The organism is Pseudomonas parasichuanensis (assembly GCF_021601385.1).
GTDB lineage: Bacteria > Pseudomonadota > Gammaproteobacteria > Pseudomonadales > Pseudomonadaceae > Aquipseudomonas > Aquipseudomonas parasichuanensis.
In genome coordinates, this window is record NZ_BQHO01000029.1 from 1 (window position 1) to 84050 (window position 84050).

The 84050-nt window shown below is 65.6% G+C and carries 79 protein-coding genes; 46 read left to right on the forward strand and 33 right to left on the reverse strand.

Annotation, left to right across the window (positions count from 1 at the left end; genetic code table 11):
- Positions 1-244: 244 nt before the first annotated feature.
- The 5 genes from L6D77_RS20430 to ribBA form a co-directional block, all read right to left on the reverse strand.
- Positions 245-1393, reverse strand: a complete 1149-nt coding sequence (locus L6D77_RS20430; RefSeq protein ID WP_232881758.1) for an ABC transporter ATP-binding protein — start codon at positions 1391-1393, stop codon at positions 245-247.
- 19 nt (positions 1394-1412) lie between these two features.
- Entirely contained in the window at positions 1413-2222 is an 810-nt protein-coding gene (locus L6D77_RS20435) for an ABC transporter permease (RefSeq protein WP_110996573.1), read from the reverse strand.
- A gap of 6 nt (positions 2223-2228) precedes the next feature.
- Positions 2229-3146 carry an ABC transporter permease gene (locus L6D77_RS20440; protein WP_232881756.1) on the reverse strand — a complete coding sequence of 306 codons (918 nt, stop codon included), beginning with the start codon at positions 3144-3146 and terminating at the stop codon, positions 2229-2231.
- Positions 3143-4168 carry an ABC transporter substrate-binding protein gene (locus L6D77_RS20445; RefSeq protein ID WP_232881754.1) on the reverse strand — a complete coding sequence of 342 codons (1026 nt, stop codon included), beginning with the start codon at positions 4166-4168 and terminating at the stop codon, positions 3143-3145. The genes L6D77_RS20440 and L6D77_RS20445 overlap by 4 nt, the downstream gene beginning before the upstream one ends.
- Positions 4169-4533: 365 nt before the next feature.
- Positions 4534-5652 (reverse strand): bifunctional 3,4-dihydroxy-2-butanone-4-phosphate synthase/GTP cyclohydrolase II, encoded by a 1119-nt coding sequence (gene ribBA / locus L6D77_RS20450; RefSeq protein WP_236170117.1) that lies wholly within the window; start codon positions 5650-5652, stop codon positions 4534-4536.
- Between the two features lie 78 nt (positions 5653-5730).
- Between ribBA and L6D77_RS20455 the strand changes: the two genes are divergently transcribed.
- The 16 genes from L6D77_RS20455 (at position 5731) to L6D77_RS20530 (ending at position 23511) form a co-directional block, all read left to right on the forward strand.
- Positions 5731-6024 carry a DUF1330 domain-containing protein gene (locus tag L6D77_RS20455; protein WP_232881751.1) on the forward strand — a complete coding sequence of 98 codons (294 nt, stop codon included), beginning with the start codon at positions 5731-5733 and terminating at the stop codon, positions 6022-6024.
- 246 nt (positions 6025-6270) lie between these two features.
- Positions 6271-7926, forward strand: a complete 1656-nt coding sequence (locus L6D77_RS20460) for an AMP-binding protein (protein WP_232881748.1) — start codon at positions 6271-6273, stop codon at positions 7924-7926.
- Between the two features lie 55 nt (positions 7927-7981).
- A complete protein-coding gene (locus tag L6D77_RS20465) occupies positions 7982-8248 on the forward strand; it encodes a phosphopantetheine-binding protein (RefSeq protein WP_232881746.1) in 267 nt (88 codons plus the stop codon).
- 13 nt (positions 8249-8261) lie between these two features.
- Complete coding sequence (locus tag L6D77_RS20470) at positions 8262-9284, forward strand: hypothetical protein (RefSeq protein WP_232881744.1); 1023 nt, start codon at positions 8262-8264, stop codon at positions 9282-9284.
- Complete coding sequence (locus tag L6D77_RS20475; protein ID WP_232881742.1) at positions 9281-10309, forward strand: fatty acid desaturase family protein; 1029 nt, start codon at positions 9281-9283, stop codon at positions 10307-10309. Before L6D77_RS20470 ends, L6D77_RS20475 begins: the two co-directional genes overlap by 4 nt.
- Positions 10306-12906: an aminotransferase class III-fold pyridoxal phosphate-dependent enzyme gene (locus L6D77_RS20480; RefSeq protein ID WP_232881740.1), complete on the forward strand. Its 2601-nt coding sequence runs from the start codon at positions 10306-10308 to the stop codon at positions 12904-12906. The genes L6D77_RS20475 and L6D77_RS20480 overlap by 4 nt, the downstream gene beginning before the upstream one ends.
- A complete protein-coding gene (locus L6D77_RS20485) occupies positions 12906-13358 on the forward strand; it encodes an SRPBCC family protein (RefSeq protein WP_232881738.1) in 453 nt (150 codons plus the stop codon). The genes L6D77_RS20480 and L6D77_RS20485 overlap by 1 nt, the downstream gene beginning before the upstream one ends.
- Positions 13355-14482, forward strand: a complete 1128-nt coding sequence (locus L6D77_RS20490; RefSeq protein ID WP_232881736.1) for a GNAT family N-acetyltransferase — start codon at positions 13355-13357, stop codon at positions 14480-14482. Before L6D77_RS20485 ends, L6D77_RS20490 begins: the two co-directional genes overlap by 4 nt.
- Positions 14483-14498: 16 nt before the next feature.
- Entirely contained in the window at positions 14499-15185 is a 687-nt protein-coding gene (locus L6D77_RS20495) for an ABC transporter ATP-binding protein (RefSeq protein ID WP_232881734.1), read from the forward strand.
- The gene (locus L6D77_RS20500) at positions 15182-17545 is read left to right on the forward strand and encodes an ABC transporter permease (protein ID WP_232881731.1); all 2364 of its coding nucleotides are present in this window, start codon (positions 15182-15184) and stop codon (positions 17543-17545) included. Before L6D77_RS20495 ends, L6D77_RS20500 begins: the two co-directional genes overlap by 4 nt.
- Entirely contained in the window at positions 17542-18324 is a 783-nt protein-coding gene (locus L6D77_RS20505) for an outer membrane lipoprotein-sorting protein (RefSeq protein ID WP_232881729.1), read from the forward strand. Before L6D77_RS20500 ends, L6D77_RS20505 begins: the two co-directional genes overlap by 4 nt.
- A 10-nt stretch (positions 18325-18334) precedes the next feature.
- On the forward strand, positions 18335-18592 hold the full coding sequence (locus L6D77_RS20510) for an acyl carrier protein (RefSeq protein WP_232881727.1): 258 nt from the start codon (positions 18335-18337) through the stop codon (positions 18590-18592).
- Positions 18589-19815 (forward strand): beta-ketoacyl-[acyl-carrier-protein] synthase family protein, encoded by a 1227-nt coding sequence (locus L6D77_RS20515; RefSeq protein WP_232881725.1) that lies wholly within the window; start codon positions 18589-18591, stop codon positions 19813-19815. Before L6D77_RS20510 ends, L6D77_RS20515 begins: the two co-directional genes overlap by 4 nt.
- Complete coding sequence (locus L6D77_RS20520; RefSeq protein WP_232881723.1) at positions 19812-20807, forward strand: NAD-dependent epimerase/dehydratase family protein; 996 nt, start codon at positions 19812-19814, stop codon at positions 20805-20807. Before L6D77_RS20515 ends, L6D77_RS20520 begins: the two co-directional genes overlap by 4 nt.
- Positions 20804-22291, forward strand: coding sequence for an acyl-CoA dehydrogenase family protein (locus L6D77_RS20525; protein WP_232881721.1), 1488 nt, complete (start codon positions 20804-20806; stop codon positions 22289-22291). The genes L6D77_RS20520 and L6D77_RS20525 overlap by 4 nt, the downstream gene beginning before the upstream one ends.
- Positions 22288-23511: a DUF1302 family protein gene (locus L6D77_RS20530; RefSeq protein ID WP_232881719.1), complete on the forward strand. Its 1224-nt coding sequence runs from the start codon at positions 22288-22290 to the stop codon at positions 23509-23511. Before L6D77_RS20525 ends, L6D77_RS20530 begins: the two co-directional genes overlap by 4 nt.
- A gap of 5 nt (positions 23512-23516) precedes the next feature.
- On the opposite strand, the gene L6D77_RS20535 is transcribed toward L6D77_RS20530, so the two are convergent.
- Positions 23517-24533 carry a TerC family protein gene (locus L6D77_RS20535; protein WP_309295660.1) on the reverse strand — a complete coding sequence of 339 codons (1017 nt, stop codon included), beginning with the start codon at positions 24531-24533 and terminating at the stop codon, positions 23517-23519.
- A gap of 325 nt (positions 24534-24858) precedes the next feature.
- Here L6D77_RS20535 and L6D77_RS20540 point away from each other — a divergent pair, with 325 nt between their 5' ends.
- Positions 24859-27093 carry a TonB-dependent siderophore receptor gene (locus tag L6D77_RS20540; protein WP_232881717.1) on the forward strand — a complete coding sequence of 745 codons (2235 nt, stop codon included), beginning with the start codon at positions 24859-24861 and terminating at the stop codon, positions 27091-27093.
- A gap of 57 nt (positions 27094-27150) precedes the next feature.
- Here the strand turns inward: L6D77_RS20540 and L6D77_RS20545 are convergent, their stop codons facing one another.
- Both L6D77_RS20545 and L6D77_RS20550 read right to left on the reverse strand, forming a co-directional pair.
- Positions 27151-27810 carry a DUF3313 domain-containing protein gene (locus L6D77_RS20545; protein WP_232881715.1) on the reverse strand — a complete coding sequence of 220 codons (660 nt, stop codon included), beginning with the start codon at positions 27808-27810 and terminating at the stop codon, positions 27151-27153.
- On the reverse strand, positions 27807-28115 hold the full coding sequence (locus L6D77_RS20550) for a hypothetical protein (RefSeq protein WP_232881713.1): 309 nt from the start codon (positions 28113-28115) through the stop codon (positions 27807-27809). Before L6D77_RS20550 ends, L6D77_RS20545 begins: the two co-directional genes overlap by 4 nt.
- A gap of 157 nt (positions 28116-28272) precedes the next feature.
- Between L6D77_RS20550 and L6D77_RS20555 the strand changes: the two genes are divergently transcribed.
- Positions 28273-28980: a response regulator gene (locus tag L6D77_RS20555; RefSeq protein ID WP_232881710.1), complete on the forward strand. Its 708-nt coding sequence runs from the start codon at positions 28273-28275 to the stop codon at positions 28978-28980.
- Complete coding sequence (locus L6D77_RS20560; RefSeq protein WP_232881708.1) at positions 28977-30311, forward strand: ATP-binding protein; 1335 nt, start codon at positions 28977-28979, stop codon at positions 30309-30311. Before L6D77_RS20555 ends, L6D77_RS20560 begins: the two co-directional genes overlap by 4 nt.
- 3 nt (positions 30312-30314) lie before the next feature.
- Here L6D77_RS20560 and L6D77_RS20565 read toward each other — a convergent pair whose 3' ends face one another.
- Together L6D77_RS20565 and L6D77_RS20570 are read right to left on the reverse strand one after the other, a co-directional pair.
- Positions 30315-31622: a substrate-binding domain-containing protein gene (locus tag L6D77_RS20565; RefSeq protein WP_232881698.1), complete on the reverse strand. Its 1308-nt coding sequence runs from the start codon at positions 31620-31622 to the stop codon at positions 30315-30317.
- Positions 31623-31828: 206 nt separating this feature from the next.
- Positions 31829-33226 carry a purine-cytosine permease family protein gene (locus L6D77_RS20570; RefSeq protein WP_232881696.1) on the reverse strand — a complete coding sequence of 466 codons (1398 nt, stop codon included), beginning with the start codon at positions 33224-33226 and terminating at the stop codon, positions 31829-31831.
- Between the two features lie 261 nt (positions 33227-33487).
- Here L6D77_RS20570 and L6D77_RS20575 point away from each other — a divergent pair, with 261 nt between their 5' ends.
- From L6D77_RS20575 to L6D77_RS20590, 4 genes are all read left to right on the forward strand, one after another.
- On the forward strand, positions 33488-34372 hold the full coding sequence (locus L6D77_RS20575) for an EamA family transporter (protein WP_232881694.1): 885 nt from the start codon (positions 33488-33490) through the stop codon (positions 34370-34372).
- 179 nt (positions 34373-34551) lie between these two features.
- Complete coding sequence (locus tag L6D77_RS20580) at positions 34552-34872, forward strand: YbjQ family protein (protein ID WP_110995759.1); 321 nt, start codon at positions 34552-34554, stop codon at positions 34870-34872.
- 140 nt (positions 34873-35012) lie between these two features.
- Positions 35013-35201, forward strand: coding sequence for a hypothetical protein (locus L6D77_RS20585; RefSeq protein ID WP_232881692.1), 189 nt, complete (start codon positions 35013-35015; stop codon positions 35199-35201).
- A gap of 140 nt (positions 35202-35341) precedes the next feature.
- Positions 35342-35647 (forward strand): hypothetical protein, encoded by a 306-nt coding sequence (locus L6D77_RS20590; protein WP_232881690.1) that lies wholly within the window; start codon positions 35342-35344, stop codon positions 35645-35647.
- Here L6D77_RS20590 and L6D77_RS20595 read toward each other — a convergent pair.
- From L6D77_RS20595 to ampC, 4 genes are all read right to left on the reverse strand, one after another.
- Entirely contained in the window at positions 35638-36060 is a 423-nt protein-coding gene (locus L6D77_RS20595; protein ID WP_232881689.1) for a group II truncated hemoglobin, read from the reverse strand. The genes L6D77_RS20590 and L6D77_RS20595 overlap by 10 nt on opposite strands.
- 96 nt (positions 36061-36156) lie before the next feature.
- A complete protein-coding gene (locus tag L6D77_RS20600; RefSeq protein ID WP_232881687.1) occupies positions 36157-36489 on the reverse strand; it encodes a hypothetical protein in 333 nt (110 codons plus the stop codon).
- A 308-nt stretch (positions 36490-36797) separates the two neighbouring features.
- Positions 36798-37421, reverse strand: a complete 624-nt coding sequence (locus L6D77_RS20605; RefSeq protein ID WP_232881685.1) for a glutathione S-transferase family protein — start codon at positions 37419-37421, stop codon at positions 36798-36800.
- A 2-nt stretch (positions 37422-37423) separates the two neighbouring features.
- Positions 37424-38563, reverse strand: coding sequence for a class C beta-lactamase (gene ampC / locus L6D77_RS20610; RefSeq protein WP_232881683.1), 1140 nt, complete (start codon positions 38561-38563; stop codon positions 37424-37426).
- Between the two features lie 132 nt (positions 38564-38695).
- On the opposite strand from ampC, the gene L6D77_RS20615 reads away from it, so the two are divergent.
- Entirely contained in the window at positions 38696-39685 is a 990-nt protein-coding gene (locus L6D77_RS20615) for a bile acid:sodium symporter family protein (protein ID WP_232881681.1), read from the forward strand.
- On the opposite strand, the gene L6D77_RS20620 is transcribed toward L6D77_RS20615, so the two are convergent.
- Genes L6D77_RS20620 through L6D77_RS20630 form a run of 3 tightly spaced genes read right to left on the reverse strand, consistent with a single transcriptional unit; the run spans position 39682 to position 42325 of the window.
- Positions 39682-40269 carry a TetR/AcrR family transcriptional regulator gene (locus L6D77_RS20620; RefSeq protein ID WP_232881679.1) on the reverse strand — a complete coding sequence of 196 codons (588 nt, stop codon included), beginning with the start codon at positions 40267-40269 and terminating at the stop codon, positions 39682-39684. The genes L6D77_RS20615 and L6D77_RS20620 overlap by 4 nt on opposite strands.
- A gap of 10 nt (positions 40270-40279) precedes the next feature.
- Entirely contained in the window at positions 40280-41128 is an 849-nt protein-coding gene (locus tag L6D77_RS20625; protein WP_232881677.1) for a 3-hydroxybutyryl-CoA dehydrogenase, read from the reverse strand.
- Between the two features lie 12 nt (positions 41129-41140).
- Positions 41141-42325, reverse strand: coding sequence for an acetyl-CoA C-acyltransferase family protein (locus L6D77_RS20630; protein ID WP_232881675.1), 1185 nt, complete (start codon positions 42323-42325; stop codon positions 41141-41143).
- Between the two features lie 179 nt (positions 42326-42504).
- On the opposite strand from L6D77_RS20630, the gene L6D77_RS20635 reads away from it, so the two are divergent.
- Positions 42505-43515 carry an AraC family transcriptional regulator gene (locus tag L6D77_RS20635; protein ID WP_232881673.1) on the forward strand — a complete coding sequence of 337 codons (1011 nt, stop codon included), beginning with the start codon at positions 42505-42507 and terminating at the stop codon, positions 43513-43515.
- A gap of 72 nt (positions 43516-43587) precedes the next feature.
- Here L6D77_RS20635 and L6D77_RS20640 read toward each other — a convergent pair whose 3' ends face one another.
- Positions 43588-44025 (reverse strand): carboxymuconolactone decarboxylase family protein, encoded by a 438-nt coding sequence (locus L6D77_RS20640; RefSeq protein WP_232881671.1) that lies wholly within the window; start codon positions 44023-44025, stop codon positions 43588-43590.
- A 195-nt stretch (positions 44026-44220) separates the two neighbouring features.
- Between L6D77_RS20640 and L6D77_RS20645 the strand changes: the two genes are divergently transcribed.
- A complete protein-coding gene (locus L6D77_RS20645; protein WP_232881669.1) occupies positions 44221-44679 on the forward strand; it encodes a nucleoside deaminase in 459 nt (152 codons plus the stop codon).
- Complete coding sequence (locus tag L6D77_RS20650) at positions 44676-45869, forward strand: cyanate transporter (protein ID WP_232881667.1); 1194 nt, start codon at positions 44676-44678, stop codon at positions 45867-45869. The genes L6D77_RS20645 and L6D77_RS20650 overlap by 4 nt, the downstream gene beginning before the upstream one ends.
- Here the strand turns inward: L6D77_RS20650 and pdxR are convergent.
- Together pdxR and L6D77_RS20660 are read right to left on the reverse strand one after the other, a co-directional pair.
- Entirely contained in the window at positions 45862-47295 is a 1434-nt protein-coding gene (gene pdxR / locus L6D77_RS20655; RefSeq protein WP_232881665.1) for a MocR-like pyridoxine biosynthesis transcription factor PdxR, read from the reverse strand. The two genes, L6D77_RS20650 and pdxR, sit on opposite strands and share 8 nt — an antisense overlap.
- 94 nt (positions 47296-47389) lie before the next feature.
- Complete coding sequence (locus L6D77_RS20660; RefSeq protein WP_232881663.1) at positions 47390-47728, reverse strand: hypothetical protein; 339 nt, start codon at positions 47726-47728, stop codon at positions 47390-47392.
- Between the two features lie 235 nt (positions 47729-47963).
- Between L6D77_RS20660 and L6D77_RS20665 the strand changes: the two genes are divergently transcribed.
- Positions 47964-48545 carry a flavin reductase family protein gene (locus tag L6D77_RS20665; protein ID WP_236170118.1) on the forward strand — a complete coding sequence of 194 codons (582 nt, stop codon included), beginning with the start codon at positions 47964-47966 and terminating at the stop codon, positions 48543-48545.
- Positions 48546-48555: 10 nt separating this feature from the next.
- Here the strand turns inward: L6D77_RS20665 and L6D77_RS20670 are convergent, their stop codons facing one another.
- The gene (locus L6D77_RS20670; protein WP_232881661.1) at positions 48556-49284 is read right to left on the reverse strand and encodes a DUF899 domain-containing protein; all 729 of its coding nucleotides are present in this window, start codon (positions 49282-49284) and stop codon (positions 48556-48558) included.
- A 464-nt stretch (positions 49285-49748) separates the two neighbouring features.
- Positions 49749-50414: an HAD family hydrolase gene (locus tag L6D77_RS20675; protein ID WP_232881660.1), complete on the reverse strand. Its 666-nt coding sequence runs from the start codon at positions 50412-50414 to the stop codon at positions 49749-49751.
- A gap of 102 nt (positions 50415-50516) precedes the next feature.
- Here L6D77_RS20675 and lexA point away from each other — a divergent pair, with 102 nt between their 5' ends.
- From lexA to L6D77_RS20695, 4 genes are read left to right on the forward strand one after another with little or no spacing between them, the layout of a single operon-like run.
- Positions 50517-51125, forward strand: coding sequence for a transcriptional repressor LexA (lexA, locus tag L6D77_RS20680; protein WP_232881658.1), 609 nt, complete (start codon positions 50517-50519; stop codon positions 51123-51125).
- The gene (imuA, locus tag L6D77_RS20685) at positions 51125-51736 is read left to right on the forward strand and encodes a translesion DNA synthesis-associated protein ImuA (RefSeq protein ID WP_232881647.1); all 612 of its coding nucleotides are present in this window, start codon (positions 51125-51127) and stop codon (positions 51734-51736) included. Before lexA ends, imuA begins: the two co-directional genes overlap by 1 nt.
- A 6-nt stretch (positions 51737-51742) precedes the next feature.
- Entirely contained in the window at positions 51743-53161 is a 1419-nt protein-coding gene (locus L6D77_RS20690; protein ID WP_232881634.1) for a Y-family DNA polymerase, read from the forward strand.
- Positions 53137-56238, forward strand: a complete 3102-nt coding sequence (locus L6D77_RS20695) for an error-prone DNA polymerase (RefSeq protein WP_232881632.1) — start codon at positions 53137-53139, stop codon at positions 56236-56238. Before L6D77_RS20690 ends, L6D77_RS20695 begins: the two co-directional genes overlap by 25 nt.
- Before the next feature lie 169 nt (positions 56239-56407).
- Here L6D77_RS20695 and L6D77_RS20700 read toward each other — a convergent pair whose 3' ends face one another.
- Both L6D77_RS20700 and L6D77_RS20705 read right to left on the reverse strand, forming a co-directional pair.
- Positions 56408-57229, reverse strand: coding sequence for an aldo/keto reductase (locus tag L6D77_RS20700; protein WP_232881630.1), 822 nt, complete (start codon positions 57227-57229; stop codon positions 56408-56410).
- Positions 57217-58122, reverse strand: coding sequence for a LysR family transcriptional regulator (locus L6D77_RS20705; protein WP_232881628.1), 906 nt, complete (start codon positions 58120-58122; stop codon positions 57217-57219). The genes L6D77_RS20700 and L6D77_RS20705 overlap by 13 nt, the downstream gene beginning before the upstream one ends.
- Positions 58123-58242: 120 nt before the next feature.
- Here L6D77_RS20705 and L6D77_RS20710 point away from each other — a divergent pair, with 120 nt between their 5' ends.
- The 5 genes from L6D77_RS20710 (at position 58243) to L6D77_RS20730 (ending at position 64311) form a co-directional block, all read left to right on the forward strand.
- Positions 58243-58941, forward strand: a complete 699-nt coding sequence (locus L6D77_RS20710) for a CoA transferase subunit A (RefSeq protein ID WP_125463892.1) — start codon at positions 58243-58245, stop codon at positions 58939-58941.
- Positions 58942-58976: 35 nt separating this feature from the next.
- Positions 58977-59633, forward strand: a complete 657-nt coding sequence (locus tag L6D77_RS20715) for a CoA transferase subunit B (RefSeq protein WP_125463893.1) — start codon at positions 58977-58979, stop codon at positions 59631-59633.
- Between the two features lie 144 nt (positions 59634-59777).
- A complete protein-coding gene (locus L6D77_RS20720; protein WP_153787973.1) occupies positions 59778-61196 on the forward strand; it encodes a short-chain fatty acid transporter in 1419 nt (472 codons plus the stop codon).
- A 158-nt stretch (positions 61197-61354) separates the two neighbouring features.
- A complete protein-coding gene (locus L6D77_RS20725; RefSeq protein ID WP_232881626.1) occupies positions 61355-63577 on the forward strand; it encodes a TonB-dependent siderophore receptor in 2223 nt (740 codons plus the stop codon).
- A 95-nt stretch (positions 63578-63672) separates the two neighbouring features.
- The gene (locus L6D77_RS20730; RefSeq protein ID WP_236170119.1) at positions 63673-64311 is read left to right on the forward strand and encodes a hypothetical protein; all 639 of its coding nucleotides are present in this window, start codon (positions 63673-63675) and stop codon (positions 64309-64311) included.
- Positions 64312-64383: 72 nt separating this feature from the next.
- On the opposite strand, the gene L6D77_RS20735 is transcribed toward L6D77_RS20730, so the two are convergent.
- Together L6D77_RS20735 and L6D77_RS20740 are read right to left on the reverse strand one after the other, a co-directional pair.
- Complete coding sequence (locus L6D77_RS20735) at positions 64384-65277, reverse strand: dihydrodipicolinate synthase family protein (protein WP_232881622.1); 894 nt, start codon at positions 65275-65277, stop codon at positions 64384-64386.
- Between the two features lie 33 nt (positions 65278-65310).
- Positions 65311-66093, reverse strand: a complete 783-nt coding sequence (locus L6D77_RS20740) for an aldolase (protein WP_110992594.1) — start codon at positions 66091-66093, stop codon at positions 65311-65313.
- Positions 66094-66247: 154 nt separating this feature from the next.
- Here L6D77_RS20740 and L6D77_RS20745 point away from each other — a divergent pair, with 154 nt between their 5' ends.
- Positions 66248-66790: a helix-turn-helix domain-containing protein gene (locus tag L6D77_RS20745; RefSeq protein WP_232881620.1), complete on the forward strand. Its 543-nt coding sequence runs from the start codon at positions 66248-66250 to the stop codon at positions 66788-66790.
- A gap of 10 nt (positions 66791-66800) precedes the next feature.
- Positions 66801-67601 carry an AraC family transcriptional regulator gene (locus L6D77_RS20750; protein WP_232881618.1) on the forward strand — a complete coding sequence of 267 codons (801 nt, stop codon included), beginning with the start codon at positions 66801-66803 and terminating at the stop codon, positions 67599-67601.
- Positions 67602-67634: 33 nt separating this feature from the next.
- Here L6D77_RS20750 and L6D77_RS20755 read toward each other — a convergent pair whose 3' ends face one another.
- A complete protein-coding gene (locus L6D77_RS20755; RefSeq protein WP_232881616.1) occupies positions 67635-68219 on the reverse strand; it encodes a LysE family translocator in 585 nt (194 codons plus the stop codon).
- 260 nt (positions 68220-68479) lie between these two features.
- Between L6D77_RS20755 and L6D77_RS20760 the strand changes: the two genes are divergently transcribed.
- Positions 68480-70051: a TerC family protein gene (locus tag L6D77_RS20760; RefSeq protein ID WP_232881614.1), complete on the forward strand. Its 1572-nt coding sequence runs from the start codon at positions 68480-68482 to the stop codon at positions 70049-70051.
- On the opposite strand, the gene rarD is transcribed toward L6D77_RS20760, so the two are convergent.
- Positions 70014-70901 carry an EamA family transporter RarD gene (gene rarD / locus L6D77_RS20765; RefSeq protein WP_232881613.1) on the reverse strand — a complete coding sequence of 296 codons (888 nt, stop codon included), beginning with the start codon at positions 70899-70901 and terminating at the stop codon, positions 70014-70016. The genes L6D77_RS20760 and rarD overlap by 38 nt on opposite strands.
- A 32-nt stretch (positions 70902-70933) precedes the next feature.
- Positions 70934-72520, reverse strand: a complete 1587-nt coding sequence (locus tag L6D77_RS20770) for an EAL domain-containing protein (RefSeq protein WP_232881611.1) — start codon at positions 72518-72520, stop codon at positions 70934-70936.
- Positions 72521-72835: 315 nt separating this feature from the next.
- Here L6D77_RS20770 and hppD point away from each other — a divergent pair, with 315 nt between their 5' ends.
- Complete coding sequence (hppD, locus tag L6D77_RS20775; RefSeq protein ID WP_232881609.1) at positions 72836-73912, forward strand: 4-hydroxyphenylpyruvate dioxygenase; 1077 nt, start codon at positions 72836-72838, stop codon at positions 73910-73912.
- Positions 73913-73982: 70 nt separating this feature from the next.
- Here the strand turns inward: hppD and L6D77_RS20780 are convergent, their stop codons facing one another.
- Positions 73983-74678, reverse strand: coding sequence for a type 1 glutamine amidotransferase domain-containing protein (locus L6D77_RS20780; protein ID WP_232881607.1), 696 nt, complete (start codon positions 74676-74678; stop codon positions 73983-73985).
- 143 nt (positions 74679-74821) lie between these two features.
- Here L6D77_RS20780 and L6D77_RS20785 point away from each other — a divergent pair, with 143 nt between their 5' ends.
- A complete protein-coding gene (locus L6D77_RS20785; protein ID WP_232881764.1) occupies positions 74822-75265 on the forward strand; it encodes a nucleoside deaminase in 444 nt (147 codons plus the stop codon).
- Positions 75266-75290: 25 nt separating this feature from the next.
- Positions 75291-77306, forward strand: coding sequence for a hybrid sensor histidine kinase/response regulator (locus tag L6D77_RS20790; protein WP_232881606.1), 2016 nt, complete (start codon positions 75291-75293; stop codon positions 77304-77306).
- Positions 77307-77312: 6 nt separating this feature from the next.
- Here L6D77_RS20790 and L6D77_RS20795 read toward each other — a convergent pair whose 3' ends face one another.
- Both L6D77_RS20795 and L6D77_RS20800 read right to left on the reverse strand, forming a co-directional pair.
- A complete protein-coding gene (locus L6D77_RS20795) occupies positions 77313-78893 on the reverse strand; it encodes a response regulator (RefSeq protein ID WP_232881604.1) in 1581 nt (526 codons plus the stop codon).
- 108 nt (positions 78894-79001) lie between these two features.
- On the reverse strand, positions 79002-80057 hold the full coding sequence (locus L6D77_RS20800) for a tetratricopeptide repeat protein (RefSeq protein ID WP_232881602.1): 1056 nt from the start codon (positions 80055-80057) through the stop codon (positions 79002-79004).
- A gap of 112 nt (positions 80058-80169) precedes the next feature.
- On the opposite strand from L6D77_RS20800, the gene hisN reads away from it, so the two are divergent.
- From hisN to L6D77_RS20815, 3 genes are all read left to right on the forward strand, one after another.
- The gene (gene hisN / locus L6D77_RS20805; protein WP_232881601.1) at positions 80170-80961 is read left to right on the forward strand and encodes a histidinol-phosphatase; all 792 of its coding nucleotides are present in this window, start codon (positions 80170-80172) and stop codon (positions 80959-80961) included.
- A gap of 117 nt (positions 80962-81078) precedes the next feature.
- A complete protein-coding gene (locus L6D77_RS20810; protein ID WP_232881589.1) occupies positions 81079-81792 on the forward strand; it encodes a hypothetical protein in 714 nt (237 codons plus the stop codon).
- 238 nt (positions 81793-82030) lie between these two features.
- The gene (locus L6D77_RS20815) at positions 82031-82987 is read left to right on the forward strand and encodes an AraC family transcriptional regulator (RefSeq protein WP_232881587.1); all 957 of its coding nucleotides are present in this window, start codon (positions 82031-82033) and stop codon (positions 82985-82987) included.
- A 45-nt stretch (positions 82988-83032) separates the two neighbouring features.
- On the opposite strand, the gene L6D77_RS20820 is transcribed toward L6D77_RS20815, so the two are convergent.
- The gene (locus tag L6D77_RS20820; RefSeq protein ID WP_232881586.1) at positions 83033-83731 is read right to left on the reverse strand and encodes a pirin family protein; all 699 of its coding nucleotides are present in this window, start codon (positions 83729-83731) and stop codon (positions 83033-83035) included.
- Positions 83732-84050: the final 319 nt, after the last annotated feature.

Genomic DNA, 84050 nt, shown 5'->3' on the forward strand with positions numbered 1-84050 from the left:
GCCGGAGTCGAGGGGACCCCGGAGCGCAGCGCAGGGGCCGTATGATGGGAGCGAACGGCTTTGGTTACTTTGGCCACGACCAAAGTAACCCGCCGTAAGGGCGGAAAGGTGACTATAAGTCGCCATCGCCGCCGAATGCGCATGCATCTACCAAAACCAACACTCTGAAAGCCGAAGCCGAAGCCGAAGCCGAAGCCGAAGCCGAAGCCGAAGCCGAAGCCGAAGCCGAAGCCAAGGCCCGCAATCAATGCGCCCCAGCCCCCTTACTCAAATCACTCTCAGCCCACTCGGTATAAATACAGGCATCCGCCACCGCCCACCGCACCTTGACCTTATCCCCCGCCCGCATCGGCATCCCGGCCGCCGACAGCGCCTTGACCGTCATCTCCGTGCCCCCCTGAGTCACCACATGGCAGGTCTGGCTCTCCCCAAGGAACAGCACTTCACCCACCGTGGCATCCACCTCGTTCCACCCCGCCGGCAGCGGCTCGCGCGCCGCCTGCTCAACCGTCAAGGCCAAGGCCTTTTCCGGCCGCACCATGATCAGCGCATCCTGCTCGGCCGCCAGCCCCGGGGTCAGGCGAATGGCCAACTGCTGCCCTTCGAAGCCACCAGCGCCATGGCTGCTGGCCTTGATCCGCAGGAAATTCGAATTACCCAGGAACGAGGCGACAAACGCGTTCGGCGGGTTCTGGTACAGGTCATAGCCCGTGCCCAGCCCGACAATCTTGCCGTGGCTGAAGATCGCGATGCGCTGCGACAGGCGCATCGCCTCTTCCTGGTCATGGGTCACGTAGACGATGGTGATCCCCAGCCGACGATGCAGCTGACGCAGCTCGTCCTGCAGGTCTTCACGCAGTTTCTTGTCCAGCGCGCCGAGCGGTTCGTCCATCAGCAGGATGCGCGGCTCGTACACCAGTGCCCGGGCAATCGCCACCCGCTGCTGCTGCCCGCCGGACATCTGCGAGGGCTTGCGGTGGGCGAACTTCTCCAACTGCACCAGCTTGAGCATGGCGTCCACGCGCTTGTTGGTCTCGGCCGCGCCGAGCTTGCGGATGGCCAGGGGGAAGGCGATGTTGTCGCGCACGTTCAGGTGCGGGAACAGCGAGTAGCGCTGGAACACCATGCCGATGTCACGCTTGTGCGGCGGCACGTTGACCAGCGACTGGCCGTCCACCAGGATCTCGCCGCTGCTGGGCGTTTCGAACCCGGCCAGCATCGACAGGGTGGTGGACTTGCCCGAGCCGCTGGAGCCGAGGAAGGTGAGGAACTCGCCGTCCTGGATCTCCAGGTCGAGGTTGTCCACGGCGGTGAAGTCGCCGTAGTGCTTGTTCAGGCCGCGCAGGCTGACCAGGGTCTTGTTCGGCGCGTCGTCTTTGATCACTGCACTCATTGTTGTTTTCTCCGGGCGCTCAAGCGTTGTTTTCGGTGCGCCGGCGCAAGGCGGCGGCAATGACCATGACCAGCAGCGACAGGCCGATCAGCAGCGTCGAGGCGACGGCGATCACCGGGCTTAGGTCCTGGCGCAGGGTGGTCCACATTTTTACCGGCAGGGTCTGCAGGTCGGGGCTGGCCATCATCACGCTCAGCACCACCTCGTCCCACGACACCAGGAAGGCGAACAGGCCGCCGGCGATCATCCCCGGGCGGATCGCCGGGAAGGTCACCTTGACGATCGCCTGCAGGCGCGAGGCGCCGCAGATCACCGCGGCATCCTCGATCGACTGGTCGAACAGCTTCAGCGAGTTGATGATCGAGATGATGGTGAAGGGCAGGGCGACGATCACGTGGCTGACCACGAAGGCGAACAGCGTGCCGGTGTAGCCCAGCTTGAGAAACAGCGCGTACACCGCCACGGCGATGATCACCAGCGGCACGATCATCGGCATGGTGAACAGGCCGTACAGCAGTTCGCGGCCCGGGAAGCGGCCGCGCACCAGGGCGAACGCGGTGGGCAGGCCCAGGGCCACGGCGGCGAAGGTGGTCAGCACGGCGACCTTGAGGCTGGCCAGCGCGGCGTCCATCCACTCGGGGTTGGAGAAGAACTGCACGTACCATTTCACGGTCCAGCCCGGTGGCGGGAACACCAGCCACTGGGACGAGCCGAACGACAGCAGGATGATGAACACCACCGGCAGCAGCAGGAACGCGGCAATGACCCCGGTGGTCAGGTACAGGCCCGTGCGCAACGGGCGGCTCATGGCGTTGGGTGACAGCAGCATGGCGGATTACCTCGCGTTACCGACCGGGGATTCCGGCTGCAGTTTCAGGTACAGGTAGAAGAGCACCAGAGTGATCACCACCAACAGCGCGGCAGCGGCACTGGCCAGGCCCCAGTTCAGGAACGACTGCACCTGCTGGATGATGAACTCGGGCAGCATCATGTTCTGCGCACCGCCCAGCAGGGCCGGCGTCACGTAGTACCCCAGCGACATGACGAACACCATCAGTGCGCCGGAGAACAGCCCCGAGCGGCACAGCGGCAGGAACACCTTCCAGAAGTTGGTCCAGGGGCTGGCGCCGCAGATGGAGCCGGCCTGCAGCACCATCGGGTCGATGGCGTGCATGGTCGCCTGCAGCGGCAGCACGATGAACGGGATCATGATGTAGCTCATGCCGATCACCACGCCGGTGAGGTTGTGCACCATCTCCAGCGGCGCATCGATGATGCCCAGCGCCATCAGCAGCTTGTTGATCACCCCCGAGCTCTGCAGCAGCACCAGCCAGGAGTAGGTGCGCGCCAGCAGGCTGGTCCACATCGACAGCAGCACGATGTTCAGCAGCCAACGGCCCCAGCCCTTGGGCACCAGGGTGATCGCCCAGGCCAGCGGGAAGCCCAGCAGCACGCTGATCAGGGTCACCAGGCCAGCCACCGAGAAGGTGTTGAACAGCACCCGGGCGTAGGCCGAGTTGGCGAACAGTTGCTCGTAGTTGCCCAGCCCCGGCACCGGCTCCAGTACGCCGCGCAGCAACAGGCCGATCAGCGGGGCGAAGAAGAACAGGCCAAGAAAGAGCAGGGCCGGCAACAGGTTGCGGCTGCCGCGCCAGCGTTGGCTGAGGGGTGGGCGGCGGTCGTCCGCCCGTGGCGCGCCGGTGCCGCTGGGGGCACCTTGCGCGTTGTGCAGGGCATTGATGGCGACTTTCATTTGACCAGCCACTCATTCCAGCGGGCGGCGATGGCCTGGCCGTTCTTGGCCCAGTAGGCGAAGTCCAGGGTGACCTGGTCCTGGGCGTAGGCGGTTGGCAGGTTCTTGGCGAGGTCCTTGTCGAGCTTGGCAACGCTGTCGACGTTCACCGGCGCATAGGCGGTCTTGTTGGCGAACTCGGCCTGGCCTTCGGCGCTGCTGGCGTTGGCCAGGAACTTCATGGCCGCGTCCTTGTTCTTGGCGCCTTTGGGGATGACCAGGAAATCGGCCATGACCAGGTTCTGTTTCCAGCTCACGCCGACTGGCGCGCCGTCCTGCTGCAGGGCATACACGCGGCCGTTCCAGAACTGCCCAAGCGAGGCTTCACCCGAGGCCAGCAGCTGCTGCGACTGGGCGCCGCCGCCCCACCAGACGATGTCTTTCTTGATGGTGTCGAGTTTCTTGAAGGCGCGGTCCAGGTCCAGCGGGTAGAGCTTGTCGGGTGCTACGCCGTCGGCCAGCAGGGCCAGTTCGAGCACGCCGGGGCTGGGCCATTTGTACAGGGCGCGTTTGCCGGGGTAGGTCTTGGTGTCGAACAGCGCCGACCAGTCCACGGGCTTGTTGGCGCCGAGCTTGCCTTCGTTGTAGCCGAGTACGAAGGAGAAGAAGAACGAGCCGACGCCATGGTCGGAGACAAAGCGCGGGTCGATCTTGTCGCGCTTGATCTGGTTGAAATCGAGGGGTTCGAGCAGGCCTTCGCTGGCGGCGCGCAGGGCAAAGTCGGCTTCGACGTCGACCACGTCCCACTGCACGTTGCCGCTCTCGACCATGGCCTTGAGCTTGCCATAGTCGGTGGGGCCGTCCTGCACGACCTTGATGTTGGTGGCTTTGCTGAAGGGCACAGCCCACGCTTCTTTCTGCGCGTCCTGAGTGGTGCCGCCCCAACTGACGAAGTTCAGGCTGTCGGCCGCCTGGGTGGCCTGGCAGGCCAGGGTCAGCAGGCTGGCGGACAGCACTGCGGTTACTCGTTTGCTCAACAGCATGGTTACGCCCTCGTTGCTTTTGTTATTCGAGGCGGGGCTGGTGGTGCGCCCGCCAATAGTGTTCGGGGAGCTGCTTTCACTGTGTGTCGCGTGGCCGTCTTGTGATTGTAGGTTCGGCCTAAAAATTCAAGGTCTACGGGATATCATATTATGGTATTCCAAACTTTTGGCAAGAGGGATGGGCGACCGGCCATCACTCTGTTGCCCGCAAAAACGACACTGCCCCCTGTAGGAGCGGCCTTGTGCCGCGAAAGGGCCGCAAAGCGGCCCCGGCAATCTTGAGGTGTACTCAGGATCCGGGGGCGCTGCGCACCCGTTTCGCGGCACAAGGCCGCTCCTACAGGGGGCCGTGTCGCTTTGCCGTATCAGACCATCCCAGGCTCGAACGGAATGCTCTGCACCACCTCCAGCTCATACCCGGCAAGGCCTGCATACTTGAGCGGCGGCCCCAGGTGGCGCAGCTTGCCTACGCCCAGATCCTGCAGGATTTGGGCGCCAGTACCGACCTCCGAATACACCTTCGACTGCCCGCGCTGGTACGGGCGCAGCGGCTGGGTCAGCTGTGGCACGCGTTCCAGCAGTGCCTGGGAAGACTCATGATTGGCGAGGATCACCACCACCCCGGCCCCCTCCGCGGCCACCTTCTGCAGCGCCGCCCACAAGGTCCAGTTGGCGGGCCCGGCGTATTCGGCGCCGACCAGGTCGCGCAGCGGGTCGATCACATGCACGCGCACCAGGGTCGGCTGTTCGCGGCGGATGTCGCCCATGACCATGGCCATGTGCACACCGCCCTCGATGCGGTCTTCATAGGTGACCAGGCGGAAAGTGCCATGCACGGTGGGCAGTTCGCGCTCGCCGATGCGCTTGATGGTCTGCTCGGTGCTCAGGCGGTAGTGGATCAGGTCGGCGATGGTGCCGATCTTGATCCCGTGACGGGCGGCGAACACTTCCAGGTCCGGGCGGCGGGCCATGGTGCCGTCGTCATTGAGCACTTCGACGATCACCGAGGCCGGGGTGAAACCGGCCAGGCGTGCCAGGTCGCAGCCGGCTTCGGTATGGCCGGCGCGGGTCAGCACACCGCCTTCGCGAGCGCGCAGGGGGAAGATGTGGCCGGGTTGCACCAGGTCTTCAGCGCGCGCATCGGGGGCCATGGCGGAGGCCACGGTACGGGCCCGGTCGGCGGCGGAGATGCCGGTGGTGACGCCCGTGGCGGCCTCGATCGACACGGTGAAGGCGGTGCTGAATACGCTGCCGTTGGCCGGCACCATCTGTTCGAGGCCCAGGCGCTGGCAGTGTTCGTCGGTGAGGGTCAGGCAGATCAGGCCACGCGCCTCGCGGGCCATGAAGTTGATGGCCTGGGCGTCGCAACGCTCGGCGGCGATCAGCAGGTCGCCTTCGTTTTCGCGGTCTTCGTCATCCACCAGCAGGACCATCTTGCCCTGCCGGTAGTCCTCGAGGAGTTCTTCGATGCGGTTGAATGCCATGCTGCACGCTCACGGTGGTCGGGTGATTTTTATGGTATACCATCATACACAAATATCCCTGAAGCAGGAGTACGACGGATGAAGGCCTACTGGATCGCCCATGTGGACGTCACCGACCCGCAGCAGTACCAGCAGTACACCCAGCGCGCCCCGGCGGCGTTCGTTGCCTTCGGTGGGCGCTTTCTCGCCCGCGGCGGGCGCAGCGAGGCGATGGAAGGGCGGCCTACCCCTCAGCGTAGCGTGGTGATCGAGTTCGATTCGTATGAGCAGGCGCTGGCGTGCTATCGCTCGGACTTGTATCAGGAGGCCTGTCGCCATCGCCAGGGGGTGGCGATGGCCGAGGTGATCATCGTCGAGGGCATCCCGGGGTGAGCCCACCCGTTTGGATAGTTGAAATTACAAGTTATTGCCGTTTGTCAATGTCAAAATAATTCCTTGTAATGATTTTATGGCTTGAAACTGTGATCTAGTTCACAAAATCCAGAGTGAAATGGTAACGGCATATTGCCAGTAGGATTGTCGGACAATATCGTCGCCGCACATTTTCTGCCGGGTGGATTGCCCGGCAGCCAGGACGAACAGACGCGACAGCGTCTTGCCCAGTGCAAAGGAGTTGCCATGGCGCTGCCACTACTGCCCGACCTCGTGATGGCTCGGCAACATGCCAGTGTGACGTTCTATACCGCCGAAGGGCCGGTGCGCCTCGAGCAGCCCCAACTGCTCGAGCAACTGGCCGCGGTGCGCCAGCGACTGCGTGGCTGCGCGCCAGGCTCGGTGGTGGCGATCGCGGCGCCGACCTCGGCCAGGGTCTTCATCGCTATTCTGGCTGCCTGGGCCGAAGGGCTTGCGGTGAGTCTGCTGCCGCACGAGTTGGGCAGCGGCTCGGGGCGCCTCGACGCCCGGCGTTTCAATGCCATGCTCGAGGTTCTGGATGCCGGGCTGGTGCTGGTGGAGGCAGACCTGCTTGAGCATGTGGCGGCCCAATGGCGCGAGCGCACCCGGCTCATCGACTCGCTGGTGCTGACCCCGCAGCCCGAGCCCCCGCAGCCCAGCCGCGCCCATGCCCAGGGCCTTGCGCTGGTGCAGTTCACCTCCGGCAGCACCGGCCAGCCCAAAGGGGTATGCCTGACCCACCAGATGATCAGCCAGAACTGCGCGGCAATCGCCGAGCGCGTGGCGATCAGCGCCGCAGACTGCGTGGTCAGCTGGTTGCCGCTGCACCACGACATGGGGTTGTCGGCACTGACCATGGCCTGGTGGCGTGGCCCGGAACTGGTGTTGATGCCCAGCCGCATGTTCGCTCGCAACCCGATGTCCTGGTTGCAGGTGCTGTCCCGGCACCGTGGCAGCCTGTCGCCTGCACCGACGTCTGCCTATGCGCTGCTCAGCCGTTTTGCATCGCGCGTTGGCCACGGCCAACTGGACCTCTCCAGCTGGCGCTATGCCTGGGTCGGCGCGGAACCGGTGTTTCACACCCACATTCGTGCGTTCGAACAGGCCTATGCCGCCCATGGCCTGGCCCGGCATGTGGTTCAGCCCGCGTATGGCATGGCCGAGGCGGTGGTCGCGGTGACGCTGAACCCGCCCGGGCGACCGTTGCCGGTGTGCTGGCTAGACCCCGCGCGCCTGAACCGTGGCGAAGTTCACCCCTTGCCGGCCGACGATGCGCAGGCGGTACCGCTGCTGGGTAACGGCTGGCCGCTGGCCGGGGTGCAACTGCAGGTCTGTGATGAGCAGGGGCATGGCTTGCCAGACGGGCGCCTGGGGCAGATCCGCCTGCGTGGCGAGGCGGTGATGCGCCGCTACCTGGGGCGCGAGCCTGTGCGGCCGACGCCTGAGGACTGGTATGCAACCGGCGATATCGGCTTTGTCCACGATGGCCAGTTGTACATCACCGGGCGCAGCAAGGACTTGATCACCCGGGCCGGCGTCAACGTCAGCCCGCAGGCCGTCGAATGGGCAGTAGAGCAGGCCCTGGAGCTACCGCCCGGTTCGGTGGCGGCATTTTCCTGCCTGGATGCGCGCCAGGCCTGCGAGCGCGTAGTGGTGGCCATTGCCGGCAAGCCTGTCGAGCCCGATGCCCAGCCTGCCTTGCTGGCACAGGTGTCGCGGGCTGCAGTGGCCGCAGCGGGGGTGCAGGTCGACAACCTGGTTCTGATCCGCCGGGCCGACATGCCGCGCACCACCAGCGGCAAGATCCAGCGCGCCTTGTTGCGCGAGGCCTACTTGCAACAGCAGCTTGACCCGCTGCCGGCCCTTGCCGACCCGGCCTGAGCCAAACGCTTCACCCTCTCTTCAATCCCTTATTGCGAACCCGCAAGGAGCGACCGTGTTCGAGTTCATCTGCACCACCATTCGTGAAATGTCCGGCCAGGGGCTGTTGCCGGCTCATTTGCAGCATGTGCCGCTGCGCCCACAGGATTGCCTGGTGGATCTGGGCCTGGACTCGCTCGGCCAGCTCACCTTGCTGTCGGAGCTGCAGGCCAGGCTTGATGTGGCCGAGCAGCGTGACGGGGTCGACGGCTTCACGCCGTTGGCCGAACTGGGCCACTGGCTGGCCACGGCCAGCGGGTCGCCCGCCGCCGTGGCGTCCTGAGAGGAGGCCCGCCATGTCCGTGCAATCCCGGGTTTCCCCGCGCTGGTTCATCAGCCAAAGGGCCGATACCTTGACCGTGCTGGTCGCAGGGCCGTTGATTTCCCTGGCGCTGTTCGTGGCGATTGTCCACGGGCCGGCCTTCATCATCGTTGCGGCACTGTTCGCCTTGGTGCTGGACGTGCCTCACGTGCTGCACACCCATATTCGGCTGTTGAGCGAACCGCAGTTGTTCAGGCGTCATCAGTTGCGCTTCTTCGCCAGCCTGGCCTTTATCGGCCTGCTGTGCGGCGGGTTGTACTGGGCCGGCGCCTACGCCTGGCTGGTGGCGATCTGGGTGTACTGGCAGCCCTATCATGTGTGCAAGCAGCATTTCGGCGTGGCTTCACTGTATGCACGCAAGAGCGGTTACCGCGGGGATGTGCGCCCGATCCGCGACCTGGTGCTCAGCGGCTTCCTGGCACCGCTGGTGTATCGAGTGAGCCATGGCGGCTTCCATTTCGGTGACTATCAGTTTTTCGGCCAGCCGCTGCCGTTCGCCAACATCGTGGTGCCTACGCCCGCGCTCGCCCCGGCATGGGCCTGGGCTGCCTATGCGCTATTCGCGGTGGCGCTGCTGCGCCTGGTCGTGCTGCAGGTGGCGCAGCGCAGGGCCGGCCAGGGCCTGCCGGGCTTCGTGCTGGTGATGCTGGGCGGGGCACTGGGCTTGTACAACATCGCCTACCTGCTGGTGGGCGACCTGTATGCGCTGATTCTCATTGGCACCAGCATCCACGCGCTGCAGTACCACCTGGTGTGCGCCTCCACCGTGCTTCAAGGCCTTGAGCGCAGCGCGCAGCAGCCGCCGGTGGGGGGTGTGCTGGGGCGTGGGTACCGCCTGGTGCGGCACATGCGTGAGCAGCGTTGGCTGTGGGTCGCAAGCCTGGGCCTGACCAGCCTGCTGGTACTCAGCCTGGAGCTTCCATCGGCCGGCCTGGTTCCGCTGATCGTGGTCCTGCATCACTTCTACCTGGATGGTGTGATTTGGAAACGTCAATGAAGCAGGGCGGTCCCGCAGTCAGCGGGCGCGAGCTGGCACAGACGTGCCTGCCACTGATCGCCGACCTGCGCAAGCACCGGCGCGGCGTGTACTGGCTCGACCTGACCCTCACCGCACTGGTGTGCTGGGGCAGCCTGACGCAGTTGGCCGTGGGGCAAGGGGCATGGCCGCTGTGGCTGCTGTGCGCGGTGTTGGGCTTGTACCGCCTGGCAATGTTCATCCATGAACTGGCGCACATGCCCGACCGTGCGGTGCCGGGTTTCAACCTGGCCTGGAACCTGGTGTGCGGCATCCCGCTGATGCTGCCGTCCTTTCTCTATGTCAGCCATGCGGATCATCACAGCGCGTCGCGCTACGGCACCACTCAGGACCCTGAGTACCTGCCGCTCGCCCATCGCTACTGGCGCAGCCTGGCGGTGTTGTTGCTGGGGACGCTGCTGACCCCGCTGCTGCTGTGGTTGCGCTTTGCCGTGGTCGGGCCGCTGTCATGGTTCAGCCCGCGGCTGCGCGAGTTGGTGTTGCAGCGTTTCAGCGCGGTGACCCTGCACGGCGCCTACCGCAACAACGTTCAACGCATGCGCCGCAAGGCCCGCTACAACCATCTGCTCGAGGGTTTGAGCACGCTCTGGGCCTGGGGGCTGACAGCGCTGCTGGCCTACGCAGCGATGCCTCAAGCCTGGGCGGGCTGGTACCTGCTGGTGATCTACCTGGTGCTGGCGATCAACTTGCTGCGCACCTGCCTTGCCCACCGCTACGAGGGCGATGGCCAGGTGCTGTCGTTCGGCGAACAGTTGCTCGATTCGCGCACCCACGACCTGGCCGGTGCCTGGCTGGAGCTGTTCGAGCCCCTTGGGCAGCGTTATCACGCGCTTCATCACCTGCTGCCGGCCTTGCCCTACCACGCCATGGGCGAAGCCCATCGCCGCTTGCTGGCACTGGGCGGCAACTGCACCGAACTCTACCGACTGACTTGCGACGCCAGCCAAGGCGTCGCCCGCCCAATGCAAACCGAGGCTCGCCCATGAACAGCTGGCAGCAACCCACCGCTTTCGAGCAATACGTCAACCCGGTGGTTGGCGAACTGACCCGGCGCATCGGCCTGGACAAGCAATACGTGCGCGGCGACGGCTGCCACCTGTTTGACCAACAGGGCCGTGCCTACCTCGACTTTCTGGGGGCTTACGGCGCACTGCCGTTCGGCCATGGCCCGGCAGAGCTGATGCAGGTGCTGGTCGAGCATGCAGCCAGTGGCGAGCCGAACTTCGTGCAGCCTTCCAGCCTGGTGGCCAGCGGCGAACTGGCGGCAGCGCTGCTGGCCATCGCGCCGGGCAACCTGCGCAGCGTCACCTTCCAGAACAGCGGCGCCGAAACCGTCGAGGCGGCGATCAAGGCCTGCCGCGTGGCCACCGGGCGTGCGGGCATCCTGTCGATGCGCAACAGCTTCCATGGCAAGACCCTCGGCGCGCTGTCGGCCACCGGTTCCGACAAGTACCAGGAAGGTTTCCACACGCCGCTGCCGGGTTTTGCCTTCGTCGACTTCGGTGATGCTGCGGCCGTGCGCGAACGGCTTGCCGCTGCCCCCGAGCATTTTGCCGCTGTCATCGTCGAACCGATCCAGGGGGAGGGCGGCATCAACGTACCCCCTGCCGGTTACTTGCAGCAGCTGCGTGAGGCCTGCGATGCCTACGGCGTGCTGCTGATCATCGATGAGATCCAGACAGGCCTTGGGCGCACCGGCAAGCTGTTCGCCAGCGAAGGCGTGCGTGCCGACTGCCTGTTGCTGGCCAAGGCGCTGGGCGGCGGCGTGATGCCGATCGGTGCTTGCCTGCTGGGCGAAAACGCCTACAGCGAAGCCTTCCAGACCCGGCACTCGTCTACCTTCGGTGGCAACACCCTGGCCTGTCGGATCGGCCTCAAGGCCCTGGAGATGATCCGCCGCCCAGGGCTGATCGACGCGGTCGCCAGCAACGGGCGTTGGCTGCTCGAACAGTTGCAGGCGCTGGCAAGCCGTTACCCCTTCATTGCCCAGGTGCGCGGCGAGGGGTACCTGATCGGCATCGAGTTCGCCCTGACGCGGCAGGACTTTGCGCAGTTTCACGGGGCGTTTCTCGGCCTGATGGCCGAGCAGCAAAGCCTGGTCCCGGTACTGGCTTCGTACCTGCTCAATGTCGAGGGCATTCGCGTTGCTCCCACGCTGAACGGGGCCAGCGTGATGCGGGTCGAGCCCCCCTTGATTGCAGGCCGGCAGGCCTGCGAAGCGTTCATCGAAGGGCTTTCACGCTGCCTTGCGTTGTTGGCCGAGGGCCAGACCGGGGCGCTTCTGGCGCACCTGGTGGGGGCCATGGCGCTGCCTGTCGCACAGCCTGCGCAGCACGGCCAGCACTGGTCGTTCGCCCAGCCCGCCAGTGGCGAGCATGCGGCATTCATTCTCCACCCGCTCGACCTGGCCAACTACGCCGAATTCGACGAAAGCCTGGGCCATTTTGGCGCAACTGCCCTGCAGCAGATGCAGACGCGCCTGAACCCGCTGCTGGAACCGTTTTTCGTCTCCACCGTGGCCTTGCGCTCACCGTCGGCCGGGCAGGCGGCGACGCTGGACCTGATCATGCTGCCGCGGTCTGCCGAGCAGATGGCCGAGTTGCCCGTGGAGGACGCCTGCGCGCTGGTTGGCCAGGCGATCGACATGGCCCGGCAGCGCGGCGCTACCCGAGTGGGCCTGGGTGGCCATACTTCGATCGTGACCGGTGGCGGCCTGCGCCTGGCCGACGCCGGTATGGACCTGACCACGGGCAACAGCTACACCTTGTTGACGGCCATCGAGGCGGCGGCACTGGCCGTCCAGCGTACCGGGCGGCGCATGCAGGACATGCACGTGGCGGTGGTAGGCGCCAGTGGCAGCATCGGTTCGGCGGCGGCACGCCTGATGGCGGCGCAGGCCGGGCGCCTGACCCTGGTAGGCAATCCGCAGAGCGCGCGCTTCAACGGCCCGCGCTTCATTTCGGTGATCAAGCGCATCCTGCAATACGCCCGGGTTGCCGAAGTGGCGCCCGGCAGCGTGCTGCAGGCGCTGGCCCCACCGCTGGACGAGGCCCAGGCACAGGCCCTGGCGCAGCGGTTGTACGAGCGCAACAGCAGCCCGCTGCACTGGAGCAACGATCTGAACCAGGCCTTGGCCGAGGCGGATGTGGTGCTGGTGGCCACCAGCAGCGCCAACCGTTTCATCGAGCCAGGGGTGATTCGCCCCGGGGCGATCCTCTGCGACATCTCCAGGCCGGCCAATGTCAGCCTGGCGGTGGCCGAAGAGCGCCCGGACGTACTGGTGCTCGATGGCGGCATCGTGAGCATGCCCGGTGACGCCAGGCTGGGGTCGCGCTACGGCATCCCCGATGACCTGACCTACGCCTGCATGGCCGAAACCATGATGCTGGCACTGGGGCGCCACCGTGGCCATGCAAGCCTCGGCCTGGACCTTGAGGACGCCGACCTGGCGCTGGTGCAGCGGTTGGCCCGCGAACATGGCTTCGCCTTGGCCGGGTTGCGCAGCTTCGACCGCGCCATGGCCCCGCACACCTGGCAGCGCTATGCCGCACAGTTCGCCCAGGCGGCGGGGGAGATGGCCTGATGCCGACCCTGGAGCGCACCACCCTGATCCCTCGGCGCACGCCCGAGGAAGTCTTCGAGTTCTGCCTGGACGGCGCCAATTTTCCGAAGATCTTCCCCGAGCGCATCACCCCGCGCGGCCAGGTCGACCCTGGCGACCTGCGCATCGAACAAGGGCGGGTATTTCGCTTTCGTCACTGGATGTTCAATTGCCTGCCCGCCAACTGGACGGTGTGCATCCGTGAAGTGCATGACAATGCGTTCTTCATCGACGAGATGCTCAAGGGGCCCTTGCGCGCCTTCCGCCACGAGCACCGGGTGCAGGCCGCCGAGGGCGGCACGCTGTACACCGACAAGGTGACCTACGCCGCCATTGGCGGGCGGTTGCTCGAACGGCTGGTGGTCGACCGTTACATGGCGCGGATCTTCGATGCGCGCCACCGCAACATGCTCGTGCTGCTGGAGGCGCCATGATCCAGGTCCGGCCTGTGCTCACGCGGCGCGATCTCGACGCGTTCATCGAGCTGCCGTTTCGTCTTTATGCCGACGACCCGTTGTGGGTGCCGCCATTGCGCCGTGACATGCGCCGCCAGCTTTCCCCGCGGCACAACCCGGTGTTCGGCGAGGCGCAGATCACCTTGTTTGTCGCCTGCGACGAGCATGGCGAGGTGGTGGGGCGCATCAGCACCTGTGTGCACCATGCCTACAACGCACGTTTCGGTGACGAACATGCCTTCTTCGGCTTCTTCGAAACCTGCGCCCGGCGCGAGGTTGGCGCAGCGTTGCTGGAGGCTGCCTGCCAGTGGGCGCGCAGCCACGGCAAGCAGGTGCTGTCCGGCCCCTACAGCTTCACCCCCAACCAGGATGCGGCGCTGCTGCTGGAAAACCTCGACGGCCGCGCCCCGACCTTGCTGCAGACCTACAACCCGCTCTGGTATGCGCAGGTGCTCGCCGACCAAGGCTTCGAGCAGGCCTTCACCTTCAGTACCTACGGCACCGAGGTGGCGGCGGCCAAACCGCGTCGCGAGCGCGATGCCGAGGACCTGTTGCCTGGGCGCCAGGTCCACGTGCGCCAGGCCACGGCGGCAGACCTCAAGGGTGGGCTGGAGGAAATCCGCCAATTGTTCAACAACGCGTTTGAGGGCAACCACGAGGTCACCCCACTGACCCCGGCGAGTTTTGGTTTTCTGGTGGACTCGATGCGTGCGTTCGTCGACCTGCAAGGGGTCGAGGTGGTCGAGGTCGATGGCGAGCCGATGGCGTTCTTCGTGGTGCTGCCGGACCTCAACCAGATCCTGCAACGTCTGGGTGGTCGCCTGCGCCTGCTCGACCTGCTGCGCCTCGGGCGCTACCGGCGTGCGGTGGACGGGGCAGTGATTGCCTTGATCGGCGCCAGCAGCCAGGTGCAGGGCGGCGGGCTGGGGCGTTTGCTGGCACTGCGCATGCGCCGCTACGTGCAACAGCGCTATGCCCGGGTAGACACCATGTGGATCGATGACCGCAACCCTTCGAGCTATGTGTTGGCACGCAACATCGGCATGCAGCGTACCAAGCGCTACGGCGTGTTCCGGCGCGTCTTGGCGCCCTCATTCGAATGACAGGATGCAACCGTTCATGGACGTACCGCTGATCGAAATCCGCAGTTTGAACAAACGCTACAAGAGCGGCGATGGCTCTGCCCTGGTGCTCGACGACATCCATTTGCGCCTGCCACCGGCGAGCATGACGGTGGTGCGGGGCATGTCCGGGTCCGGCAAGACCACGCTGCTCAACATCATCGGCGGGCTGGACCGCGGCGACAGCGGCGAGGTCAGCGTGGCCGGCCAGCGCCTGGACGCCCTCGACAGTGCCGGGCTCGGGCGTTTTCGGGCGCGGGATGTCGGCTTCATCTTTCAGTTCCACAACCTGATCCCGACCCTGACGGTGAAGGAGAACGTGCTGACCGGCCTTGAGCCCCTGCGTCGGTTGACCGCTCAGGATCACCAGCTGGCCATGCATTATCTGGACAAGGTAGGCCTTGCGGAGTACGCCGAGCGCTTTCCGGCGCGCCTCTCGGGAGGCCAGCAGCAGCGAGTGGCCATCGCCCGGGCGCTGATCAAGGAGCCTGCGCTGATTCTGGCCGATGAGCCGACTGGCAGCCTGGACGAGCAGACCGGCATGCAGGTGTTCGAGCTGTTGCGCCAGATGCGCGAACACAAGCGCGTGACCGTGGTGCTGGTGACCCACAACCCGAGCCTGGGCGAGCACGCCGACCTGGTCTTCGACATGCGTGACGGCCGCCTGCAGCCGGTGGCGCGATGAGCATGCTGACGCGGCATGTGCTGCGCTCGGTCCGCAGCATCCGTTACCGCCTGTTGACCATCGCGATGATCTGCGCCTCGACCTTTGGCGTGGTCGCCGGCGCCTACTCCTCGATCGACAGCCTGTTCGACACCGTCGAGCAGATCCAGTCCGCCAGCGCCATGGCTGACCTGGAACTGGTGATCGGCACCGAGGATCAGATCAACGTTCCTCGCTTTGGCGACTTGCCGACGGTGGCCCAGGTGCACCAGCGGCTGCTGTCGCCAGGCCTGCTGCCATTGGGCCAGGCCCAGGCCACCGCGGCGCTGCTGGTGAGCATGCCGGCCGAAGACTTCACCCGGGTCAACCGCCTGGCGCTGACCGAGGGCCGCCTGCCGGCGGCGGGGGACAACCGTTCGGTGGTGGTCGAGCGCAACTGCGCCGCCTACCACCACCTGGGCATCGGGGCGCAAGTCGACTTCCAGGCCGGCCAAGCGCGTTACCTGCTGACGGTGACGGGTATCGCGCAAAGCCCCGAATACCTGGTAGCACCCTTGAACCCGGCAGTGTATGTGCCCACCAACGGCTCGTTGTGCGTGTTGTATGCCGACCGCGCGGTAATGGCCGATCGCCTGGGCTTCGAGGCGGTCAACAGCCTGCTGCTGGGCATGCGCGACGGTAGCGACCCGGTGGCGTTCAAGGCCGAAGTCACCGCACGCGCCCAGACCCGCCTGGCCGTGGACTACGCGATGACCCGACAGGAGCAGTTCAGCCAGAAGTTCCTCGAGCTGGACCTCAATACCTTCAAGGTCTTCCTGCCGACAGTGGTATTGATTTTCGCGGTTTCATCGACCCTGGTGGTGTTCTTCCTGATGTACCAATGGGCCCGCGAAGAGCAGCCGCTGATTGCGATGTTCCTGACCCTGGGCTACCACCGCTGGCAAGTGCTGCTGGCCTACAGCCTGCCGGTGTTGCTGCTGATGCTGGTGGCGGCAGTTGCAGGCCTGGCGCTGGCGCTGTTCGACATGTACGCCTTCGGCGTCAACTATGCCAAGGCCATCGGCATGCCCTCGCCTGACCTTGCCTTCAAACCGGCCTACCTGGCGGCGGCGGTAGGGGTGCTGGTGACGACCATCCTGGCCGGCATGTACCTGCCCATGCGCGAGATCCTGCGCATCACCCCGATGGACGCGCTGCGCGACCAGGGCGCCTCGCGCGAGCAACCGCTGGCAATGCGCCTGGTCGAGCTTGCGCGCCGTGTGCCCGGGCCGTTCTGGTTCCGCTATGCGCTGCGCAACCTGCTGCGCAGCTGGCGCATCAGCCTGGTCACGCTGCTGGCGATGTCGGCCAGTATCGCGATCACCATCGCGTTCTACATTTCGCTGACCTCGATGGAGCGCACGGCCATCGGCAATGTCGAGCGCGACCAGTGGAGCCGGGTGGTGGACCTCGACGCGCCGTGGTGGAACGAGGACCTGGCCCGGCTTGAAGACGCCGTGCCGGGCAGCCGATGGTCCACCTTCGTCAAGGGTGGCGCGCAGATCGCCGACCACGACAAGCTCGACAATGCCTTCCTGCTGGGCATCGAGCCTGCCGACGAGGTGCGCCATGTCAACCTCACCGAGGGACGCATGCTTGCCGCTGGCGATGACCAGGCCGTGGTCCTGGAGCGACGCCTGGCGGCCTCCCACGGCATCGTGCCCGGCGCCAGCGTGCACCTGCGGGTACGGGGCAGCGAGTATCCTGCCACCGTGGTGGGGGTGTTTTCCGGTGCGGTCCCCGGTGAAGTCATTGCCCCGCGCGGGTTCGCCCAGCGCATGCTGGGCCTGCAGGAGCAGTTCACCGGTGCCTACCTGTTGGCCGGCAGCGATGGCCGCGAGGTCATCGATGCAGGGTTGTACCGCGAGCCCGGCGTTGTGCGGGTAACGTCCCGCCAGGACATCGTCGCCGCGATCCTGCAGATCAGTGGGCATATCTGGGTGATCATCCACATCAGTGCGCTGATGAGCATCATCATCGCCTTGCTGTTCACCATCACCAGTACCAACTTCGCGATTGTCGGGCGGCGTGCCGAATACGGCGTGCTGCGTATCCTCGGGTTCAGCGACCGCACGGTGTGTGCGGTGATGTATGGCGAAACCCTGATGATCGCCCTGGGCGCGGCGCTGGTTGCCGTGCCCCTGGGGTTCGGCCTGGGCTTTGTGCTCAACCACCGGCTCGCCGATGTCTGGTTCAAGATCAATACCGACCCGGCGCTGGCTGACTTCCTGCGGGTGCTGGTGCCTGCGCTGTTGTTCATTCCCCTGGCTGCCTTCCCGGCGGTCCGCCATGTGCTGCGGATCGAAGCCGTCGACACGTTGAAATTGAGGAACTTCGGATGATCGTCAAACTGTTCGGCGGCTGCTGCCTGGCCGCCTGCTTTGCCTTGCCTGCGTTTGCCGACGATGCAGCCATGGCCCTGATGCGCCGCTCCGACGAGCGCATTCGCGCCGCAGACGAGCAAGTGACTTACCGGATGGAGCTGGCCAAGGCCGGCGAGACCACCTTCGTGCGCGACATGGTCAGGCTGGACAAGCGCATGGGCGATCGCAAGAGCACCCTGGTGCGCTTCAGCGCGCCAGAGGCGGTGAAAAATGTCGGCCTGCTGATCGAGGACCGCGGCGAGGCAGCCAACGATATCTGGTCCTACACGCCCTCCACCCGCAGCCTGCGGCGGCTTGCCGGTTCGCAGAAGCAGAACTGGTTCATGGGCACCGACTTCACCTACGAGGACTTCGAGGACTACAAGCTGCCCCGCCATGACTTCAGCCTGGTCGGCACCGCGCAGCCGTGCCTGGCCTGGGCAGCCTGCCAGCAGGTGGAGGCGCGGCCCAAGGCCGACGAGGCCGGTGCCTCGGGTTATGCGCGCAAGGTGTACTACATCGAACAGGCCTCGCTGTACCCGGTGCAGGTCGATTACTACGGCGCGGATGGCCGCCTGGCCAAGCAGCTCAAGGCCGATGCGCTCAAGACCCAGGACGGCTTCCCGCGGCCGACCGCGCAGACCATGTTCAACCTGTTGCAGAACAAGAGCACGCGCCTGGTCACGGTGCAGGACCAGATCAACCCTGGGCTGGCCGACAGCCAGTTCAGCCAGCGCGCGCTGCGCACCGAACGCTAAGGAGAGCCGCATGAACGCCAACCCGCTTGAAACACAGATCATCCAACTGCTGGCCACGACCTGCGAGCTGGCGCCTGACCAGCTGGAGGCGGGGCTGACCATCGAAGAGCTGGGCCTGGACTCGCTGGATGTACTGAAGCTGACGTATGCCGTGGAGAAACACTTTGCTGTCAACCTGTCGGCCTACAGCTTCAACGACATCAGTTCGATCGGCCGGCTGGCGCAGATCCTGCGCGAGCACCTCGGTGCAGTGCAGGCCCAGCCATGAAGCGCGTGGTAATCACCGGGCTTGGCAGTGTCAGCCCTTACGGTGTCGGCGTGCAGGCGCTGCGCCAGGGCTTGCGCGAGCAAGGCAGTGCGATTGGCCCGGTGCGGCTTGACCAAGGTCACGCCTATGCCCGGCGCAACGGTGGCCAGGTTGACGACCAGCACTTGGAGGGCATGTTCACGGCCAACGAATGCCTGATGCTCGACCGCGCCACCCGTTTTGCCCTGCTGGCCGGCCGCGAGGCGCTGGCCAGCGCCGGCTATGCCGTGGCGGATGCCGAGCAGGCGCAAGGTTGCGCCGTTTACGTCGGCACCGCCCTTGGCGGTAGCGAGTCGACCCACCTGACTGGGCAGGACTTGTACGGCGGCGGCAGCGCGACCTTGGCGCCCTGGGCGGTGCCGCGGGCCATGGCCAATGCGCCAGCCAGCCACCTGAGCATCCGCCATGGCTTCACCGGCCCGTCACTCACCCTGAGCACCGCGTGCGCCTCGTCGACCCAGGCCGTCGGCGAGGCCTGGCGCCTGTTGCGCAGCGGCGATGCCGCAGTGGCCCTGGCCGGCGGCACCGATGCCTGCCTCAACCCGCTGGCCTGGAAAGCCTGGGAGGCGCTGCGCGCGATGGCGCCGGATACCTGCCGGCCGTTTTCAGCCGGGCGGCGCGGTATGGTGCTGGGCGAGGGCGCGGCAATGCTGGTACTCGAAACCCTGGAGCATGCCCGCGAACGCGGTGCGCCGATCCTGGCCGAAGTGCTCGGCTACGGGGTGAGCAGCGATGCCGGTGACCTGGTCAAACCGTCAGTCGACGGGCCCCTGCGCGCCATGCGTGCGGCGATGCGTCAGGCGGCTGTCGCGACTGACCGCTACGACTACATCAATGCCCATGGCACCGGCACCGTGCTCAACGACCGTTGTGAAACGGCGGCGATCAAGGCCGCGTTCGGTGACCATGCGCCACAGCTGTGCGTGTCGGCGATCAAGTCGGCAGTCGGCCACTTGATGGGTGCGGCGGGGGCGCTGGAGCTGGTGGCCGGCCTGCTGGCCATCGGTGAAGGCTGGGTACCGGCCACCTTCAACCATGAAGGGCCGGACCCCGAGTGCGACCTGGATTACGTCACCGAAGGGCCGCGTACTCGACCCGTTGGCTACTGGTTGAAGAATGCCTTTGCCTTTGGCGGCTTGAACACCTGCCTGGCGCTGGGGCCCGCGCCCCAGGCCTGCCCATGATCCTGGTCACCGGCGCCAGCGGGTGCCTGGGCAGCCATCTGGTACACGCCTTGCTGGCTGCAGATGAACCGGTGGCCGTGCTGGTGCTGCCGGGTGACCCGGCGCCGGCCCTGGCCGCTGTGGCCACGCGGTTGCGCTGGCACCAGGGGGATATCCTCGAGCCGCACAGCCTGGTGCCAGCGCTGGCGGGGGTAAGCCAGGTGTACCACGTTGCAGGGCTGGCCTCGCCGTACGAGTGCGACCGCCAGCGCATGTTCCAGGTCAACCGGGACGGCACCAGGCACTTGCTCGGCGCCGCGCAGGCGGCCGGTGTCAGGCGCTTCGTGCATGTGTCGTCGATTGCCGCGGTCGGCTATCCCGACCAGTTGGCCGACGAGGGCATGCGCTACAACGGGGCGCAACTGGGCCTGGCCTACATGCACAGCAAGCACGCCGCCGAGCAACTGGCCAAGGCCATGAATTCACCCGCGATGGCGGTGCTGATCGCGTGCCCGGCGGCGGTCATCGCCAGCCAGTGCGACCTGCGCGACGGCTGGGGCAAGGTCATGCTCGACGTCGCCCGGCGGCGCCTGCCGCTGGTGCCCTCGGGAGGGTTGTGCGTGGTCGGCGGGGCGGACCTCGCCCAGGGGCTGCGCCAGTTGATGGCCAGCGGGCGCCCGGGCGAGCGCTACATCCTCGGCGCGTGCAACGTCAGCCACGCCCAATTGATCGACAGCATGGCCCGCGCCCTGCGGGTGCACCCGCCGCGCTGGCGCCCCTCGCGCCGCCTGCTGCTGGCTCTGGCGTGGCTGCTGCGCCCCCTGGACGGGGTGGCGCGGCGCATGCGCCTGAAACTGACGGCCGATGTGCTGCGTGTGCTGACCCAGCAGGTGCACTACCGCTGCGACAAGGCGCGCGAGGAACTGGGTTTTGCCCCGCGCCAAGGGCTGGATGAGATTGTCGACGAGGCGGCCGCCTGGCTTGCCCGTCATTTGCCGAGAGAGCAACGATGAACGGTGTCGAGGAATCTGCAGCTGTCAGCGAAATCAACGCCTGGCTGCGTACGCTGGCCGGGCGTATGGACTTCAGGCAGATGGACGCAAGGCGCTGCCTGGCCCCGCATTTGGTGCTGGAACTGGGCAACAAGGGCTTGCTGGGCATGCAGGTGCCCGTGGCGCTGGGTGGTCTGCTAGGCCTGAGCTGCTTCGAACAGATGCGCGTGCAGCGCCAACTGGGGGCCATCGACCTCACCCTGGCGTTTTTCGTCGGCCTGAACAATGGGCTGGGCATACGCCCGTTGGTGCGCTTCGCCAGCCCTGAGTTGCAACAGCGCTATCTGCCGCAGCTGGCCACCGGGCGCATGCTGGCGGCCTTTGCAGTCACCGAGCCGTGCGCAGGCTCCAACCCGTTGGGCATGCGCACCGAGGCCCGGCGCGAGGGGCCGCTGCTGCGGGTTAGCGGGCACAAGGCCTGGTGCGGTTCGGCCGCCTGGGCGGGGGTGATCACCTTGCTCGCCCGCCACCTCGACGAGCAAGGCCGTGACCGCGGGTTCGTCGCCTTGTGCCTGGATGCCGCGCAACCCGGGCTTCACCAGGGCAGCGAGGCGTTGACACTGGGGCTCAAGGGGATGATCCAGAACCGGCTGCAGCTCGATGCCGCCCCAGTGGCGCCGGACCGAGTGTTGGGCAGCGCCAGTTCGGGCCTGGCGGTGGCGGCCGAAACCATGGGGTTCGGCCGGTTGGGCATCGCCGCCACGTGCGTGGGGGCCTTGTGGCGATGCCTGCAGTTGATGCATGACTACGCCCATTGGCGGCACATCGGCGGGCGTTCGCTGGCGGCGTTCGGCCACGCCCGCCTGGTGCTGGCCCAAGCCCATGGCGCGGCGTCGGCCCTTGGCAGTTGGGTGGACCAGCTGGCCTGCGCCATGGATGCCGGGCGGCCTGTACCGGCAGCGGTGCTGGCAGCGGTAAAGCTGCTGGCCAGCGAGACGCTGGGTGAGGTCAGCGATGCTGCCTTGCAGTTGCTTGGCGGGCGCGGCTTTTGCGACAACAGCCCGATTGGCCAACTGTGGCGCGATGCCCGGGTCACCCGGCTGTTCGAAGGGCCTTCGGAAACGCTGGCGGCGTTCATTGGCCAGTCGGTTCTGGACCTGCGTCAACCCAGCGACGACACCTGGCTCGCAGGGCAGGCGCAAGCGCACCGGCAAACCCTCGAATGCCTGCGCGCCGAGGGGCCGGCCAGTGAGTTGCAAGCCCAGCGGCTGGGCGTTTTTACCGCCTGGTCGATGCTTGCAGGCAACCCGCAGCAGGCCCATGCCCGTGCCTGGGCCGAAGCACGCCTGGCCCAGGCACGCCAGCGCCTGTTGAGCGATGTGCCCCATGCCGATGTTGCCCAGGATCTGGCCGGGGCCATCGACGCCAGCATCGGCCGCTGGCGCAACGCCGTGCAGGCTGAGGATGTGGTGCTGGACGACTGGATGACGCAGGTGTGCCCATGAGCCGCCTGGCAGTGGTGTTGAGCGCTGTGCTGGGAGCAAACGCTGCGCAGGCACAGCTGAGCGTCGACCCATCGTTACTGCTGGATACACGCCAGGCGGTGGACCGCGAAGGGCATTGGGCGCTGGAGGAGTTTTCGACGCAGATGGGGCTTGCCCTGAACGGTGATGGGCCATGGCGTTTCAAAACCCTGTGGCGCGGTGTTTCCGAGCGGCGCCTGGACGATCATTTCGAGCGTCTGGAGGCGCGGGAGCTGTTCGCCGCCTACGACGGCGAGCGCTGCAGCCATGCCTTGGGTGTGCAGCAAGTGGTGTGGGGCAGTGCAGACCGGTTGCGCTTGCTGGATGTGATCCATCCGTTTGATCGTCGCGAAGGGTATTTTGGCGACTACCTCCAGCAGCGCAGGCCGCTGGCGATGCTCAACAGCGAGTGCCAGCTGAATGACGACCAGGCGCTGCAACTGTTGGTGGTACCGCAAACCCGTGAGGACCTGGTGCCGGGCCCGGACGCGCGTTTTGCAGCTTTCCGTGCCAAGGATCATCTGGGCCAGAGCACAGTGACTCAGGGGCGCGACCCGGACTGGCGCGACCCCTCGCAATGGAGCGCTGGTGTGCGCTGGAGCAGCCATACGGCGGGCATGGACCTGACGTTGAACGGCTGGCATGGCTGGCAGGACGAGGACACCTACCGGGCCAATCTTGACGGCGGCCGGCTGGGCTATCGCCGCGAACGTGAGCGCCGGACCCTGCTGGGTGGCTCGATCGCGGCGCCCGTCGGGGCCGTGGTGTTGAAGGCCGAGGCGGCGTACACACCGCAGATCTACCGTTACGTGCGTGACCCGCGGGGCTTTCTGGATGTTCGCGAGGCCGATCAGAAGCAGTTGATGCTGGGTATGGACTATCTGGCCGGCGACTGGTTCTACGGGGTGCAGTACTACAACCAATGGCGTGGCGGGGTGGACAATGCGCTCGATCAGCAGCGCATGGAGCTGCTTAGCCTGGCGGTGCGCCGCGAGTTGTTGCAAGGGCGGCTTGCCCTGACCAGTTACCTGGCCCAGGACTTGCGATTGAACAGCCAGTACCTTGCCGTTGAGGCACGCCTGGACCTGGACGCCCATTGGCAACTGCGCACCGGCATCGACTGGTTTGCCGGCGACAGCGCCAGTTTCGGCTACTACGATGCGCAATCGCGCTGGGTGACCGGTGTGCGCTATGCGTTCTGACCCGCTTAGGGCCGCTTGGCGGGCGGCTCATCGGCGCTGCCTGGTGGCGACGGTTGGCGGGTCTTGAGCAGCGACAACAGCACCCCGCCCAGCAACAACCCGAACGTCACCCCCAGCGACACCCCCGCCGGCACCTTGCCCACCAGCCCGTGCCAGAAGATCTTGCAGCCGATGAAGATCAGCACCATCGCCAGCGCGTACTTGAGGTAGACGAAGCGGTGCATCAGCGCCGCCAGGGCGAAGTACAGCGAGCGCAGGCCGAGGATGGCGAAGATGTTCGAGGTGTAGACGATGAACGGGTCCTGAGTGATGGCGAAGATCGCCGGCACGCTGTCGACGGCAAACACCAGGTCGGCCAGTTCGATCAGCACCAGGGCCAGGAACAGCGGCGTGGCGTAACGGATGGCCTGGTGCTCCCCGGGCGGGGTGAGCCTGACGAAAAAGTGCGGGCCATGGATCTGGTCGGTGACCCGCATGTGCCGGCGCACAAAGCGCAGCACCGGGTTGTTGGCCAGGTCCGGGTGGCTGTCGTCCTTCGACAGCGCCATCTTCACCCCGGTGAACAGCAGGAAGGCGCCGAAGATATACAGCACCCAGGCGAAGTGCTGCACCAGCGCCGCGCCCACGCCGATCATGATCGCCCGCAGCACCACCACCCCGAGGATGCCCCAGAACAGCACGCGGTGCTGGTAGCGGCGGGGGATGGCAAAGAAGCTGAAGATCATCGCCATGACGAACACGTTGTCCATCGACAGCGATTGTTCCACCAGGAACCCGGTGTAGAACTCCAGCGCCGACTGCGCGCCCAGCTCGTGCCAGACCCACACGCCAAACAGCACGCCGACACTGAAGTAGCCGGAATACAGCAGCAGGCTTTCGCGCATTTCGATCTCGCGCTCCTGGCGGTGCAGCACACCCAGGTCAAGCACGAGCAAGGCGATGACGATCGCGATGAACACCAGCCACAACCAGGTGCTGGTACCGAGGAATGGATTGACGAGAAATGCATGCAGAGCTGTCATGAGCCCCTCCTTGATTGTCGACGTTGACTGGCAACAGTGATTCCGACATGGCGGCGCAAACCGTCAGAGGGGCCCGGCATCACATGGTCTTGAGGCTAGCCCTGAATGCCGGGGATGCCGATGGCAGGGCTGTTACATTTCTTTTCCATCAAGATAGTTATTACGAATTATTAGCAATTGTAAAAATTTCGTAAAAACCCTAGGATGCGCCGCAGCCGTCGCAGAACGGGCGCGCCACTTTGCGGTGCGCATGTACAACCATAAAAAATGCCAGTGATTAGCCCCTTACGTACCGAGCTTCACAACACACTAGGGGTCGACAAGCGTGCAACAGCAGCACTCTCTGAACACGGTTCAAGGGGCAGGGAACGCCACCACCGTCCGCCAGCGCCATCCACTGGCCCTGGCCATTCTCGCCGCCACCCTCGTCACGCCCGCCGGCATGGCCTGGGCAGAGCAGGCCGGCGGTGCGGGTACCCTGGAGCTGGGCGCCACCGCCATCACTGACTCGTCGCTGGGTGAAACCACCGAAGGCAGCGGCTCCTACACCACTGGTGCCACCCGCACCGCCACGCGCATGGCGCTGTCGCCGCGCGAGACGCCGCAGTCGGTGAGTGTGATTACCCGCCAGCAAATGGATGACCAGAACCTCACCAGCATCAGCGATGTACTGGGCAAGACCCCAGGCGTCACTGTCAACAAGCTCGACAGCAACCGCGCCAGCTTCAAGGCGCGAGGCTTTGACATCGACAACTTCCAGATTGATGGCATCCCGGCGGCATTCCGCTTCGGCAACGGCATCGACCAGACCGACATGGCCATCTACGACCGGGTGGAGGTGCTGCGTGGCGCCACGGGCCTGCTCAGCGGCTTCGGCAGCCCCTCGGCGACCGTCAACCTGGTGCGCAAGCGGCCGACCCGCGAGCTGTCGGGTCATGTGTCGCTGGGTGCCGGCAGCTGGGACACCTACCGCGGTGAATTCGACATCGGTGGCGCGCTGACCCCCGAAGGCAATGTGCGTGGGCGCTTCGTCACGGCCTATGAAGATGGCCAGTCGTTCATGGACAACCTGTCCGAGAAGAAGCAAACGATGTACGGCATCGTCGAAACCGACCTGAGCGAAGACACCCTGCTCAGCGTTGGCCTGAGCCGCCAGACCAATCGCCCGGAAGGTTCGTCCTGGGGGCCATCGACGCCTCTGCTGGACAACAAAGGCAATAAATTCGGCATGTCGCGCTCATTCAACCCGGGCGCCAAGTGGAGCTCATGGGACAACACCGCCGACAACCTGTTCGTCACCCTCGAGCAGCGCCTGGCCAACGACTGGACCCTCAAGGCCTCGGCCAGTCGCAGCGAGACCGATTCGCCCATCACACTGGGCTCGGCAGCCAGCGGCTATCCGGATTCGGCCACCGGTGCCGGCATGGGCGTGTGGCTGGGGCGCTACCGCTACCAGACCGACCAGAACGCCTACGACCTGTACGCCAGTGGCCCGTTCCAGATGCTCGGCCGTGAGCACGAGCTGGTGGCCGGTATCTCCCACCGCGACACCCGGGCCCATGAAGAGAGCTGGCCATTCCTGTTCGGCAGCGCCAACATCTACCAATGGAGCGGCGACTACCCCGAACAGGATTGGGGCCGCCCGTTGTCGAAGGTCGACACCCGCCTGCGCGAAGATGCCGCCTACCTGACCGGTCGATTCAAACCGACCGACCGGCTCTCGATCATCCTCGGCGGGCGCCTGTCCAACTGGCAGCTCGACAGCACCCGCCTGGACACCACCAGTGGCGATCGCAGCAAGACCCAGGACCTGGAAGAGAACGGCGTGGTGGTACCTTACGCCGGCATAGTCTACGACCTGGACGACACCTGGTCGGTGTACGGCAGCTACACCAGCATTTTCAAACCGCACGAAAGCGAGCAGGACGCCAGCGGCAAGATGATCGAGCCGGAGGAGGGCGATGCCTACGAGCTGGGCCTGAAGGGCGAGTTCTTCGATGGCCGCCTGAACGCCAGCCTTGCCGTGTTCGAAGTGCAGCAGGACAACCTGGCAGAGCTCGAACGTACCGACCCGATCACCAACCGCGGCATCTACCGCTCGATCCAGGGTGCCAAGACCCGAGGCTTCGAGCTTGAGCTGGCGGGTGAGTTGACGCCGAACTGGCAGGTGCAGGGCGGTTTCACCCACCGCATCACCCGTGATGGCGAGCACGACAAGATCTCCACCATCGAACCGGAGAACCTGCTGCGCCTGTCCACCAGCTACCGCCTGCCCGGGGTATGGAACAAGCTGACCGTGGGTGGCTCGGCCAACTGGCAGAGCAAGGTGTGGAAGGACCTCGACAGCCCGGTGGCGGCCGGCGAGACCATTCGCTACACCCAGTCGGACTACCTGATCCTCGATGCCATGGCCCGCTACCAGGTGACCGAGCAGCTGTCGGTGACCCTCAACGGCAACAACCTCACCGACAAGAAGTACTTCAACAACCTGGGCTTCTATAACGGTGGTTTCTACGGTGATCCGCGCAACTTCATGTTGACCACCCGCTACGCCTTCTAAGCCTGACCCCGCCACACTTGCGCACGCACTGGGTTCGCCCCGTGCGTGCGCAGTCAGTTACCGATGGTTGACCGCATATGCCTGGCGCACATCGCTGGCCCAGCCATCGAGCACGGCCTTGACGTTGTCGGCGGTCATTTGCTGGTGGTCGTTTTCCAACGGCACACCAGTCCCGGTGAGCACCGCCGCGCCGATCAGCCTGCCGCTGGTACCTGCCTCGAAACGCAGCTCGCTGGCAATTTCACTGTCCAGGTCGCGCCAGCCTGCAGCGCTGCTTACCCCGGCCGCAACCAGGGTGATCGGCAGCCATTCATAGAAGCGCAAACCTTGGGTATGGGCGTCGACTCGGCTGATGACCGGCCTGATCACCAGGGTGTTCGGGCCTGGGCGCTCGACCACGGTCATGACCTTGCCCAGCTCGTTGCGCAATGCCGCGTCGTAGTAACCGGTGATGCTGGCCAGCGTGCGCTGTGGGATGCGTGGGGTCGGCGCGGGCGCGGGGTAGAGCTGGCTGGGCGCGAGGTACACCTGGATATAGCGGCCGCGCGGCAGTTTCGGGTCGACCCAGGTCAGCGCGGTGCCGCCCGAAGGCGTCGGGTGCTGGCTCAGCACGCTGTAGTCCGGCAGGAAACCGGCAGGCGGCGGCGCTTTGCTGCTGCACGCCGACAGGCCCAATACGCAGGTCAGCAGCACGGCACGGGCAGGGCAGCGCTTCATGGCTGGCCTCCGGCTGCGCCGGTCGCCGGCTCCTGCGGCGAATGCTCGATGTGCAGTTGCCCCTTGGCCATCATCCAGTGGATGAGTTCGTTCGCCGTCACCGTATGGCTGTATTCCACCCATTCGCCGTGGGCCGGGCTGTAATGTTCGAAGTAGCGCCGCAGGACGATCTGGCCGTTGTGCTCGCCCAGTTCAAGGCTCGCCTGCTGGATGGTCAGGGCTGCGCCGTCGCCACGGGTGCTGGTGCGCTGGGTGAGGATCAGGGCCGGGCCCTCGTTGCTGGTGCTGCGGTGCGAGACGTTCATCGGTGCCCCCAGGTGAAGAAGGCCTGCAGGGTGCCCCAGGTTGTTTGCCGGCGAATGTCGGTGTGATGTCCACACTGTAGAAATGTTGCGCGGTTGAAATATATGACCGCAGCCGCGCAATGGTTTTAGATACGCCCTTTTTCTGGACCCTGTGACCGTGAGCAGACTGCTGATCGTCGACGACGACGTGGAAATCCTGGCCCTGCTGAAGCAGTTCTTCATGCAGCATGCCTACGAGGTCGAGTTGGCCGCCGACGGCCAGGCCATGTGGGCGGCCATTGCCCGGCAAGCCCCGGACATCATCATTCTCGACCTGATGCTGCCGGGCGAGGGTGGCCTGAGCCTGTGCCAGAAGGTCCGTGCGCAAACCGGCATCCCGATCGTCATGCTCACCGCCATGGCCGAGCTGAGCGACCGTATCGTCGGCCTGGAACTGGGCGCCGACGACTACCTGACCAAACCCTTCGACCCGCGTGAACTGCTTGCCCGCCTGCGTGCCGTGCAGCGCCGGGCCGGTGGCCAGTTGCCCCGTGCCGAGGCCGTGCGGCCGCTGATCGGCTTTGCCGGCTGGCAGCTCGATGTCACCTGCCGCGAGCTGCGCTCGCCCGCGCAGGTGATGATTCCGTTGTCTGGCGCCGAGTTCGACCTGCTGGTGGTGTTCCTCGAACACCCGCAGCGCATCCTCACCCGCGAGCAACTGATCGACCTGACCCGTGGCCAGGGGCATGACGCCTTCGACCGCAGCATCGATGTGCAGGTCAGCCGGCTGCGGCGCAAGATCGAGCCGGACAGCAAGCGGCCGGACCTGATCCGCACCGTGCGCAACGGCGGCTACCTGTTCACCGCCAAGGTCACCCGCTCATGATCGGCCGGTTGTTGCGCCGCGACACCCTGCGCTGGCGGATCGCCCTGACCATCTTCGCCGCCATGCTGGCGTCGCTGGCGCTCAATGCACTGTTCGTCCAGGTGGCCGGCATCTGGGCGCGCCCTCCAATCGAGCGCACTGGCCTGCTCGAACAGATCGCCGTGACCACGCGCCTGCTGGAGGCGGCGCCGATACCGTTGCGCGGGCAACTGGCGCAGGCGGCGAGCAACCCGACCTTGCAAGTGACCTGGAGCCGCCAGCGTGAAGCTCTCGGGCTGCCCGACGCGGGCATGCCGGTGGAGGCCGACCGCATTCCGGCCTTGCGGCCATTGCTGGGGCAGGGCCGGACGATCGAGGCGTTCAACCCTTCGGATTGGCCAGCGGGCAGCGCCCAGGCGCATTACGGCGCACTGGTGCGCCTGGCCGATGGCAGCTGGCTGTCGTTCGTCCCGCCCGAACGCAGTTGGGGGCTCAGCGCGCCGGCACGGATTGCGGTGATCCTCGGCCTGGGGCTGGTCGCCACGCTGCTGGTGGCCTGGCTGGCCACGCGGCAGCTGGCCAACCCGCTGCAGCGCTTCGCCAGCGCGGCGCGGCGTTTTGGCGGCGACCTACAGGCACCGCCCATCGATATCGAAGGGCCGCAGGAGATCCGCCAGGCTATCGTCGCGTTCAACACCATGCAGGCGCAGATCCAGCATTTCGTCCGTGAGCGCACGCAGATGCTCGCCGCCATCTCCCATGACCTGCGCGCCCCCCTGACGCGCCTGCGCCTGCGCAGTGAATTCATGGCAGACCTGGAGCACCAGCGCAAGCTGGTACGCGATGTCGACGAGATGCAATCGATGATCAACGCAGCCCTGGCGTTTTTCCGCGAAGGCACGCAACTGGAGCAGGCGACGGTGTTCGACTTGTCCGAGCTGTTGCAGACCATCCTCGACGACTACTGCGACCAGCACATCGATGTCGACTTCAGCGGCCCTGCGCACCTGGTGCATTGGGGCCGACCGTTGGCGCTCAAGCGGGTGGTGGTCAACCTGCTGGAGAACGCCATCAAGTACGCGCGTGCCCCGCGCATTGCCCTGAGCCGTGAAGCGCATCGGGTGCTGATCGAGATCAGCGATGAAGGGCCGGGCATCCCCGAGGCGGCACTGCAGCAGGTGTTCGAGCCGTTCTTCCGCCTGGAAGGCTCACGCAACCGGCATACCGGCGGCGTCGGGCTGGGGCTGTCGGCGGCGCGGGCGATGGTGCGCGAGCAGGGGGGCGAGCTGACCTTGCACAACCGCCGGGGCGCGGGGCTGGTGGCGCGGATCGAGCTGCCAGACTACCGCTGAGGCTCAGTACACCCAGACCTCGACCCGGCGATTGCGCAAGCGCCCCTGTTCGAGGTCGTTGCCCGCCACCGGCAGCTCGTCGCCCATGCCGGTCACTTCCTTGACCTCGACGCCCTGGCGCGCCAGTTCGCGGCGCACCGCCATGGCCCGCAGGCGCGAGAGCAGGGCGGCGCGGCCCGGGGTTTCCTTGGGGTCGCCAAAGCCCACCAGCACCGCCTTGCGCTGTAACTTGCCGGCCTGGCGCAGGTAGTCGCCGACCCGCTGAACATCGCGCAGGGCCTTGTTGTCGAGGCCGGCGCTGCCCTCCTGGAAGCGGAAGTTGACCGTCAGGCGGTTGGCTTCGCGCGCAAGGCTCAGGTAGCGCACGGGCATGTCCGCTTGCGCCGGCACCGGCAGCGCCTTGATCTGCTGCGAGACAAAGCCCTGCTCGGCGACGATGGCCTGGCCGGCGGGGCTCTGGGCGAACTCGGCCAGGGCCCGGGCCTGGGGGATCGCGTTGGCCGGCAAGTAGAAGAACAGGCGCCGCGACAGCGGATAGTCCTCGCTGGCCACCAATGCGCGGCTGGGCGGCAGGGCGGCGGCGTCACCGTCGGCCACCGCCAGGACCTTGGCCCCGTGCACCGTGGCCAGGCCGCTGAAACCGATGGCCTGGCGGTCGGCCTTGACCTGTTCGGCCAGGGCGTCGGCGGACTCGAAACGCCGGGCCTGGGCCGACAGTTCGCCGTGTCGCGGGTCTAGCACCAGTGCCTTGAAGGTTTCGAAGGTGCCCGAGCGGTCGTCGCGGGCGTATAGGCGGATGGCGCCCCCGGGCACCCCCAACTGCTCCCAGCGTGAGAGCTGGCCAGAGAAGATTTGCGCCAGTTGCACGGTGGTCAGCTGCGTCAGTGGGTTGTCGGGGTGGACGATGACCGCCACGCCATCCAGGCCGATCACCTGTTCCGACCCGGCCCCGCGCAGGTCGCCCAGGGCTTGCAGCTGCTGCGCCTCGCGGTTGCTGACGGGGCGTGAGGCGGCGGCCAGGTCGGCGTCGCCCCGGGCCAGGGCGGCAAAGCCGGTGCTTGACCCGTGGGCGGCGATGTCGATGCGCAGCGGCTGGCCGTTGCGGCTCTGGGCGCGGATCACGGTCTCGTTGACGGCCGCGCCGGGTTGGCTGTCGATGGCACTGGCGCCTTGCGCCTGCAGCAGCCCGCGCACCAGCGCCGGGGCCAGTGAGGCGCCGATGGTGTTGGAGCCCTGCATGCGCAGTTGCACGGGCTCGGCCACGGCCAGCGCGGGGAGCAGACAGAGCAGAAGGGTGAACAGGCGGTGCATGCCGGGGACCTTTGGCACAGAGTTGCGCCGCAGATTACGACAGTGGCGTGACTGAGAGATGACAGGTGCTTTTGATGCCTTCAGTTGTATGGCGACAGGTATGCATCGCTTTTGAAATCGAGCGCCGCCCGCGCGGCGCTCGATCTCATAGGCGCTGCAAAACCATCGGCAAGCACCTGGCGGCCCTCACCCAATTTCCCGTCAGATCAACGCGCCTCAGGCACGATGATATGGGACGGCGCCTCGCAGGCCCGGCGGCGGGCGACGCAGTAATACAGCACGCTCGGCACCACCAGCCCGATCAGCCAGGACACATCCACGCCGCCCAGGTGCGCGACCATGGGCCCGGTATACAGCTTGGTGTCGATGAACGGCATCTGCACCAGCACGCCGAAGGTGTACACGCCGATCCCAGGCCAGTTCCAGCGGCCATAGCGGCCGTTGGGGTCGGCCAGTGCCGGGATGTCGTAGCGCTCCTTGGTGATGAAGTAGTAATCCACCAGGTTCACCGCGCTCCAGGGCACGAAGAAGGTCAGCAGGAACAGGATGAACGACTTGAACGCGGTGAGGAACGAGTGCTGGCCAAGCAGAGCGACCAGCGTCGCGGCCCCGACGATACCGAGCACGAACACCAGGCGCTGGGCACGGCTGATCGACAGGTGGCCACGAAAACCGCTGATGATCGTGGCGATGCACATGAAGCTGCCGTAGCTGTTGAGCGTAGAGATGGTCACCTTGCCGAACGCGATGCAGAAGTACAGCAGCGCCGCCGTGGTGCCGGCGCCACCCAGGCCGACGATGTAGGCCACTTCACGCCCCGAGAACTGCCCGCCGGCGATGGCCACGGCAAACACCCCGAGGACCATCGACGCCTGGGCGCCGAGCACAGAGCCCAAGCCTGCGGCGAGGAAGGTTTTCAGCGGCGAGGTATTGCTGGGCAGGTAGCGCGAATAGTCGGCCACATAGGGGCCGAAGGCGATCTGCCAGGACGCCGCCAGGGAGACCGCGAGCAGGAAGGTCGCCCAGCTGAAGTGGCGGTTGGCGAGCAGCTCGCTGATGTCGGCGAGCATCAAGATGCGGCTGAACAGGTAGACGAAGGCGATGATCCCCAGCACGCTGGCCACCCGGCCGATCCAGTGGATCACCCGGTAGCCGGCCAGGGTCGCCAGCACGATCACCCCGGCGAACAGCAGGATCCCGGTGCTGTCGCTGACGCTGAGCAACTGGCCGATGGCCTGGCCGGACAGCACCGTGCCGGTGGCGGTGAAGCCCATGTACATCAGGCACACCAGCACCATGGGGATGGCCGCGCCGTAGACGCCGAACTGCACACGGCTGGAGATCATCTGCGGCAGCCCCAGGCGTGGTCCCTGGGCAGCATGCAGGGCCATCACCGCGCCGCCGATCAGCTGGCCGATGAACAGGCCGATCAGCGACCAGAACACATCGCCGCCGAGCACCACGGCCAGGGCGCCGGTGACGATGGCGGTAATCTGCAGGTTGGCACCCAGCCACAGGGTGAACTGGCTGTAGACGCGTCCGTGGCGTTCGGCTTCGGGGATGTAGTCGATCGAGCGTTGCTCGATCACAGGTTTGCTGGACATCGGGGAGGGCTCCGCTTCGTTGTTTTTGTGGGGGCGGCGGCAATCGGCGGGACGCAGGGCGGATGGCCGAGACCTGATATGAGCATGTCTATACAAGTAAGGTCAAGTGAAGCTTGAGGGCGGAGTTCCCAGCTGGCATCGAGCCAATACAGCGCACTGTTACGCAAGGTCGACACATAACTGTGCTGGTGCCTGGATCAGCAATCGCCTTATGCTGTAACGAAATATGTCTAGAACAAGCCTGCAGAAGGAAAGCGTGCCATGCCACTCAAGGACCTGCTGATCGCCCTGGTGGTGATCATCGCCTGGGGCGTCAATTTCGTGGTCATCAAGGTCGGCCTCGACGGCTTGCCGCCGATGCTGCTGGGCGCCTTGCGCTTTCTGCTGGTGGCCTTCCCGGCGGTGCTGTTGGTGCGGCGCCCGAACCTGCCGTGGCGCTGGCTGATCGCTTACGGCGCGACCATTTCCCTCGGGCAGTTCGCCTTCCTGTTCCAGGCCATGTACAGCGGCATGCCGCCAGGGCTGGCATCGCTGGTGCTGCAGTCGCAGGCGTTCTTCACCCTCGGTTTCGCCGCGCTGTTTCTCGGTGAGCGGCTGCGCCTGGCCAGTGTGCTCGGGCTGCTGGTGGCGGCCGGGGGGCTGGCGGTGATCGGCAGCGAGCACAGCAGCCACGTGCCGCTGATCGCCTTGCTGCTGACCCTGTGCGGCGGGGCCATGTGGGGCATGGGCAACATCATCACCCGGCGCTTCGGCAAGGTCGACCTGGTGGCGCTGGTGATCTGGGGCGGGCTGATCCCGCCGCTGCCGTTCCTGGCGCTGTCGTGGTGGCTGGAGGGGCCGGAGCTGATCGCCCATGCACTGCTCAACATCAGCTTGAGTTCGGTGCTGGCCCTGGCCTACCTGGCGTTCGTCGCCACCATGATCGGCTACAGCCTGTGGAGCACGCTGCTGTCGCGCCACCCGGCGGGCAAGGTGGCGCCGTTCTCGCTGCTGGTGCCGGTGATCGGCCTGAGTTCCTCGGCGCTGCTGCTGGGCGAGCGCTTGAGCCAGATGCAGGTCTGGGGTGGCCTGCTGGTGATGCTGGGGCTGTTGATCAATGTGTTCGGGCCGAGTTTGGGGCGCAGGCTGCGGCCGGCCAGTGCGTAGTCATTCAAGGCCTCATCGTTACAGAAAATACGCCTTGTCTTTGGGAACAACGGTCCCGTTGTAGGAGCGGCCTTGTGCCGCGAAAGGCTGCACAGCAGCCCCGGCAAGGCCGCTCCTGCAGGGAGCATGCACAGGCTCTGTTAGACTTGGCCTCTTTTGCCAGACCAACGGAGCAGCCCATGATCATCTCTACCACCAGCCAACTCGAAGGCCGCCCCGTGGCCGAGTACCTCGGTGTGGTCAGCGCCGAATCGGTGCAAGGGATCAACTTCGTGCGCGATTTTTTCGCACGCTTTCGCGACGTCTTCGGCGGCCGTTCGCAGACCCTGGAAGGCGCACTGAAGCTGGCCCGCGAGCAGGCCACCGAGGAGTTGCAGGCGCGGGCACGGCAGTTGCAAGCCGACGCAGTGCTGGGTGTGGACTTCGAGATCAGCATGCCGTCGGTGCAGGGCGGCATGGTCGTGGTGTTCGCAACCGGCACGGCGGTGCGCCTGAAATAGCAAAGTGCCATTGGTCGGGCAAGGTTGTTTTGTCCGGCTGGTCTGCAAATGACCGGCTAGTCTCACTTCATCAGGCCGCCGCTTCACTTGGGCAAACACGCTGTTTGCCGGCGCGGTCAGCATTGGAGGGAGTCACGGGCATGAGCGAATCCTACTTCGAAGACTTGAACGATTCATTTCCGATCAACAACCAGGTGCGTTGCGGTCAGTCGGCATTCCAGCTGGGCTTCGCCAACATGACCCTGGACGAGTCGGAGCAGTTGCAACCGGCGCACCTGCAGCGTGCCAAGAAGGGGCGCTTCACCCCGCGGCTACCGCCGAAAAAGTAACCTTGCGCAGTACACGCCCCGCCCAACGGCGGGGTTTTTTTTGCATTCCTTGATCCTGCGCATGGCATTGCCCGGTTGTGCTCGTCGCACGCCCGGCGCTGTGGTTTGCTTGCGCGATTCACTCACGGAGTACCGATTCAATGCGTATCAGGGAAGAAACCTACTGGCAGTGGGCCGATACACAGTTGCACAGCCGCAGCCACGATGAGGTGCTGAGCGATGGCACCTGCATCGAAGTGCAGGTGCGTCTGTCGCGCCTGGGTGCCACGCAGATGTTCCTTGGGGTGTATGCCCAGGGGGGCAGGGCGCTGGTGGAGGAGTACTACCCGGCGCGCCCCGGTGAAACCATGACCCGTGCGCTGGTGTGGGGTGTGGACCGGGCCCGCGCCCTGGCCACCGGTGCCTTGCCGCTGCCCGTGCACACGCCGCGCCGGCTTCAGGCCTGAGGGTGGCGGTTGCGGCTGGCCTGGACGATACGTTCGGCGGGCACCCGTAGCTGGCGCAACAGGTACTCGGCAAAATCGACGGGCCAGGGTTGCAGGGCAATGGCCCGGGCCATGCAGTCCAGCCACTGGGCGCCGTGGCTTTCGTCGATTGGCCATTGCGCGTGGAACGACGGGATGGCGATCGAGCCATAGCGCTCGCTGTACAGGCGCGGTCCGCCCAGCCAACCACTGAGAAAACACGCCAATTTGTCGCGCGAAGCGGACAGATCCTGTGGGTGCATACGCCGCAGGCCCACGGCATCCGGAAGCTCATCCATCAGCCGATAGAAGTCGTCGACCAGCTGGCGCAGGCCGTCGATGCCGCCGGCGGCCTGGTAGGAGGCATCGTCGGTGCCGTAGGTGGGGGTGTTCATCAGGCGCTCCGTTTCGGTAGGGCGGCCATTCTAGCAGGCATGAAAAAGCCCGGCCTTGTGGGGCCGGGCTCAAGCTGTGGTGGACGACGTGACGTATCAGTTCAGCGTGTCGATCACCTTGACTGCCTGGCGCTCGCGGGCACCGGGCCATTCTTGTTGCAGGGTCTCGAGTACGCGGCCGACGAAACCGGTGTCGGCGGCGGCCTTCTTGCCGACGTAGCCCTGGCCACGGCGGTAGACCTTGAAGCGGGCGCGCATGCTGGGCATGTGCGATTCGAATTCGTCTTCGACCGTGTTCGGTGGCAGACGGTCCAGGCGTACTTCGCCGGACTGGCTGACCCACAGCAGATGGTCGTCGAGGCTGTCCTTGCGCGCGGCGAACAGCTGAGCCAATTGGTCGATGGTTGGATTGTTGTTCAAGTTCATCATAAAGCCCCCATTACCCTATTCGTTGGGTGAAGTTCGTTGTGAAGTTCACATTCGGCGCCACAACATGTAGCGCACTAACCAAAGCTGCTACAGCAGCATCGCAACAGGGGCTTTCTCACGCTGCCTTCTGGGCAGTTTCCCTCTCCACGGACGGCCTGCGTTACCGCGCAAGCCGTCTGGAACACCCTTGCCACCGCTCCCGATCAGGGAGACGGCCTCATCATGCCCAAGGCCCGGGAAGGGCGTCAATAGGTTTGTAGTGAATATTTTTAGTCACTACATCTTGTCGGACAATCCTGCATTTGCTGTCAGACCAAGCCGTTATCGCCGTGTTCAAGGAAGCCCGGGCGTTGCCGCAGCCGGGCATGGTAGGCCTCCAGCGCCGGCAGCGGCGGGTGCTCTACCGGGGTACGGCGCCAGCGGTTGAGCGACAGGCCGATGACCACGTCGGCCAGACTGAAATCGCTGCCGGCGATGTAGGCACCGGTGGCCTGCAGGCGTTGCTCGAGCAGGCCCATCCTGGCGCTCCACAGCGCACTGCTGGCGGCCAGCTGTGCCGGGTCCTGGTGGGCTGGCGACTGGCGCACCAGCGACATGAACGGGTAGCGCCAGGCGTCGTTGAGGTCGGTGGCCTGCCAGTCCAGCCACTGGTCCACGGCGGCCCGGGCGCGTGGCGCCGGCGGGTAGAGGTGGCTGCCGTCGTACTGGTTGGCCAGGTAGCGCAGGATGCTGTTGGACTCCCACAGCACGAAATCGCCATCGACGATCACCGGCACCATGGCGTTAGGGTTCAGGGCCAGGAACGCCGGGGTGTCGGTGGCCTGGAAGCCGCTACCCCAGTCTTCGCGCTGGTAGGGCAGGTTGAGTTCGGCGCAGGTCCACAGCACCTTGCGCACGTTGATCGACGAGGCCTTGCCGAGAATCTTCAACATGCTCATTGCTCCAGGCTGGACAGGATGCGCTGCGCGGCGCGCACGCGCTCCTCGTTGGGGTAGTTGCGGTTGGCAAGCAGCACGATGCCCATCTGCCTGGACGGCACGAAGGCGATGTAGGCGCCAAAGCCGCCGGTGGCGCCGGTCTTGTTGTACCAGGCTGCAGGTTCAGCAGGTTGTGCCGGGGTCAAGGCGCGGGTGGCCTGGGGCTCGCGGATCATCTTCGCGCCGTTGCCGGCCAGCAGGGTGTCGAGCGTGACCGGGTAGGGGTAGCGCTCCCAGCCCAGGCCCTGGGTCATCGCGCCGACCTGGAAGTAGCCGCCCTGGGTGATGGCGATGGCCTTGCGCAGGGCCGGGTCCAGCTCGGCGGGCTGCACCTGCAGTTGCACGTAGCGCAGCAGGTCGCTGGCACTGGTCTTGATGCCGTAGGCCTCGTCTGCATAAGGGCCCGGGTTTACCCGCACGGGGTTGTCGGCGGCATCGTAGCCCTGGGCGTAGAGCCCGCGCTCCTTGGCCGGGACCTCAAGATAGGTGTGCGTAAGGCCCAGGCGTGGCAGCAGGCCCTGGGTCATCAGCTCGGCGAACGGGCGCTGCTGCGAGCGGGCGGCGAGGTCACCGAACAGGCCCAGGCTGGGGTTCGAATAGCAGCGCTGGGTGCCGTGCTCGGCAACGCGCTTCCAGTTTTGCAACCAGGCCAGGGTTTGTTCGGGCGTTTGCACCTCGTCCGGGAACTGCAGCGGCAGGCAGTCGCCGCTGTAGGCGCCCAGCTCCAGCACGCTGGCACTGCCGATCGGGGCCTTGGCCAGGGCCGGCTGGTAGCGGCTGGCTGGGGCATAGAGGTCGAGCTTGCCTTCGGCGCTGGCCAGGGCGGCGAGGGTGGCGGTGAAGGTCTTGCTCAGCGAACCGACCTCGAACAGGGTGTCGCGGGTCACGGCTTGTTTATCGTGCTTGTTGGCCCAGCCATAGTTGAAGTAATGCGACTGGCCGTTGGCGTAGACGGCCACGGCCATGCCGGCTATGCCTTGTTCGCGCATCAGCGGCTGGATGATGCCATCGACCTGGCTTTGCAGGTCATCGGCCAGCAGTGGCGGTGCCACGAAAGCCAAGGCGGCAGTAAGCAGTGCGCGGTGGGTGCGGATCATCAAAAGGGGCTGTCCTTGTCAGGGCGGGGTGGTGGTGTCCGTTGCGCGACACTGGCAGGGGTTCCAGCGTTAGCGGCGCAAGGCCCGAAACCTTATCGTCTGGCCTTGCACAATGACAAGACGGAACCTGTGATGAAGTATTTGCGCATGCTGTTCGACAATTTCACCCTGGCCTTGCTCGGGGTGGTGTTCCTGGCCACCGTGCTGCCCTGTTCCGGCGAGGGCGCGCTGATGTTCGGCTGGCTGACCAACCTGGCCATCGGCCTGCTGTTCTTCCTGCATGGCGCCAAACTGTCGCGGGAAGCGATCATCGCCGGGGCCGGCCACTGGCGCCTGCACCTGCTGGTGTTCTCCTGCACCTTCGTGCTTTTCCCACTGCTGGGCATGGCCTTCAAGCCGCTGTTCGTACCGCTGGTGGGCAACGAGCTGTACCTGGGCGTGCTGTACCTGTGTGCTTTGCCGGCCACTGTGCAGTCGGCCATCGCCTTCACCTCGCTGGCCCGTGGCAACGTACCGGCGGCGATCTGCAGCGCGGCGGCATCGAGCCTGCTGGGCATCTTCCTTACGCCGCTGCTGGTGATGATGCTGCTCGGTGCCTCCGGTGATACCGGCTCGGGGCTGGACGCGGTGCTGAAAATCACCCTGCAACTGCTGGTGCCGTTCGTGGCCGGGCAGATTGCGCGGCGCTGGATCGGTGACTGGGTCAAGCGCAATGCGCGCTGGCTGAAGCTGGTCGACCAGGGCTCGATCCTGCTGGTGGTCTACACCGCCTTCAGCGAAGCGGTGGTCACAGGCCTGTGGCACACCGTGTCGCCACAACACCTGGCCGGGCTGTTTGCCGTGTGCGGGATCCTGCTGGCGGTGGTGCTGTTGGGCACCCGCGTGCTCGGGCGAGTGCTGGGGTTCAGTGTGGAAGACCGCATCACCATCCTGTTTGCCGGCTCCAAGAAGAGCCTGGCCACCGGCGTGCCGATGGCCCAGGTGCTGTTCGTAGGCAGTGGTATCGGGGCGATGATCCTGCCATTGATGTTGTTCCACCAGATCCAACTGATGGTTTGCGCGGTGCTGGCGCAGCGTTATGCCGCGCGGGAAACCGCAAGTGAGGCGGCGACGGCAGGCTAGCCGAGCGTGCGCTCGATGCCGCCCAGCACCAGGCTTTCCATCAGCGCCAGCCCCTGCGCTTCGCCCAGGTCGCGCTCGCGCAGCCAGCCTGGCAGCTGGTTGAGCAGGGTCGCCAGCACATGCCCGGTGGCGGCCAGGGCGGCGCCATCGAGCCGTGCCTGCGGGGCGATCAGGCGCAGCAGGCCGGCTTCATAGCGCTCGCGTAAGCACAGCAGGCGCGCCTGCTGTGCTTCGCTTAGGCAGCAGAAGTCGCGCTCGGCCAGGCGGAACTGCAACGGCCGTTCGCCATGCAGATGCCAGTGTGCGGCAATCAGGCAAGCCAGCACCGGCTTGCCCTTGGCCAGGGCCCTGCGGCCTTGGTCGAGGGTGGCCTGGAGCTCTTCGTAGAGCTCCTCGATCAGGTCGTAGAGCAGGTCCTGCTTGCTGGGGAAATGGTGGTACAGCGAACCCGCGGTCAGGCCTACGTGCGCCGCCAGCTCACGCATGCTGACCTGGCCGAAGCCCTTTTCAGCGAACAGCGCCATGGCCCTGTCACGCCGCTCTTCGAAGTTGGCACAGCGCATCGCCGCGTTGACCGGGGGCATGGCGCGCTCCTTAGTAGGTGAAGAAGCCGCGGCCGCTCTTGCGCCCCAGGTAGCCGGCGGCAACCATCTCCTTGAGCAGCGGGGCAGGGCGGTACTTGCTGTCATTGAAGCCCTCGTGGAAGGCCTCCATGATCGCCAGCAAGGTGTCCAGGCCCACCAGGTCGGCCAGGGCCAACGGGCCGATCGGCTGGTTGCAGCCCAGGCGCATGCCGGTGTCGATGTCCTCGGCACTGGCCAGGCCTTCCTGGCGCACGAAGATCGCCTCGTTGATCATCGGCACCAGGATGCGGTTGACCACGAAGCCCGGGCGATTGCCGGCGGTGATCGGGGTCTTGCCAAGCTTCTCGGTGACCAACAGCGCCTGGGCGTAGGTGCTGTCGCTGGTCTGCAGGCCACGGATGATCTCGACCAGGGCCATCATCGGCACCGGGTTGAAGAAGTGCACGCCGATGAAGCGCTCGGGGTGCTCGATGCTGGCGGCCAGTTGGGTGACCGACAGTGACGAGGTGTTGGTGGCGATCAGGCAGTCGCTGCCGACGTTGGCCGCCACCTGCTGCAGGATGCGTTGCTTGAGTTGCAGGTTCTCGGTGGCTGCCTCGATCACCAGCTGCGCGCTGGCCAGCTGGGCGTAGTCGGTGCTGGTGCGGATGCGGGTTTTCGCCGCCGCTGCTGTGTCCGCATCCAGGGTGCCCTTGTTGACCTGGCGCTCGAGGTTCTTGCCCAGGGTGGCCACGCCACGCTCCAGCGCGGCGTCGGACACGTCCACCAGCAGCACCTGGTAGCCGGCCACCGCGCACACCTGCGCGATGCCGTTGCCCATGGTGCCGGCGCCGATCACGGCGATCTGTTCGATAGTCATGTTGCCGGTTCCTTACACGCGTTCGAAGACGACGGCGATACCCTGGCCGCCGCCGATGCACATGGTGGCCAGGGCGTAACGGCCCTGCACACGCTGCAGTTCATGGATCGCCTTGGTGGCGATGATCGCGCCGGTGGCACCCACCGGGTGGCCCAGGGAGATGCCCGAACCGTTGGGGTTGACCTTTTCCGGGTCGAAGCCCAGGGCGCGGGACACGGCGCAGGCCTGGGAAGCGAAGGCTTCGTTGGACTCGATCACATCCAGGTCGGACACCTTGAGGCCGGCCTTTTCCAGCACTTTTTTGGTCGCCGGGATCGGGCCCAGGCCCATCAATTCAGGCTCGACGCCGGCATGGGCATAAGCCACCAGGCGAGCCAACGGCTTGAGGCCCAGGCGCTGCACGGCGTCACCGGTGGCCAGCACCAGGGCGGCGGCACCATCGTTGATGCTGCTGGCGTTGCCGGCGGTGACGCTGCCGTCCTTCTTGAACGCAGGCTTCATGCCGGCCAGTTGCTCGGCGGACGCTTCGCCACGCACGTTCTCGTCGACGCTGAACTGCACGCTGCCTTTGCGGGTCTTGATCTCGATCGGCACGATCTGGCTGTCGAAGCGGCCTTCGGCAATGGCGCGGGCGGCGCGGCGCTGGCTGGTCAGGGCCACTTCGTCCTGCATTTCGCGGGTGATGCCGTGGGCGGCCGCGACGTTCTCGGCGGTGATGCCCATGTGGAAGTGCTCGAACGGGTCCTGCAGGATGCCAACCATGTAGTCGATACCCTGCAAGTCACCCATGCGCGCGCCCCAGCGGGCTTGTGGCAGCAGGTACGGGCCGCGGCTCATGGATTCGGCGCCGGCGGCCAGGGCGATGTCGCTTTCACCCAGCAACAGGCCCTGGGCGGCCGAGACGATGGCCTGCAGGCCCGAGCCGCACAGGCGGTTGACGTTGAAGGCGGGGGTTTCCTTGGGCACGCCGGCATTCATCGAGGCCAGGCGGCTCAGGTAGGCGTCGCGGGGTTCGGTGGGGATCACGGTGCCCATCACCACGTGGCCGATCTGCTCGGCGCTCACACCCGAGCGCTCGATGGCGGCGCGGGTGACCTGGGTGGCCAGGTCGGCCAGCGGCAGGTCCTTGAGCGAACCGCCAAAACTGCCGATGGCCGAACGCACTGCGCTGACGACGTAGATTTCTGTGCTGCTCATAAAGGCTCCGTTTGCAAAGACATGGCGGGGCGGGGGCCGGCTCTGCGAGAATGGCGCCGCCTTGGGGTATTTACGAAAAGTGAATCGAGTCTAGGCAAAGGTCGGCAGGCGGCCTATGCCGGATCTGTTCAGTCAACCTGGCATTTTTTGCCACTCAGCATAGACAGCGAACATTAGCCATGCGCGATAGCGATACGGTCGCGGTGTACTTTCTCAACGCCATGCTCCACGCCTTGCGAGAGCGCCCGCAGGCGCGTGATGCCCACCTGCGCGCGGTAGGCATCGAACCGGCTTTATTGGCGCAGCCCCAGGCCCGGGTACCGGCCAAGGCCTTCGCCCAGTTGTGGCTGGCGCTGATCGACGAGCTCGACGATGAGTTCTTTCATCTCGACAGCCACGGTATGCCACTGGGCAGCTTCGCCCTGATCTGCCGGGGGTTGATCCAGGAGCCCAACCTGGACAAGGCCTTGCGTCAGTGCCTGGGCAGTTTCGCGCTGTTTTTGCGTGACCTGCGCGGTACTGTCACGGTGCGCGGCGCGCGTGCGGTGATCAGCGTGCAGTCGAGCATCGAGGACCCGCTGACCCGGGTTTATGCCGAGGAAACCTACCTGGTGCTGGTGGTCGGGCTGATGTGCTGGCTGGCCGGGCGACGCATTGCCATCGACCGTACCGAGCTTGCGCTGCCGCGCCCGGCCCAGGAAGACGACGCCTTGCTGTGGGGGCCTGACCTGCGCCTGGGCAGTGGCCGCACCGAGGTGGAGTTCGACAGCGCCTGGCTGCGCTTGCCGGTGATGCAGGATCTGCCGGCCCTGAAGACCTTCCTGCGCAGTGCGCCCCAGGGGCTGGTGATCCGCTTTCGCAATCAGAACGGCCTGGTGGCGGAGGTGTATCGGCACCTGCGTGCCCGCCACTATGGGCAGTGGCCAACGCTCAATGCCATGGCCGAGCGGCAACGGCTCAGTGCCAGCACCTTGCGCCGCCAATTGGAGCGCGAAGGGCGCTCGTACCAGCAGATCAAGGATGAGGTGCGCCGGGCGATGGCCTTCGAACTGCTGCGTGAAGGTTGCCTGAGCATTGCCGAGGTTGCCGAGCAGACCGGCTTTCAGGAGCCCAGCGCGTTTCATCGGGCGTTCAAGAAGTGGACCGGGCAGAGCCCGGGTAGTTATCGGGCCAGGCTCAGGGTGGTCTAGAGCCAACCCTGTCGAACTGTGACATTTATGTGCTCATGGGGCCGCTGCGCGGCCCCAATTTGCGCCCAAGCCTTAGGCCGGCACCATCGCAAAGCCCACGCCAAAGCGGTTCCAGGCATTGATGGTGGCGATGGCCAGGGTCAGGTTCGCCACTTCCTTGGGCTCGAAGTGTTCCTGCAGTGCCAGGTATTCATCCTGCGGCGCACCATGCTCGGGCAGGCGGGTCAGGCTCTCGACCCAGGCCAGGGCAGCCCGCTCGCGGGGGGTGAAGTAGCGGGTTTCGCGCCACACGCTCAAGGTCTGCAGGCGGGCCTCGGTTTCGCCGGCCTTGCGTGCATCGTTGGCGTGCAGGTTGACGCAGTAGGCGCAGCCGTTGATCTGCGAGGCGCGCAGGCGGATCAGTTCGAGCAGCGAATGCTCCAGCCCCGATTGGATCAGGGCCTGCTCGAGGCCGACCATGGCCTTGTAGGCTTCCGGGGCGGCTTTGGCCCATTCGATACGGTCGTGCATGGTGGATCTCCAGAGAGGTGATAAGGCGTGGTGCCACCTTAACGCCACCCGCCAGCGCGCCGAATAGCCAATCCCACGCTTTGCCAGGAGGCCAATCCGGCATTCGCCTGGCCACTGAGGTGCATCCAATCTCTTCATTTCTACCGCTGTGGCCAAGCCGGGATAATGGCCGGGTCAATCCCGGAGTACCGATTCATGTCCGCAGAACACTTCATGCGCGAGGCCCTCGACCTGGCCCGCGCCAATATCCAGGCCGGTGGCCGCCCGTTCGGTGCCGTGCTGGTGTACCAGGGCCAGGTGATCGCCCGCGCCGTCAACGAGATCCACAGCACCCAGGACCCGACCAGCCACGCCGAGATGCAGGCTATCCGCCAGGCGGCCCAGGTGCTGGGCCGGGCACGCCTGGACGGGGCCGAGATCTACGCCAGCGGCCACCCGTGCCCGATGTGCCTGGCGGCCATGCACCTGTGCGGGATCGAACGCGCCTGGTTCGCCTATGGCAACGACGAGGGCGAGCCCTATGGCCTGTCCACCGCCGCGGTGTATGCGCAGATGGCCCGCCCGCCGCAGCAGCAAAGCTTGCCGCTGCGGCCGCTGAAGCCCGCTGGCGAAGCGGGCCTTTATGCCCAGTGGCAGCAGGCCAGCCAGGCATGAGGAACGCACTGAACCTGTTGCTGGTGGTGTTGCTGGCGCTGAACCTGCGGCCGATCCTCACCAGCATCGGCCCACTGCTCGAGCCCATGCGCCAGACCACCGGCCTGGGCTACCAGCAGGCGGCATTGCTGACGGCATTGCCGGTGCTGTGCATGGGCCTGGTGCCGCTGCTGCAACCCTGGCTGCGGCGCTGGCTGAGCGAGCATGGCGGCATGCTCGCCGGGTTGTCGGCGATTGCCCTGGCCTGCCTGTGGCGCCTGCAACTGGGCAGCGCCTGGGCACTGATCGCCAGTGCGGTGGTCGCCGGGCTGGGGGTGGCGCTGGTGCAGGGCATGATGCCGGGGCTGGTCAATCGCTGGTTCCCAACGCGGTTGGCGGCGACTATGGGCTTGTATTCGGCAGCCCTGATGACTGGAGGTGGCTTGGCGGCGGTGCTGGGCCCCTCGATCACCGCGCACTTTGGCCATTGGCAAGTTGGGCTGGGCGTCTGGGCCTTGCCCGCGCTGCTGGCGGTGGTCGCCTGGATTGCCCTGCGGCCACGCCATGCCACCCCAACGCTGGCAGGCGCGGGTGGAGGGCACTGGTTTGGCAATCGCCGCGCGTGGCTGCTGGCGCTGTACTTTGGCCTGATCAACGGCGGCTACACCAGCATGGTGGCCTGGCTGCCGGCCTATCACCTGGAGCATGGCGGCACGGCCCAGGGCGGCGGTGAACTGGTGGGGTTGATGACCCTCTTCCAGGTAACGGGTGCACTTGGCTTGCCGCTGTTGCTGCGCCGCCTGGCGGATCGTCGGCCTGGCTTGTGGTTGGCGCTGCTGATCCAGCTGGGTGGCTTCCTCGGCTTGCTGCTGGCACCGGCCAGCGCCATGGGCCTGTGGGTGGCGATGATCGGCCTGGGCCTGGGCGCCTGCTTCAGCCTCAGCCTGACGCTGACCCTCGAACACCTGCGCACGCCGGCCGCAGCCGGCAGCCTGGCGGCCTTCGTCCAGGGGGTGGGCTTCATCGTCACTGGCATCGTGCCGTACATCACCGGCTGGCTGCGCGATGTCAGCGGCGACTTCCAGGCGTCCTGGACCCTGCTGACCTGCACCGTGCTGGCCATGCTGCTGGTCACCGCGCGCTTCGCCCCGGATGGCTATGCCCGGGCCATCGCCCGGCCAGGGCAGACGGGCGCTGCAGCGCTCAACTGAGGCGCTGCAGGGTATCGCGGACCCGGTCCAGCGCCGGGTCGATATCCAGCAGTTCGATGGCGCCGAAGCCCAGCAGCAACCCCGGGCGCACCGGGGCCTCGCTGAAAAACGGCGCCAACGAATAGAGCCCCACCTCGACCTTGCGCGCCAGGTTGATCAGCAGCTCCACATCGACCCCCGGCTTGGCCAAGGCGCTCAGGTGGAAGCCGGCACTGGCCGGCACGGCCTCGAACCAGGGCGCCAGGTCGCCGTCAAGGCGCGCCAGGATCCGCTCGCGGCGGGCGCTGTACACCTCGTGGCAGCGGCGGATGTGCTTGCTCAGGTGACCTTCGCCGATGAAGCGCGCCAAGGCCCATTGCTGCAGGCTCGGGCTGTGCCAGTCGGTCAGGTGCTTGGCCACGCAGGCGGCCTGCAGCACCGCCGGCGGCAGCACCGCATAGCCCAGGCGCAATTCGGGCAGCAAGGTCTTGGAGAAGGTGCCGACATAGGCCACCAGCCCATGGCGGTCCAGGCGCTGCAAGGCTTCGGCGGCCGGCCCCTGGTAGCGGAACTCGCAGTCGTAGTCGTCCTCGATGATCAAGGCACCCAGCGCGGCGGCCCGGGCCAGCAACGCCTGGCGCCGCTGTGCGCCCATGGGCATGCCCAGCGGGAACTGGTGCGAGGGGGTGACGTAGATCAGCCGGGTACCGGCTTCGATCTGCTCCACGCACAGCCCCTCATCGTCCACCGGCACCGACTGCACCTGTGCGCCGAGGGCCAGGAACAGTTGCCGGGCCGGTGGATAGCCGGGATCCTCCATGGCCACCTTGCAGCCCGGCTCGACCAGCACCCGGGCGATCAGGTCCAGGGCCTGCTGGGCACCATTGCACACCAGCACATCGGCGGCGCTGCAGTGCACGCCCCGGGCGAACGCGATGTGGTGGGCGATGGCTTCACGCAGCTCGGGCAGGCCCTGGGGCGAGAACTGCCGCTCGGTGTGCCGTTGGCTCCGTCGCAGGGCGTATTGCAGGCAACTGCGCCACTGGTCGTAGGGGAACTGCGCCTTGCTTGAAGCACCACCGATGAAGTCATAGCGCGAGGGGGCATCCAGCGCGCGGCGCCCCAGCACCGTGGCGCGCAATCGCCAGCGCTCCAGGGCGTCGGCAGCGGCTAGTGGGATCGCTTCGGCGGCGTTGGCCTGCACGGGCTGGCGAGGGGTGATGAAGGTGCCGCGGCCGACCACGCCGCTGAGCAGGTTGTCGTAGGTCAGGCGTGAGTAGGCTTCGGCCACGGTCTTGCGTGAAACGCCCAGTTGCTCGGCCAGCAGGCGGGTTGGCGGCAGTTGGGTGCCGGCGGCCAGGTGGCCGCTGTCGATGCCGGCGCGCAGCTGCTGGTAGAGCTGGTCGGCGAGGCCTTTGCGGCCTTCGAGGCGGATGTGCAGTTCCATCGGGGGGCTGTGTCCGAAGCGCAGGGGTGTCAAAGCTTCGGGGTTCGCGCGGCAAGCTGCAAGAGGGCCGAACAGGCGGCCCTTGTGCAAAGGGTCAAAGGCGGGCGGTACTGATGGTGATGTAGCCCTTTTCCGGCAGGGCGATGCGGATCACCGTTTCATCCTCGGGCGCCTTGCGTTTCTGCCGGATGCTGATGCCATCGATGGCCGCAGCCTGCATGTGCGCCGCAATGGCGCGCCCTTGTTCGTCGAAGAACGCTTCGCTGGCCAGCAGCTCGACGCGCTCGATCAGTTGGCGGGTGTGTTCGTCGGTGGCGCAGAAAAAACGCACGCCGGACAGGTGCGGGTTGTCATCGGGGTTGCTGACCTCATGGGCCAGCAGCTGGCGCAGGGTGTGTTGCAGGGCTTCGGTATCGCGGGCTTGGCTGGGCATGGTAGGGCCTCGTCGGGTGGGCTGGCCGCGCAGGGCGGGCATGACGACATCCAGGTCCGATCATGTTTTTGCAGGCGTAAGACGGAAAGCAGGCTGCTTCCGACTCAATTGTAGGAACAGTCCCAAATTATGCGAGTGACCCGAGCCCTGCCTTGATCCCGATCATCGCTGTCGCCGGTATGCCCGCTGCGGCACAATGGCCGACCTGCCCCCCTGCGTAGCACCGAGGTTTGCCATGCACAGCCACTTCCAGCCCGTCGACCTGACCAAGGCCTATCGCCTGCTCAACCACGGCCCCACCGTGCTGGTTTCAGCCAGCCATGCCGGGGTCGACAACGTCATGGCCGCTGCCTGGGCCTGCGCCCTGGACTTCGACCCGCCCAAGGTGACCGTGGTCCTCGACAAGAGCGCCCGTGCCCGCCAGTTGGTGGAGGGCAGTGGCTGGTTCGTGCTGCAGGTGCCCAACGCTGCCCAGGCACGCCTCACCCACCAGGTGGGTAACCAGAGCCTGTTCGACCAGCCCGACAAGCTGGCGCGTATCGGTGTCGAGCTGGCCCGCGTCGCGGGGTTCGAGGCGCCGCTGGTCAACGGTTGCTCGGCCTGGCTGATGTGCCGGGTGATCGACGAGCCGCACAACCAGCAAACCTATGACCTGTTCATTGGCGAAGTGGTCGCGGCCTGGGCCGATGACCGGGTGTTCCGCGACGGGCATTGGGCCTACGAGCATGCCGACCCCGACTGGCGCAGCCTGCATTACGTGGCGGGCGGGCACTTCTACGCCATCGGCGAGCCGCTGGTGATCGACCAGGGCGAATGAAGCGAGCCCGTCATTCCTCGCAGCAGTGCGGCTTGCCAGGGGCGCCTTCATAGCGGTCGTGGTGGCGCACCCAGTCCATCGTCCCGCCTTCGTTGCGCCCCAGCGGGGCCAGGTCGAGGAAGTTGTAGGTATTGACCAGAATGTCCAGCCCGCGGGCGTAGGTGGAGTAGGAGTGATAGACGCTACCGTCACTGTCGCGAATGAACGCGCTCAAGCCCGGAAGCTCCGCCTCGCTGCCTGTGTAAGGTTCGTAGTTGTACTCGGCGCTGCCATCGGTGGCCACGCTCACGCCGAAGTCCTGGTTGAAGCGGCTGCCGTGGGAGGAGTACCAGGGGAAGCGCCAGCCCATGCGTTGGCGGAACGCCTGGAATTCGCCATAGGGGGCCCGTGATACCGCCACCAGCGACACGTCGTGGTGGGCCAGGTGCAGGTTGGCGCCGTCGAAATGGTCGGCGAGGAACGAGCAGCCCGGGCAGCCTTCGTTCCAGCCTTCGGCGAACATGAAGTGGTAGACCAGCAGCTGGCTGCGCCCGGCGAACAGGTCGGCCAGGGCGAGCTCACCGTCGGGGCCGTGGAAACGGTAGTTTTCCTCGACCCGAACCCAGGGCAGGGCACGGCGGGCCGCGGCGAGTTCATCGCGCTGGTGGGTGAGGGCTTTTTCATGCAGCCACAGCTGCCGGCGGGCGGCGAGCCATTGGCTGCGGGTGACCACCGGGTGATTGTTGACGGGCGTGTTCATGGGGTGCGCTCCGCGCAGGGGGATTCATTGAGTGGTCGAATGGGGAGGGCGATGAATCGACAGGGTCGTGGCGGGGCGCGACGAGTGGTGGGGGTAGTTGTTCATGGCTTGAGAAAGTGTGTGGGCTGGCAGGTGCCTGACAGGACATCTTCAGCGCTCTTCAGCTCGAGGGCCGTCCGCGCGGCGCATCGCTGGCAAGCCAGCTCCACATCTGTTTCGGGCCAATTATGCCCGTGAAGGTACCGCTGCACGCCTTGGTGCATGTCTCAAGTCGGGCGAAGCGCCAGTGGTGCCCACCTCAATACCGCGTCGTACCAACAAGGCGGACAGTGATGACCTTGCAGGAGTGATTGGCCCGAAACAGATGTGGGAGCTGGCTTGCCAGCGATGCGCCGCGCGGGCGGCGCTCGATCTCATAGGCGCTGCAAATCCCCCGGCATGCACCTGCCAGCCCATATGCAATCTCAATCCTCTAACTGCATCCGCTCAATCAATGCCCACAACCGTGGATCATTGAAATCCTCGATCACCAGCTGTGCCCCAGCCTCATGCAGGCGCTCGGCTGTCTGCGTGGTAGCCAAGCCCACCGTAAGCATGCCGGCATCGCTGGCCGCCTTCACCCCCGGCAACGAATCCTCAAAGGCCAGCGCGTGCCCAGCTTCAGCCTGCAAGCGCTCTAACCCGGTGAGGTAGGGCAGCGGGTCCGGCTTGGGCCGGGCCAGCTCATCGGCCACCAGCACATGCTCGAAACGCCCACTCAGCCCCATGGCCGCGAGCATGTGCTCGGCGTTCAGGCGTGGGGCATTGGTCACCACGCACACGCCCACCTCGTGCTGCTGCGCATGATCGAGCAGCCGCAGCAGGCCGGGCAGGGGTTCCAGGCTCGGCGACAGTTCGCGGAACAGCGCCTCCTTGCGCTCGGCCAGGGCCTGGCGCTGGGCGGCGTCAGCCTGGGGGAACAGGTCGGCGAACAGCAAACCGTTGGAGCGGCCGCTCACCTGCAGGTCGAACTGCTCCTGGGTCAGATCGCGGCCATCGTAGTCGTGCAGGAGTTGGCGGAAGGCCTGCAGGTGCAGGGTGTCGGTATCGGTGAGTGTCCCATCGAGGTCGAACAGCAAGGCGGTGAGCATCGGGCATCCTGGCGTTGAAGAATCAATTCAGCAGCATCATAGCCAAAGCCGACGACCAAGGGGGCTGTTCAGTGCTCCACAAAAAGAGTACAAGTGTGCTCCATGGACAATCTGACCCCCAAACGCCGCGCCATTCTCGATTTCATTCGTGAGCGCATCATCGAACATGGCCAGCCGCCCTCGCTGGCCGATATCGCCGTACGCTTCGGTTTTGCCTCGCGCAGCGTGGCGCGCAAGCACATCACGGCCCTGTGTCAGGGCGGCTTCATTGACGTCACGCCCAACCAGGCGCGCGGTATCCGCCTGGCCGAACCGCTGCGCCGGCCGGAGATTCTCGAGCTGCCGGTGCTCGGCCAGGTCGCCGCTGGCGCGCCTATAGGCCCCGACCTCGACATTCACGAGCAATTGCTGCTCGACCCCAGCCTGTTCCGCCGTACCCCCGACTACCTGCTCAAGGTGCGTGGCGACTCGATGGTCGACGACGGCATCTTCGACGGCGACCTGGTCGGCATCCGCCAGCAGGGCGAGGCGCGCGACGGCCAGATCGTGGTCGCCCGGCTTGACGGCGAAGTCACCATCAAGCGCCTGCAGCACACCCGCGACGGCTACCGCCTGTTGCCACGCAACCCGAACTACCAACCCATCGACGTCGGCCCCGAGCACGAATTCTTCATCGAAGGCGTGTTCTGCGGCTTGCTGAGGCGTGACTGATGGGCGCGGTGGTCGACCTCGACCGGCTGCTCGACCAGCGCCAGGTGTGGCGCGGGCGGCAGGCTCAGGCCCGGCCGCTTGGCTTGCAGCCCAGCGGGCATGCCGCGCTCGATGCCCGGTTACCAGAGGGCGGCTGGCCCGCCGCGGCCTTGAGCGAGTTGCTGCTGGCCAGCCCAGGCGTGGGTGAACTGCAGTTGCTCTGGCCGACGCTGGCACGGTTGACCGCAGCCGGTGAGCGTGTCGTGCTGGTGGCTCCGCCCTTCATTCCCTATGCCCCGGCCTGGCAGGCCGCGGGTGTCGACTTGCGTTGGTTGGTGCAGGTCGACAGCGCGCACAACGATGCCCTGTGGGCCGCTGAGCAATGCCTGCGCTCGGGTAGCTGCGCGGCGGTGCTGTGCTGGCCGGCGCGCGCCGATGACAAGGCCTTGCGTCGGCTGCAGGTGGCTGCAGAAACCGGCAACGCGTTGGCGTTCGCTTGCCGTGAGCAGCAGGCCGCACTCAACCCGTCACCTGCCGCACTGCGGATCGCCATCGACACCCGTCCGGCCCAGTGGCGGGTGCTCAAGTGCCGGGGTGGCCTGCCCCCCGCCAACCCTATCGCCCGGGGTTGAAGCACCATGCTCTGGGCCTGCATCCTGTTCCCGCAGCTGGCGCTGGACAGCGTCCTGCGCCAGCGGGGCGACCCTGACACTCCTCTGGTGCTGCTGGGAGGGCCAGGCCAGCGCCGCGTGCTGCAGGCGGTCAGCCCGGCCGCCGCCAGGCTGGGGTTGCGCGCCGGGCAGGCGCTGACCGCTGCCCGCGCCCTGGCCGATGGTTTCACCTGCGTTGAAGTCGAGCCCGCGCGCATCGACCAATTGCAGCAGCTGCTGGCCGCCTGGGCCTACCGTTTCAGTGCTCAGGTCAGCCTGCACTACCCACGCGCGCTGTTGCTGGAGGTGGGTTCGAGCCTGCAGCTTTTCGGGCCCTGGCCCCTGTTCGAGGCGCGCCTGCGTGAAGAGCTCGCTGGGCTGGGCCTGCGCCAGCGCATCGTGCTGGCCAGCAACCCGGTGGCGGCGAGGATGCTCGCCAATGCTCACGATGGGCTGGCCGTGACCAGTCCCGACGAGACCCGTGCGGCCTTGCTCGATCTAGCCATCGAACGGGCAGGCTTGCCCGCCGATGCCAGCGAAGCTTTTGCACGCATGGGCCTGCGCCGGTTGGGCCAGGTCGTGGCGCTGCCCCGTGACGCCCTGGCCCGACGCTTCAGCAGTCAGGTGCAATTGCACCTGGACCAACTGCTTGGCCAGCGCTCGCTGGGGCTGGCGTTTTACCAACCGCCCGAGCGCTTCGAAGCGCGGCTGGAGCTGAACTTCGATGTCGAGTCGCACCAGGCCCTGCTGTTTCCCTTGCGCCGGCTGCTCAACGACCTGGCGGCGTTCCTCGCCGGGCGGGATTGCGGCGTGCAGCGCTTCGAGCTGTACCTGGAGCACGCCGAGGGCCCGGATACCGTGCTCAAGGTCGGCCTGCTGGCTGCCGAGCGTGATGCCGCACTGCTCTTTGAGCTGGCGCGCGGTCGTCTGGAACCCGTGCGCATTCCGGCGCCGGTCCGCAACCTGCGCCTGGTGGCCGCCGATCTGCCGCCTTTTGTGCCCCAGCACCAGGCGTTGTTCGACCCACGAGCCCAGCAGACGCAACCCTGGGAGCAACTGCGCGAGCGCCTGCGCGCACGGCTGGGCGACGAGGCCGTCAAGGGCCTGCGCGCCGAAGCCGATCACCGCCCTGAATGTGCCTGGCAAGGCGCGGAGCAGGGCGCCCAAGGCCAGTTGGTCATGGCGCCAGGCAGCCGCCCCGGCTGGTTGCTGCCCGAACCCCTACCGCTGCCCGAGGTTGGCGTGCAGCTGCTGGGGCACGCCGAGCGCATCGAGTCCGGTTGGTGGGACGGCGGTGATGTGCGGCGCGATTACTACCGTATCGAAACCCGCGATGGCCTGCGCGGCTGGGCCTTCCGTGACCTCGCGGCCCCTGGGCCGCTGTGGTTGCAAGGCTGGTTCGCGTGAACGGCCAGGGTTACGCAGAGCTGCATTGCCTGTCGAATTTCAGCTTCCAGCGCGGTGCCTCCAGTGCCGATGAACTGTTTCGCCGTGCCCGTGAACAGGGCTACCAGGCCTTGGCGATCACTGACGAATGCACCCTGGCGGGCATCGTCCGGGCCTGGCAGGCCGCCCGTGAGCATGGCCTCAAGTTGATCCTCGGCAGCGAGGTGCGGGTGGAGCAGGGGCCGAAGCTGGTGCTGTTGGTGCAGGATCTGGTTGGTTACCAAAGCCTATGTGCACTGATCACGCAGGCACGGCGCCGAGCACCAAAGGGCAGCTACCGGCTGCTGGCGGAAGACCTTGCCGCCCATCATCAAGGTTTGCTGGCGTTGTGGGTGCCTGAAGCCGATGCGCCTGCCAGTGTCGGGCAGCAACTGCTGGCACTGTTCGGTGAGCGCCTGTGGCTGGCCGTGCATCTGCATCGGGGCGCCGACGATGACGCGCGCCTGGCACACCTGTACGCCTTGAGTGCACAACTGGCCGTGCCGCTGGTGGCCTGTGGCGATGTACACATGCACGTGCGTGGGCGCCGTGCGCTGCAGGACTGCATCACCGCGATCCGCGCCCACTGCCCGGTGGCCGAGGCGGGGCGCTTGCTGTTCGCCAATGGCGAGCGGCATCTGCGCCCGCTCGACCAATTGCACGAACTCTATCCCCCGCAAATGCTGGCCGAAACCCTGGCCATCGCCCAGCGCTGCAGCTTCGATCTGTCGGCGTTGAAATACCAGTACCCGCGCGAGCTGGTCCCAGAGGCACACACGCCCGCCAGCTGGTTGCGCCAACTGTGCGAGCAGGGCCTGCCCAGGCGCTGGCCCGAGGGTGCGACTGCCAAGGTGCGCGACTTGTTGGACAAGGAACTCGCACTGATCGAGGCGCTCGGTTATGACAGCTACTTCCTCACCGTGCACGACATCGTCGCCTTCGCCCGCAGCCAGCACATCCTCTGCCAGGGCCGCGGCTCGGCGGCCAACTCGGTGGTCTGCTACGTGCTGGGCATCACCGAACTCGACCCCACGGTGCACCGCCTGCTGTTCGAGCGCTTTCTGTCACGCGAACGCAACGAGCCGCCGGACATCGACGTGGACTTCGAGCACGACCGCCGTGAAGAAGTGATCCAGTACGTGTTCCGCCGCTATGGCCGGCAGCGTGCCGCGCTCACCGCTGTGGTCAGCAGCTACCACGCCGCCGGCGCGGTGCGCGATGTGGCCCGGGCGCTGGGGCTTCCGGCCGACCAGGTGGATGCCCTGGCCAAGTGTTGCGGGCGCTGGAGCGACCGCATCCCCGATGCCGAACGCCTGGCCGAGGCCGGCTTCGATGCGCAAAGCCCCTCGCTGCGGCGCATTCTGGTGCTGGCCAGCGAGCTGATCGGCTTCCCCCGGCACCTGTCGCAGCACCCGGGTGGTTTCGTCATTTCCCAGCAGCCCCTGCACGAACTGGTGCCGGTGGAAAACGCGGCGATGCAAGACCGCACGGTGATCCAGTGGGACAAGGACGACCTGGACATGGTCGGCCTGCTGAAGGTCGATGTGCTGGCGCTGGGCATGCTCAGCGCGCTGCGCCGCTGCTTCGACCTGATTGCCCTGCACCGTGGGCGTGAGCTGACCCTGGCCAGTATCCCCGGCGAAGACCCGGCCACCTACGCCATGATCAGCCGTGCCGATACCATGGGCGTGTTCCAGATCGAGTCGCGGGCGCAGATGGCCATGCTGCCCAGGCTCAAACCCACTACCTTCTACGACCTGGTGATCGAAGTGGCGATCGTGCGCCCGGGGCCGATTCAGGGCGACATGGTCCACCCCTACCTGCGCCGCCGGCTGGGCGAGGAGCCGGTCAGCTACCCTTCGGAGCAGCTGCGCGAAGTGTTCGAGCGCACCCTGGGCGTACCGCTGTTCCAGGAACAGGTGATGGAGTTGGCCATGGTCGCCGCCGACTACAGCCCCGGTGAGGCTGACCAGCTGCGCCGCAGCATGGCGGCCTGGAAGCGCCATGGCGGGCTTGAACCGCACCGGGTCAGGCTGATCGAGGGCATGCTGCGCAATGGCTACGAACTGTCGTTCGCCGAGCGTATCTTCGAGCAGATCAAGGGCTTCGGCAGCTATGGCTTCCCCGAGTCCCACGCCGCCAGTTTCGCCTTGTTGTGCTATGCCAGCAGCTGGCTCAAATGCCACGAACCGGCGATTTTCACCTGTGCCTTGATCAACAGCTGGCCCATGGGTTTCTACAGCCCCGACCAGCTGTTGCAGGAAGCGCGTCGGCAGGGCATCGAGGTACGTCCGGTGGATGTCGAGCACAGCCAATGGGACTGCACCCTGGAGCCGCTGGGCGAGGGCGCATTGGCCATCCGCCTGGGGTTGCGGCAGATCCGCGGCTTTGCCGAAGGCGATGCCCGGCGCCTGGAGCAGGCGCGGGCACAGCGGCCCTGGCGCGATGTCGAGGACCTGTGCCTGCGCGCCGGGCTCGACAGCCGCGCCTGTGCCCGGTTGGCCGATGCCGGTGCGTTGCGGGCGTTGGCCCGCGACCGGCACCAGGCGCGCTGGCAGGTGGCGGCGGTGCAGGCGCAACTGCCTCTGTTCGCCCAGGTCGAGGACGCCCCGGAAGCGGCAGTTGATTTGCCGGTACCCAGCGTGGCCGAGGACCTGGTGGCCGACTACGACACCCTCGGCACCACGCTCGGCCCGCATCCGCTGGCCTTGCTGCGCCCGCGCCTGCGCGCCTTGGGCTGTCGCAGTTCAGCGCAACTGGCCGAAGTCGAGCATGGCGACAGCATTGCCGTGGCCGGCATCGTGGTCGGCCGCCAGCGCCCGCAAACCGCCAGCGGCGTGACCTTCGTCACCCTTGAGGACGAGCACGGCATGGTCAATGTGGTGGTCTGGCGGGCGTTGGCCGAACGGCAGCGGCGGGCGCTGGTGGGGGCGCGGTTGCTCAAGGTGAGCGGGCGGCTGGAGCGGGAGAAGGGCGTGCGTCATCTGATTGCGCGGCGGTTGGAGGATATCAGCCCGTTGCTGCAGGGGCTGGATGTGCGTAGCCGGGATTTTCATTAGCGGATCACCGCAAATCCCTGTAGGAGCGGCCTTGCCGGGGCGCCGGACCGGCCGGAAAGGGCCGCAAAGCGGCCCCAGCCATCGTGTATACGTTGAAGATCGCCGGGGCCGCTGCGCAGCCCTTTCGCGGCACAAGGCCGCTCCTACAACAACGCACAATGTCTTGGGTTCACACCATCGCCAACCGCTGCTTGCGGGTCGGTGGCGCAAACGCCTGGTCAATCGCCTGCAAGTCCGCGTCAGTCAGTAGCAGGTCACCCGCCGCCGCATTCAGGCGCACATGGGCCGGGCTCACCGCCTTGGGAATCGCAATCACCCCTTCGCCACGCGTGACCCATGCCAGGCTCACTTGGGCCGGCGTCGCATCATGACGCTCGGCAATCTCGGCCAGCACCGGATGACGCAGCAGTCTTCCCGCCTGGGCCAGCGGGCAGTAAGCCATGGTCGGCAGCTGCTGCTGGCGGCTCCAGGGCAACAGGTCGAACTCGATCCCACGCTCGGCCGGGTTGTACAGCACCTGGTTGGTGGCGCAGGCCGGATTGTCCAGTTCCTGCAGGTCATCCAGGTCGAAGTTGGACACGCCCCAGCGGCGGATCTTGCCCTGCTCGATCAAGCGCTCGAAGGCCTCGACGGTCTCTTCCAGCGGATACTGCCCACGCCAGTGCAGCAGGTACAGGTCGATGCATTCGGTACCCAGGCGCTTGAGGCTGCGTTCGCACGCCGCCGGCACGCCGCGTTGGCTGGCGTTGTGCGGGTAGACCTTGCTGACCAGGAACACCTGGTCGCGACGCCCGGCGATGGCCTCGCCGACCACCTGCTCGGCACCGCCCTCGGCGTACATTTCGGCGGTATCGATCAGGCTCAGGCCCAGGTCGATGCCTTGCTGCAGGGCCGCCACTTCGGCCGCCTTGCTCCCTGGGTTTTCGCCCATGTACCAGGTGCCCTGGCCAATGGTCGGCACGCGGGTTCCCGCCAGATTCACGTAGCGCATGTCACCTCCTGTGGGTGGGTATGGGTCAACAGCACGTCGAGCAGCGCTTCGGCGGCCCGCGACAGTTTGTGGTCGGCCAGGGCGATCACGCCGATGCGCCGCTCCACGGTGGGCTCGACCAGTGGCACACAGCGCGCACCGAGCTCCTGCATCTGGCCGATGCACAGGGCCGGCACGGCGCTCACGCCCAGGCCGCTGGCGACCATGCGGCCGATGGTCGACAGTTGGTGGCTCTCGAACGCCACCGCCAGCTTGCCGTGCCCGGCCGCCAGGTGCTGTTCGAGCAGCAGGCGCACCGCCGACGGGCGTTGCAGGGCGATGAAGTCTTCGGCCAGCAACTCGCGCCAACTCACCTGGGGCTGGCGGGCGAGGGGCGAGTCGGCGGGCACCACGGCGACGAAACGGTCCATGTACAGCGGGTGGAAGCGCAGCGCCTCGCTGCTGTCGGGCTCGAAGCCGATGCCCAGCTCGACCCGGCGGTGGCGCACCAGCTCCAGCACCTGTTCGTTGATCACGTCGTGCACGGTGACGTTCACTTTCGGGTAGCGCTGGCGAAACACTTTCAATGACTGCGGCAGCAAGTTGCCGGCAAAGGAGGGCATGGCCGCCACCGACACCCTGCCCAGTTGCAGGGTGAAGCGCTGGCGCAGCATCTCTTCGGTGTCGTCCCAGTCGGCCAGCAGGCGCCGGGCCAGGGGCAGCAGCACCTCGCCCTCGGGGGTGAGGCTGACGCTGCGGGTGGTACGGGTGAGCAGGGCACCGCCGAGGTTGTCCTCCAGCGCCTTGATGGTCAGGCTCAGGGCCGGTTGCGACACATGCAGGTGCTCGCCGGCCTGGGCGAAGCTCTGGTACTTGGCCACGGTGATGAAGGCGCGCAGTTGCTTGACGTTCATGGCTGGCTTGCCCTTTGTTTTGCAAAAGTTATCAATCGATGACGAAAACAAAATTAACAAATCAGTCGACTACAGTGAAGATGACCGCACGGTTCCAACAACTACAAAAGGCGACTGAGCATGGCCGGACTGGACAAGCGTGTAGCAACCTACGAAGAGGCCCTGGCAGGCCTGACCGACAACATGACGGTACTGGCCGGCGGCTTCGGCCTGTGCGGCATCCCGGAAAACCTGATTGCCCAGATCAAGCGCCTGGGCGTCAAGGGCCTGACCGTGGTCTCGAACAACTGCGGCGTCGATGGCTTCGGCCTGGGCGTGCTGCTGGAAGACCGGCAGATCCGCAAGATGATCGCCTCCTACGTGGGCGAGAACGCCGAATTCGAACGCCAGCTGCTCAGCGGCGAACTGGAAGTGGAACTTACCCCGCAAGGCACCCTGGCCGAGAAGATGCGCGCCGGCGGCGCCGGCATCCCAGCCTTCTATACCGCCACCGGCTACGGCACCCCGGTCGCCGACGGCAAGGAAGTGCGCGAATTCAAAGGCCGCAAGTACATCCTCGAAGAGTCGATCACCGGCGACTTCGCCATCGTCAAGGGCTGGAAAGCCGACCACTACGGCAACGTGGTGTACCGCAACACCGCGCAGAACTTCAACCCGCTGGCCGCCACCGCCGGCAAGATCACCGTGGTCGAGGTCGAAGAGATCGTCGAGCCCGGCGTGCTGCTGCCCAGCGAGATCCACACCCCGGGCATCTACGTCGACCGGGTCATCGTCGGCACCTTCGAGAAGCGCATCGAAAAGCGCACCGTCAAGGCCTGAGCGCCATCCTCAAGAACAACAAAGAGATCCTGACCATGGCATTGACCCGCGAACAAATGGCCCAACGCGTCGCCCGTGAACTCAAGGACGGCTACTACGTCAACCTCGGTATCGGCATCCCCACCCTGGTGGCCAACTACGTGCCCGCCGACATGGACGTGATGCTGCAGTCGGAAAACGGCCTGCTGGGCATGGGTGAATTCCCCACCGAAGCCACCATCGACGCCGACATGATCAACGCCGGCAAGCAGACCGTCACCGCCCGCCGCGGCGCGTCGATCTTCGATTCGGCGCAATCCTTCGCCATGATCCGTGGCGGCCACGTCGACCTCACCGTGCTCGGCGCCTTCGAAGTGGACGTCGAGGGCAACATTGCCTCGTGGATGATCCCCGGCAAGCTGGTCAAGGGCATGGGCGGCGCCATGGACCTGGTCGCCGGTGCCGACAACATCATCGTCACCATGACCCACGCCTCCAAGGATGGCGAGTCCAAGCTGCTGCCCAAGTGCAGCCTGCCGCTGACCGGTGCCGGTTGCATCCGCAAGGTGCTGACCGACCTGGCTTACCTGGAAATCGAAAACGGTGCCTTCATCCTGCGCGAGACTGCGCCAGGGGTGAGCGTCGAAGAGATCATCGAGAAGACCGCCGGCAAGCTGATCGTGCCGGACGATGTGAAGGAAATGACCTTCTAAAACGCACTACCGACCCTGTGGGAGCGGGCTTGCCCGCGAATGCGATGGTGAATTCACCGCCGCCTTCGCGGGCAAGCCCGCTCCCACAGGGTTTTTGTGTTGCTTCAGTGTTGAACCTAAAAAAACAAATAAAAGGAAACCCCCGTGGCCGCTGATATCCAAGACAGCCGCTCCGCCCGCTTTGCCCTGCGCTGCTCCAACTGGGCCGAACGCTGGTTCCCCGACTCCTGGGTGTTCGCCGCCCTGGCCGTGATGCTGGTGTGCCTGGGCGCCCTGGTGATGGGTGCCAAGCCCACCGACACCGCCAAGGCCTTCGGCGATGGCTTCTGGAGCCTGATCCCGTTCACCATGCAGATGGCCTTCGTGGTCATCGGCGGCTATGTGGTCGCCAGCTCGCCACCCGCAGCGCGGCTGATCGACCGCCTGGCGCGCATCCCGAAAAACGGCCGTTCGGCCGTGTGCTGGGTAGCGCTGATCTCGATGCTCGCTTCGTTGCTCAACTGGGGCCTGTCGCTGGTGTTCGGCGGCCTGCTGGTGCGCGCCCTGGCCCGTCGCACCGATTTGAAGATGGACTATCGCGCCGCCGGTGCCGCTGCCTACCTGGGCCTCGGCGCGGTATGGGCACTGGGCCTGTCGTCGTCGGCGGCGCAGTTGCAGGCCAACCCGGCCAGCCTGCCGCCGTCGATCCTGTCCATCACCGGGGTGATCCCGTTCACCGAAACCATCTTCCTCTGGCAGTCCGGGGTCATGCTGGCAGCGCTGGTCATCGTTTCGCTGGTGATCGCCTACGCCACCGCGCCGGGGCCGAACAGCGCCCGCAGTGCGCAAGACTGCGGCGTCGACCCCAGCTTCAGCGCGCCGCCCGCGCCGCAGCGCACGCGCCCGGGCGAGTGGCTGGAATACAGCCCGATCCTGATCCTGCTGCTGGTGGCCCTTGCCGGCGGCTGGCTGTACCAGGAGTTCGCCACCAAGCCTGCGATCACTGCGATCTCCGGGCTGAACACCTACAACCTGTTGTTCATCATGCTCGGTGCCTTGCTGCACTGGCGCCCGCGCAGCTTCCTCGATGCCGTGGCCCGCGCGGTGCCGACCACCACCGGGGTGCTGATCCAGTTCCCGCTGTATGGTTCGATCGCCGCGATCCTCACCCAGGTCAAGGGTGTCGACGGTGCGACCCTGGCGCACCACATCTCGGTGTTCTTCACCCAGATTGCCACCCATGACACCTACGCGCTGTTGATGGGGGTGTACTCGGCGGTGCTGGGCTTCTTCATCCCGTCCGGTGGCGGCAAGTGGATCATCGAAGCCCCCTACGTGATGCTGGTGGCCAACGACCTGCAGTACCACCTGGGCTGGGCGGTGCAGATCTACAACGCCGCCGAAGCGCTGCCGAACCTGATCAACCCGTTCTACATGCTGCCGCTGCTGGGCGTGCTGGGCCTGAAGGCGCGCGACCTGATCGGCTTCTCGTTCGTACAGCTGCTGGTGCATGTGCCGCTGGTGCTGGTGCTGCTGTGGGCGCTGGGTACCACCTTGCAGTACGTGCCGCCCGTGATGCCGTAAGGCGCGTTGAGTGACAGGGAAGGGCGGTCGGATACCGCCCTTTTTTTCGTTTCGATGACATTTCGATAATGATTCGCATACGTGAATCGTTTTCATATGAATGCCGCCTGGTCGGCAGCCAAGGACTTTCATCGAAACGAACAAGGAGACAGGCAGCGATGTTCGCGCCCATCAGCCGTTCCATGGCCCTTACCCTGGGCCTGTGTGCCACTGCCGTCAGCCCGCTTGCGCTGGCTGAAGAGACCGAACCGCGGTCCGACGACAACGTGCTGGAACTCGGCACCACCGAGATCCTCGCCCAGGGCCTGGGCAGCACCACCGAGCACAGCGGCTCCTACACCACCGGCAGCATGAGCGCGGCGACGCGCCTGAACCTGTCGATCAAGGACACCCCGCAGTCGGTGTCGGTGCTGACCCGTCAGCAGCTCGACGACTTCCAGCTCGACACGCTCTCCGAGGCCATGGCCCATGTCACCGGCGTGACCGTGCAGCGCAACGACTCCGAGCGGCCGGCCTATTATTCGCGGGGCTATTCGATCAACAACTTCCAGATCGACGGGATGCTCAATACCTTCTCGGGCCTCAAGTCCGATTCGGACACCATCATCTACGACCGCATCGAGGTAGTGCGCGGCGCCACCGGCCTGACCACCGGGGCGGGCGACCCGTCCGGGACCATCGCCATGGTGCGCAAGCGCCCGACCTCGACGCTTGCGATCAGCACCGGAGCCAGTGCCGGCAGCTACGACAACTACCACGGTTACCTCGATGTCGGCGGCCCGCTGGGCATGGAAGGGCGCCTGCGCGGGCGCACGGTGCTGGCCTACCGTGACAGCCAGTCGTTCATGGACAAGTACGCCAGCCAGCGGGAGGTGGCCTACGGCATTCTCGAGGCTGACCTGACGGACAGCACCGTGCTGGCGGTGGGCTACGACTACCAGAACAAGCACGTGCAAGGGGCCTCCTGGGGCACCGTGCCGTACTGGAATGCCACGGGCGGCAAGGCCGACCTGCCGCGTTCGACCAACCTGGCCGCGCCCTGGTCGTCCTGGCCGCTGAAAGACCAGACCGTGTTCGCCACCCTCGACCAACGCCTGGCCAACGACTGGCTGCTCAAGCTGGCCTATACCCATCGCGAGTCCGACAGCGATGGCAAGGTGTACTACGGCGGCAACGGTTTTCCCGCCGCCGACCGCAGCGGCATGAATGCCTGGTATTCGCACTTCAGCGGCGAAGAGCAGATGGACGCCATCGACTTCAACCTCGCCGGCCCCTACCAGCTGTTCGGGCGCAGCCACGATTTCATGGTCGGTTATGGTGAGTCCGAGCGGCGCAACACGTCGCCCTACTTCATCCGCGGGCCACTGCCCAAGGATTACCAGAAGATCCCGGACTGGAAGTACATGAGCAGCGTCGCCAAGTTCCAGGACATCAATACCGGGCTTGATGAGTCGCGTGACTCCACCAAACAGAAGGCCGGCTACATCGCTACCCGGCTCAACCCCACCGACCGCCTGCACTTCGTGCTTGGCAGCCGCTATGGCAGTTGGCAGACCGAGAGCCGTGAGTGGGTGTACGACGCGGCGCTCAACGGCACCGAGCTGCCCTCCAGCAAACAGACCCAGAACGACCAGTGGACGCCTTATGCCGGGGTGCTTTACGACCTCACCGAGCAGTACACCGTGTATGCCAGCTACACCGACATCTTCAACCCGCAGTCGGTGCGTGACAAAAACCGCCAGTACCTCGAACCCATCGTCGGCAAGGTCTACGAAGTGGGCCTCAAGGGCAGCCTGATGGACGACCGACTCAACCTCAGCAGCGCGGTGTACCGCAGCAAGCAGGACAACGTTGCCGAGCAGGACGATTCGGTCCCGCCCAACGGCAACGAAGTGTTCTACAAGTCCGGCGGCAAGGGCAACGTGGTCGAAGGCTTCGAGGCCGAGATTGCCGGCGAGGTGCGCCCTGACTGGCAAATGAGCCTGGGCTACAGCTATACCCATGCGGCCAATGCCGACAAGCAGCGCAAGAGCCCTGAGCAACCGCTGAACCTGGTGCGCTTCTCGAGCACCTACAAGCTGACACCCGCGTTGACTGTGGGGGGCACCCTGGACTGGCAGAGCGACACCCACAAGCAGGCCAACCGGCCAGTGGGACGCGCAGCGGACGGTTCGATCGTCACGGTGCGCGACGAGATCAGCCAGAAGGCGTTCTCGGTGGTGGGCTTGATGGCGCGTTACCAGTTCGATGAGCACCTGTCGGCCTCGGTGAACGTCAAGAACCTGTTCGACGAGCATTACTACAACAACCTGGGCTTCTACAACGGCGTGTACCACGGCGAGCCGCGGACCATGATGGTCAGCCTGGACTGGAAGCTGTAACGGCCAAGGGGAAGACGTTGCGTGATGGGACGACATTGCCTGATGCGCAATGTCGTTCTACTGTCACGTCGTCCCCATGTCTTCCAGGAGTCGCGATGAACAAGGTTTCGCTGAGTCTGGGTGTCACGCTCATCGGCATTTTGACAGGGTGCTCCGGTATTCCATCGCAGCCTTATGTTGAGCCGCCAGCTTCGGCACCTAGCGCACGGATGCGGGTGATCAGCAACTCGACGGTGTTCGGTGACAGTGTGTTCGGGCGCTGTGCGCCGAATCTGCGGCACCAGATGGTCCAGGCCGGGTATTTCTCGGCAGGGCATGCTTTGCAGGACTACCCGCAGTTCCCTTCCGTACCGGCGAAGCTAGGTATGCCGCCACGCCTGTCGCCGCCATTGCTCAGCCTGACGCCCACCGTGCGCAATGCCCAAGGCCGGGTAGAGGAGGTGGTCGCCGAGTACCGGGTGCCGACCTCGGCGCCGTTCCAGCTCGCGACCCCGGGGGCCGGTGCCGGCACGTCGCTGGGCAGGGGAACCTACTGTGCTGAAGAGGCCAGGGTCTACACACTGGAGGCGGGGCGCGACTACGAGGTGACCATTGGCATGGGCGCCGTCGGCCAGGGCGCCAATGCCCGCCTGGCTTGCCGCTTCGATGTGCGCGAGCTGACCGCGATTGGACAGGGCGAAATGATGCCGGTACCGCTGACGGGCAGTGCTCCGCCGAGAAAGCTGTGCGACTGAAACCTGCGCCGAGGTGACACTCGCAGGAGCGGGGCACGCTTCACCGCCAGGGTGAAGCGCCCCCGGCCGCCGTTACTTCAGCTGTCGCAGCTCATCCAGCAACCCTTGCAGTTTCGCCCGGTTCGGCTCATCCAGGCCAAACACCGGCCGCCGGGGCTCGCCCACTGGCAGCCCGGTCATGCCCAGCCCGGCCTTGATGGTCGCCGGCAAGCCACCTTTGAGGATGAAGTCCAGCAACGGCAGCTGGCGGTAGAACAGCGCCCGCGCCTGGGTGAGGTCGCCCGCCAGCACGGCCTGGTAGAGCCGTTGGTTCAGTTCGGGGATCAGGTTGGCCGCCGCCGTGCACCAACCTTTGGCCCCGGCAACGAAGGCTTCCAGCGCCAGCGGGTTGCAGCCATTGTAGAACGGCACCTGGCCCTCGCCGAGCAGCTGCAGCTTGTGCATGCGCTGAATGTCGCCGGTGCTCTCCTTGACCATGGTGACGTTGTCCACCTCGCGCACGATGCGCAGGATCAGCTCCACCGGCATGTCGGTGCCGCTGGTGGCGGGGTTGTTGTAGAGCATGATCGGGATATCGATGGCCGCGCCGATGGCGCGGTAGTGCTGGAGGATCTCGGCTTCGCTGAGCTTCCAGTAGGCTGCCGGCAGCACCATCACCGCATCGGCGCCGTGTTGCTGGGCGAAGCGCGCACGGCGCACGGCGCCGGCGGTGGTCAGGTCGGAGACGCTGACGATGCTCGGCACGCGCTTGCCGATGCGCTCCAGGCTGTACTGGGCGACCTGTTGCCATTCGCTGTCGCTCAGGTACGCGCCTTCGCCGGTGCTGCCCAGCGGGGCAATGACTTGCACGTCACCGTCGATCAGACGGTCGATGGACTGGCCCAGGGCGGGCAGGTCGAGCTGCTCGCCGTCGTGGCTGAAGGGGGTGATGGTGTAGCCGATGATGCCGTGGAATTGAGTGGTCATGCTAAAGGGCTCCGCAAGCAAGGCAGTGTAGGGTCAGGCGAGGCAATCGGCGTGCTGGCGCAGGGCCTGCCGGGCGTAGTAGTTGAATGCGGCGCCGTGGCGCTTGGGCCGGTCGATCCAGTCGTGGGCATCGCGGCCAAGCTCGGGGGCGATCGGTTTGATGGTGCCGGCGGCCATGGCCAGCAGCTGCAGGCGTGCGGCGCGTTCGATCAGCTGGGCGTAGACGCAGGCCTGCTCGATGCTGGCCCCGGTGGACAGCTGGCCGTGGTGCGAGAGCAGGATGGCGCGCTTGTCGCCCAAGGCGGCGCTGATGATTTCACCTTCTTCGTTGCCCACCGGCACACCGGGCCAGGCTTCGAGGAACGCGCAGTCTTCGTACAACGGGCACAGGTCCATGTGCGACACCACCAGCGGCACTTCGAGCATCGACAGCGCGGCCACATGGGTGGGGTGGGTGTGGATGATGCAGTTCACGTCCGGACGGGCGCGGTACACCCAGCTGTGGAAGCGGTTGGCCGGGTTGGGCATGCCTTGGCCTTCCAGCACTTCCAGGTCTTCGTTGACCAGCAGCAGGTTGCTGGCGGTGATTTCGTCGAAGCCCAGGCCCAGCTGCTGGGTGTAGAAGGTGCCGGGTTGCGGGCCACGGGCGCTGATCTGCCCGGCCAGGCCCGAGTCGTGGCCATTGTCGAACAGAATTCGGCAGGTCAGGGCCAGCTTTTCGCGCACAGTCCACGTATTATCCGCGAGCGAGCCTTGCATCTGCGTCAGTGCCTTTTGCACCAGTTGGTCTTTGCTGTGTGTCAGGGTGTTGGCCATGGGGAGTGATCCTCTGTGGCGTGATGGTGGATGTCTCGGCTGGCCCGCCCCCTTGCTTTCGACGGTGGAGGGGCGGTCCATCAGATGACACAAATAATCCTATATGACACAAAGTGTCATTAGCAAGTGCGTTTGTCCGGGAAAACCGCTTCACATGTCTATCCGACTGAAACTGCTGCGCAAGAAACTGGGGATCACCCTTGAGGTGCTGGCTGAAAAATCCGGCATGACCAAGAGCTACCTATCGAAGGTCGAGCGTGGCCTGAATACGCCGTCGATCGCCGCCGCGCTGAAACTGGCGCGGGCGCTGAACGTCAATGTCGAGGAGCTGTTCGACGGCGAACAGGAAGGCCAGGCGCGCTATAGCCTGGTACGGCGCGGCGAGCGTCAGGCGCTGGTCGGCAATGGCCAAGGGCCGGGTTACGCGGTGCTCACCTCCCAGGTTGGCCAGCGCAGCCTGTTGCCGTTCTTGATCCAGCCCCCCACCGAGTTCACTGATCCGACCTTCAAGGAGCACGAGGGCGAGGAGTTCCTGTTCGTCCACGAGGGCCAGGTGGAGGTGGACTTCATGAGCGAGCGGGTGCTGCTGGAGGCGGGTGATGCCCTGCATTTCAATGCCCAGACGCCGCACCGCCTGCGCTCGGTAGGCGAATGCCAGGCCCAGTTGCTGGTGGTGGTGCAGGGCGGCGAGGGGTGAGGGCAGGGCGATGATCGAGGCCTCGCGGTTCTGGCGTGACCCTGCCTTGCCGTTTGTCGAGGCCCGGCGCGTGGGGGATGGGCGCCAGGTGTGCTATGCGGCGCATTCCCATGAGAGTTTTTCGATCGGCTTGATCACGGGTGGGCGCAGCAGCTACCTCACGGGGGACGCCAGGCACGAGGTTGGTGCTGGCAGTACCGTGCTGATGAACCCTGGGGTGGTGCATACCTGCAATCCGATCCAGGGGGAACCCTGGTCGTACCTGATGCTGTTTGTCGACTTGCCGTGGCTGCAGGACCACGGCTTTGCCCTGCCGGAAGCGACACTCAGCACCTCGCTGACGTTGTACGGTCGGTTGCTTGAGCTGTTTGCGGGCCTGTTCGACGACCAACCGGCCTCTCACAAGGAGGCGCTACTGGTTGCATTTTTTGAAGCGCTGCCTGGCTATTTCGATCAGCGACCAGGCCAGCGCAGGGTGGAGCACCCGCGGCTTGAAATGGCTGCCGCGTTCATCCGCGCCCATCGTCTGGATCCGCTGACCATAGAAGACATCTGCAGTGCGGTGGGGCTTTCCCGTGCCTACCTGATCCGCGCGTTCGGCAAGCGTTTCGGGCTGACACCCCACGGCTATCTGCTCGACCAGCGGGTGCAGCATGCCCGCGCCCAGCTGCGCCTGGGCCGGCCGATCGCCGAGGTGGCGCTGGAGGCGGGTTTTGCCGACCAGGCGCATCTGCAACGGGCGTTCAAGCGGCACCTGGCGGCGACGCCGGGGCATTATCGGGATTCGGCAGGACAATCTCGCCCCCTGTAGGGGCGCCCCGGCAAGGCCGCTCCTACAAAAGCTTCAGGCAATCAGCAGATACCCCGCGCTCGCCACCAACAACACCGCCAACCCGCGATTGAACAAGCGCAACCGCCTCGGCTCCCCCAGATACTGCCGAATCACACTCCCGGCCCACGCCCAGCTGGCCACCGAGACGAAACAGATCGGCCCATAGATCCAGGTGAACAGCCACAACAGATGCTGCTCGCCAGCGGTATAGGCACCCACCCCGGCCACTGCTGCCAGCCACGCCTTGGGGCTCAACCACTGCATGGCCGCGCCATGCCAGGCAGTGGGTGCCTGATGCTCGCCGTCGGCTTGCAGTTGGCCATCGTCACTGGCCAGCTTCCAGGCCATGTACAGCAGAAACAGCACGCCGCCCCACAGCAACAGGTGCGCAAGCCACGGCCAGCGCAGCAGCAGTTCATGCAGGCCCAGGCCGGTGAGCACCAGCAGCAGGCAGAAGCCCAGGGTGGCGCCGGCGGCGTGCCCGAGGCTGGCGCGCAGGCCGTGGCGGGCGCCACTGCCCAGCGCCACGATATTGACCGGGCCAGGGGAAATGGAGGCCGCCAGGGCGAAGGCGGCCATGGACAGGGACAAGCTCATGGGCAGATTCCTTGTAACGATGGAGTGCCGCCATGATCGACGACAGGTAGCGCGCAGGTATTGAACAAAAATGCCCAAGGTCTCTGTTACAGATTTTGTAATAGTTTCGCGCTGTGGGAAAAAGCTGCTTCGATTGTAGGATCGTCATCCCTTTTTCTGATCAAGGTCTATATGAGCACCTTCGCGGAGCCCCCCAGTTTCCGGCCTTCCCGGCCATCCTTCCCCCGTCCCCGTGACGCCGCCCTTGTGAGTACCCGCTAATGGAATGGCTAGCCGACCCCACGGCCTGGCTGGGCCTGCTGACGCTTATCGTCCTCGAGCTGGTGCTGGGTATCGACAACCTGGTGTTCATCGCCATCCTCGCCGACAAATTGCCGCCCCATCAGCGCGACCGCGCGCGGGTGATCGGCCTGTCGTTGGCACTGATCATGCGCCTTGGCCTGTTGGCCAGCATCTCGTGGATGGTCACCCTGACCGCCCCGCTGATCGAGGTGTTCGGCAAGACCTTCTCTGGCCGTGACCTGATCATGCTGTTCGGTGGTGTGTTCCTGTTGTTCAAGGCCACCATGGAGCTGCACGAAAGGCTGGAGGGCCATGTCGCCCAGTCTGGCGGTGTGACGCGGCATGCGGCGTTCTGGCCGATCGTCGCGCAGATCGTGGTGCTCGATGCGGTGTTCTCGCTGGATGCGGTGATTACCGCGGTGGGTATGGTCGAACACCTGTCGGTGATGATGATCGCGGTGATCTTCTCGATCGGCATCATGATCGTCGCCAGCAAGCCGCTGACCCGCTTCGTCAACGCTCACCCGACAGTGATCATGCTGTGCCTGGGCTTCCTGATGATGATCGGCTTCAGCCTCACCGCCGAAGGCCTGGGCTTCCATATCCCCAAAGGCTACCTGTACGCGGCCATCGGCTTCTCGCTGCTGATCGAGCTGTTCAACCAGCTGGCCCGCGCCCGCCGCAAGCGCAGTGTGCAACAGCACCGACCGTTGCGTGAGCGTACCGCCCATGCCGTGCTGCGCCTGATGGGCGGGCGCCGGGTGGAGGCTGACGAGGTGGGCGAGGAGATCGCCGACCTGGTCGAGGACGGTAGCGAGCAAGTGGTCTTCGACCGTCGCGAGCGGGTGATGATCAGCGGCGTGCTGAACCTGGCCGAACGGCCGATCCGCACGGTGATGACGGTGCGTGCCAAGGTCGATGCCATCGACCTGGCGCAACCGGCCGAGGTGATCACCCAGGCGTTGATCAACTCGTCCTACTCGCGCCTGCCGCTGATCCGCGGCGGCCGCATCGAGGAACCGCTGGGCTTCGTGCACAAGAAGGAACTGCTCAAGGAGCTTCTGGCCGGCAACGAGCCAGACCTTGAGGCCCTGGCCAGGGCGCCGTTGAATCTGTTGGAGAGCTTCAGCATCCTCAATGCCCTGGAGCAGATGCGTGGGCAGTCGACGCACATTGCCTTCGTGGTCAACGAGTTCGGTGATTTCACCGGTGTGCTGACCATGACCGACATCCTCGAGTCGATTGCCGGCGAGCTGCCCGACGCCAGCGAGGTCGAAGGCCCGGGCGTGGTGGAAGAGGCGGATGGTTTCGTCGTCAGCGGCGCCCTGAACCTGGCCCAGGTGCAGGCGCGTACCGGTTTCGCGGCCCGCGCCACCGAGGACTACCAGACCCTCGCGGGCCTGGTGATGAGCCTGCTCGACCGTCTGCCAGTGGTCGGTGACCATCTGCAGTGGAATGGCTGGAGCATGACCGTGGTGGCGGTGGAGGAGCGCCGGGTACGCCAGGTGCGCCTTACACCGAGCGCCGACGCTGACGCAGCAGGTGCTTGAAACCTTCAAGCACCAGCACCAGCACCGCGGCCCAGATCGGCAGGTAGGTCAACCACTGGTCGGGGCCGATGGTTTCGCCCAGCAGCAGGGCGACGCCCACCAGCAGTACCGGCTCGACGTAGCTGAGCAGGCCGAACAGGCTGAACGGCAGCATGCGGCTGGCCAGTACGTAGGCGATCAGGGCACTGGCGCTGATCGCCCCGAGCAGTGGGATCAGCCAGTACAGGTTCTGGTGTAGCGCCAGGTCCGCGGCCGACAACGGGCCCTGGATCACGAAGTACAGGGCCCACGGCAGCAGCAGGCACATGTCGTACCACAGGCCGCCCAGGTGGTCGGTGCGGCAGCGTCGGCGCAAGACGAAATAGATCGGGTAGCCGACGGTCACCAGAATGGTCTCCCAGGCAAAGCTGCCGTTCTGGTACAGCTCGTGGCCCACTCCCAGGGCCGCGCAGCTGACCGCCACCTTTTGCAGGCGCGACAGGCGTTCGCCGTACACCAGGCGGCCGGTCAGCACCATCGCCAGTGGCAGCAGGAAGTAACCCATCGACACTTCCAGGCTGCGCCCGTGCAGTGGCGCCCAGAGGAACAGCCACAACTGCACCCCCATCAACCATGAAGTACCGACCATGCCCAGTAGCAGCAGGGGGGTGTGGCGAACCCGCGCAAGCAATTCGCCAACCCGTTTCCAGTCTTTGGATATCAACATGAACAGCGTCAGGCAGGGCAGCGTCAGCAGGGTGCGCCAGCCGAAGATTTCCTCGCCGTCGAGCGGCGTGAGGAAGGAGGTATAGAAATACATCACGGCGAACAGACAGGACGCCATGACCGATGAAACGATGCCTTTTGACACGAATGCCTCGAAAAACGGGAAGGGTGGGCGGATCAGTCGCGCATGATCTCAGGGGGCGCGTCTTGCAGCAACCGCAGGCTGCCCGGGCGTGTGGCCAAGGCAATGAGCAGCTCGGCGCTGGGCATTGGTCTGGCGAACAGATAACCCTGCTGAAAGTCCACCCCGTGGCGCTCCAGGTAGTCGCGTTGCACCACGGTTTCCACGCCTTCGGCGACGATGCCCAGCCCCAGCTTGGCCGACAGTTCGATGATGGTGTCGAGGATATGTTGCGACAGCGCATCGCCGCCGATCATGGCGACGAAGCTCTGGTCGATCTTCAGGTAGTCGACCTTGAACTGACGCAGGTAGTTGAGGCTGGACTGGCCCGTGCCGAAGTCGTCGAGGGCGATCATGACCCCCATGTCGTGCAGCTTTTCGAACAGCTCCAGGGTGACCGGGGTGGGTTCGATCAGTTTGCGCTCGGTCAACTCGAGGGTAAGCACCACACGCCCGGGCGGGAAGTGCTGGAGAAAGGTGCGGCAATCATCGAGCAGGCCAAGGTCGCGGCAATGATCGGCGGTGATGTTGATGCCCACGTGGAAGCCGTCGCTCAGCAGCGCCACGTGGGGTGCCAGGGCTTGTGCCGTATTGAACATCAGGGCGCGGGTCATGGCGACGATCTGCCCGCTGTGTTCGGCATAGGGGATGAACAGGTCCGGGCGAACCAGGCCCTCGCGCGGATGCTGCCAGCGCATCAGCACTTCGACCCCGGCCCAGTGATAGTCGCCTTTGCGCACCACCGGCTGGAAGTACGGCAGGAACTCGCCGGCTTCGAGCGCACGGTCGAGTTCGGCGCGGGGCGAGGTGGCGCGGCGCACTTGCCAGCGGCAGACGCTGCCAGCGACCACGCCGAGCACCAGCAGCAGGCTGAGCAGGGCTGGGTAGCGTGAGCGCATGACCTCGCCCAGCTTGCCTGAGGCGTAGCCGCCCTGCACGCTGAACGGGTAGCGTGTCGAAGAGAAGGTGACGGGGGCGCTGGCCGCGACCGGCGGTATGCCTTCGTGCACCAGGCCATCCTGGCTCATCCAGTGACTGCCCACCCGCACCAACAGCTCGTCATCCTGAGCGATCAGGCGCAGGGCCGTCAGCAGGTGGCTGCCGTCCACCGTGGCGATTGCCCCGCGATCACCCTGGCTGACTCGGTAAACCAGCAGTGGATGGCCCGGCGTGACGGAGTTGCCGTCCATCAGCCAGAGCTGCCCGTCGGTATAGTCACGCGCATCCACCGGCTCGTCGAAATTGCCAAACAGCGAAGTGCAATACAGGTTGTTGCGGTCGAACAGGCTGGTGGAGCGCACGAACGCATTGCGCGTGACTGCTATGCGCAGTGCCAGCTGCACCTGTTCGCAGGGCTGGCCGGCCTTGGGTAGGAGGTCGTTCGCGGCACTGGACAGGCTGTCTAGAATCATCTCGATGTGCCCAACCACTTCGCGCGCGGTGGCCAGGCTGTTGGCCTGCAACTCGCGCTCGGTCTGCCAGCGGGTCACAGCCAGCCCGCAGACCAGCGGCAGCACCCCGACGACCCAGGGCAGCAGAGTGCGCCAGCTCCAGCGGGCAGGGCGTTTGGTGGTCAGGGGCATGCGTAGGCGAACCGGGTGGCGGACGGGTGTGTCAGTGCCTAGGATAGCCGTTTGTCGGCGAGGCCTACCAACTAAAGCGCGACAAACAAATTTACGCAATGTAGAATCGCGTTACGAATACAACAATAAGATCTTCCGCCAACCGGAGGATCAAGCCCGCCGAGAATGGGTCCCCATGACAAACCCTGCATTCAAGCTGATCATTGGTGCCTACCTGGCCCGCAGCGTGCGCGGCATCCCCTGTTCGCCTCCTGTTCCGTTCGCCATCGCAAGCCAGTAACCCAACCGTTTTTTGCTGCAGATGAGGACACGAACATGGCAGATATCTTCGAAAACCCGATGGGCCTTGAAGGCTTTGAATTCATCGAGCTCGCCTCGCCGACTCCTGGCGTGCTGGAGCCGGTCTTCCAGATCCTCGGTTTCACCAAGGTGGCGACCCACCGCTCCAAGAATGTGCACCTGTACCGCCAGGGTGGCATCAACCTGATCCTCAACAACGAACCCAAAAGCGCCGCCTCCTACTTCGCCGCCGAGCATGGCCCGTCGGTGTGTGGCATGGCCTTCCGCGTGCGCAACGCCCATGAAGCCTATGCCCGCGCCCTGGAGCTGGGTGCCCAGCCGGTTGAGATCGAGACTGGCCCGATGGAGCTGCGTCTGCCGGCGATCAAGGGTATCGGTGGCGCGCCGCTGTACCTGATCGACCGTTATGAAGAAGGCAGCTCGATCTACGACATCGATTTCAAGTTCATCGACGGCGTGGATCGCAACCCGGTTGGTGCGGGCCTTAAGATCATCGACCACCTCACCCACAACGTGTATCGCGGGCGCATGGCCTACTGGGCCGGCTTCTACGAGAAGCTGTTCAATTTCCGCGAGATCCGCTACTTCGACATCAAGGGCGAGTACACCGGCCTGACCTCCAAGGCGATGACCGCGCCCGACGGCATGATCCGCATCCCGCTCAACGAAGAGTCGTCCAAGGGCGCGGGGCAGATCGAAGAGTTCCTGATGCAGTTCAACGGCGAGGGCATCCAGCACGTGGCCTTCCTCACCGACGACCTGCTCAAGACCTGGGATGCCCTCAAGGGCTTCGGCATGCGCTTCATGACCGCACCGCCGCAGACTTACTACGAAATGCTCGAGGAGCGCCTGCCGGGTCACGGCGAGCCGGTCGACCAGTTGCAGTCGCGTGGCATCCTGCTGGACGGTGCTTCCGAGGCGGGCGACAAGCGCCTGCTGCTGCAGATCTTCTCGGAAACCCTGTTGGGCCCGGTGTTCTTCGAGTTCATCCAGCGCAAGGGTGACGACGGCTTCGGCGAGGGCAACTTCAAGGCACTGTTCGAGTCCATCGAGCGTGACCAGGTGCGTCGCGGCGTGCTGAACGCCGAGTAATCAACTCAGCGCAGTCAATCGCGGGGCAAGTCGCATCGGTGTACCGATCCGACTTGCCCCGCGATGCTTTTCAGCCAGCCTTGCGTTTGGCCAGGCACTTGAGCACCGCCTGCGCTACCCCAGCAGTGGACGCTGGGTTCTGCCCGGTGATCAGGCTGCCGTCCTCAACCACGAAGGGCGCCCACGGGTCTTCCGCCTTCTGGTACTCGCCACCCCGTGCACCCAGTTCGTTCTCGGTGAGGAAGGGCACCTCCTTGTCCAGCTCTGCCAGTTTCTCTTCGATATTGGAGAAACCGGTCACGCTTCGCCCTCTGAGCAACAGGGTGTTGTCGCTGAGCTTTATATTCAGCAACCCCACGGCACCCTGGCAGACTGAAGCTACGACCCCGCCAGCTTCGTAAATACGCCGCGCCAGGTCCTGCAGCGGCTGGTTATCGGGGAAGTCCCACATCACGCCATGGCCACCGGTGTAATAAATGGCACTGTACTGCTCGGCCTTGACCTCGCCGGGGCTGAGGGTCGCGCCAAGGCGCTTCATGAAGGCCTTGTCGTCGTACCATCGCCAGTCCAGGTCCGGGGCCATCTGCAGGCTGTGCGGGTCGATCGGCACATAGCCGCCTGCCGGGCTGACATAGTCGACCGTGAAGCCTGCCTGCTGCACGGGGGCGACGAAGTGCACGGCTTCACCCAGCCACAAGCCCGTGGCGCGTTTGATGTTGGGGTACTTGGCGGTATTGGTCAGCACGACCAGGATCTTCTTGTTCATGTGCGCATGCCCATCCAACCCAAGGGGGCCGGTTACCCGGCAAAGGGAAAAACCCTCTCAGCATAGCCGTCGCTGCGCGTGGCGCCATGGCCGGCTGGCGTTGTGCTAGTCTCGAGCGAATCATGCGCAGCAAGGAAGTCATCATGACAACGGACAGGTTCATGCAAGCGGCCATCGACGAAGCCCGCAAGGGGCTCGAGGAAGGCGGCATACCCATTGGCTCGGTGCTGGTGCACGACGGCAAGATCATTGGCCGTGGCCACAACCGCCGGGTGCAACAAGGCAGCGCCATCCTGCACGGCGAAATGGATGCACTGGAAAACGCAGGGCGCCAACCGGCCAGTGTCTACCGGGAAGCCACCCTCTATACCACCTTGTCGCCCTGTGCCATGTGCAGCGGCGCGATTCTGCTGTATGGCATAAAACAGGTGATCATCGGCGAAAACACCACTTTTCTTGGTGAAGAAGAGTTGCTGGCGAGCCGAGGCGTAGAACTGGACGTGCGCCACGACAAAGACTGCAAAAAGATGATGCGTGATTTCATCGAGGCGAAGCCGCAACTGTGGAATGAAGACATTGGCCGCTGACCACTCTGAGCAAGGGGCCGCGCAGATGATTCACCTGGCGCCCGTTTCGAGCGCCCGGGCAGAGGGCGGCGAGCAGATCAGCAGCTTCAACTGGGGGGCAACGCCCTTGGGGCCCCTGACACGATGGCCCCCAGCCTTGCGCATTGCCGTGGACATGTTGCTGCTGTCCGCCTACCCCTGTGCGCTGGTCTGGGGCCCGGGGCTGACGGTGATCCACAACCCAGCCTATCCAGTGCCACCGAGCGGGCGTTCACATGCCCTGGGTGACAGTTTCGACGCACTTTGGGCAACGGCCTGGGACGATATGGGGGCCGCTGTTTTCCAGGCGCTTGAAGGGCAGGGCAGCTTCAGCGAGAACACCCTCTTGACGGTCGAGCGGCAAGGGCGCAAGGAACAAGCGTGGTTCACCTGCTGCTACTCGCCGATCCGCGACGACCAGGGCGCGGTGGCGGGTTTCCTGCACGCGCTGATCGAAACCACCGCCAGTGTCGAAAGCACGCGCGAATGGCGCGAACTGGCTCAATCATTCGAAGCGCAGCTCTCGCTCTACATGGCCGAGAGTGAACATACCTGGCAGTTGTCGCCTGATGTGATGCTGATGCTCGACGCCCAGTTGCACGTGCGCATGGCCAACCCGGCCTGGCACCGGTTGTCGGGTTTGACGGATGAGCAGCAAACGCCGGTAGCGCTGCTGGAGTTGATCCACCCGGCCGAGCGTACCGAGGCCAGGCTGGCCCTGATGGCGCTGATGCAGGGGCATGACACCCCGGCCTTCGAGGCCCGCATGCGTCACGCTGAAGGGCACTACTGCTGGCTGCGTTGGCATGCTGTGCCGGGCCAGGCGCTGCCAATGCTGATTGGTCGCAGCATCAGCGAAGAGCGCCAATCCGTTCAGCGCATGGCGCAAGCGGCGGTACGTGACAGCCAGCGCATGGAATCGGTGGTCAAGGTGGCGGGCGGCCTGGCCCATGAAATGAACAACGTCCTGTCGGGGGTGGGCAGCAGCCTGGAATTGCTTGAGCGGCGCCTGGCCCAGGGCCGGCTTGAGCGCTTGGACAGCTACGTGCAGATGGCCCGCGAATGCGCCCAGCGGGCCATCGGCCTGACCCAGAACTTGCTGGCGTTCGCCCGCAGCCAGCCGTTGTCGCCCAACCCGCTGGATATCAACCAGCTGATCCGCGAAGCGCAACCGATGCTGGAGCAGTGCGTCGGCGCCGAGATGCACCTGAACTGGCAGTTGGACATCGCACCCTGGCCTGTTCAGCTGGACCCCGACCAACTGCGCAACGCCATGCTGCACCTGTGTGCCAATGCGCGCGACGCTTGCCTTGGTCGTGGCCACCTGTCGATCCGTACCAGCAATGAGCGCTTGGCCGATGCGACGGGTGAACTGCCGGCGGGTGACTATGTCATGGTCCAGGTCGAGGATGACGGCCATGGCATGTCGGCAGACGATGCGGCGCGTGCTTTCGAGCCGTTTTTTACCACCAAGCCCCTCGGGCAGGGCTCGGGCCTGGGGTTACCCATGGTGCATGGCTTCGTGCGCCAGTCCGGTGGCCAGGTCTGGATAGAGTCGAAGTTGCAGCAGGGCACTCAAATCGTGCTGATGTTTCCTCGTTATTCGGGTAGCCAGCCGATACCCGTAGCCTCGCCGATCACACTGGAGGCAAGGCATGGCGAGCGTGTGCTGCTGATCGATGACGAGCTAAACCTGCGCGGTTTGATCAAGGAAATACTGGTAGACCGCGGTTTCGAGGTGTGCGATGTGACCGACGCCAATACCGCGCTGGGGCAGTACCGTCATGCTGGCCCATTCGATCTGGTGATCACCGACATCGGCTTGCCGGGCGGCTTCAACGGGCGTCAGGTAGCCAGGGCGCTGCGCATGATCAATCCCGAACAGAAAATCCTGTTCATCACTGGTTTCACCGAGGACCCGGTGGATCAACACCTGCTCGACGAGCCCGGTACGGCCTTGCTGCTCAAACCATTCACGCTGGAAAGCCTGGTGACGCAAGTTAACCGCATGCTGCAGGCCTGATCCTTCTCAGGGCGCCACCAGCATCCGCGCGACCTGCTTGCGCAGCTGCTCCATGGCGAAGGGCTTGCGCAACAACTGCATCCCGGTAGCCAGAAACGCATCCCGAGCCATCGCGGTTTGCGCGAAACCCGTTATGAACAGTACCGGCAGCCCTGGGCGCAAGCGCCGGGCGATTTCCGCCAGTTGCCGGCCGTTCATGCCTGGTAGCCCGACGTCGCTGATCATCAAGCCGAACGGCTGTGCCGAATGCAGCCAACGCAGGGCCTCACTGGCATTTTGCGTAGCACGACAGGGGTAGCCTTCTTCCTCCAGGGTCCGCTCGACCAGCTCGCGCACATCCGGGTCGTCCTCCACCAGCAGGATGTCCTGGCAGTCACTGGCCGGTCGCGGGGGCGCGGTGCCGAGCTGTGGCTGGCTGTCGGTATGACGCGGCAAGTACAGGCGTACCCGGGTTCCTTTGCCGATCTGGCTGTCGAGGGTCAGGTAACCGCGTGACTGCCGGCTGAAACCATAGACCATCGACAGCCCCAGGCCGACACCCTGGCCAGTCGGCTTGGTGGTAAAGAACGGTTCGATGGCATGCTCCAGGGTGGCTTGCGACATCCCCTGGCCGCTGTCGCGGATGCTCAGGCACAGATAGTCTCCGCGTGCCAGCCCGGCGTTGGCGGGCGGGTCGCTGGCGACCTGGACGTTGTCCGCCTCAACGCTCAGCACACCACCGCTGGGCATGGCCTCGCAGGCGTTGCGCAGGAGGTTGTCCAGCGACGCCTGCAACTGCTCGCCATCGGCGTTGGCGACCCACAGCTGTGTGGCAAGGCGCACCTGCAGCTCGATACCTGCACCCAGTTTGGCGGCCAGGGCATCAGGGGTCAGCAGCGCGCGCAGGTCGATGGCCTGGCTTTGCAGTGACTGGCGAGAGGAGAACGCCAACAGCCGATGGGTCAGCATGGCGGCGCGGGCCACGGCCTGCTGGCCCAGGCGCAAGGGGGGCTCCAGGCCCTCGCTGCGGCCCTGGCGCAGGCGTTTGTCGATCAGCTCAAGGCTGCCGCCGATGCTGGTCAGCAAATTGTTGAAGTCGTGGGCGACGCCGCCGGCCAGCTGCCCGATAGCCTCCATCTTGCGTGTCTGCTGCAACGCCTGGTCGTCGGCCTGTTGTTGCCGTGCCAGGGCCTCTAGCTGGTCGCACAGGTCTCGAGCCTGGTATTGCCGGCGGCGAGCACGCAGCGCCCACTGCACCAGGCTCAACAGTAGCTCGTCAGGGTAGGGTGGGGCGAGCGGCAGCAGGTTGCCCAGCACTGCGCAAGTGTCGGCCTCGGCGTGACTGGTGAGCAGCACCACGGGCAGATCGGACCAGCCGGGTTGCTGGGCGAGGTAGCGGTGCAAGGGGGACTGGCGGTCGTGCGGTAGCGCCTGCTCGATCACCACCAGCAACCCTGCGCCCTCGCTGAGCCAGCGGCTCAGCCGCCTCACATCGGCCGTGCGACGGCTGTGAATACCGGCTTGCCTGAGCAAGCGGCAGGTGTTCGTCCCCACCTGGGCAGGCGCCAGGACCAGGGCGCGTTCTTCCACAGCCAGGCATGCGGCCAAGACGGTTCTCCTGTGACGTTGGGCCCACCGTGATGGCGGTACCGCCTTCCTTCTCCTATCACTGGACTCTCGCCGGGGCCCTGGGGTTCAACCGGATTGTCGCAGGTGTCACAGGCCCTGCTGCAGCAGCGGGTCGTCCGGGTTCTGTCGCTCAAGCTCGGCCAGCAGCACCTGGACGTTCTGCAGTTGGCCGGTTTCCTTCCAGTACTCGATCAGCAGCACCCGCGCCCGGCGGTTGGCGGGCTGGCGGCTGAGCAGGGTCTGCAGTTGTTGCTGCGCGGCCTGCACTTGTTCCAGCTGATGCAGGGTGACGGCAAGCGTGTAGCGGTAGTCGCTGTTATCGGGCTCCAGCTCGACCGCCCGCGACAGTGCCAGCAGGGCGTATTCGTGCTGGTCGTGGCGGGTCAGCCACAACCCCAGTTGGTACTGCAGGAAGGCCGAATCCGGGCTGAGCGCCAAGGCCTTGCGCAGCACCTCGCGAGAGGTGTCGTGGCGGCCCTGGCGTTCCAGCAGGCGCACCTGGGTCGCCAGGGCGTCCAGGTTTTCGGGGGCCAGCGCCAGGGCGCGGCCGAGTGCAGCGCCCGCGGCGTCATAGGCCTGCTCGTGCATGTACAGGCGCGCCAGGTGAATCTGTGCGTCGGCGTCGTCGGGTTGTTGTTCGAGGGTTTGCTGGTACTGCTCCAGCGCTTGCTGCAGCGGGCCGAAATACAGGCCGATGGCATCCGGGTCAAGGCCGAGCAGGGCGTCCACCACGGCAAAGCGTACGCTCTGTTCGTCATCGTCAAGCAACGGCCCCAACACCAGGCTGCGCTGGGAGGCCGGCAACAGCCGGCGGATACTGGCGATGGCGGAGCGGCGGACCAGGGGGTCGCCCTGCTCAAGGTCCTGCCTGGCCAGTTTCAGCGCCTGGGGTGACGGGTAGTTGGGCAATTCGGCGTACAGCGCGGCGCGGCGGATCGCCGGCAGGTCGTTGCGCTGCAGTTGCTGGTACAGCACCCGCGCGGCGCCCGGCTGGCCATCATGGGCCTGGCGCAGGGCCTTGGCGTAACTGTGCGGCGGCAGCGTCGGTGGGGTGGATTGCGGAGTACGCCACAGGTAAGCGAGCACGCCTGGCACCAGGATCAGCAGCAACAGGGCGATCAGGATAAGCGGGCGGCGTGGCATCGGGCAGTCCGTGGCGGCGGGAAGCCCAGAGCTTGGGACAGCCGGCCAGTAAATGCAACGGGCGAGGAGTCGGGTATGATGCGCGCCTTTCCCAAGCATTGAGGCCTGATCCATGTCCCTGAGCGCTGAACAGACCGTCGAATTTCGTGCCTTCGCCGAACAGCTGGCCGATGCCGCCGCCGTGGCGATCCAGCCGTACTTTCGCGCCAGCCTTGACGTCGAAGACAAGGGCGGGCGTCTATATGACCCGGTGACCGTGGCCGACAAGGCTGCCGAAGATGCCATGCGCGAGCTGATCCAGGTGCAATACCCGGCACATGGCATCCTCGGCGAGGAGCATGGCGCAGCTGTGGGCAGCAGCCCGCTGACCTGGGTACTCGACCCGATCGACGGCACTCGCGCCTTCATCACCGGGCTGCCGCTGTGGGGCACGCTGATTGCGCTAAACGATGGCACGCGCCCGGTCATCGGGGTGATGAACCAGCCGTTCACCGGCGAGCGTTTCGTCGGCACCCCCGAAGGCGCATGGCGCAGTGGCACGCCCCTGAAAACCCGGGCCTGCGCCGAGCTTTCTGCGGCCACGCTGATGTGCACCACGCCAGACATGTTCGATAGCGCCGCGCGCAAGGCCGCCTTCGAGCAGGTGGCCGGCCAGGCCAGGCTGATGCGCTACGGTGGCGACTGCTATGCCTACTGCATGCTCGCTTCGGGGTTTGTCGACGTGATCGTCGAGGCCAGCCTGCAGCCGTATGACGTGCAGGCGCTGATGCCGATCATCGAGGGTGCCGGCGGGGTGATCACCGCCTGGGATGGCAGCACCGCACAACACGGCGGCTGCGTGGTGGCCTGCGGCGACCCGGCACTGCATGCGCAGGTGGTGGCGATGCTGCGTCACGCCATGTGAGGGCTGCCCGCCATCGCACTTTTTCGCGTTTGCGCGCTCTATGCATGGCCAGGCTACGCCGACCCCCAGCGTAGCCATTGACCAGCTCCGGTGCCGATGGCCGCAAAACGACTCGATATGCTCCCTCGTGGCCTGCTGCTGGCAGGTGCCTTGATTTGCCTGGGGGCGTGCACCCAGCAGCAGGGCCGCGACATGCTCAGCCAGTTCGGCAACGGCAAGCCCGACGAACTGTTCCAGACCAGTGTCGACCGCATGGCCACGCTGTCCATGCGCGACAACCTGCAAAGCCTTTACCTGCTGATGGACAAGCTGTACCTGCGCAACCCCAACCAGTGGAAACAGTCTGGTTATCTCGACGCCACCACCGCTGCCCGGCAGATCCGCATCGCCATCGAGCAGCGCCAGCCCTTGGCTCAGCTCGGCGAACGGCGTGACCTGGCGGCACTGAGTTATGCCCTGAGCCCCGAGTTCAAGGGCGACCGGGTCGGTGCCTTCATCTACGCCATCGGCAGCATGCTGGTCACTGCCCACGGCGGGCGCACTGCGTTCTACATGACCGACACCCTCGACCCGCTGTTCATCAACAACGCCGCGCGCAATATCGAGAAAGCCACCTGGATGCTCGGCCAGCGCCAGGATGCCAACGGCGTGCTGCTGCTGTTCTCCAACGAAATCTCCGAGCAGGGCAGCAACCTGAGCTTTGCCGTGGAGTTCGGCAAGGTGGTCGCGCGCCTCGACCTGCTGGCGCAGATGCTCGACGAACGCTACCGGCGCATCGGGCTCAACTATGCGCAGAGCCTGCTGCTGCTGAATTTCCTGCCGGTGCAATGAGTTGTGCGGTAATCGAACGCCAGGCCTGTGCCAGTGTCCGCTGTCCGCCCGCCGTTTGCCTTGGTCGCATTGCCCTCGATCCTGCTTTTTGCTTAGTGTGACGCTCATCACCCGACCGTCGCCTGCCCCTGCACCCCGATGACGGTTGGATAGAATGACCGTGAACGACCGCAGCCACATGCCCACAAGGCCGTAGGCCGCGGCGCCCATAACAATAACGATGGCGAGTGCCTTGCCCATGGAAAGCCGCCTGTTGAGCGAGCAAAGCTGCGTGTTCCACCGCGCCGACCCGTACGCGGTGTCCGACTACGTCAACCAGCATGTGGGCCAGCACCACATTGGTCTGTCCCGTACCACCCACCCCCAGGCCAGCCTCAGCCACCGCAAGTTCGCCGAGCTGGACCTGTGTCGCATCAGCTATGGCGGCAGTGTGCGGGTGACCTCGCCGGCGCTGGAAACCATCTTCCACCTGCAGGTGCTGCTCAACGGTAACTGCCTGTGGCGCGGCCACCAGCGCGAGCACCACCTGGTACCGGGCGAGCTGCTGCTGATCAACCCGGACGACCCGGTCGACCTGACCTATTCCGATGACTGCGAGAAATTCATCCTCAAGGTGCCGGTGCATCTGCTCGACTCAATCTGTGACGAACAGCGCTGGCAGCGCCCCAGCGGCGGCGTGCGCTTTGTGCGCAACCACTACCGGTTGGAGGAACTGGACGGTTTCCTGAATCTGCTGGGGATGATCTGCAACGAGGCCGAAGTCAGCGATTCGCTGCCCAGGGTACAGGGCCACTACAGCCAGATCGTCGCCAGCAAGCTGCTGACGCTGATGAACACCAACGTGCGCAAGGACTCCCTGGGTGGCACGCAGGCCAGCCTGGAGCGAATCCTTGAGCATATCGACGGCAACCTGAAGCTTGAGTTGGCGGCCGAATCCCTGGCCGAGCAGGCCAACATGAGCCTGCGTTCGTTGTATGGCCTGTTCGACCGACAACTGGGCACCACGCCCAAGCAGTACATCCGACAGCGCAAGCTGGAGCGGGTGAATGCCTGCCTGAGTGACCCGAGCTGCGTCGTGCGCAGCGTCACCGAGCTGGCGCTGGATTACGGTTTCCTGCACCTGGGGCGGTTTGCCGAGAGTTATCGGCAGCGGTTTGGCGAGCTGCCTTCGGAGACCTTCAGGCGCCGGGTTTGATCCGAATAGACAAAGGGCTGCATGGCAGCCCTTTGCGATTTGCACTCACGCCACATCGACCAGGACGATTTCGCTGTCCTCCAGTGCCGTGACCGTCAGCACTGCTTCCTCCTCGATGGCCACGCCATCCCGGGCCTTGGCCTGCAGCCCGTTCACCTCGACCCGCCCCTTGGCCGGCACCAGGTAGCCGCGCCGGCCTTGGTCAAAGCGGTACTCGGCGCTTTCACCAGCATGCAGGGTAGCGGCCACCAGGCGCGCATCGGTGCGAATCTGCAGGCTGTCGCCATCGCCTTCGCGGCCACTGGCCAGGGTCACGAAGCCTTCGCCACGTTCACCTTTGGGGAACGGGCGGGTGCCCCAAGACGGCGCGTCGCCGACCTTTTCCGGAATGATCCAGATCTGGAAGATTCGCGTATCGACCTTCTCCTGGTTGTATTCGCTGTGCACGATGCCGCTGCCGGCACTCATGACCTGCACGTCGCCCGCTTCGGTGCGGCCCTTGTTGCCCAGGCTGTCCTGGTGGGTGATGGCCCCTTCACGGACGTAGGTGATGATCTCCATGTCGCGGTGCGGGTGCGAGGGGAAGCCACTGCCGGCGGCGATCAGGTCGTCGTTCCATACCCGCAGGTTGCCCCAGTGCATGCGCGCCGGGTCGTAGTACTCGGCGAACGAGAAGTGGTGGTGGGCGTCGAGCCAGCCGTGGTTGGCGTGGCCAAGGCTTTCGAAGGGTCGCAGTTGCAGCATGATGGTACTCCTCTGGATTCGCTGGAATGGAGCCATGATGCGCGGTTGAAATATCGAAAAAAAGCGTAAATATCGACTTGTTATTATCAGTTAAATGGATATTTATTGTGCGGCACAACATGCGATTCATCGCCTAATCCACTGATACCAAAGCATTCGCTGGCGCTTTAGGGCGGATGAGGCGAACATGCCCGCTGTTTCGATTTTCAACGGGGTGACCGGGCCCGACGGGCAGCGCCAGGCCCCGGCCATCCTGACCCCGCCCGCGCAGTGGCCCTGGCTGCGCCGCTTGGCCGCGCGCCTGCTTGGCCGGGGCCTC

Coding starts and splice junctions, on each gene's coding strand:
- L6D77_RS20470 (WP_232881744.1), top strand. CDS start 8,262: ATGTCCGTGCAATCCCGGGTTTCCCCGCGCTGGTTCATCAGCCAAAGG.
- L6D77_RS20690 (WP_232881634.1), top strand. CDS start 51,743: ATGCTCTGGGCCTGCATCCTGTTCCCGCAGCTGGCGCTGGACAGCGTC.
- L6D77_RS20640 (WP_232881671.1), bottom strand. CDS start 44,025: ATGCACGACCGTATCGAATGGGCCAAAGCCGCCCCGGAAGCCTACAAG.
- L6D77_RS20485 (WP_232881738.1), top strand. CDS start 12,906: ATGCCGACCCTGGAGCGCACCACCCTGATCCCTCGGCGCACGCCCGAG.
- L6D77_RS20575 (WP_232881694.1), top strand. CDS start 33,488: ATGCCACTCAAGGACCTGCTGATCGCCCTGGTGGTGATCATCGCCTGG.
- L6D77_RS20740 (WP_110992594.1), bottom strand. CDS start 66,093: ATGGCCAACACCCTGACACACAGCAAAGACCAACTGGTGCAAAAGGCA.
- L6D77_RS20650 (WP_232881667.1), top strand. CDS start 44,676: ATGAGGAACGCACTGAACCTGTTGCTGGTGGTGTTGCTGGCGCTGAAC.
- hppD (WP_232881609.1), top strand. CDS start 72,836: ATGGCAGATATCTTCGAAAACCCGATGGGCCTTGAAGGCTTTGAATTC.
- L6D77_RS20790 (WP_232881606.1), top strand. CDS start 75,291: ATGATTCACCTGGCGCCCGTTTCGAGCGCCCGGGCAGAGGGCGGCGAG.
- L6D77_RS20605 (WP_232881685.1), bottom strand. CDS start 37,421: ATGTTGAAGATTCTCGGCAAGGCCTCGTCGATCAACGTGCGCAAGGTG.
- L6D77_RS20505 (WP_232881729.1), top strand. CDS start 17,542: ATGATCGTCAAACTGTTCGGCGGCTGCTGCCTGGCCGCCTGCTTTGCC.
- L6D77_RS20810 (WP_232881589.1), top strand. CDS start 81,079: ATGCTCCCTCGTGGCCTGCTGCTGGCAGGTGCCTTGATTTGCCTGGGG.
- L6D77_RS20560 (WP_232881708.1), top strand. CDS start 28,977: ATGATCGGCCGGTTGTTGCGCCGCGACACCCTGCGCTGGCGGATCGCC.
- L6D77_RS20595 (WP_232881689.1), bottom strand. CDS start 36,060: ATGAACACCCCCACCTACGGCACCGACGATGCCTCCTACCAGGCCGCC.
- L6D77_RS20635 (WP_232881673.1), top strand. CDS start 42,505: ATGCGCGATAGCGATACGGTCGCGGTGTACTTTCTCAACGCCATGCTC.
- L6D77_RS20710 (WP_125463892.1), top strand. CDS start 58,243: ATGGCCGGACTGGACAAGCGTGTAGCAACCTACGAAGAGGCCCTGGCA.
- L6D77_RS20715 (WP_125463893.1), top strand. CDS start 58,977: ATGGCATTGACCCGCGAACAAATGGCCCAACGCGTCGCCCGTGAACTC.
- L6D77_RS20815 (WP_232881587.1), top strand. CDS start 82,031: ATGGAAAGCCGCCTGTTGAGCGAGCAAAGCTGCGTGTTCCACCGCGCC.
- hisN (WP_232881601.1), top strand. CDS start 80,170: ATGTCCCTGAGCGCTGAACAGACCGTCGAATTTCGTGCCTTCGCCGAA.
- L6D77_RS20460 (WP_232881748.1), top strand. CDS start 6,271: ATGGCGCTGCCACTACTGCCCGACCTCGTGATGGCTCGGCAACATGCC.
- ampC (WP_232881683.1), bottom strand. CDS start 38,563: ATGATCCGCACCCACCGCGCACTGCTTACTGCCGCCTTGGCTTTCGTG.
- L6D77_RS20615 (WP_232881681.1), top strand. CDS start 38,696: ATGAAGTATTTGCGCATGCTGTTCGACAATTTCACCCTGGCCTTGCTC.
- L6D77_RS20565 (WP_232881698.1), bottom strand. CDS start 31,622: ATGCACCGCCTGTTCACCCTTCTGCTCTGTCTGCTCCCCGCGCTGGCC.
- L6D77_RS20545 (WP_232881715.1), bottom strand. CDS start 27,810: ATGAAGCGCTGCCCTGCCCGTGCCGTGCTGCTGACCTGCGTATTGGGC.
- L6D77_RS20495 (WP_232881734.1), top strand. CDS start 14,499: ATGGACGTACCGCTGATCGAAATCCGCAGTTTGAACAAACGCTACAAG.
- imuA (WP_232881647.1), top strand. CDS start 51,125: ATGGGCGCGGTGGTCGACCTCGACCGGCTGCTCGACCAGCGCCAGGTG.
- L6D77_RS20755 (WP_232881616.1), bottom strand. CDS start 68,219: ATGAGCTTGTCCCTGTCCATGGCCGCCTTCGCCCTGGCGGCCTCCATT.
- L6D77_RS20620 (WP_232881679.1), bottom strand. CDS start 40,269: ATGCCCCCGGTCAACGCGGCGATGCGCTGTGCCAACTTCGAAGAGCGG.
- L6D77_RS20705 (WP_232881628.1), bottom strand. CDS start 58,122: ATGAACGTCAAGCAACTGCGCGCCTTCATCACCGTGGCCAAGTACCAG.
- L6D77_RS20435 (WP_110996573.1), bottom strand. CDS start 2,222: ATGCTGCTGTCACCCAACGCCATGAGCCGCCCGTTGCGCACGGGCCTG.
- L6D77_RS20820 (WP_232881586.1), bottom strand. CDS start 83,731: ATGCTGCAACTGCGACCCTTCGAAAGCCTTGGCCACGCCAACCACGGC.
- L6D77_RS20800 (WP_232881602.1), bottom strand. CDS start 80,057: ATGCCACGCCGCCCGCTTATCCTGATCGCCCTGTTGCTGCTGATCCTG.
- L6D77_RS20570 (WP_232881696.1), bottom strand. CDS start 33,226: ATGTCCAGCAAACCTGTGATCGAGCAACGCTCGATCGACTACATCCCC.
- L6D77_RS20520 (WP_232881723.1), top strand. CDS start 19,812: ATGATCCTGGTCACCGGCGCCAGCGGGTGCCTGGGCAGCCATCTGGTA.
- pdxR (WP_232881665.1), bottom strand. CDS start 47,295: ATGGAACTGCACATCCGCCTCGAAGGCCGCAAAGGCCTCGCCGACCAG.
- L6D77_RS20530 (WP_232881719.1), top strand. CDS start 22,288: ATGAGCCGCCTGGCAGTGGTGTTGAGCGCTGTGCTGGGAGCAAACGCT.
- L6D77_RS20445 (WP_232881754.1), bottom strand. CDS start 4,168: ATGCTGTTGAGCAAACGAGTAACCGCAGTGCTGTCCGCCAGCCTGCTG.
- L6D77_RS20515 (WP_232881725.1), top strand. CDS start 18,589: ATGAAGCGCGTGGTAATCACCGGGCTTGGCAGTGTCAGCCCTTACGGT.
- L6D77_RS20665 (WP_236170118.1), top strand. CDS start 47,964: ATGCACAGCCACTTCCAGCCCGTCGACCTGACCAAGGCCTATCGCCTG.
- L6D77_RS20490 (WP_232881736.1), top strand. CDS start 13,355: ATGATCCAGGTCCGGCCTGTGCTCACGCGGCGCGATCTCGACGCGTTC.
- L6D77_RS20510 (WP_232881727.1), top strand. CDS start 18,335: ATGAACGCCAACCCGCTTGAAACACAGATCATCCAACTGCTGGCCACG.
- L6D77_RS20455 (WP_232881751.1), top strand. CDS start 5,731: ATGAAGGCCTACTGGATCGCCCATGTGGACGTCACCGACCCGCAGCAG.
- lexA (WP_232881658.1), top strand. CDS start 50,517: ATGGACAATCTGACCCCCAAACGCCGCGCCATTCTCGATTTCATTCGT.
- L6D77_RS20550 (WP_232881713.1), bottom strand. CDS start 28,115: ATGAACGTCTCGCACCGCAGCACCAGCAACGAGGGCCCGGCCCTGATC.
- L6D77_RS20700 (WP_232881630.1), bottom strand. CDS start 57,229: ATGCGCTACGTGAATCTGGCGGGAACCCGCGTGCCGACCATTGGCCAG.
- L6D77_RS20525 (WP_232881721.1), top strand. CDS start 20,804: ATGAACGGTGTCGAGGAATCTGCAGCTGTCAGCGAAATCAACGCCTGG.
- L6D77_RS20760 (WP_232881614.1), top strand. CDS start 68,480: ATGGAATGGCTAGCCGACCCCACGGCCTGGCTGGGCCTGCTGACGCTT.
- L6D77_RS20590 (WP_232881690.1), top strand. CDS start 35,342: ATGCGTATCAGGGAAGAAACCTACTGGCAGTGGGCCGATACACAGTTG.
- L6D77_RS20430 (WP_232881758.1), bottom strand. CDS start 1,393: ATGAGTGCAGTGATCAAAGACGACGCGCCGAACAAGACCCTGGTCAGC.
- L6D77_RS20730 (WP_236170119.1), top strand. CDS start 63,673: ATGAACAAGGTTTCGCTGAGTCTGGGTGTCACGCTCATCGGCATTTTG.
- L6D77_RS20770 (WP_232881611.1), bottom strand. CDS start 72,520: ATGCCCCTGACCACCAAACGCCCTGCCCGCTGGAGCTGGCGCACTCTG.
- L6D77_RS20600 (WP_232881687.1), bottom strand. CDS start 36,489: ATGATGAACTTGAACAACAATCCAACCATCGACCAATTGGCTCAGCTG.
- L6D77_RS20475 (WP_232881742.1), top strand. CDS start 9,281: ATGAAGCAGGGCGGTCCCGCAGTCAGCGGGCGCGAGCTGGCACAGACG.
- L6D77_RS20670 (WP_232881661.1), bottom strand. CDS start 49,284: ATGAACACGCCCGTCAACAATCACCCGGTGGTCACCCGCAGCCAATGG.
- L6D77_RS20785 (WP_232881764.1), top strand. CDS start 74,822: ATGACAACGGACAGGTTCATGCAAGCGGCCATCGACGAAGCCCGCAAG.
- L6D77_RS20630 (WP_232881675.1), bottom strand. CDS start 42,325: ATGAGCAGCACAGAAATCTACGTCGTCAGCGCAGTGCGTTCGGCCATC.
- L6D77_RS20645 (WP_232881669.1), top strand. CDS start 44,221: ATGTCCGCAGAACACTTCATGCGCGAGGCCCTCGACCTGGCCCGCGCC.
- L6D77_RS20585 (WP_232881692.1), top strand. CDS start 35,013: ATGAGCGAATCCTACTTCGAAGACTTGAACGATTCATTTCCGATCAAC.
- ribBA (WP_236170117.1), bottom strand. CDS start 5,652: ATGGCATTCAACCGCATCGAAGAACTCCTCGAGGACTACCGGCAGGGC.
- L6D77_RS20535 (WP_309295660.1), bottom strand. CDS start 24,533: ATGACAGCTCTGCATGCATTTCTCGTCAATCCATTCCTCGGTACCAGC.
- L6D77_RS20735 (WP_232881622.1), bottom strand. CDS start 65,277: ATGACCACTCAATTCCACGGCATCATCGGCTACACCATCACCCCCTTC.
- L6D77_RS20750 (WP_232881618.1), top strand. CDS start 66,801: ATGATCGAGGCCTCGCGGTTCTGGCGTGACCCTGCCTTGCCGTTTGTC.
- L6D77_RS20625 (WP_232881677.1), bottom strand. CDS start 41,128: ATGACTATCGAACAGATCGCCGTGATCGGCGCCGGCACCATGGGCAAC.
- L6D77_RS20480 (WP_232881740.1), top strand. CDS start 10,306: ATGAACAGCTGGCAGCAACCCACCGCTTTCGAGCAATACGTCAACCCG.
- L6D77_RS20675 (WP_232881660.1), bottom strand. CDS start 50,414: ATGCTCACCGCCTTGCTGTTCGACCTCGATGGGACACTCACCGATACC.
- L6D77_RS20580 (WP_110995759.1), top strand. CDS start 34,552: ATGATCATCTCTACCACCAGCCAACTCGAAGGCCGCCCCGTGGCCGAG.
- L6D77_RS20660 (WP_232881663.1), bottom strand. CDS start 47,728: ATGCCCAGCCAAGCCCGCGATACCGAAGCCCTGCAACACACCCTGCGC.
- L6D77_RS20725 (WP_232881626.1), top strand. CDS start 61,355: ATGTTCGCGCCCATCAGCCGTTCCATGGCCCTTACCCTGGGCCTGTGT.
- L6D77_RS20745 (WP_232881620.1), top strand. CDS start 66,248: ATGTCTATCCGACTGAAACTGCTGCGCAAGAAACTGGGGATCACCCTT.
- L6D77_RS20440 (WP_232881756.1), bottom strand. CDS start 3,146: ATGAAAGTCGCCATCAATGCCCTGCACAACGCGCAAGGTGCCCCCAGC.
- L6D77_RS20780 (WP_232881607.1), bottom strand. CDS start 74,678: ATGAACAAGAAGATCCTGGTCGTGCTGACCAATACCGCCAAGTACCCC.
- L6D77_RS20500 (WP_232881731.1), top strand. CDS start 15,182: ATGAGCATGCTGACGCGGCATGTGCTGCGCTCGGTCCGCAGCATCCGT.